This window comes from Micromonospora sp. LHW51205 (assembly GCF_003315815.1).
Lineage (GTDB): Bacteria > Actinomycetota > Actinomycetes > Mycobacteriales > Micromonosporaceae > Micromonospora > Micromonospora chalcea.
This window is the reverse complement of sequence record NZ_QMEZ01000003.1, coordinates 395,523-510,865: the sequence shown is the minus strand read 5'-3', so window position 1 is coordinate 510,865 and position 115,343 is coordinate 395,523. Positions and strand designations below refer to the sequence as shown.

The window sequence follows — 115,343 nt, the reverse complement described above, 5'->3', positions numbered from 1 at the left end:
GGCACCCCCGTTTTCGTGTGCGCGGACGGCCGCGGTGGCGGCCGACACACCTGGGCAGAAACTTGATTCATTCCAAAAGACCGGGCTAAGGTCGTCGCATGACGGCCGACTTCGAGACGCAGCTCCGGGCGGTCTCGTTGCGGGTGACCCGGCCCCGGCTGGCGGTGCTCGCGGCGTTGCGCGACCACCCGCACGTCGACACCGACACCGTGATCGCGCTGGTCCGCGCGGAGCAGCCCACCGTGTCCCACCAGGCGGTCTACGATGTGCTGCGGGCCCTCACCGACGCCGGGCTGATCCGGCGCATCCAGCCGGCCGGCGCCACGGCCCGCTACGAGTCTCGGGTGGGAGACAACCACCATCACGTCGTGTGCCGTTCCTGCGGCGCCATCGCCGACGTCGAGTGTGCCGTCGGCAGCGCCCCCTGTCTCACCGCCTCCGACGACCACGGTTTCGTGGTGGACGAGGCGGAGGTCGTCTACTGGGGCGCCTGCCCCGGCTGCGCGGCCGACCGCACCGCCCAGTGATCCGCCAGTTCGGAAGGAAACAGATGAGCGACACCCAGGACAACCGGCCCGTCAGCCCGCAGGGCGTGGACGCGAAGGAGGCGGCCGGCTGCCCGGTCGCGCACGACTCCGTGACCGCGCACGGCAGCGAGAGCGAGAACCCGGCGATCGACTCGCCGACCCCGAAGACCGGCGGTCGTCCGCGCAGCAACCGTGACTGGTGGCCCAACCAGCTCGACCTGTCGGTGCTGCACGCCCACTCGGACAAGGGCAACCCGCTCGGCCCGGAGTTCAGCTACGCCCGGGAGTTCGCCAAGCTCGACGTCGAGGCGCTCAAGCGGGACATCACCGAGGTCCTCACCACCTCGCAGGACTGGTGGCCGGCCGACTTCGGTCACTACGGCGGCCTGATGATCCGGATGAGCTGGCACGCCGCGGGCACCTACCGCATCGAGGACGGCCGCGGTGGCGCCGGCGACGGCGGTCAGCGGTTCGCCCCGCTGAACAGCTGGCCGGACAACGCCAACCTGGACAAGGCCCGCCGGCTGCTCTGGCCGGTCAAGCAGAAGTACGGCCAGAAGATCTCCTGGGCCGACCTGCTGGTGCTCGCCGGCAACGTCGCGCTGGAGTCGATGGGCTTCAAGACCTTCGGCTTCGGCTTCGGCCGTGAGGACGTCTGGGAGCCGGAGGAGATCTTCTGGGGCCCCGAGGACGCCTGGCTCGGCGACGAGCGCTACGCCTCCGAGAAGGAGATGGTGGCCGGCGTCGGCGCGACCGAGATGGGTCTGATCTACGTCAACCCGGAGGGCCCGCGCGGCAACGCCGACCCGCTCGCGGCGGCGCACTTCATCCGTGAGACGTTCCGCCGGATGGCGATGAACGACGAGGAGACCGTCGCGCTGATCGCCGGCGGCCACACGTTCGGCAAGACCCACGGCGCAGGCCCCGCCGACCAGCACGTCGGCCCCGAGCCGGAGGCCGCGCCGCTGGAGGCGCAGGGTCTGGGCTGGCTCAGCACGTACGGCGAGGGCAAGGGCGGCGACACGATCACCAGCGGTCTCGAGGTGACGTGGACCGACAAGCCGACGCAGTGGTCCAACCGGTTCTTCGAGATCCTCTTCGGCTACGAGTGGGAGCTGACCACCAGCCCGGGTGGCGCCAAGCAGTGGGTCGCCAAGGACGCCGAGGCGATCATCCCGGACGCCCACGACCCGTCGAAGAAGCACAAGCCGACGATGCTGACGACCGACCTGTCGCTGCGCGTCGACCCGGCGTACGAGAAGATCTCCCGCCGGTTCCTGGAGAACCCGGACGAGTTCGCGCTGGCGTTCGCCAAGGCCTGGTACAAGCTGCTGCACCGTGACATGGGCCCGGTCAGCCGCTTCCTCGGCCCGTGGGTGCCGGAGGCCCAGCTCTGGCAGGACCCGGTGCCGGCCGTCGCGCACGAGCTGGTGAACGACGCCGACGTCGCCGCGCTCAAGGCGAAGGTGCTGGAGTCCGGTCTCACCACCGCCCAGCTTGTCTCCACCGCCTGGGCCTCGGCCGCGAGCTACCGCTCCACCGACAAGCGCGGTGGCGCCAACGGTGCGCGGATCCGCCTGGAGCCGCAGCGCAACTGGGAGGTCAACCAGCCCGAGCAGCTCGCCACCGTGCTGGCCACGCTGGAGGGCATCCAGCAGGAGTTCAACGCCGCCGGCGGCGCCCAGATCTCCCTCGCCGACCTGATCGTGCTGGCCGGCTCGGCCGCTGTCGAGCAGGCGGCGCGCGACGCTGGCGTCGAGCTGACCGTGCCGTTCCACCCGGGGCGTACCGACGCCACCCAGGAGCAGACCGACGTCGAGTCGTTCCGGGTGATGGAGCCGCGCGCCGACGGGTTCCGCAACTACCTGCGGCCGGGCGAGAAGACCCAGCCGGAGGTGCTGCTCGTCGACCGGGCGTACATGCTGAACCTGACCGCGCCGGAGATGACCGTGCTGGTCGGCGGTCTGCGCGCGCTCGGCAACAACGTCGGCGGCGCGTCGCACGGCGTGCTCACCGACCGGCCCGGCGTGCTCACCAACGACTTCTTCGTCAACCTGCTCTCCCCGGGCACCCGGTGGAAGGCGTCGGAGTCCGAGGAGCACGTGTACGAGATCCGGGACCTGGCCACCGACCAGGTCAAGTGGACCGCCACCGCGGTCGACCTGATCTTCGGCTCCAACTCGCAGCTGCGGGCCCTCGCCGAGGTCTACGCCAGCGACGACGCGCGGGAGAAGTTCGTGCGTGACTTCGTCGCCGCCTGGACGAAGGTCATGGAGCTGGACCGCTTCGACCTGGCCTGATCTGCCGTCTCCGAGCGAGCCCCGGTCCGTCGCGCCGCGACGGACCGGGGCTCGTCCCGTGTCCGGCCGGTGTCGGGGACCAGCGGCGCACACCCGGCCCGCAAACGTTGGAAAATCTGCTCAGAAGTTGCGGTCGTCCCGCGAAGCGGTTTGTTTCGTCCCGAGCGTCGGGATCTCGGTCGAGCGCCGGATTGCTCGGTCCAGCGTGGATCGCCGCTGGTGGTCGGGGATCTGACCCCGCTCGTGTTGCCTGCGGGTTTCGAAAACTTTGCCGCAAGCTCTTGCAAAGACTTTCATGGATGGCGCATCGTGTTCGCTACCCGGGACGGCCGCCCCACCCCCCGCTCACCCTTTCGAACCCACGGAAGAGGTCCCCCAACCATGCTTTCCGTCAGGCCACACCCCCGTGGCCGCGCCGGTCGCCTGCTGCTCGCCGCCGCGCTCGTCGCGGCGGGCGGCACGGTTGCCGTCGCGGCTGCCACCACCACCGCCGCACCCGCCCGCGCCGCCGTCGTACTCAACGACAGCGAGGTGACCGCCAACCTCTGGGAATGGAACTGGACCTCGGTCGCCGCCGCCTGCACCGACCACCTCGGACCGGCCGGCTACGGCGCGGTGCAGGTGGCACCGCCGCAGGAGTCGGTGAAGCTGCCCGCCAGCGCCGACGGCGCCTACCCGTGGTACGAGGTGTACCAGCCGGTGTCGTACAAGCTGGACAGCCGGTTCGGCAACCGCCAGCAGTTCGCCGCGATGGTCACCGCCTGCCACAACGCCGGTGTGCGCGTCTACGTCGATGCGGTGGTCAACCACATGGCCGGCACCAACAACCCGGCCGGTACGCGCGGCTACGCCGGCACCGAGTTCTCCGGCTACAGCTACCCGGCCGTGCCGTACGGCGACGGCGACTTCCACCGCCCCGGCGACAACTGCCCGACCGGCGGCGCCATCAACGACTGGAACAACGAGGCCCAGGTGACCAGCTGTGAGCTGCTGTCGCTGTCGGACCTGTACACCGAGAAGGAAGCGGTCCGGAACAAGATCGCCGCGTACCTCAACGACCTGATCGGGCTCGGCGTCGACGGCTTCCGGGTCGACGCGGTCAAGCACATCCGCAAGGACGACTTCGCGGCCATCCTCGGCAAGCTGAACAACACGGTCGTCGAGGGCCGGCGCCCGTATGTCGCGCAGGAGATCTTCGACGGGGCGAGCAACTCCGCGCTGCAGGCCCGCGCGTACATCGCCAACGGCGACGTGCTCGACTTCGCGTACGCCAAGGGCGTCCGCTCGGCCTTCCAGGGCTCCATCTCGGCGCTGGCCAACGTGCCGAACTGGAACCTCGACGCGCCCGGCGCCAACGTCTTCGCCATGGTCACCAACCACGACCTGGAGCGCGACGGCGTGGTGCTGTCGTACAAGAACGGCACCGACTACGTGCTGGCCAACTACTTCGCACTGGCCTACCCGCACGGCAAGCCGTCGGTCTACGACAGCTTCACCTGGTCCAACCGCAACCAGTCCCCGCCGCACGACGGCACCGGACGGGTCACCGACACGGTCTGCGGCGCCGCCTGGACCTGCCTGAGCCGCACCACCGGCGTCAAGGGCATGGTCGGCTGGGCCAACGCCGCCCGCCCGGTGAAGACCGTCTCGGACTTCACCACGGTGAACAGCAACGTGATCGGCTTCCACCGGGGCGACCGGGCGTGGATCGGCATCAACGACTCCGGCTCCGCCACCACCGCCACCTTCACCACCGGGCTCGCCGACGGCCGGTACTGCGACGTCATCTCCGGCGTCGCCACCGGCAGCGGCTGCACCGGCTCCACGGTGACCGTGTCCGGCGGCCGGGCCACCGTGACCCTCCCCGCCAACGACGCGGTCGCGATCCACGTGAACGCCCGGCCGGGCGCGAGCCCGTCCCCGTCGGCCTCCCCGACCGTGTCGCCCACCGTGTCGCCCTCGCCGACCGTGTCCCCCACGGTGAGCCCGGGTGACCGGATCGCCACCACGTTCACCGTCACCGCGAACCTGGCCGCCGGGCAGGACGTCCGCGTCGTCGGCAGCATCCCCGCGCTGGGGTCGTGGACGCCCGCGAGCGGCGTCAAGCTCACCGCGCAGGGCGGCGGCGTCTACCGTGCCACCGTCGACCTGCCCCGGTCCACCGCGGTGGAGTACAAGTTCGTCAAGCTGACCGCCGCCGGCGCGGTCACCTGGGAGTCCGGCGCCAACCGGACGCTCACCACGCCGGCCACCGGCACGTACGCGGTGACCGAGACGTTCCGCGGTGACACGGTCTCCACGGCTGTGGCCACCACGTTCTCCGTCACCGCGACCACCGCCTACGGGCAGAACGTGTTCGTCGTCGGCAACATACCGGCGCTCGGCGGCTGGAACCCGGCCGCCGCCGTCGCGCTCTCCTCGGCCGCGTACCCGGTCTGGCGGGCCACCGTCGACCTGCCCGCGAACACCGCTGTCGAGTACAAGTACGTCAAGAAGAACCCGGACGGGACGGTGACCTGGGAGTCCGGCGCGAACCGGACGCTCACCACGCCGGCCGGCGGCACCCGGGCCGTCACCGACACCTGGCGCTGACGATCGTGCGGCCCGTCCCCCTCACCCCTGGGGACGGGCCGCATCCGCGCCGGTCAGACCGCCGCGAACGACCAGACCTGGGCCGGGTTGCCGAACCCGGTGCAGCGGTAGATCTGGACCGTCGCGCCGTCGGCGTCCGATCCACTCCGCACGTCCATGCACCGGCCACCGACCTGCGACTTGATCTGGTGCACCCCCGCGAACGAGTTCGGGTCGACCGTCCACTTCATGCTCGACGTGCCGGTGCAGGCCCACTGCTGCAACGGCGTGCCGTCGGCGTTCACCCCGTTGCGGACGTCCACGCACATGCCGCTGAACTGGTTGACGAACGTGTAGGTGTCCCTGCCCACCGGCGACCAGCGCTGCACGGCCTGGCCGTCACAGGTGCGCTGCACGACCCGGCCGCCGAGCGACGACGGGGCGCCGGACCGGTCCACCTCCAGGCACTTGCCGCTGCCGTAGTTGACGATGGCGTAGTGGCCGCTGGCGGCCTGTGCCGGCGGGCCGTACGCCACCCCGAACCCGGCGGCGAGCAGTCCCGCCGCCAGCACCCCGGCCGCTCTCTTCCCGATCATGGTGTCTCCCCTCGGAGTCGTGTCGTCGTCCCGGATCCGCCGGTGGTCACCGGCCGGACGACTGGGGAAGACGCTAGGGAGCCGCGACGGCACCCGGATCCGGGTTCCTCCTAGTCGACGAGGCCGCGCGGGCACCCTGTCGGGTTCGCGTCGCGCCCGCCCGGACGGACCACACCGGCGGCTAGCGTGCGGTCATGGGCAGCGGTCCGGCGCCGGCCGGTGCCGTCGGCACGGCCACGGACACCGGTGATGACGCCCTGCTCGGGCGCGCCGACGAGTGCCGGCGGCTCGGCGCGTTGCTGGCCGACGCGGTCGACGGTCACGGCGGCGCCCTGGTGCTGCGCGGTGCGGCAGGCGTGGGCAAGACGGCGCTGCTGGAGCACTGTGCCGCCCGGTCCACCGGGATGCGGGTGCTGCGCGCCACCGGCGCGCCGTTCGAGGCGGACCTGCCGTTCTCCGCGCTGCACCAACTGGCGCGGCCACTGCTGCACCGGCTCGGCGATCTGCCCGCGCAGGCCGACGCGCTGCGTACCGTATTCGCCATCGACGGCAGTTCCCGTCCGGTCAACCGGCTCGCCGCGTACGTGGCGACGCTGAGCCTGCTCACGACGGCGGCCGAGGACACGCCGGTGCTCTGCCTGGTCGACGACGCGCACTGGATCGACCCGGCCTCCGCCGAGGCGTTGCTGTTCACCGCCCGGCGGCTGCTCGCGGACCGGGTCGCCGTCGTCTTCGCGGCCCGCGACGCCCCCGCGTTCCCCGCGCCCGGCCTGCCGGAGCTGCCGCTGACCGGTCTGGCGCGCGACGACGCGATCCGGCTCGCCATGCGCGCCGGCCTGGACCGCCGGGTGGCCGCCGACCTGGCGGCGGCCACCGCCGGCAACCCGCTCGCGCTGACCGAGCTGCCGGCGACGCTGTCCGAGGAGCACCGCAACGGGTGGCTGCCGCTGCGGGAGCCTCTCGTGCTCGTCGAACGCATCGAGACGACCGTCCTGGCGCACGCCCGCGGGCTGCCCGACGACACCTGGCGTGCGCTCGTCGCCTGCGCGGTCACCGAGGTCACCACCCCGGCGCTGCTGGAGCGGATCCTGGTGGCGGACGGGCTGCGTCTGGGCGTGCTGGACCCGGCGGTCGACGCCGGGCTGATCCGGGTGACCGACCGTGAGGTGACGTTCCGCCATCCGCTGACCCGCGCCGCGGTGCACTCGGTCGCCGGCCCCGGCCGGCGGCGGGCCGCCCACCTGGCGGTGGCCGCCGCGCTCACCGGCGACGACACCGCCGACCGCCGGGCCTGGCATCTCGCGGCCGCCACCACCGTGCCCGACGAGGGCGTCGCCGCGTTGCTGGCCGACTCCGCCGAGCGGGCGCAACGCCGGGGCGGCGTGGTGGCCGAGGCACGCGCCTACGAACGGTCCGCCCGTCTCACCCCGGACCCGGACGTACGCGCGTCCCGGCTCGCCGCCGCGTCGCGCGCCTGGGCCAACGCCGGCGCGAGCCGGCACGCGATCACGCTGGGGGAGGAGGCGATCGGACTGACCCGGCGCGCCGACCTGCGCTGCCGGGTCAAGCCGTTGCTCGCCCACCTGGCGCAGCAGCACGGTGACACGGCGGGCGCCGAGGCGTACCTGGCCGACGCGCAGGCGTACGCGCAAGCGGATCCGCTCGGCGCGGCCCGGCTGATGAGCGCCCGCGTCAACCAGTTCTGGGCGCGGCTGGACGTCACCGGCATGGTGCCGCTGTGTGCGCGGGTGGCCGAGCTGGCCGCCGCGGACGCGGGCGCGACCTGGCCGAAGGGCCCGATCCGGCTGGCCGCGGCACAGGTGCTGGCCGGGCTGCCCGAAGGGGTCGCGTCGGCCCGTGCCCTGGTCGCCGCCTGCGCCGGCCACGCCGACGGCTCGGCAGCGGAGCTGGCCGAGGTGTTCTGCTGGCTCGGGGACCACGACACCGCGCGGGCGCTGCTGGAACCGGAGATCGACCGGGCCCGCGCCGCAGACGACGTGTTCCTGCTGGCGTACGCCCTGCCCCGGCTCGCCGGGCTGGAGTGGCGCACCGGCCGGCTGCACGCGGCGTACCAGGCCGCCGCTGAGGCGGTCCGGATCGCCGAGCAGGTGGCGCTTCCGGTGCTGCGGGCGGAGGCGCTGGCCGCGCTGGCCCTGGTGGAGGCGCTGCTCGGCGAGGAGCCGGAGGCGCTCGCGCACGTCGAGGACGCCCGCCGGCTCCTGCCGGGCGAGTTCCGCGAGATCGAGGTCCGGCTCCGCTACGCCACCGGGATCGCGGCGGTGGTGGGGGCGCGCTGGCAGGACGCCGTGACCGAGCTGGAACGGGTCCGCCGGGCCCAGCGCGACGGAGGCATCGCCGAACCGGGGTGGCTGCCCGTCGCGGCCGAGCTGGCCGAGGCGTACGCGCACCTGTCCGACCCGCAGCGGTCGGCGCGGCGGCTGCGCGACCTGGCCGGGGCCGGCGGTGCCGCCGCCCGCGCCGCCGCCGCGCGCGTCGAGGGCCTGCTCGCCGGCGAACCGGACCTGGACGAGGTCTTCGCGGCGGCGCTGGCCCGGTGCGATCCCGCCGTCGTCCCGCTGGAACGGGCCCGGACGCTGCTCAGCTACGGGCAGCGGCTGCGCCGGGCCCGGCGCCGCCGGGACGCGCGGGTCCAGTTGCACGCCGCGCTGCGGTTGTTCGAGGCGCTCGGCGCGCAGGGCTGGGCGCGGCGGTGCCGCACCGAGATCGACGCCACCGGCCGGCGGCCGCCCGAGCCCGGCGACCGGACCGTCGACCGGCTGACCGGCCAGGAACGCCTGATCGCCCTGCACGTGGCGGAGGGCCTGACGAACCGGGAGATCGCGGCCCGGGTCTTCCTGTCGCCGAAGACCGTCGAGTACCACCTCGGCAACGTCTACCGGAAGCTTCGGCTGCGCTCCCGGCCGGAGCTGATCCGCCACCTGTCCGGCCCGCCGGCCGCGGGCTGACGACCCGGCCGGGCGGCCGCCAGTGCCGCGGCCAGGCACGCCACGGCGGCGAGTACCAGCGGCGGCCGGCCGCCGACCGCGACCGCCGCCGACCCGAGCGGGATGGCCAGCGTGATCGGGCCGAACATCACCGTGTTCGCCGTCCCGGCGACCCGCCCGAGCATCTCCCGCGGCGTGTACGTCTGCACGGCGGTGACCGCCGCGACGAGCGTCCACGGCAGACCGACGCCGATCACCACCGAGGCGGCGACCGTGCCCGGCCACCACGGCAGGCAGCGTCCCAGACAGCCGGCCGCGAACAGGACCGCGCCGGCGACCCCCACCGTGATCTCGCCGTGGCGGCGGACGAGCCGGCCGACGACCAGCCCGGCGAGCAGCGATCCGCCACCCTGCGCGCCGGCCAGCACGCCGAGGAAGGTGGACGGCAGCCCGAGGCCGGTCACCACCACGTCGTACAGCGCCGCGGTGGTGAAGCCGGACATCGCGATGGACGCCGCCGCGAGCGCCACCGGCACGCGTACCGCCCGCCGGGCCAGGAGCGCGGTCAGCCCGGCCCGCAGCCCCACCGCGGGTGCGGTCGGGGGAGCGGACGCCGCCCGGGCCAGGCGTAACGCGCCGTACAGGGCGGCCACGAGCACCGGTACGACGGCGGCGAGCACCGCGACGACGTGCCCGCCCCGCCACGCGTACAGGCCCGCCCCGGCCAGCGGCGCGACCAGCTTCACGCCCTCCTGCGCGCTCGACCGCCAGCCGTTGACGTCGGCCAGCCGGGCCGGTGGGAGCGCGGCGGGCAGCAGCGCAGTCTCGCCGGCGTCGACGAGCACGTATCCGATCCCGTAGGCGAGCGAGACGGCGTAGATCAGCCACGCCTGGCCGGGCCCGCGCACCGCCAGCAGGCTCAGCAGCGCGGCGGCGAGAGCGAGGTTGACGCCGACCACCAGGGGACGCCGGGGGACCCGGTCGAGCAGGCCGCCGAGCCAGGGGCCGGCCAGCGTCGGGGCGTAGACGCAGAGACCGGCCAGCGCCGCGAGCCCGGTGGAGCCGGTCAGGTCCAGGATCCAGATGCCGGAGACCAGGGCCATGGCGCTGCCGCCCAGGCCGGACAGCAGCGAGACGGCCACGAACAGGACGGCGTTGCGGCGCATGGGTCCCCCGAGAGTTGAGCCTGGAGGACTCATCCTCGGAACATGAGCCGGGGCGTGGCAACACTTCGGAGCTACGTCAATTTCTTGTTGACAGTGTCGCCGTGATGCGCCCGGCGGCGTCGCGTACCGGAGGCGGCAGCCGGAGTCCGGCCCCGGCGAGATCGTCGGCGAGGTGCGCGGCCAGCGCGTACAGCGGCCCGGCGGGGGCGTCGAGCGCGAGCGCGCAGGTACGGCGCGTCAACGCCGCGCGGGGGAAGCGCCCGTCCCACGCGCGGTCCGTCTCGATCCAGCGGCGCAGGTCGGCGACCGCCGTCCGCAGCACGGGCAGGTCGGGGGCGCCGGCCGGGTCGAGCCGGGTCACGCGGGCCCGCCGGGCCGCCGCGAGACGCTGCCGGCGCTGCTCGGCGGCCTGCCGGCTGCCCAGGCCCAGCGCCCGCGCGATGTCGGCCCAGGTGGCGCCGTCGTGCCGGGCCCGGTCGATCAGGTCCAGCTCGCGGTCGTCCAGCCGGACCCGGGTCGCGGCGATCTCGGACAGGTCGGCCAGGCTCACTCGTCAACGCTACATTGACACGGGCCCGAGAAGGTCAGTCCTCCGGCCGTCGCGCGGCAAACCGGGCTGGTGTCTCAGCGCGGCGGCGAGACGTACAGGCCCGTCCGGCAGCCGGTCTCGCCCGGCTCCAGCCAGATCCGGTCGTACCCGGGGGATTCGATCTTCCCGGCCGGGGTGCGGACGAGCAGGAGGCAGTCCCGTTCGGCCGGTACGCCGACGGCGGCGACGAGCGCGCCCTCGTGCACCGTCGTGTCGACGGTGATCCAGTCCTGCGGGAACGCCGCCCGCACCGCGCCCGCAAGGGTGTCCGGGGTGGCGGTACGCAGCACGGCGGTGAGCCGCTGCCGCCCGTCCTCGGGCACCTTCGGCACCGGCGCGGCGGTGGGGGGCGGGGGAGCAGCCCCGCTCGGACAGTCGATCTCGTGGTACGTCGTGTAGCGGTAGAGCTGGAACTCGTACCGGTAGCAGCGGGTGGCGTCGCCGGCGCTGTTGCTCGCGCCGCCGACCGACACCGGCGGTCGTTCCGGCACCGTCACCACGAACCGCACGTCGACGGTGGCCCGCTCGTCTCTGGCGGTGCGGCCGGACCAGGCCAGGGCCTCCCGCCGGACGGTCTCGTCATCGCTCAACGCGGTGCCCTGCGGCTGCTGGACGATCTCGGCCGCCGCGATCGACCCGGCGTCGCGGACCCGGTTGCGGTGCCCGAGCTCCGTGTTGAGCTGCTTCGCCTCCGCCGCCGCGACGTCGCGCGCCAGTTCGTCGCCGCTCTCCTCGCCGAATCCCCTTCCGCATCCGACCGACGCGAGCAGGAGCACCGCGAGCGCCCAGCGGACCGGCCGGTGACGGGACGGGGGTGTCGGGCCGGCGGCGCTGCGTGTCCGGTTCACCGCACGGACGTTACCGACGAGTCGGACGCCGCGCTGCCCCGTACCGCGGGGGCCGTTGGTCCCGGGTCCGACAGGCCCTCGGCCCTGCGAGCCGCGCCCGCGCACCCGGCATGCTGGGAGTGCCCGGCGCGGGCGGTGACGACATGGAGGCAATGTGGTGATCAACGGCGGGCAGGGCACGGTGACGCCCACCGAGATCTCTCCGGCCCCCGCGACCGGGCTCGGCTCGGCCGAGGCGGCCGCCCGGCTGCGCGCCGACGGGCCGAACACGGTGGCCGCGCCACGCAAGCGCGGGCTGGCCGGCCGGATCTTCCGTCAGCTCACCGATCCGCTGGTGGCGCTGCTGCTGGCCGCCGCCGTGGTGACCACGCTGCTGCGCGACTACCCCGACACCGCGGTGATCGTGCTGGTCGTCCTGATCAACACGGCGATCGGCGTGGTGCAGGAGGTACGCGCCGACCGGGCGGTGGCGGCGCTGGACCGGCTCGCGGCGCCGACCGCGCGGGTGGTCCGCGACGGCCGTGACCTCGTGCTCCCCGCCGCCGACCTGGTCCGGGGCGATCTGGTCCGGCTGGAGGCCGGCGACGTGGTGCCCGCCGACCTGGACCTCACCGACGCGGTACGGCTCAGCCTGGACGAGTCGGCGCTCACCGGTGAGTCGGTGGCGGTGACCCGGGTCGCGGGGGAGGAGGCGAGCGCCGGCACGGTGGTCACCACCGGCCGCGCCACCGGGACCGTGGTACGCACCGGCGCGGCGAGCGCGCTGGGCCGCATCAGCGCCCTGGTCGCGGCGACCCGCCCGGCGCCCACCCCGCTGCAACGCCGCCTGTCCTCGCTCGGCCGGGTGCTCGGGCTGACCGCCGTGGTGCTCTCCGGGCTGGTCTTCGCACTCGGCGTGTTCGACGGACGCCCGGTCACGCAGATGGCGGTCACCGCGGTGAGCCTCGTGGTGGCGGCCGTACCGGAGTCGCTGCCCGCCGTCGTCACGCTCGCGCTCGCCCTGGGCGCACGCCGGATGGCCGGCAGCCGGGCCATTCCCCGGCGGCTGCACGCGGTGGAGACCCTCGGGTCGGTCACCGTGATCGCCTCCGACAAGACCGGCACGCTCACCGAGGGCCGGATGGCGGTGCAGCACGCGGTCGTGCCCGGCCGCGACCGCTACGCCGTGACCGGCACCGGCTACGCGCCCGACGGCGAGGTGCGCCACCGGGGCGAGCCGGTGAGCGCCCCGGACGAGCTGCGCGCCCTCGCCCGCGCCGGGCTGCTCTGCAACGACGCCACGCTGACCCCGCCGACCGGCGAACGGCCGGAGTGGACAGCGATCGGCGACCCGCTGGAGGCCGCGCTCGTCACGTTCGCGGCCCGCTGCGGTCTGGACCCGGAGACCACCCGCGAGGCCTGGCCCCGGGTCGCGGAGGCCCCGTTCGACCAGGACCTGCGCCGGATGACCACCGTGCACCGCCGCTGCGACGGGCGCTACCTCGTGGTCTGCAAGGGCGCGCCGGAGAACCTGCTGGCCCCGCCGCTGATGGACGCCGGCGCCGAGGAGCTGGCCGAGCTGACCGATGCCGCGCACCGGCTCGCCGCCGAAGGGCTGCGGGTGCTGGCGGTGGCCTCGGCCGTGGTCGACACGCTGCCGGACCCGGCCCGGCCGACCGGCCTGCGCCCGCTGGGCCTGGTCGCGGTCGGCGACCCGCTGCGCACGGCGGCACCCGGCATCGCGGCGGGCTTCGAGCAGGCCGGCATCCGGCTGGTCCTGATCACCGGCGACCACCCGGCGACGGCCGCCGCCATCGGCGGCCGGCTCGGGCTCTGGCGCGACGGCGACCCGCTCGCCAACGGCGACGACGGCGACCCGGGCGGCGCCCACCCCGACACCCGGGTGTACGCGCGGACCCAGCCGGAGCAGAAGCTCGACATCATCGCCGGCCTTCAGGACCGGGGACACGTCGTGGCGATGACCGGCGACGGCGTCAACGACGCCCCGGCGCTGCGCCGGGCGGACATCGGCGTGGCGATGGGCGGCGGCACCGAGGTAGCCCGGCAGGCCGCCGACCTGGTGCTCGTCGACGACGACCTGACCACCGTGGCGACCGCCATCGGCGAGGGCCGCCGGATCTACGACAACATCCGCCGGTTCCTGCGCTACGCGCTCGCCGGCGGGGTCGCCGAGATCGCGGTGATGCTGCTCGGACCGCTGGTCGGCCTGCCGGTGCCGCTGCTGCCGGCGCAGATCCTCTGGATCAACCTGCTCACCCACGGCGTACCCGGGGTGGCGCTGGGCGCGGAGCCGGCCGAGCCGGGCACGCTGCGCCGCCGTCCCCGCTCGCCGCAGGAGTCCGTGCTCGGCGGCGGCCTCGGCCGGGACGTGCTGGTCACCGGCGCGCTCATCGCCGCCGCGACGCTCGGCGCCGGCGTGTGGGCCGCCGCGGCGGACCGGCCGTGGCAGTCGGTGGTCTTCGTGGTGCTCGGCCTCGCCCAGCTCGGCGTGGCGCTGGCCGTCCGCGCGACCCGGGCGCCCGGCTCGCGGGAGCACAACCGCGCCCTGCCGGTGGCGGTCGCGATCTCCGCGGTCCTCCAAGTCGCCGGCGTGCTGCTGCCGCCGCTGCGCGAGCTGCTCGGCACGTCCCCGCTGAGCGCGCTCGACCTGCTCGCCTGCGCCGCGATCGGCGTCCTGCCCGGGCTGGTGCTGCGGCTGACCCGCCGCTCCGGCACGGCCGACGGGACCGACGGCCCTCGCGCCGGGACCCAGGACCCTGCCCGGCCGGCCGCCGGACGGGCAGGCTGAGGACAGTGAAGGAGGCGTCATGACAATCCATTCGCAGGCCCCCGTCGTGGTGGGCGTGGACGGGTCGGCCACCGCCCTGGACGCGGTCCGGGTCGCCGCCCGCGAGGCCGCCGACCGGAACCGGCCGCTGCAGGTGGTGCACGCGTTCATCTGGCCGCTGACCCGCGCGCCGCTCACCCCGGCCCCGGGCGCGCCCGCCGGCGCCGGCCTGCGCAACCAGGCCGAACGGTGCGTCGCCGAGGCGGTCGCCGAGGCCGGCAAGGTCGCGCCGGACGTACCGGTCACCGGCGTGGTGGTCGACGGCGCGCCGGCCGCGGTGCTGGTCGCCGAGTCCCGCGACGCCGCGCTGATCGTGCTCGGACACCGTGGCCTGGGCGGCTTCGCCGGCCTGCTCATCGGCTCGGTCACGCTCCAGGTGTCCGCCCGCGCCCACTGCCCGGTGCTGGTGACGCGCGGCGAGGCACGCGCCGACGGCCCGGTCGTGGTCGGCGTGGACGGCTCCGAGCTGTCCACCGCGGCGGTCGGGTTCGCGTACGAGGAAGCCGCCCGCCGGGGCGCCTCGCTGATCGTGGTGCACGCCTGGCTGTACCCCACTCCGATGGGCCCCGGCGACATCCTGCCCCTGGTGTACGACCCGGAGGCGCTCGCCGAGGAGTCCCGGCGCGTCGTCGCCGAGTCTGTCGCCGGCTGGTCGCAGCGTTACCCCGACGTGCCGGTGCGGCAGCGGTCGATCCGCGGCGCCCCGGCCCGGGTGCTGGTCGAGGAGTCGAAGGACGCCCAGCTGGTGGTGGTCGGGGCGCACGGCCGTGGCGCGTTGGGCGGGCTGCTGCTCGGCTCGGTCAGCCACGCGGTGCTGCACCACGCCCACTCGCCGCTGGTGATCGTCCGCGACGCCGCCTGACTCCGCGACAGCGCCTGTTTCCGCGACAGCGCCTGACGCCGCGACGGCGTCAGGCGCGGCGGACCGTGGTGAGGTCGGCCAGCCCGGAGATGGTCAGCAGCGGCTCCAGCAGCGGACCGGCGACCAGCGCGATCCGGTCGGCGTGCGGGAACAGCGCGGCCAGCCCGGCGCTGTCCAGGTACTCGACCTTCGTGAGGTCCACGACCAGGGGTTCGCCCTCGGGCCGTACCCCCTCGGCCAGCGCGTCGGCGAACGAGGACGCGTTGCTCATGTCGATCTCGCCGACGGCGGTCAGCACGCGGACGCCGTCGGGACGGTCGCTCGTGGTGAGAGTCAGGGACGCGCTCATGCGGTGATCCTCGCCTGCATGTCGACGGTGGTGCCGGTCGCTCCCGGGGTGACGCTGATGCTGTCCATCAGCGCGCGCATGAGCACGAGCCCCCGGCCGCGGTGCGGATCGGGGGGTTGCTCGCGCTCCCGCCAGTGACCGCTGTCGGTCACGCTCAGGCGCAGGTTGTTCGCGGTGGCGGCGGCGCGCAGCCGGATCCGCCCGCCGGGGTCGTCGCGGTGCCCGTGCTCGATCGCGTTGGCGCACGCCTCGCCGGCCGCCACCAGGATGTTGTAGGCGTGGGCCGGGGCCAGCCCGCAACGGTCCAGCCATCCTCGCAGCGCGGTACGCACCTCGGCCAGCCGCGTCGACTCGGCCGGGAACTCCAGCTCCAGCGGCCCGGGATGGCGGTAGAGCAGCAGCGCCACGTCGTCGTGGTAGCCGCCGTCGGGCGTGAGCCGATCCATGATCTCGGTGGCGAGCACCTCCACCGGCGCGTGGTGGCCCTGCTGGATGGCGTCGGTGGCGCGGGCGATGCCGACGGTGATCGGCTGGCGGCGGCGTTCCACCAGACCGTCGGTGTAGAGCATCAGGGTGGCGCGCGGCGGCACCGTCGCCTCCGCCTCCGGTCGTTCCTCACCCGCGCGGACGGCCAGCGGCCGGGACCGGCCGTGCTGCAGGAGCTGGGGAGTGCCGTCGGCGCCGACCACGATGGCCGGCGGGTGACCGGCGCTGGAGTAGCGCATCAGGCCGGTGACCGGGTCGAGGACGCCGCAGAAGACGGTGGCGCAGGACGCGCCGGGAAGCAGCGCGGCGAACCGGTCCAGCGCCGCCAGCGTCCGGGCCGGGCTGGGGTCCTGCAACAGCAGGGCGCGGCACGCGCTGCGCAGCTGCCCCATCACGGTGGCGGCCCGCAGTCCGTGTCCCACGCAGTCGCCGACGACGATGCCGATGCGCCCGTCCGGCAGCTCCACCGTGTCGTACCAGTCGCCGCCGACCTTCAGCGGCACCGCGGCGGGGGCGTACCGCACGGCGAAGCCGGCGGGCAGTTGCGCCGGGCCGAGGATCGCCCGTTGCAGGGCCAGGGCGGTCTCCCGCTGCTGGTCGATCTGGTGCACCCGGTGCAGCCCCTGACCGATGTGGCCGGCCAGCAGCGCCAGCAGGGTCTGGTCCTGCTCAGTGAAGGGCCGCTTCTCGCCCAGGTCGATCCAGAGCGCCATGGTGCCGTGCGGGTGCTCGACTGCGATGCCGGCGCCGTGCCGGCGTGTCGCCACCGGCGTCAGCAGCGGGGTGTCGCGCAGCGCGAGCAGCGCCCGCCGGCGCTTCTCGGGCAGCGTCGCCCACCGGGCCGCCGGGTCGGTGCCGGTCACGTCGGGGGTGGGCAGGTCACCGAAGACGGCGGTGAGCACGCCCGCGGCCCGCCACAGCTTGCGCAGCTCGTCCAGCACGCCGTGCAGCGCGTCGGCGAGGTCGTCGGCCCGGGACAGGCGCATGCCGAGCCCGGCCAGGGCGGTCTCCCGCTGGACCGCGTAGTGCTCGGCGGTGACGTCACGGAACGTGCCCACGATCATCCGCCGGCCGCTGTCCGGGTCGTCCACCTGGTTGAACGCGGCAGAGATCCAGATCCGGTGCCCGTCGCGATGGGTCACCGGCACGGTGTAGGTGCCGCGGGACTGGCCGACCAGCCTCGAGAACGCGGCGGCCACCTGACGGTGCGCGTCCGGTTCGGCCTCCTGGTCCGGCCACCACGGCTGTACCGGCGGATAGGGCAGGCCCTCGGTCCCGTAGCCGAGGACGTCGGTGAACGCCGCGTTGATCTCGACCACGGCGCCGTCCTCGTCGCAGACGAAGAACGCCTCCTGCAGCGAGTCGACGAGCGCGGTGCGCCAGCGCGCGTGGTGGTTGCGCAGCCGCGCCAGCTCCACGTTGGCGCGTACGCGGGCCAGCAGCTCGGCGGCCGGGAACGGCTTGACCAGGTAGTCGTCGGCGCCGGCCTCCAGCCCTTCGATCGAGGCCTCCTGGCCGGCGCGGGCGGACAGCAGCAGCACCGGCGTGCCGGCCGTACGGGGATCGGCGCGCAACGCGGCCACCAGTTGCAGGCCGTCGAGCCGGGGCATCATCACGTCGCTGACCACCAGGTCGGGCGTCTGCGCGCGGGCGGCGTCCAGCGCGGCACGCCCGTCGGCGACCGTGTGCACCTCGTGTCCGGCCGAGCGCAGCAGCCGGGTGAGGTACTCCCGCATGTCGGCGTTGTCGTCGGCCACCAGGACGCGGGCCGGCGCGCCGCCGGGCAGCGGATGCACCGGGCCCTCCGTGGCGGCGGGCCCGTCCTCGCCGACGACGGCGCCCGGGTCGGCGGGCAGCCAGCGCAGCGCCTCCTGCACGAACGGCTCGGCCGACCCGGGCGCCCGGCCGGCGCCGGCCGGGGTGAGCGCGTCGGCGGGCAGGTGGGCGGCGCCGAACGGCAACCGGACGGTGAAGGTGGTGCCGCGGCCCACCGTGCTGTCCGCGTCGATGTCGCCGCCGTGCAGCGAGACCAGTTCCTTGACCAGGGCGAGGCCGATGCCGCTGCCCTCGCCGGAGCGGGACCGGGCGTTCTCGATGCGGTGGAACCGCTCGAACAGGCGCGGCATCTCCTCGGCCGGGACGCCGATGCCGGTGTCGGAGATCCGCAGCACGGCCATCCCGTGCTCGGCGTCCATCCGCACCCGCACCGTCCCGTCGAAGGTGAACTTCAGCGCGTTGCTGAGCAGGTTGAGCACCACCTTCTCCCACATGCCCCGATCCACGTGCACCGGCTCGGGCAGGGGCGCGCAGTCGACCTCGAAGGAGAGGCCGGCGCGCTCGATCGCCGACCGGAAGACGCTGGCCAGGTCGGCGGTCACCGCGGCCAGATCCACCGGCTCGTAGCGGGCCTGCATCCGGCCCGCCTCGATGCGGGAGAAGTCGAGCAGGCTGTTGACCAGCTTGCCCAGGCGCAGCCCGTTGCGGCGGATGACGTCCAGCTCCGTGCGGACCCGCTCGTCGGCGTCGTGCAGCCGGCCGCGCAGCTCGTCCACCGGCCCCATGATCAACGTGAGCGGGGTGCGGAACTCGTGACTGATGTTGGAGAAGAAGGCGGTCTTGGCGCGGTCCAGCTCGGCGAGCTCCTCGGCCCGCCGCTGCTGCGCCTGATAGCTGCGGGCGCTCGCGATGCCGGTCGCCAGGTGCCCGGCGGTCAGCTCCACGAAACCGCGGTAGCCGTCGTCCAGCGCCCGGTAACGGTTGAGTCCCGCCACCAGGAACCCGTACGGCGCGCCGCCCTGCTGCCGTAGCGGCACCAGCAGGGCCTCGGCCGGCGGGGCGGGCCAGGCGCCCGCGGGCAGGTCCGCGAAGGCCGGTCCGTCGAGCGCCACCCGTACCGGGTCGCCCTCGGTGAGCGCGCCGGCCGGCCACGGGGAGGCGGGGTCGGTGAGGGACAGCGTGGCCGGGGCCGCCGGGTGCCCGGCCGCCAGCCCGGTCGCCTCCGCCAGCCGGGCGTCGCCGTCGCGGTCGTACAGGTAGGTGAGCGTGAACGGCAGGTCCTGCGGGTTGCGGGCCAGCTGGCGGCTGACGAACGTGAGCGTCTCCTGCTCGGTGCGGATGACGCTCGGGTCCGAGCCGAGGTCGCGCAGCGTGGCCATCCGCCGCTCGCCGATGACCCGCTCGGTGTCCTCGCTGACCACGCAGAGCATCCCGACGAGGCTGCCGTCGTCGTCGCGCAGCGGGCTGTAGGAGAACGTGTGGTAGGTCTCCTCCCGGTAGCCGGCCCGCTCCAGGAACAGCAGCAGGCCCTCGTCCCAGGTCGCCTCGCCGGTGCGCAGCACGGTGTCGACGCGGGGACCGATGTCGTCCCAGATCTCGGTCCACACCTCGTTCGCCGGGCGGCCCAGCGCCCAGGGGTACTTGCGGCCGAGCGTGTCCCGCCGGTAGGCGGCGTTGCAGAAGAACGTGAGCTGCGGTCCCCAGGCCATCCACATCGGGAACCGGGAGGACAGCAGGATCCGCACCGAGGTCCGCAGGCTCTGCGGCCAGGTGTCCGGCGGCCCGAGCGGGTGCGCGGACCAGTCGACGCGCGCCAGGTCCGGCCCGATCTCGCCGTCGACGGCGAAGACGTCGGCGCGCGTATGCGGGTCGGTGTCAGCGCCGCTCATCGCCCGAGTCTCCCCCACCCCGTCCGATCCCGCTCGTCCGGGCCGCGTCGCGGCCTCGTGGTCGCTTCTTGCCCCGTCGCGCGCCCGGCACTCCACCCGGGGCGGGGAGATCTGACTCACGTGACGGCGGCGGGTCAGGGCAGGGGTTCGTGGTGCGGCCAAAATGAAAGGCTGCGGCATAACGAAAGGCAAGGAGACAGATCTCCTTGCCACTATCAATGTATATCGCACCCCCGGTCTTGCCGCAAGGCCCCGGTGATGCCGCAGAATCATCGGCCGATGCGGGTTGAGCTGCGAAAACGGGGGCATGGCATGACCGGACGGTACGTGTGGCAACTGCACGAGGTGGACGAGGCGCGGATCGCCGCGGTCGGCGGCAAGGGCGCGCACCTGGGGGCGCTGACGCGGATCGACGGGGTGCGCGTACCCAGGGGTTTCTGCGTGACGACGGACGCCTTCCGGCTGGTGGCGCGGACGCCGGCGCTGGCCGGCCCGCTGGACCGGCTGGCCCGCGCGGACGCGGACGACCCGGCGGCGCTGCGCACGGCCGCCGCCGAGGTCCGTCGCGCCGTCGAGCGGACCGCCCTGCCCGGCGACGTCGCGGCGGCGGTCACCGCCGCGCTGGCCGCGCTCGGGGCGGACGCCGCGTACGCGGTGCGCTCCAGCGCTACCGCGGAGGACCTGCCGGATGCCTCGTTCGCCGGCCAGCAGGACACCTACCTCAACGTGGTCGGCACGGCCGAGGTGCTGCGGCACGTCAGCCGCTGCTGGGCCTCGCTGTTCACCGACCGGGCGGTGACCTACCGGCGGCGCCACGGCATCGACGACCGCGCCGTGGACATGGCGGTGGTGGTGCAGCGGATGGTCTTCCCGGACGCCGCCGGGGTTCTGTTCACCGCCGACCCGGTCACCGGCGACCGGCGGGTGGTCTCGGTGGAGGCGGGCTTCGGGCTGGGCGAGGCCCTGGTCTCCGGCCTGGTGAACCCGGACGTGTTCACGGTGCGCGACGGCGCTGTCGTCGGCCGGCGGATCGGCGCGAAGTCACGGGCCGTGCACGCGGCGCCCGGCGGCGGCACCCGGCAGGCGCCCGTCGACCCGGCGCGGCAGGCCCAGCCGGCGCTGACCGACGCGCAGGCGGTACGCCTCGCCGCGCTGGGCCGGCGGATCGAGGCGTACTTCGGCTGCCCGCAGGACGTCGAGTGGGCGGTGACCGGGGACGACGTCCACATCCTGCAGAGCCGGCCGATCACCACGCTGTTCCCGGTGCCGGCTGCCGCCGCCGACGGGACGTTCCACGTCTACCTGTCGGTCGGCCACCAGCAGATGATGACCGACGCGATGAAGCCGCTGGGTCTGTCGATGTGGCGGCTGACCGCCATGGCGCCGATGCACGAGGCGGGCGGCCGGCTGTTCGTCGACGCCACGCCGCACCTGGCCACCCCGGCGGGCCGTACCGCGTTCCTGGGCATGATCGGCCGGGCCGACCCGCTCACCCGGGACGCGCTGGAGACGGTCCTGGCGCGGGACGTCCTGCCGGCGACGCCGGACCCGGACCCGGCTCCGGCCGGGCCGCCGACGGGCGGGCCGCCGCCGATCGAGACCGATCCGGCGATCGTCGCCGGCCTCGTCGCGCGCAGCCAGGCGTCCGTCGCCGCCCTGCGCCGCGACATCGAGGGCCGCAGCGGACCGGAGCTGTTCGACTTCCTGATCGAGGCGTTCGCCGAGCACAAGCGGGTGCTCACCGATCCGGTGAGCGCCCAGGTGATCATGGCGGGGATGCAGGCCGCGTGGTGGCTCAACGACAAGCTGGGGGAGTGGCTCGGCGAACGCGACGCCGCCGACACGCTCACGCTGTCCGCGCCCGGCAACGTCACCGCCGAGATGGGGCTGGCGCTGCTCGACGTGGCCGACGTGATCCGGCCGTACCCCGAGGTGGTGGCGTTCCTGCGGGACGCCGGCGACGGGTTCCTGGACGAGCTGCCGAAGCTGCCCGGCGGCGTCGAGGCGCGCGCGGCCGTCGATGGCTACCTGGACCGGTACGGCATGCGCTGCGTCGGCGAGATCGACATCACCCGGCCACGGTGGAGCGAGCGCCCGGCCACGCTCGTGCCGCTGATCCTGGACAACGTCCACACCTTCACCCCGGGCGCGGCCGCCCGCCGCTTCGCCCAGGGCCGGGAGCGGGCCGAGGCGAAGGCCCGGGAGGTGCTGGACCGCCTGCGCGCGCTGCCCGACGGTGAGCGCAAGGCCGCCGAGACGCAACGCATGATCGACCGGGTACGCACGTTCGCCGGCTACCGCGAGTACCCGAAGTACGACATCGTGAGCCGCTACGCCGTCTACAAGCAGGCGCTGACGGCCGAGGCCGGCCGGCTGGCGCGCGCCGGTGTGCTCGCCGGTCCGGAGGACGTCTTCTTCCTCACCTTCGACGAGTTCCGCGAGGTCGCGGCCACCGGGCGGGCCGACGCCGGGCTGATCCGGCGGCGCCGCGAGGAGTTCCGGGCGCACCAGGCGCTCACCCCGCCCCGGGTGCTCACCTCCGACGGCGAGGCCCTCGACGGCTCGTACCGGCGCGACGACGTTCCCCCGGGCGCCCTGGCCGGGCTGGCGGTCTCGGCCGGCGTGGTCGAGGGGCGGGCGCGGGTCGTGACGGACCTGACCCGGGCCGACGTGGAGCCGGGCGACATCCTCGTCACCGCGTACACCGACCCGAGCTGGACGCCGCTGTTCGTCGCAGTCGCGGGACTGGTGACGGAGATCGGCGGCCTGATGACCCACGGCGCGGTGATCGCCCGCGAGTACGGCCTGCCCGCGGTGGTGGCGGTGCCGGACGCGACCCGGCTGATCCCCGACGGCGGGCGGATCCGCGTGCACGGCACCGACGGGTACGTCGAGCTGCTGTCCTGACCGGCGCGGCATGCTCGATGATGGAGGTCCGGCGAGCGGGGAGGCGCGATGCGGATCGGGGAGCTGTCGGCGCGTACCGGGGTCAGCGCCCGGTCCATCCGGTACTACGAGCAGCAGGGCCTGCTCGCCGCCCTGCGCACACCGAGCGGCCAGCGGGTCTTCGCCGAGTCGGCGGTGGACCGGGTCCGGCTCATCCAGCGGCTGTTCGACGCCGGGCTGAGCAGTCGCCGGATGGCCGAGCTGCTGCCCTGCGTGACCGACCCGGAGATCCGCACCTCGTGGCTGACCGACCGGCTGCGCGAGGAGCGGGCCCGGATGACCGCCGAGATGGCACGGCTCGCGCACGCCGTCGCGGTGCTCGACGACGTGGTGGCCGACATGACAGTGACCGAGGACACCCGGGATCCGGCCGCCTGAGCGCTTGCAGTTGACACCGGTGTCAACTCCTAGCGTCGGGTCATGAACGCGACACTGGACACCGCATCGCCCGTGACGCCGCTGCTGGAGCCGGTCACCGTCGCCGGCCTGTCGTTGCCGTCCCGCTTCGTGATGGCGCCGATGACCCGCAACCGCGCGCCGGGCGGCGTGCCGACGCCGGAGATGGCCGAGTACTACCGGCGCCGCGCCGCGGCGGGTGTCGGCCTGATCGTCACCGAGGGCGTGCTGGTGGACCATCCCAGCGCCGGCCACGAGGACACCGTGCCACGGATGACTTCCGGCGCGGCCGAGGCCGGCTGGCGCGGCGTGGTCGAGGCGGTGCACGCCGCCGGCGGCCGGATCGCCGCGCAGCTGTGGCACCTGGGCAGCCTGCGCGAGCCGGTGGACGGCGCTCCGGCGTGGACCCCCTCGGGGGTACGCGAGCCGGGCCGCCCCGCGCCGCACGCGATGACCGCTGCCGACGCGGACGTCCTGCTGGCGGCGTACGCGGACGCGGCAGGGGTGGCGGTCCGGGCCGGGTTCGACGCGGTCGAGATCCACGCCGCGCACGGTTACCTGCTGGACGAGTTCCTGTGGCCGTACACGAACCGCCGGACCGACGCGTTCGGTGGCTCCCCGGCGCGGCGGGCGGCGTTCCCGGCGGCCGTGGTCCGCGCGGTGCGCGAGCAGGTCCCGGCACACCGGCCGGTGATCGTGCGGTTCTCCCAGTTCAAGGAGCGGGCGTTCGACGCGCGGATCGCCGAGACCCCGGCCGAGCTGGCGCGGATCCTCGGCGCGTTCGCCGAGGCCGGCGCGGACGTGCTGCACGCCTCGCAGCGTCGCTTCTGGGAGCCGGCGTTCCCCGGCTCGCCGCTGAACCTGGCCGGCTGGGCGAAGCGTCTCACCGGTCTGCCGTCGATCACCGTCGGCTCGGTCGGGCTGCGCCGGGACTTCCTGCGCGCGGGCGGCCCGGAGTCGGTGGCGGGCCTGGCCGCGCGGCTGGCGGACGGGGAGTTCGACCTGGTCGCGCTGGGCCGCGCGCTGCTCGGCAACCCGGCCTGGGTGACGCACGCCGCGGCCGGCCGGCTGGACGAGATCGTCGACTACCGCAAGGCGCACGAGGACGTCTATCCGTAGGCGCCAGGGGTTGACGCCGGGGGATGTTATCGCTCACAGTCGATGGCAGGGCATGAGCGCCGCAAGGCTCACCGGGCGAGCCGCGCTGGTCGTACCCCGACACCGTCACCGGACGCGGAGTCGGGGGAGTCGCACCACCACCATCGCGTAACCCCCGGAAGAGGAATCCGCATGAGACGAAAGAGAGCCTTGCTGACCACCGGCATCCTGGCCGGCGCGCTCGCCGCCGGCATGGCGGTGGCCCTGGCGCCGGCCGCGAGCGCCGGCACCACGCTGCGCGCGGCGGCGGCCGAGAAGGGCCGTTACTTCGGCGCCGCGGTCGCCACCAACAAGCTGTCCGACAACACGTACGCCACGGTGCTGAACCGCGAGTTCAACTCCGTGGTGGCCGAGAACGAGATGAAGTGGGACGCCACCGAGCCCCAGCAGGGGCGGTTCAACTACAGCGGTGGCGACCGGCTGGTCAGCCACGCCCGCGCGAACGGGATGTCGGTGCGCGGGCACGCGCTGCTCTGGCACCAGCAGCAGCCGTCGTGGGCGCAGGGCCTGTCCGGCAGCGCACTGCGCAACGCCGCGATCAACCACGTCACCCAGGTCGCCACCCACTTCCGGGGGCAGATCTACGCCTGGGACGTGGTGAACGAGGCGTTCGCCGACGGCGGCAGCGGCGGGCGCCGTGACTCGAACCTGCAGCGCACCGGCAACGACTGGATCGAGGCCGCGTTCCGGGCCGCCCGCGCCGCCGACCCGGGCGCGAAGCTCTGCTACAACGACTACAACACCGACGGCATCAACGCGAAGTCGACCGGCATCTACAACATGGTGCGCGACTTCAAGTCGCGTGGCGTGCCGATCGACTGCGTCGGCTTCCAGTCGCACCTGGGCACCACGATCCCCGGTGACTACCAGGCCAACCTCCAGCGGTTCGCGGACCTGGGCGTGGAGGTCCAGATCACCGAGCTGGACGTGATGACCGGCGGCAACCAGGCGAACATCTACGCCGCCGTCACCCGGGCCTGCCTGGCGGTGTCGCGCTGCGCCGGCATCACGGTGTGGGGCGTGCGGGACTGCGACTCGTGGCGCGGCTCGGACAACGCGCTGCTGTTCGACTGTTCCGGCAACAAGAAGGCGGCGTACAACGCGGTGCTCGACGCGCTGAACTCCGGCACCAACAACCCGCCGCCGACCACCACCCCGCCGCCGAACAACCCGACCACCCCGCCGCCCAACAATCCGACCACGCCACCGCCGGGTCAGGGCGGGTGTACGGCCTCGGTGACGCTGAACTCCTGGACCGGTGGCTTCGTCGCCAACGTGAAGGTGACAGCGGGCTCGTCGGGCACCCGGGGATGGACCGTCACCATGACGCTGCCGGGCGGCGCGAGCGTCACAAACACCTGGAGCGCCACCGCGAGCGGTAACAGCGGCACGGTGCGGTTCACGAACGTCGACTACAACGGCCAGCTCGGCGCCGGCCAGAGTGCCGAGTTCGGGTTCCAGGGCAACGGAAGCGGATCGGGCATGACGCCCACCTGCTCCGCCTCCTGAGCTCAGGCGTCGCGGGGGCGGTACGACGTGCCGCCCCCGCGACGTCCGGTCGCGTCCTACCTGGAGCGCCGTCTCTGTTACAAGAAAGAGACATGCACATTTCGCGCGATTGGTTGACGGGGCAACTTGTGAGCGTTAACACTCGCCGTGACGGTTACCTGTGTCACAGGGGCCCACGGAGGGGAGAGGACGCTCGTGCGCAGACGAATCCTGGCCGCAGTCAGCGGCGCCGCGCTCGCGATCAGCCTGGCCGCGTGCAGCGGCGAGGGCGCCGGAGGCGGCTCGGACACCAGCTCCGCCAAGCCCGGCGACCTGACGATCGGCGTCTCGATGCCGACCCAGACCTCGGAACGGTGGATCGCCGACGGCAACTCGGTGAAGGAGAAGTTGCAGGCCAAGGGCTACAAGGTCGACCTGCAGTACGCCGGGGACGACATCCCCACCCAGTCGCAGCAGATCGACCAGATGATCACCCAGGGCGCGGACGTGCTGGTCATCGCCCCGATCGACGGCACCGCGCTCAGCGGTCAGCTCCAGGCCGCCGCGGCCGCGAAGATCCCGGTCATCTCCTACGACCGGCTCATCCGTAACAGCCCCAACGTCAGCTTCTACGTCAGCTTCGACAACTACAAGGTGGGCGTGGCGCAGGCCAACGCGCTCCTGGTCGGCCTCGGCCTGCTGAACAAGGACGGGTCCAAGGGCGCCGCGACCGGCCCGTTCAACGTGGAGCTGTTCGCCGGCTCGCTCGACGACAACAACGCCGGCTTCTTCTTCAACGGCGCGATGGACACGCTCAAGCCGTACTTCGACGCCGGGACGCTGAAGGTCAAGTCGGGGCAGACCAAGATCGAGCAGGCCGCCATCCTGCGCTGGCAGCAGGAGACCGCGCAGAAGCGGATGGAGGACCTGCTCACCTCCAGCTACAACGACGGCAGCAAGGTCGACGGCGTGCTGTCGCCCTTCGACGGCCTCTCCCGGGGCATCATCACCGCCCTGCAGAACGCCGGTTACCGCGGCGGCGCCAAGAAGATGCCGGTGGTGACCGGGCAGGACGCCGAGGTCGCGTCCGTCAAGCTCATCAACGACGGCGTGCAGAGCTCCACCGTGTTCAAGGACACCCGCCTGCTGGCCGAGCAGGCGGTGATCGCCGCCGAGGCGTTCCTGCGCAAGGAGGAGCCGAAGGCCAACGAGACCAAGGCGTACAACAACGGCGTCAAGGTCGTGCCCGCGTTCCTGCTGCCGGTCCAGACGGTCTACAAGGAGGACATCAAGTCCGTCCTGATCGACTCCGGTTACCTGACCGAGCAGGAGGTCGCCGCCGGCCGAGCCGGCTGATCCGGCCGGCGGGCCCGGTGGCGCGGTACGCCACCGGGCCCGCCCCGCTCCGGACACCACGACCACGAGCAGGACGGATACCCATGAGCGACCACATCCTCGAGATGCGTGGCATCACGAAAACCTTCCCCGGGGTCACCGCGCTGCAGGACGTCTCGCTCGCCGTACGGCGCGGCGAGATCCACGCGATCTGCGGCGAGAACGGCGCCGGCAAGTCCACCCTGATGAAGGTGCTGTCCGGGGTCTACCCGGCGGGCAGCTACGACGGCCAGATCGTCTTGGACGGCGAGCCGGTCGGCTTCCGGGGCATCCAGGACAGCGAAGCGCGCGGCATCGTCATCATCCACCAGGAACTCGCGCTGGTGCCGTACCTGTCGATCGCCGAGAACATCTTCCTCGGTAACGAGCGCCGGGGCCGCGGCGGGCTCATCGACTGGCACCGCACCAACGCCGAGGCCGCGGCGCTGCTGCGGTCGGTCGGGCTGCACGAGAACCCGGTCACCCCGGTCATCCAGCTGGGCGTCGGCAAGCAGCAGCTGGTGGAGATCGCCAAGGCGCTGTCCAAGAAGGTGCGGCTGCTGATCCTCGACGAGCCCACAGCGGCGCTCAACGACGTCGACTCGGCGCACCTGCTCGACCTGATGCGCAGCCTCCGCGACCAGGGGATCACCTGCATCATGATCTCGCACAAGCTGGGTGAGATCACGGCGATCGCCGACTCGACCACCGTCATCCGCGACGGCCGTACCGTCGAGACGCTCGACATGGCCGACGGCGGCGCGACCCAGGACCGGATCATCCGCGGCATGGTCGGGCGCGACCTGGCCACCTTCTACCCGACCCGCGACGTCACCCCCGGCGAGGAGGTGCTGCGGATCGAGGACTGGACGGTGCGGCACCCGACACAGGACCGCCTGGTGGTCGACCGGGCCTCGCTGCACGTGCGCGCCGGTGAGGTCGTCGGCATCGCCGGCCTGATGGGCGCCGGGCGCACCGAGCTGGCGATGAGCGTGTTCGGCCGCGCCTACGGCCGCGACATCAGCGGCCGTCTGTACGTCAAGGGCCGCGAGGTGCGGGCGCGCACGGTGGCCGAGGCGATCGCCAACGGCATCGCGTACGCCACCGAGGACCGCAAGCACTACGGCCTCAACCTCATCGACGACGTCCGGGGCAACATCTCGGCCGCCGCGCTCGACAAGCTCGCCCGCAACGGCTGGATCGACGGCAACCGGGAGATCCAGGTCGCCGAGCGGGGACGGCGCGACATGAACATCAAGGCCCCGACCGTGATGTCGGTGGTGGGCAAGCTCTCCGGCGGCAACCAGCAGAAGGTCGTGCTGGCGAAGTGGCTGTTCACCGACCCGGACGTGCTGATCCTCGACGAGCCGACCCGGGGCATCGACGTCGGCGCGAAGTTCGAGATCTACACGATCGTCAACCGGCTGGTGGCCGAGGGCAAGGCGGTGGTCCTCATCTCCTCCGAACTGCCCGAGCTGCTCGGCATGTGCGACCGCGTCTACACCCTCGCGGCCGGCCGGATCACCGGGGAGATGCCGGTGCGCGAGGCCACCCAGGAGAACCTGATGGAACTCATGACCAAGGACAGGGATCTCGTCCGATGACCAGCACGAAGCCCACGCCCCAGAAGGTCGCCGCGCCCGACACCGGCGCGGCCGCGAGCCTGCACACCGGCACCAGCGACCCGCGCACGCTGATCCTCGGCAACCTGCGGCAGAGCGGCATCTACATCGCCCTGGTGGTGATCGTCGCGCTGTTCGCGGTGCTCACCGACGGTGTCTCGCTCAGCCCCGGCAACCTGACCAACATCGTGCTCCAGTACTCCTACATCCTGGTGCTCGCGATCGGCATGGTCATCGTGATCATCGGCGGCCACATCGACCTGTCCGTGGGATCGGTGGTGGCGCTCACCGGAGCGGTCTCCGCGGTGCTCGTCATCCGGGAGGGCATGCCCTGGTGGGCCGGCGTGCTGGCCGCGCTCGCGGTGGGCGTCGCGGTCGGCGCGTGGCACGGGCTCTGGGTCGCGTACGCCGGGATCCCGGCCTTCATCGTCACCCTGGCCGGCATGCTCCTGTTCCGCGGCCTCACGCTGCGGGTGCTGGACAACATCTCGCTGTCGCCGTTCCCCGAGGAGTACCAGCGGGTCGCCGCCGGCTTCCTCAACGGACTGCTGGGCGGCGAGGGCTACGACGCCTTCACGCTGTTCATCGGCGCGTTCGCCGTCGTCGGGTACGCGGTGGCCGTGTTCCGGACCCGCGTCGCCCGGGTACGCCACGAGCAGCCGGTGGAGTCGTTCCCGCTGTTCGTCCTGCGGATCGTGGTGGTCGGCGCCGTGGTCATGTGGTTCGCCTGGCAGCTCGCCAACGCCCGCGGCCTGCCGATCGTGCTCATCGTGCTGGCCGTGCTGGTGCTGATCTACGGCCTGCTCACCCGCCGTACCGTGTTCGGCCGGCAGGTGTACGCGATCGGCGGCAACCTGCCCGCGGCGATGCTGTCCGGCGTCCGGGTGAAGCGGGTCAACTTCTGGATCTTCGTCAACATGGGCTTCCTGTCCGCCGTGGCGGGCGTGATCTACTCGTCCCGGTCCAACGGCGCCCAGCCGGCCGCCGGCAACATGTTCGAGCTGGACGCGATCGCGGCCGCCTTCATCGGCGGCGCGGCGGTCACCGGCGGGGTCGGCACCGTGGTCGGCGCCATGGTGGGTGGCCTGATCATGGCGGTGATGAGCAACGGGATGCAGCTCATGGGCGTCGACCAGTCCGTCCAGTCGGTGGTGAAGGGTCTCGTCCTGCTCGTGGCGGTGGCGTTCGACATCTGGAACAAGCGCCGGGCGGCCGGCGCCCGGTGACGGCCGGCCGGACGCTCGCCCCTTCGTCCGGCCGACCGCCGTTCACCGGCCGCAGCCGCTCACGCCCGGCTCCACCGCTGGTTGGTGTTGCCGTGGCAGGTCCAGACGATCACCCGGGTGCCGTTGGCGGTGCCCGCGTTGTCGACGTCCAGGCACAGCGACGGGAAGCGTCCGTTGCTCACCGTGCCGTTGCCGTTGATGGTCCACTGCTGGTTGGTGCCGCCGTTGCAGTCCCAGATCTGCACCCGGGTGCCGGCGGTCGCGTTCGTCGGCACGTCCAGGCACTTGCCGAGCACCTGCAACGCCTGCCCGTTGGCGGTGAACTGCTGGTTGGCGTTGTTGTGGCAGTCCCAGATCAGCGTGCCGGTGCCGTTGGCGGTGCCGGCGTTGTCGACGTCGAGGCACCGGCCGGACGACTCGCTGCGCAGCCGGAAGGTGGTCGGGACCGGTGGCGGGGTGGTGGTGCCGCCGCCGCTGACCCGGTAGACCACGGTGCCGTGCGCGGGCACGCTGGCGGAGATCGTGCCGCTGGTGCTGGAGGTGGCGTCGGTCCAGGCGTCGCGCAGCGTGAACGAGCTGCCGCTCTTGCCGATCGCCGCCGCCGTGGTGGAGACGGTGGTGGTCGAGCTGCCCTGGTTGAACAGGGCGACCGCCACGTCTCCGTTGGCGAGCGGCTTGGCCAGCACCCGCCGGGTGCCGTCGAAGGAGACCTGGACCGCCTGGCGGCCGAGCGTGTCCTGGTTGATCGCGACCAGGTTGGCGTTGCGCAGGATCGCCAGCGTGGCCGCGTTCGCCGAGCGGACGTCGTGGCCCATCATCAGCGGCGCCGCCAGCATCGACCAGAGCGCGAAGTGGCTGCGCATCTCGGTGTCGTTCATGCCCCCTCGGCCGACCTCCAGCATGTCCGGGTCGTTGAACCCGCCGGGGGCGGCGTACCCGGCCAGGGGCACCGTGACGTCGACGATGTTCTGGATGCCCATCGGGTAGCCGTTGGTCTGGCCGGTGTTCCACGCGTTGGTGATGTCCTCGGTGGTCCGCCAGAGGTTCGCCACGTCGCTCCAGTTGCGCTGCGGCCCGGTCTTGGCGTGGTAGCTGTTGGGGTTGATGCTGTAGACGATCGGCCGGCCGGTGGAGGCCAGCGCGTCGCGCATGATGCCGAACCGCGCCACCTGGTCGTTTATCGTCCCGGTGCCGGAGCACCAGTCGTACTTGAGGTAGTCCACGCCCCACGCGGCGAACTGCCGCGCGTCCTGGTACTCGTGGTTGAGGCTGCCGGTGGCGCCGGGGAACGCGCCGCCGACCTGGGCGCAGGTCTTGTCCAGCGGCACCTGGTAGATGCCGAACAGCAGGCCACGGGCGTGCAGGTAGTCACCGAGCGCCTTCATCCCGCTGGGAAACCGCTGCGGGTGCGCCTGGAGGTTGCCCTGCGCGTCCCGGTTCGGGTTGAACCAGCAGTCGTCCACGACGACGTACTTGTACCCGAGGTCGCGCAGTCCGTTGGCGACGATCGCGTCGGCGGTCTGCTGGATGAGGGTCTCGTTGATGTTGCAGCCGAACGTGTTCCAGGTGTTCCACCCCATCGGCGGCGTACGGGCGACGCCGTTGTCCAGCGCCCGGGCCGGGCGTGGGGCGACTGCCCCGTCGGTGACGGTGGCTGCGAGCGCCACCGCCGCGACACCCAGGACGGCGAGCGTCCGTCGGGTCCATCTGCGCACTGGGTCCTCCTCGGTGGCCGGGCGCCGTCCGTGCCGGTACCCGGAAGGGAGCGGCCCGCCGGTCGCACGGCGTCGCCCGTGGTCCACGGGGACGGACGCGGCACGGCAGTTCCACCAGGGCCGGTCGGTGCCGGCGGGCGCTCGTGGGTGGTGGGGTTCCGGCGGTCGACGGGGTCGCCGTCCGTCGCCGCCCGGCTGCGGCGCCGGGGTTTCCCGGACAGCGGCGCCACAGTGTGTGGGGATGGCGAAATGTTATCGCTGACATCAAACACTGTAAATAGCCTGGCGACCCTCGGGCGGCTTGCGGCGGCCTGCTGCCGAGGGTGCCGCGGCGAGAAAAAGAGCCGCTGAGCGGCCCTCTGAGCGCCCCTGCGGCGGCGTCTGGGCGGTCGGACCCGGGGCGTCGGGAGCGCCGAGAGAATTTCCGGAAGTTCCATCGATTGTTGTCGCTAACAGGCCGTCTGCCCGAGGTTCGACCGCGCCGTCGGCGTGGATCTCCCGGCCGGCGGCCGGGCCGGTCCGCGCGGGGCGGAGGGCGCCGGTTCCGGGCACCGCCGCTCGTTACGTAGCTGTTGCCCGGACGTGTCTTGACGGATGTGTATGTGAGCGCTAACACTAACTCCGTGACACGGCGGAGGTGCAAATGAGCGAAGTGGACGCGACCGACCGGTACGTGATCGGGGTCGACTTCGGCACGTTGTCCGGCCGGGCGCTGGTGGTCCGGGTCCGCGACGGCGCTGAACTCGGCACCGCGGTGCACGACTACCGGCACGGGGTCATCGAGACCGCGCTGCCCGACGACGGCCCGGCGTTGCCGCCGGACTGGGCGCTGCAGGACCCCGACGACTACCGCGACGTGCTGCGCCACGCCGTACCGGCAGCGCTCTCGGCGGCCGGTGTGGACCCGGCACTGGTGGTCGGGATCGGCATCGACTTCACCGCCTGCACGGTCCTGCCGACGCTCGCCGACGGCACGCCGCTGTGCGAGATCCCGGAGCTGCGCCACCGGCCGCACGCCTGGGTCAAGCTCTGGAAGCACCACGCCGCGCAGCCGCACGCCGACCGGATCAACGCGCTGGCGCACGAACGCGGCGAGCCGTGGATCGGCCGCTACGGCGGCAAGATCTCGGCGGAGTGGCAGTTCGCCAAGGGGCTGCAGATCCTGGACGAGGACCCGGAGATCTACCGGCGCGCCGATCGTTTCATCGAGGCGGCCGACTGGATCGTCTGGCAGCTGTGCGGCGTCGAGACGCGCAACGTCTGCACCGCCGGCTACAAGGGCATCCGGCAGGACGGCCGGTACCCGTCCCCGGACTACCTGGCCGCGCTCGACCCGGACTTCACCGACTTCGTCACCAAGCTGGACGGTCCGCTGCTGCCGCTGGGCGCGCGGGCCGGCGCGCTAGACGCCCGCGCCGCCGCCTGGACCGGCCTGCCCGCGGGCATCGCGGTCGCGGTCGGCAACGTCGACGCGCACGTCACCGCCGCCGCCGCCCAGGCGCTGCGGCCCGGCCGGCTGGTGGCCATCATGGGCACCTCCACCTGCCACGTGCTCAACGGCACCCACCCGGCCGAGGTGCCGGGCATGTGCGGCGTGGTCGACGGCGGCATCAGCCCCGGCGCCTGGGGCTTCGAGGCCGGGCAGAGCGGCGTGGGGGACATCTTCGGCTGGTTCGTGCGCCACGGCGCCCCGGCCGGATTCGATTCGCACGAGCGGCTCACCGAGGCCGCCGCGGCCCAGCCGGTCGGCGCGCACGGCCTGGTGGCGCTGGACTGGTGGAACGGCAACCGGTCGCTGCTGGTCAACCACGACCTGAGCGGGCTGATCGTCGGGCTGACGCTGGCCACCCGGCCGCCGGACGTCTACCGGGCGCTGCTGGAGGCCACCGCGTACGGCACCCGGATGATCGTCGAGGCGTTCGCGCAGGCCGGAGTGCCGGTCGACGACCTGGTGGTGGCCGGCGGGCTCACCTCCAACCGGCTGCTGATGCAGATCTACGCCGACGTCACGAACCGGCCGCTGAGCATCATCGGCTCCGCCCAGGGGCCGGCGCTCGGCTCGGCCATCCACGCCGCCGTCGCGGCCGGCGAGTACCAGTCGATCCACGAGGCGTCCGCCGCGATGGGACGGATCGAGGAGGCGGTCTACCGGCCCGTACCGGAGAACGTCCGGGCGTACGACGCGCTCTACGCGGAGTACCGCGCGCTGCACGACCACTTCGGCCGCGGCGCGAACGACGTCATGCTGCGCCTGCGGGCGATCCGCAACGCGGCGGTCGACGCCCGCGCCGCCGCGCCCTTGGAGGTGGTCGGATGAACAGCCAGGTCGCCGAGCTGCGCGAGACGGTGGCCCGCCTGCACCGCGAGCTGACCCGCTACGGGCTGGTGGCCTGGACCGCCGGCAACGTCTCGGCCCGCGTACCCGGTCAGGACCTGATGGTCATCAAGCCCAGCGGCGTCGACTACGACGACCTGACCGCCGAGTCCATGGTGGTCTGCGACCTGAGCGGCACTGTCGTCGACGGCGGCGGCTCGCCGTCCAGCGACACCGCCGCGCACGCCTACGTCTACCGCGCGATGCCCGAGGTCGGCGGCGTGGTGCACACCCACAGCGGCTACGCCACCGCCTGGGCGGCCCGGGGCGAGGCGATCCCGTGCTGGCTGACCGCGCAGGCCGACGAGTTCGGCGGGGAGATCCCGGTCGGGCCGTTCGCGCTGATCGGCGGCGACGACATCGGCAAGGGGATCGTCAGCACGCTGTCCGGGCACCGCTCGCCCGCGGTGCTCATGCGCAACCACGGCGTGTTCACCATCGGCCGGGACGCCCGGGCGGCGGTCAAGGCCGCCGTGATGTGCGAGGACGTCGCCCGCACCGCGCACCTGGCCCGAGCGCTCGGGCAGCCGCTGCCGATCGCGCCGGCCGACATCGACTCGCTCTACGACCGTTACCAGAACGTCTACGGCCAACGCCCGCCGGCGCCCTGACCCCGGACCGAGCGCCGCGCACCCACCCCACCACCACACCCGGACGCACCGGCTCCCCGCCGCGCGTCCGGAACATCCAACCCCGGAGGAGAACCGATGAGTACCAGGAGCACGGCCCGCAGGGTCATCGCCGCGCTCGCCGGCGTGCTGCTCGCCGGCAGCATGGCGGCCTGCGGCAACAGCGACACCGGTGGCGATTCCGGTGACGGCAACGACAAGATCGTCCTGGGTTTCTCCCAGGTGGGCGCCGAGAGCGGCTGGCGCACCGCGAACACCACCTCGATCAAGGAAGCGGCCGCCGAGGCCGGCATCGAGCTGAAGTTCGACGACGCGCAGCAGAAGCAGGAGAACCAGATCAAGGCGATCCGCAACTTCATCCAGCAGAAGGTCGACGTGATCGCCTTCTCGCCGGTGGTGGAGTCGGGCTGGGACACCGTGCTCAAGGAGGCCAAGGACGCGAAGATCCCGGTCATCCTGACCGACCGCGCGGTCGACTCGGCCGACAAGTCGCTCTACAAGACGTTCCTCGGCTCGGACTTCGTCAAGGAGGGCCGCCTCGCCGGCGAGTGGCTGGTGGAGCAGAAGAAGGCGGCGTCCGGCCCGGTCAACATCGTCGAGCTGCAGGGCACGACCGGCTCGGCCCCGGCCAACGACCGCAAGAAGGGCTTCGCCGAGGCGATCGCCGCCAACCCCAACCTGAAGATCGTCGCGTCGCAGTCGGGTGACTTCACCCGGGCCGGCGGCAAGCAGGTCATGGAGCAGTTCCTCAAGGCCAACCCGAAGATCGACGTGCTCTTCGCGCACAACGACGACATGGGCCTGGGCGCGCTCGAGGCGATCAGCGCGGCGGGCAAGACGCCCGGCAAGGACATCACCATCATCACCGTCGACGCGGTGAAGGACGGCATGCAGGCCCTCGCGGACGGCAAGTTCAACTTCATCGCCGAGTGCAGCCCGCTGCTCGGCCCGCAGCTGATGGAGCTGGTCAAGAAGGTCAAGGCCGGCGAGGAGGTCCCCGCCCGGATCGAGACCGAGGAGACCACCTTCACCCAGGAGCAGGCCAAGGAGGCACTGCCCAACCGCAAGTACTGACCCACCCCGGGGGTCGCCGTCGCGAGACGGCGGCCCCCGTGCCACCACCGTCTAGAAGAGGTCCGATGGGATGACGGGTAACCGTCCGGTCCTGACCATGACCGGCATCAGCAAGACCTTCCCCGGGGTCCGCGCGCTGCACGACGTCGACTTTCGGCTGTTCCCGGGCGAGGTCCACGCCCTGATGGGTGAGAACGGCGCCGGCAAGTCCACCCTGATCAAGGTGCTGACCGGCGTCTACGGGACCGATGCGGGAGTCATCACCCTCGACGGCGAGCAGGTCTCGTTCAGCGGGCCGATGCAGGCCGCCGCGGCCGGCGTCAGCACCGTCTACCAGGAGGTCAACCTCTGCACCAACCTGTCGGTGGCGGAGAACGTCTTCATCGGCCGCGAGCCGCGCCGGCTCGGCGCGGTGCGCTGGGGCGAGATGCGCCGGCGGGCCCGCGACCTGCTGGCCCGGCTCGACCTCGACCTCGACGTCTCCGCGCCGCTGGGCACGTACTCGCTCGCGGTGCAGCAGATGGTCGCCATCGCCCGGGCGATCGACGTGCAGGCCCGGGTGCTGATCCTGGACGAGCCGACGTCCAGCCTGGACGCCGGCGAGGTGGCGCAGCTGTTCCGGATCATGCGCCAGCTCCGTGACGAGGGCATCGCGATCCTGTTCGTCACGCACTTCCTCGACCAGGTCTACGGCATCGCGGACCGCATCACGGTGTTGCGCAACGGCACGCTGGTGGGGGAGTACCGCACCGAGGAGCTGCCGCAGTTCAGCCTGGTCGAGAAGATGATCGGGCAGGAGCTGGACGTGCTGGAGCGGCTCGACGAGCAGCAGAAACGCGCCACCGTCGACACCGCGGACGAGGCCCCGCTGGTGGACGCCGACGGGCTGGGCCGGCGTGGCGCGGTCGCCCCGTTCAGCCTGCGCATCCACGCCGGTGAGGTGGTCGGCCTGGCCGGACTGCTCGGCTCCGGCCGTACCGAGGTGGCGCGGCTGATCTTCGGCGCGGACCGGGCCGACCACGGCCAGGTCCGGCTCGACGGCGGCCGGGCGCCGGTGCGCAACCCGATCCAGGCCATCGGCCAGGGTGTCGGGTTCTGCTCGGAGAACCGGCGGGCCGAGGGCATCGTCCCGGAGCTGACGGTCCGGGAGAACATGATCCTGGCGATGCAGGCCGCGCGCGGCTGGCTGCGTCCGATCCCGCGCCGCCGCCAGGACGAGCTGGTCCGCAGGTACGTCGAGGCGCTGAGCATCCGCCCGGCCAACCCGGAACTGCCGGTGCGCAACCTGTCCGGCGGCAATCAGCAGAAGGTGCTGCTGGCCCGCTGGCTCATCACCGAGCCGCGCCTGCTCATCCTGGACGAGCCGACCCGCGGCATCGACGTCGGCGCGAAGGCCGAGATCCAAAAGCTGGTGGTGCAGCTCTCCGACGGCGGCATGGCGGTGCTGTTCATCTCCGCCGAGCTGGAGGAGGTGCTGCGCCTGAGCCACCGGGTCGCGGTCATGCGCGACCGCGAGATGGTCGCCCAGCTCGACAACGACGACACGCTCGACGCCGACCGCGTCATGCGCACCATCGCCAGCGGCACCACGCGGAAGGAGGTGACCCGATGACCGCCGTCGCCGCCCGCCTCCGCCCGCTCACCGGCCACCGCCTGTTCTGGCCGGCGCTGGTGCTCGTGGTGATGCTCGCCGCGAACACCGTCTACCGTCCCGGCTTCCTCGCCGTCGAGGTCAAGAACGGCCACCTGTACGGCACGCCCATCGACATCCTGCGGCTGAGCGCGCCGCTGATCCTGGTCGCGCTCGGGATGACGCTCGTCATCGCCACCGGCGGCATCGACCTGTCCGTCGGGTCGCTCTGCGCCATCAGCGGCGCGATCGCCTGCCTGCACATCAGCGGGGCGGCCGACCAGAACAGCCCGGCCACGGTGGCCACCGCGCTGGCGCTGGCCTTCGGCGCCGCGCTGGTGCTCGGCGCGTGGAACGGCGTGCTCGTGGCGGTCATCGGCATCCAGCCGATCATCGCCACGCTGATCCTCATGGTGGCCGGCCGGGGCATCGCCCAGCTGGTCACCGAGGGGCAGATCATCACGATCAACTCCGGGCCGTACCGGGCGATCGGGCTCGGGCACTTCCTGACGCTGCCGCTGGCCATCCTGATCGCGCTCGCCGCCGCGCTGCTGGTGGCCGCGTTCACCCGGCGTACCGCGCTCGGCCTGATCGTCGAGTCGGTCGGCGGTAACGCCGAGGCCAGCCGGCTGGCCGGCATCCGGTCGCGGCGCATCGTCTTCCTCGTCTACGTGATCAGCGCCGCCTGCGCCGCGCTCGCCGGCTTCATGGTCACCGCGAACGTGTCCAGCGCCGACGGCAACGCCGCCGGCCTGTGGATCGAGCTCGACGCGATCCTGGCGGTCGTGATCGGCGGCACGTCGCTCGCCGGTGGCCGGTTCTCCCTCGGCGGCACCGTCCTCGGCGCGCTGATCATCCAGACCCTGACCACCACCGTGTACGCCATGAACATCTCGCCGCAGACGTCGCTGCTGTTCAAGGCGGTCGTCGTCATCGCCGTCTGCCTCGTGCAGGCCCCGGCGTTCCGCGCCCGGCTGCGCCGGCGGCGGCGCGGGACCGAGCCCGGGCCGGCGGCGCCGCAGCGGGAGAAGGAGCAGGTGCCGGCATGAGCAGCACGTCGTTGACCACCGGCCGCTCCTGGCGGCCCAGCCTGCCCCGGCGGCACGTCCCGGTGCTAGCGACGCTCGCCCTGCTGCTCGTCATGTACGGCATCGGCGTGTCCCAGTACCGCGCGTTCTCCAACATCCAGGTCGTCTTCAACGTCTTCATCGACAACGGCTTCCTGCTCGTGGTCGCGGTCGGCATGACGTTCGTGATCCTCACCGGCGGCATCGACCTGTCCGTCGGCTCGGTGGTCGCGATGACCGCGATGGTGTCGGCGTCGCTGCTGCGCGACGGCCTGCCCGCGGCGCTGGTGCTGGTCATCGCGCTGCTGATCGGCCCGACGCTGGGCTTCCTGATGGGCTGCGCGATCCACTTCTTCGAGATCCAGCCGTTCATCGTCACACTCGCCGGGATGTTCTTCGCCCGCGGCATGTGCACGTTCATCAGCGACTCCTCGATCTCCATCACCGACGGCTTCTGGACGTCGATGTCGCAGCAGCGCATCGGCGACCCGGCCGGTAACTTCGTCTCGATCAGCGTGCTCATCGCGTTCGCGGTGGTGCTGATCGCGGCGTACGTGCTGGCGTACACCCGGTTCGGCCGCAACGTGTACGCGGTCGGCGGCAACGCGCAGTCGGCGCTGCTGATGGGCCTGCCGGTGGCGCGGACCCGGATCGCCGTCTACACGATCAGCGGGCTCTGCTCGGCCATCGGCGGCATCCTGCTGTCGTTCTACACGCTCTCCGGCGCGCCGCTGATCGCCGTCGGGATGGAGCTGGACGTGATCGCGGCTGTGGTGATCGGCGGCACCGTGCTCACCGGCGGTTCCGGGTACGTCTTCGGCACCGTGCTCGGCGTGCTGGTGCTCGGCGTGATCCAGACCCTGATCACGTTCGACGGCAGCCTCAACTCCTGGTGGACCAAGATCGTGATCGGCGGGCTGCTCTTCGCGTTCATCCTCCTCCAGCGCCTCATCGGCATCCGGTTCAAGTGACGGTTCCTAGCGCGGAAGGCAACAACATGGCAACTCACCCCCAGCCCGAGGTCTGGTTCCTCACCGGCAGCCAGGGCCTCTACGGCGAGGACACCCTGCGGCAGGTCGCCGAGCAGTCCCGGCAGATCGCCGCGCGCCTGGACTCCTCGCCGGACATCCCCGTCCGCGTGGTCTGGAAGCCGGTCCTCACCTCCAGCGCGGACATCCTGGCGGTGTGCCGGGACGCGGCCGTGCAGGGCGCGGTCGGGGTGATCGCCTGGATGCACACGTTCTCCCCGGCCAAGATGTGGATCTCCGGGCTGGACGCGCTACGGACGCCGCTGCTGCACCTGCACACGCAGGCGAACGTGGCGCTGCCGTGGGACGAGATCGACATGGACTTCATGAACCTCAACCAGGCCGCGCACGGCGACCGGGAGTTCGGGTTCGTCCAGACCCGGCTCGGGGTGGCCCGCAAGACCGTCGCCGGCCACGTCACCGACCCGCGCGTCGTCGGCCGGGTCGCGGCCTGGGCCCGGGCCGCCGTCGGCTGGTCGGCGCTGCGGACGCTGCGGCTGGCGCGCTTCGGCGACAACATGCGCGACGTCGCGGTCACCGAGGGGGACAAGGTCGAGGCGGAGCTGCGCTTCGGCGTATCGGTGAACACCTACGGCGTCAACGACCTCGTCGCGGCCGTCGACCAGGTGGCGGACGCGCAGGTGGACGACCTGGTCAAGGAGTACGACGACACCTTCCGGGTGGCGCCGGAGCTGCGGCCCGGCGGGGACCGGCACGACTCGCTGCGGTACGCGGCGCGCCAGGAGCTGGGCCTGCGCGCGTTCCTGGAGGCCGGCGGGTTCCGGGCGTTCACCACGAACTTCGAGGACCTCGGCGGGCTGCGCCAGCTTCCCGGGATCGCGGTGCAGCGCCTGATGGCCGACGGCTACGGCTTCGGCGGCGAGGGCGACTGGAAGACCTCGGTGCTGGTGCACACGCTCAAGGCGATGGCCGTCGGGGTGCCGGGAGGCACCTCGTTCATGGAGGACTACACCTACGACCTGACGTTCGGCCAGGAGCTGATCCTCGGCGCGCACATGCTGGAGGTGTGCCCGAGCATCGCCGCCGACGTGCCGAGCGCGCAGGTGCATCCGCTGAGCATCGGCGGGCGGGAGGACCCGGTGCGCCTGGTCTTCGACGCCGCCCCCGGCCCGGCCGTGGTGCTGGGCATGGCGGACATGGGGGAGCGGTTCCGGCTGGTGGTCAACGCGGTGGACGTGGTGCCGCCGCCGCACCCGCTGCGCCGGCTGCCGGTGGCGCGCGCGGTCTGGCGTCCGCAGCCCGACCTGGCCGGCTCGGCGGAGGCGTGGATCACCGCGGGCGCGCCGCACCACACCGTGCTCTCCCAGGCCGTCGGCGTGGAGGAGCTGCGTGACCTGGCGGCGATGGCCCGGACCGAGCTGGTGGTCATCGACGCGGAGACGCGCCCGCACCGCTTCGCCGACGAGCTGCGCTGGAACCAGGCGTACTACCGGCTCGCCCGGGGCTTCTGAACCCCCTCGCCGCCCGCCGCGCCGACCCCGCGTGGCGGGCGGCGTGTTACGCCTTGACGAACGCCATGTTATCGCTCACAGTCGATGGATAGGGTCGCCGGCACCGCTCGCGGGCCGTTCCGGGCGCGATCTGCGCCGCAGTTGCCAGGGATCCGACTCCCGCCTGGGTGGGCATCGCTGTTAGCGATAACGCCGACGTCGTCGGCGCGCGTCGCCGTGCCCGGGCTCCGGTCGACGAAGGAGGATCATGGTGACGGCTCGACTGTCCCGTGGACGTGGACGCCTGTCCCGGCTGCTGGCCGGGGTGGTGGCGCTGCTTGTCGGTGGCGTGGTGGTGGGCGCCGTGCCCGCGCCCGTCTCCGCGGCCACCGTGGACACCAGCGCGTACTACGTGCTGGTGAACCGCAACAGCGGCAAGGCGCTGGACCTGTACAACCAGGCGACGAACGACGGCGCGCGGATCACCCAGTGGACGCGCAACGACGGCGCCTGGCAGCAGTGGCAGTTCGTGGACTCCGGCGGTGGCTACTACCGGCTGCGCTCCCGGCACTCGGGCAAGGTGCTGGACGTGACCGGCGCGTCCACCGCCAACGGGGCCGCGGTGGTCCAGTGGACCGACCACGGCGGCACCAACCAGCAGTTCCGGCTGGCCGACTCCGACAGCGGGTACGTCCGGCTGATCAACCGGAACTCGAACAAGGTGATGGAGGTGCAGAACGCCTCCACCGCCGACGGCGGCAACATCGTCCAGTACGACGACTGGAACGGCGCGAACCAGCAGTGGCAGCTGGTGCGGGTCGGCGGCAACCCGGGTGACCCGGGCACGCCGAGCGGCAACTTCACCAACCCGGCGGTCTGGCAGGACTTCGCCGACGTCGACATCATCCGGGTCGGCGACGTCTACTACATGTCCGCCTCCACCATGCACTACTCGCCCGGCGCGCCGGTGCTGCGCTCCTGGGACCTGGTGAACTGGGAGTTCGCCGGGCACTCGGTGCCGCGGCTGGAGTTCGGCACCAAGTACGACCTGAGCGCCAGCGAGCAGGCGTACGTGGACGGCATCTGGGCGTCGACGCTGAACTACCGGCCGAGCAACCGCACGTTCTACTGGGCCGGGTGCATCGATTTCGCGCAGACCCACATCTACACCGCCACCGCCGTGGACGGCGCGTGGAGCCGCCTCGCCACCATCCCCAACTGCTACTACGACGCCGGCATGCTGATCGACGACAACGACACCATGTACGTCGCGTACGGCAACGGCACGATCAGCGTGGCCCAGCTGTCCGCCGACGGGCGCAGCCAGGTGCGGGCGCAGCAGGTCTACCAGACGCCGTCGAGCATCGGCACGCTGGAGGGGGCGCGCTTCTACAAGCGCAACGGCGCGTACTACATCTGGCTGACCCGGCCGGCCAACGGCCAGTACGTGCTGAAGTCCACGAACGGCCCGTTCGGCCCGTACGAGCAGCGGCAGGTGCTGCTGAACCTGCCCGGCCCGATCTCCGGTGGCGGCGTGCCGCACCAGGGCGGGCTGGTGCAGACGCAGACCGGCGCCTGGTACTACATGGCGTTCACCGACGCCTACCCGGGCGGCCGGATGCCGACGCTGGCGCCGATCACCTGGACCTCCGACGGCTGGCCGCAGCTGCAGACCGTCAACGGGGCCTGGGGCGCGAGCTACCCCAACCCGCTGCCGACCCGCCCGGTCAAGCCGCTCACCGGCACCGACACGTTCTCCGGCACCACGCTCGGCCCGCAGTACGAGTGGAACCACAACCCGGACAACAGCAGGTGGTCGGTGAACAACGGCCTGCGCCTGCAGACCGCCACCGTCACCAACGACCTGTACCGGGCCCGCAACACGCTCACCCACCGCATCCAGGGTCCGACCTCGACCGGCACCATCGAGCTGGACTACTCGACCATGCGCGACGGTGACCGGGCCGGCCTGGCGATGCTGCGGGACAGTTCGGCCTGGATCGGCGTACGGCGGGACAACGGCGCGACCCGGGTGGTGATGACAAACGGTCTGACCATGGGCTCGAACTGGAACACCACGAGCACCGGGACGGAGATCGCCAGCGCGGCGGTGTCCGGCGGGCGGATCTGGTTGCGGGCCAACGCCGACATCCGGCCCGGCTCCGGACGGCAGGCGCGGTTCTCCTACAGCACCGACGGGGTGAACTTCGTGTCGCTGGGCAACGCGCTGACGCTCAACAACGCGTGGCAGTTCTTCATGGGCTACCGGTTCGGCTTCTTCAACTACGCCACGCAATCGCTTGGCGGCGCGGTGACGGTGCGGCAGTTCTCGCTGACGACACCGTGACAACGGTCACCATTCGCGGCCGTTGACACATCTTCCATAGCCCGGGGTGCGGCTCCGGCAATCGCCGGAAATGCCGCACCCCGGGCCCAATTCCACCCGCTCCGAGCTGCCTGTTCGTGCCGCTGCGCAACGGAAGGGAATGAGCCGCCTGTCGATTCCGCGATAATCGGCGCGCCACGGTGGGAACGGTCGATCTGCGGTAGCGATACCGATGGGACCGCTGGCGTAGACTGTCGCCACCCGGGACGGTCCGGTCGAGATCGACCGGGTGTGGCCGCCGCGGGCAGTGGCGAAAGTGAGGTGGCCGTGCGCGGTCCTGCGATGACGGACGTGGCTCGCCTCGCCGGGGTTTCGCACCAGACGGTCTCCCGGGTGCTCAACGGGCATCCCAACGTGCGTGAACAGACCCGGCTGCGGGTCCAGGCCGCCATCACCGAGCTCGGCTACCGGCCCAACCGCGCGGCCCGCGCGCTGGTGACCGGCCGTTCCCAGGTGATCGGCGTGGTCGCGCAGAACACCACGCTGTACGGCCCGGCGTCGCTGCTGGCCGCGCTGGAGCAGACCGCCGCCGAGGCGGGTTTCGCGGTGAGCGTCGGCAGCGTCCGCGACCTCGACCACCGTTCCATCTCGGCGGCGGTGGAGCGGCACCTGGCGCACCGGGTGGCCGGCATAGTGGTGATCGCGCCCGTCGAGTCGGCCGGGGAGGCGCTGGAACGGCTGCCCCACGACGTGCCGCTGGTGACAGTCGACGGCGACCCCCGGCGGCCGATCCCGCTGGTCACCGTCGACCAGGTCGCCGGCGCCCGGGCCGCCACCGAGCACCTTCTCGCCGCCGGGCACCGCACCGTCTGGCACGTGTCCGGCCCGTCGGACTGGTTCGACAGCGCCGGCCGGATCGAGGGGTGGCGCGAGGCGTTGCGGCAGGCGGGCGCCGAGGTTCCGCCGCTGGTCCCGGCGGACTGGTCCGCTGCCGCGGGTTACCGGTGCGGGCAGATGCTGGCCCGGATGCCGGAGGTCACCGCGGTCTTCACGGCGAACGACCACCTGGCGCTGGGCGTGCTGCGCGCGCTGCACGAGCACGGCCGCCGCGTACCGGACGACATCAGCGTCGTCGGGTTCGACGACGTGCCGGAGGCGGCGTACTTCATTCCGCCGCTGACCACGGTGCGGCCCGACTTCACGGCGGTGGCCGCGGCGAGCCTGGACCTCCTGCTGGCCCAGATCGAGTCGGAGTCGGCCGGCCCGCTGCGCCAGACCATCGCCCCGACGCTGGTCCCGCGCCGAAGCGTGGGCCCACCCCCCACCCGCTGACCCACCCGGCGCCCCACCCGCCCTCGCCGATCTTGCACTTCGCGCCCGCAGGATGTCCGGTTGGCGAACTTCGCGGGGGCCGAAAGCGCAAGATCGGCGAGCTGGGGCGGCGGGGGTGGGTGGGTCAGAGGAAGCGCCAGCGCTGGTGGGCGGCGCCGGTGTCGTCGGCGAGGACCGCCTGCGCGCCCTGGGTGCCCGAGCCGCCGCTGAGGCCGAGCACGCGGCCCCCGTTCGCGCACTGGATCCGGAACCAGCCGCCGCCGCCGTGCCGCAGCCGCCACCTGTGGTCGGCGGCGCCGTTGTCGGCCCACTGGACGATCCGGGCGCCGGCCGCTGTCGAGGCGCCCTCGACGCCCAGCACCTTGCCGCTGTTGCCGTTGCGCAGCCGCAGGTAGCCACCGGTGTCCACGAGCGCGGTCCAGAGGTGGTCGGCGGTCCCGGTGTCGCCCCACTGGATGACCGGCCCGCCGTCGGCGGTGGACATGTTCTGCACGCCGAGCACCAGCCCGCTGCCGAGGTTCTGGATCCGCCGCGCGCCGTTGGGCAGGAACCGCCACTGGTTGTCCAGGCTGCCGTTGTCCGGGTCCTGCACGGCGAACGCGCCCTGCGCGGTCGAGCCGCCGGAGATGCCGAGCAGCTTGCCGGTGTGCACGTTGCGCAGCTTGTGGCTGCCGTCGCCGACGTCGACGACGGCCCAGAGATGGTCGGCGGTGCCGTTGTCCGCCCACTGCAGGATCCGGGCGCCGTCGGCGGTGGACATGTTCTCCACGCCCAGCACCTTGCCGCTGTTGACGTTGCGCAGCCGTAGCGCCGACCCGTCGACCACGAGCTGCCAGTCGTGGTCGGCGGTGCCGGTGTCACCCCACTGCAGCGCGAGCCCGCCGTCTGCGGTGGACATGTTCTGGATCCCGAGCACCAGCCCGCTCGCCGCGTTCGCCAGCCGGAAACTCGCCTCGCCGCCGCCACCACTGCCCGTGCCGACCCGCCAGTAGACCGTGTAGTTGTGCCCGTGGGCGTCGTAGAACGGGCCGAGGCCGACGGTGGCGCCGTCGGCCCGGGCGGTGAACGCGAGACTGCCCGTGCCGGTACGGGTGACCGAGGCGGGGTCCACCGTCGGCAGGGCGCTCAGCGTGGTGTTGCCGTAGTTGCCGGAGAGCACCACCGGCCCGTACGTGATCGCGGCGACCGCGGCGTCGTCGTTGGCGGCCACCGTCGCCACCCGCATCGGCAGCCGGACCGTGACCGTGTCGCCGGAGGTCCAGTCGCGGGTCAGGACGGCGTAGCTCCCGGGCGTGGTGGCGATGCCGGCCGCGACGCCGTTGACGCTGACGCTCGCCCCGCTGGTCCACGCCGGGATCCGGATCCGCATCGTCCACGACCCGGCCACCGAGCCGGTGACGGTCAGCCTCGTGGTGTCGCCGACCGGGTACGAGGTGGCCTGGGTGACGGTGATGCCGCGCTGGCTCCAGGTGAGCACCGAGGGCATGAACAGGTTGACGGTCAGCGTGGTGCCGTTGTGGAAGTAGATCCCGTCCGCGAGCGTGGTGTTGGTCTCCAGCCCGGTGCCCTGACAGCACCAGAAGGAGTTGTAGTCGGTGCTCCAGGTGCCGCCGCCCCACGCCGGGCCGACACCGCGCCGCCCGCCCGGGTTGAGCGGGGTGAAGTACGTGACGTGGCCGTGCGCGTCGGCCGGGTTCTGCTGGCCGATCATGTGGTTGAGCAGCGCGCGTTCGTAGAAGTCGGCGTACGCGACCCGGTCCGGGTCGAGCTGCCACAGCTCCCGGGTCAGCTTGAGCATGTTGTACGTGTTGCACGCCTCGCACGTGTCGTTGCGCAGGTAGCCGGCGATCGCGTTCGGGGCACGGAAGTGCTCGGCCTGGCTGTTGCCGCCGATGGCGTACGTGTGCGCGCCGACGGTGATGGCCCACGCGTTGGTGGCGATGTCCCGGTAGCGGGTGACGCCTGTGGCCTTGTACTCCCGGGCCGCGCCGATCCACTTGGGCACCTGCGTGTTGGCGTGCAGCCCGTTGAGCTGGTCGGAGTTGGCGGCGAGCGGGTTGAACACGGCGGCGTGGTCGAACCGCTGCGCGACGGTGAGCCACCGCCCGTCGCCGGTCTGCTGGTAGAGGTCGGTCAGCACCGCGTTCATGCCGCCGAACTCGGTGCCGAGCATGGCCTGCATCTGGGCCGAGGTGAGCCGGCCGGTGCGCTGGTCGACCCAGCCGGCCAGCGCCAGCAGCACGTCCCGGGCCTGGGTGCTGCCGATCAGCCGCCACACGTCCAGCAGCCCGGCCAGCGTCTTGTGGATGCAGTAGTAGGGGACGTTGCCGTTGCTGAGCGTCCGGGCCTCCAGCGCGGCGAAGTCGGACTCCGGGAAGCCGGACAGGTAGCCGGCGCTGAACCCGGCCGCGCCGTTGTTGGCCTGGCAGCGGGCCAGCTCGGCGACCATGGTGAGCGCCTTGTCCCGGCAGGTGGTGTCGCCGAGCACCGCCCACGCCTGCGCCCAGGCGGTCAGGAAGTGACCCTGCATGTGGGTGCGGAACGGGAAGTTCGGCGCGTCCCAGCCACCGTTGGCGGCGGCGCCGCCGGTGGCCAGGCGGTGGTTGGCCCGGAAGTTGTAGAGCAGCCGGTTGACGTCCACGAAGCGCAGGTACGCCACTGTGCGGTTCTCGTTGTCCTGCCACCGGCTCGCGGTCAGCCGGACCTGGCCCGGGTCGAACGCGTACGCGGACACGCCGATGTCGGGGCGGGCCGGTGGCAGCGCGGCGTGCGCCGTACCGCCTGCGGTGACGGACCCGGCGGCGGCGCCGGCGGTCGCCGCGACGGCGGTGGCGCCGGTGGCGCGGAGCAGGAATCGGCGGTTCACCAGGGGAGCGGGCATGGACGGCCTCCGTGGCGGGGGACGGTGGTGGTGGGAACGGCGGTGGTGGGGAACGGCTACGCGGTGACCCGGAAGGTGGCGTCCTGCCGGTCGACCGCGGGGGAGCCGGCGCCGAGCGGGTCGATGCGCAGCCGGTAGTCGTAGTGCCGCAGGTAACGGGTGGGGTGGTTGTACGAGCGGAACGACGACCAGGTGGCGTCGGCCAGGCCGGCGGTGCGGTGGAAGGTGGCGTCGGCGCGGAACGTGGCGGTGCCGTCGTTCGGGTCCAGCCGGACCGCGTAGTCGTAGTGCCGCAGGTAGTTGCCGGGGTAGTTGACCGACTCGAACGAGACGCCGGCGGCGTCGGCCAGGCCGGGGACCATCCGCCACATCTGGTCCTGGTACGGGTCGAACGGGTACGCGTCGACGCGGGCGATCCGGTCGGCGTGCCGCACGTAGCGGTCGGGGAAGTTCGACGACTTGAGCCGGACCCAGTTCGGCGTGCCCCAGCGGTTGACCATCCCGGCGTACTCGGCGTCGGTGATGCCGATCATCGAGCCGTGTTTGGAGTTCAGCGGCGGTGTGTAGTCGCGCTGGTTCAGCGGCGTCCACGAGTTGCCGGAGATGGTCGTCGTGGACCAGGCGTAGTAGTCGTTGTTGACCGGGCTGAACGAGTCGCCCCACAGCCGCCAGCCGCCCTCGTTCGTGCGCAGCAGCAGCGGCGCCTCGATCGCGTTGCCCTGCCGCAGCCCGCTGGTGTACGTGGTGAAGCTGTTCGGCGCGGCGGTGGTGGAGCGGGCGCCGTAGAGATATCCGTCGTCGAGGTTCTTGTAGTAGAGGTACGTGGTGCCACCGTCGACCACCACGTCGCCGTCGAGCACGCCGAAGGCGGGGCTGAAGTAGACCTGCGACGCGCTGACGGTGCGGAAGTCGCTCGTGTAGTTGACGAACAGTACGTCCCGGCCGTTGTTGGCGGAGTAGACGATGGCGTACTGCCCACGGGCGGCGTCCCAGAACGCGGTCGGCGCCCAGGTGTGGGTGTCGAGCGTGTGCATCCGGATGCGCCGGTAGCCGGTGAACGCGGTCAGGTCGGCCGAGTCCCACACGTGCAGGTACTGGCTGGTCAGCCCCCAGTTGGTGCCCTTGAGGTCGGTGGCCAGCACCACGAAGGTGCCGTCGGTCCTGCGCAGCACGAACGGGTCGCGCAGGCCGAGCTGCCCGGCGGTCGGGGTGACCACCGGGTTGTTCTGGTTCAGCGGAGTCCAGTTCAGCCCGTCCCGGCTGACGGCCAGGTGCAGGCCGTAGTCGGCGCCGAGGCCGTTCGGCGTCTCGGTGAAGTAGGCCATCGCGTAGGCGGTGTTCGCCGCCGCGAACGCGCCGCGGGGCAGGCTGAGCGCGCCGGAGGCGGCGGCAGCCGCGGACAGGGCGCCGACTGTGAACGCGCGTCGGGTCAGGGGCACGACGGGGGCCTTTCTCTGCGGTGGAGATGACGGCCGCGTTAACGCTAACAATCCCCCTTAGCCTGGCGTTCATATAGCTGACTGTCAATTGATTCGCAGCGCTGACGCGAACGCCGCAGGGCGGGCCGCTCGTTCTCGCGGCCCGCCCTGCGGCGGCTGTCCGGCGCCCGGCCGGCGAAAGATCAGCGGTTGCGGTAGTGGTCGACGGCAAGCGTCCCACCGCTCAGCAGCGCCAGCGCGCCGAAGGCGGAACCGGCCCACGGGTTGCCGACGACGCTCGACAGCACCACGTTCGCGGCCACGCTCACGATGAGCACCAGCCAGAGCAGCGGGCGCATCCGGGTAATCGACGACGGGGCGGCGGCGGTCTCGGCGGTACGGTCCAGGTCGTTCACGGCTGCCTCCTCGATGATTTCTGCTACCACCGACAGTAGGGACGGGAGCGGCCGGTAACGATCCCGCCAGCACGACAGTCGTGGTACAGCAGGCTGTACTTTCCGCGCCCGGGCCTGCCGGGCGGCGACAGCGGTGACCTATCGTTTCGCCCGGGGGTGGGCCGGGATGGAGTACGTGCGGCGGCGGTTCCGCGTGGCGGTGGCCGCTCTGGAGCACCTCGTCGGCGGGCTGGGCACCGCAGTGCTGGCCCTGGGCACGCTGCTCGGGACGCTCGTCGTCGCGGCGGCGTGCGTCGGCGGGGTCGGGCTGCTGCTCGTACCCGGACTGCTGCAGGCCGTGCGGTCGGTGGCCGACCGCGAGCGCGCCCGGCTGTCCCGGTGGGGGACGCCGATACCGGCGCCCGGCCCGGTCCCGGCCGGGGTGCGCGCGGCGCTGCGCGACCCGGTGGTACGGCGGGAGCTGCGCTGGGTGGCCGTCCACGGGACGCTCGGCTTCGGGGCCGGGCTGCTCGCGCTGGTGCTGCCGATCTACGCCGTGCAGGACATGACGTTCCCGCTCTGGTACCGGCTGGTGCCGCCGGAGGCCGGCGCGCCCGGCATCGGCTGGTGGCACATCGACGGGCTCGGCGACGCGCTCGCGGTCGCCGTGCTCGGGGTCGGCTGGCTGCTTCTCGCGGTCACGACCGGCCCGGCGCTCGCGCGGATCCAGGCCCGGCCGGGCCGGCGGCTGCTGCCCCCGCCGCCCGGGTTCGACCTGTCGCTGCGCGTCGCCGAACTCACCGCCACCCGGGCCGCCGCGCTCGACGCGCACGCGGTGGAGCTGCGCCGGATCGAGCGTTCGCTGCACGACGGCACCCAGAACCGGCTGGTCGCGGTGAACGTGCTGCTCGGCGCCGCCCGGCGGGCGGTGCGCCGAGATCCGGACCGCGCCGACGAGATCCTGGAACGCGCGCAGGACGCGGCCGAGCAGGCGCTCGGCGAGCTGCGTACGGTGGTGCGCGGCATCCTGCCGCCGGTGCTCGGCGACCGGGGACTGGCCGGGGCGCTCGCCGGACTCGCGGCGGAGTGCGCGGTGCCGTGCCGCCTGTCGGTGGACGTCGACGTGCGCTGCGCGGCCTCGGTGGAGGCCACCGCGTACTTCGTGGTGGCCGAGGCGCTCACGAACGTGGTCCGGCACAGCGGCGCGGACGGCGTCGAGGTCGTCGTGCGCCGGGAACGGGACCGGCTGCTGGTGACGATCACCGACGACGGGCGCGGGGACGCCGACGAGACGCGCGGCTCGGGGCTGACCGGCATCCGCCGGCGGGTCGAGGCGTACGACGGGCGGATGACGCTCACCAGTCCACCGGGAGGACCGACGAGGATGCACGTGGAGCTGCCATGCGGATCGTGATCGCCGAGGACGACGCGCTGCTGCGCGAGGGGCTGGCGCTGCTGCTGCGCGCCGAGGACCTGGACGTGGTGGCCACCGCCGGCACGCCCGGGGAGTTCCTGACCGCTGTCGACGAGCACCGGCCGGACGTGGCGATCGTCGACGTGCGGATGCCACCCACTCACACCGACGAGGGCATCGTCGCCGCGGTCGAGGCCCGCCGCCGCCGTCCCGGCCTCGCGGTGCTGGTCCTGTCCGCGTACGTCGAGCAGGCGTTCGCCACCGAGCTGTTCGCGGTTGGCGCCTCCGGGCTCGGCTACCTGCTCAAGGAGCGGGTGGGCCGGGTCGAGGAGTTCCTCGCCGCGCTGCACCGCGTCGCGGGCGGCGGCAGCGTGATCGACCCCGAGGTGGTCGGGCAGCTGCTCGCCCGCAACCGGCGGCCGGACACCGCGCTGGCCGAGCTGTCGCCGCGTGAGCACGAGGTGCTGGCGCTGATGGCCGAAGGGCTGGGCAACGGCGCGATCGCCGAGCGGTTGTTCGTCACCGAGGGCGCTGTGCACAAGCACATCCGCAGCATCTTCGCCAAGCTGAGCCTGCCGCCGGACGACCGCGCCGACCGCCGGGTCACCGCGGTGCTGCGTTACCTCGACGACGGCCGCCGGTAGCGCACACGCACGCGCGCCGCCTCGCGGTGAGGCGGCGCGCGGACGGGTCGGCCGGATCAGCGGCGGGTGCCGCACAGGGCCGCGTCGACGGTGCTGGTGACCGCCTCCAGCATCTCCAGGCTGGTCGGCAGCGCGGTCACCGCGACCACGGCGCTGCGCCCGTCGGTGGTGGACAGGTTGCGCGTCTCGAAGCCCTGGATGTCGCCGCCGTGCCCCCAGGCGTGGCCGCCGCAGGGCAGCTCGTGCCGGGCGATGCCCAGGCCGTACTCCCACACCCCGTTGGGCTCGAAGTCGGGCGCCGGCACCGTGCGCGTCAGCGCCGCCTGCTGGGCCGGCTTGAGCAGCTTGCCCGCCAGCAGCGCCTCGAAGAACGTGCGCAGGTCCGACGGCGTGGAGACGAGCTGACCGGCGGCCCAGCCCAGCGACGGGTCCATCCGGGTCACGTCGACCCACGGCGCGCCCGGCTCCACCGCCACGTATCCGCGCGGCAGGCGGCCCGGCAGGTCCTGCTCGCCGGTCTGCGGCCAGTACGTGTCACGCAGCCGCAGCGGCTCGATGATCCGCCGGGTGATCTCCTCACCCACCGGACGCTTGGTGACCCGCTCGATGATCAGCCCGGCCAGCACGAAGTTGGTGTTGCTGTACTCCCACTTCTGACCCGGCGGGAAGCGCCGCGACTGGGTGAGCGCCTCGTCCAGCAGCCGGCGCGGGTCGAAGTAGTCGCTGCGGCGGTCCACCAGATCCTGCGCCTCGCTGAACACGACCTCGTCGTAGTCGGGCAGGCCGCTGGTCTGCTGCAGCAGCTGGCGTACGGTGATCCGCCGCCCGTCGTTGCCGTTGGCGCGCACCATCCCGGGCAGGTAGCGCTCGACGGTGGCGTCGAGGTCGATGCGGCCCTCGCCGACGAGCTGGAGAACGACCACCGCGGTGAACGTCTTGGTGTTGCTGCCCACGCGCACCCGGGCGTCGCGGGGGATCGCGGCGCCGGTGCGCAGGTCACCCACGCCCGCGGTGTAGTCGCGCACCCGGCCGTCGCGGCGTACGGAGGCCAGCACCCCGGGGAAGCCGTGCTCGGCGACCAGGCCGTCCAGTCGCGTCTGGACGGCGTCGGCGGCGGGACGCCGGGCGTCGGTGGTCGTGGCGGACGCGGCGGGCACACCGAGCGCGGTGACGGTCAGCATGGCCGTGGCGCCGACGGCGATCGGGAAGGTACGGCGGGTCATGGGAACTCCTCGACGGAGGTGAACGGGTACGGCCTCAAGCCTCGCCAGAACCGGTCCCGCGTTCCATCCCGCCAGCTACCGAGCCGGGGTAGCGCTGGCACTACTTGATCGCTCCCGGCGTCGCCGGTTAGGCTCCGCGCAGCGTCGCGTGCCGGTGGCAGACCGTGTCAGGCATGGAGGCGCCGGATCGAAGGGAGCACGACGATGACACTCGTCGTCCCTTCGCCCTCGCCACGTGGCTGAGGGCGAACAGACCAGGCTGGTGGCCTGGAGCCGGGAGATGCGCGCCGTCCACGAGCGGCTGCGCGAGGCGCTTGAGGTGACCCGGCGGGCGCTCGCCGCCGGTGAGCCGGCACGGCCCGCGACACGGGACCTGCTGCTGTTCTGCCACGGGTTCTGCGCGGCGCTGACCGCGCATCACGAGGGCGAGGACCGCAGTCTCTTCCCGGCGGTCGCGACGCGCCATCCGGAGCTGCGCGAGACGCTGGACCGGCTGCGACAGGACCACTCGATGATCGGCTACCTGCTGGCCGGGCTGGGTGCGGCGGTGGCTCGCGACGCCCCGCCCGACGAACTGGCCCGGCACCTGGAGGGCGTGGCGGCGATCATGGAGTCGCACTTCCGGTACGAGGAGCGGCAGCTGCTTTCGGTGCTGGAGACGCTGGCGCTGGACGCCGACCCGGCCGACGTCCTCGGACCGCTGTGACCCCGGGTCGCGGCCCGGCGGGATGCGCGCCGCCGGGCCGCGACCGGGCGTTCAGTTCAGGCCGCAGGTGGCCAGCGCGTCCAGGTTCGGGCGCGGCGCGCCGACCCGGTTGAACGCGATCTCGATGCGGTCGAGCGCCGCGGCGCGCTTGCTGCGCAGCGGCCCGAGGATCGCGTTGTCGATGAAGGCCGGTCCGCCCTCGGGGCGCACCGCGAGCTGGGCGAGGCGGGCGTTCGCCTCGGCGATCTGCTTGTCCAGCGTGGCCAGTTCGGCCTGCACCTGGCTCGCGGCCGCCGCCGGGACGGCAGGCAGCGCGACGCGCGGGCAGTCGACCGTCCGGGCCGATCCGGCCGCGTTGCCGTTCTGGCCGCCGTTGTTCCCGTTCTGGCCGCCGGCGTTCCCGTTCTGACCGCCCGCGTTGCCGTTCTGGCCGCCGGCGTTCTGGCCGGCGCCGCCGTTGACGGCGCTCGGCACGCCCGGGGCGTTGAGCGAGCAGGCCGCCAGCGCGTCCAGGTCCGGGCGCGGCGCGCCGATCCGGTTGAACGCGATCTCGATGCGGTCGAGCACGGCGACGCGCTTGCTGCGCAGCGGGCCGAGGATCGCGTTGTCGATGAACGCCGGTCCGCCCTCGGGGCGTACCGCCTGCCGGGCCAGCCGTTCGTTCTGCCGGGCGATCTCCTGGTCCAGGTTGGCCAGTTCCCGCTCCACCTGGGCCGATGCCGCCGCCGGTACGGCCGGCAGCTTGTCGCGTACCGTCGGGCAGTTCACGGTCTGCGCGGCTGCGGTGGTGGCCGGGGGGTTGTTCTCGCCCGCCGACGCCAGTTGCAGCCCACCGGCGAACAACAGCGCCGCGAGGGCGCCCACCCCGCCGAGCTTCAGGACCGCGGTCTTGCGCGTACCCCTGGCCATGCACCTCTCCTCTGGTTGACCGGGAGGGTGCGGCGGCTGCCGCGCCGTCTCCACGGTGCGAAGTGACGACTGGAGGAATCGTGCTCGTCCCGCTCCGGCATCGCGGTTCCGGCCGATGTTCCCGTCGGCAGTGGATACGGACGGCGGCGCGAGATCGTTCAGCGCACCCCGGATGTTTGACCGCATCGACGTCCGTCGTTAGGCTGCGCTGAAAGCGCTTACTGTGCGGGAGACGTGAGCGTTCGGCATGACACGGACGTCCGGGCGACAAGGCCCGCCCCTGACACCGACCGGGCATCGGTGCCGGTAGCGGCGTGGGCACCGCACCACCACCCGGAGGAGACCATCATGATCAACCGACACCGTCGTACGGTGTTGTGGACATCGGCCGCGGCGACGGCGGCGCTCGCCGCGTCCGGCCTGGCCGTCGGCGCGACCGCCGCCCAGGCGGCCGCCGGCTGCCGCGTCGACTACGCCGTCACCGCGCAGTGGGGCGGCGGCTTCACCGCCAACGTCAACCTGACGAACCTCGGCGACCCGCTCAACGGATGGGCCGTCACCTGGACGTTCGCCGCCGGGCAGACCGTCGCCCAGGCGTGGGGCGCCGAGATCACCGCCAGCGGCGCGTCGGTGCGGGCCGCCAACGTCAGCTACAACGGCAGCCTCGGCACCAACGCGAGCACGTCGTTCGGCTTCAACGGCACCTGGAACGACAGCAGCAACCCGGTCCCGGCCGCGTTCGCCGTCAACGGCGTCACCTGCACCGGCGGCGTCACCCCCACCACCGGCACGCCGCCGACCAGCGCCCCGCCGAGCAGCCCGCCCCCGAGCACCCCGCCGCCGACGACGCCGCCACCGACCACGCCGCCGCCGGTCGGCGGGGCGATCTACGCCGCGCCGAACGGCACCGCCGGGGCGGCCGGCACCCAGGCCAGCCCCACCACCATCGCCGCGGCGATCACCCGCGTCGGCGCCGGCGGCACGATCTACCTGCGCGGCGGCACCTACAACCTGTCCCAGACGGTCACCGTCGCCGCCGGCAACAACGGCACGTCGAGCGCCCGCAAGAACCTGTACGCCTACCCGGGCGAGACGCCGATCCTGAACTTCTCGGCGATGAGCGAGGACCCGGCCAACCGGGGGCTGGCGCTGAACGCCTCGTACTGGCACGTGCGCGGGCTCGTGGTGGAGCGGGCCGGTGACAACGGCATCTTCGTCGGCGGCAGCAACAACATCATCGAGCGGACGGTGACCCGGTTCAACCGCGACACCGGGCTGCAACTGTCCCGGATCGCCTCCAGCACGCCCCGCGACCAGTGGCCGGCGAACAACCTGATGGTGAGCGTGGAGTCGCACGACAACGCCGACTCCGACGGCGAGGACGCCGACGGCTTCGCGGCCAAGCTCACAGTGGGCGGTGGCAACGTCTTCCGGTACGCGGTGTCGCATCACAACATCGACGACGGGTGGGACCTCTACACCAAGTCCGACACCGGCGCGATCGGCACGGTGACCATCGAGGACTCCCTCGCGTACAGCAACGGCACGCTCAGCAACGGCACCCAGAACGGCAACGGCGACCGCAACGGCTTCAAGCTCGGCGGTGAGGACATCGCCGTCAGCCACACCGTGCGGCGCACCATCGCGTACCGCAACGGCAAGCACGGCTTCACGTACAACCGGAATCCGGGCACGATGACGATCTCGAACAATCTGAGCATCGACAGCACCGAACGGAACTTCTCGTTCGACGCCGGCACCTCGGTGTTCCGGAGCAACACGTCCTGCCGCTTCGCCGGCGGCGGCTCCAACGACAAGACGGTCGGCAACGTGGACGGCTCGAACCAGTTCTGGTCCGGCTCCAACGGTTCCCGCTGCGCCACGTACTCCGGTGCCCTGGCCTGGTCCTTCGCCGGCGACGGCCGCCTCACGGTGACCCTAGGCGGCCGCCAGGTCTCGCTCTGACCCAGGCACCCCACCGGGTTGATCATGAGGTTGGCGGCCGGATCGGAGATCGACAACGCCGTCAACCTCATGATCGACCGGGTCGGGGCCGGGGTGGGGGAGAGGAGATCGGGCCGAAGGACCGGCTTGACAGGATGATCGAGTCTTAGGTTAGCCTAACCTGCGTGACGAGCGAAGCAGTGCGGGCCGACGGCCTGACGGGCAGTGAGCTGCGGCTGGGCTACCACGGCAAGACGGTGGTGCACGACGCCGCCATCACGCTGCGCCCCGCGGCGGTGACCGCGCTGGTCGGCCCGAACGGCAGCGGCAAGTCGACGCTGCTGCGCGGGCTGGCCCGCCTGCACCCGCTGGAACACGGCGAGGTCGTGCTCGCCGACGGCACCCCGGCCCGGGCGCTGTCCCCCCGGGACTTCGCCCGCCGGGTCACGCTGCTGGCGCAGAGCCGCCCCACCCCGAGCGGGGTCACGGTGCGGGACGTGGTCGGCTACGGCCGGCACCCCTACCGGCAGCGGTGGCGCGCCGGCGACCCCGACGGGCCCGTCGCGATCGACCGGGCCATGACCGTGACAGGTGTCGACGGCATGGCCGGCCGGCCGGTCGACGAGCTGTCCGGCGGCGAGCTGCAACGCGTCTGGCTGGCCACCTGCCTGGCCCAGGACACCGCGATCCTGCTGCTGGACGAGCCCACCACGTTCCTGGACCTGCGCTACCAGGTGGAGATCCTCGACCTGATGCGCGACCTCGCCGACACCGCCGGCGTCGCCGTCGGCGTGGTGCTGCACGACCTCAACCAGGCCGCCGCCGTCGCCGACCAGGTCGTGCTCCTGCACGAGGGCCGGGTCCGCGGCACCGGCACGCCGCACGAGGTGTTCACCGAGGCGGCGCTCACCGAGGCGTACGGCATCCGCGTCGAGGTGATCGTCGACCCGGTCACCAACCTGCTCTCCACACGTCCCGTCGGCCGGCACACGACCCGTATCCCCGCCTGACCGATCCCTGCACACAGAAGAGAAACCGATGCTGCGTACCCGCCTGACCCTGCTCGCCGCCGCCGCGGCGAGCGCGCTGCTGATCGCCGGCTGCGGCACCACCGAGGAGCCCGCCGCCGCACCGTCCTCCTCCGACGCCGCGCCCACCGGCCCGGTCACCGTCACCGACAGCCGGGGCAAGACCATCACGCTCAAGAGCCCCGCCACCAAGGTCGTCGGCCTGGAGTGGGGCGAGGTCGAGATGCTCGTCGGCCTCGGCGTGATGCCGGTCGGCGTGGCCGACCCCAAGGGGTACGCCACCTGGGTGACCGCCGCCCCGCTCGACCCGAGCGTCAAGGACGTCGGCACCCGGGGTGAGCCGAGCGTCGACTCCATCGTCGCCCTCCAGCCGGACCTCGTGGTGATGGAGGCCGAGCGCGGCTCCGCCGTCGTCACCCAGCTGGAGAAGTACGTCCCGGTGCTGGTCACCAAGGGCAGCGACGCCTCCGACAACATCGGCCGGATGCGCTCGGACCTGAAGATGATCGCCACCGCGACCGGGCGCACCGCGCAGGCGGACAAGCTGCTCGCCGACTTCGACGCCACGCTCGCCGACGGCAAGAAGAAGATCGCCGACGCCGGTGCGGCCGGCAAGCAGTTCGCGATCGCCGACGGCTGGAAGGAAGGCAGCACCGTCTCGATCCGGATGTTCGGCGAGGGCGCGCTCGTCTCCCAGCTCGGCATCCAGCTCGGCCTCAAGAACGCCTGGACCGGCAAGACCGACGAGATGTGGGGCCTGGGCCAGACCGACGTCGAGGGCATGACCGTCCTCAAGAGCCAGGACCTGCACTTCTTCTACAACGCCTCGGACGGCACCGACGTGTTCGCCGACGGCCTCGCCGGCAACGCGATCTGGCGTTCCCTGCCGTTCGTCCAGCAGAACAAGCTGCACAAGATGCCCAACGGCATCTGGACCTTCGGCGGCACGCTCTCCGCCAAGCAGTACATCGACGAGCTGGTCAAGGTCTACACGGCTTGAGCGCGATGACCGCCCCCGCCCCACCGGGGCCGGCCACCCGGCCGGCCCCGGCCGGGCCGCCGCCCGCCCGGCGCAGCCGGGTCGCCGGCGCGTTCGCCCTCGCCGCCGCGCTGCTCGTCGCGATCACCGCGGTGCACCTCACCCAGGGCACCTCCTCGGTCGGGGCGCTGGACCTGCTCCGGCTGCTCACCGGCGGCGACGACGAGACCGCCCGGGTGCTCGTCGCCTCCCGCCTGCCCCGGCTGCTCACCGGCCTGGCCGTCGGCGTCGCGCTCGGCTTCGCCGGCGCGGCGTTGCAGTCGACCACCCGCAACCCGCTCGCCTCGCCGGACACGCTCGCCGTCAACGCGGGCGCGCACCTGGCGATCGTCTCCACCGCCGCGTTCGGGATCGCGCTGCCCGCGCTGCCCGCGGGCGGGCTGGCGTTCTGCGGCGGACTCGCCGCCGCCTCCCTGGTCATGCTGCTCTCGGCCGGCGGCCAGGCCGCCACCACCCGGCTCATCCTCGCCGGCTCGGCCACCGCGATGGCGCTGTCCTCGCTGACCATGCTGCTCATGCTGCTGTTCGAGCAGGCCACCATCGGCCTGTTCGCCTGGGGCAACGGCTCGCTCGTGCAGGGCGACCTGGTCGCGTTCACCCAGCTCGCCCCCGTGATCGCTGTCGCCGCACTGGTGCTCGTGGCACTCGGGCACCGGCTGGACCTGCTCGCCCTCGGCGACGACACCGCCACCGTGCTCGGGCTCAACGTGCGTCGTACCCGGCTCACGGTCGTGCTGCTGGCGGTGCTGCTCTCCGCCGCGGCGGTCACCCTGGCCGGCCCGATCGGCTTCGTCGGTCTCGGCGCGCCGGTGATCGTCCGGCTGCTCGGCAAGTGGGTGCCCGAGGTGCACCGGCACCGCGTCCTGATGCCGCTGTCCGGCATCGTCGGCGTGGTCATCGTGCTCGGCTCCGACGTGCTGCTGCGCGCCGTGCTCGGCGGCCAGGCCGGTGTCGACGTGCCGACCGGCGTGGTGACCACGCTCTTCGGCGCGGTGCTGCTGGTGTGGCTGGCCCGCCGCCACCGCGACGCCGGACCGACCCGGCAGGCGCCGGGCGGCCACGCCGCCGTGCGCTCCCGGGGCTTCGTCGCCGCCGTCGTCGCGGTCTGCGCGGTCGTCGTCACCGCCGCGCTGGTGCTCGGCATGCTCGCCGGTGACACCTGGGTGCTGCTGGGCGACATCGTCAACTGGGTGCAGGGCCGCACCGGACCGGCGTACACCTTCGTGCTGGACGCCCGCTGGCCGCGCGTCGCCGCGGCGCTGCTGGCCGGCGCCGCGCTGGCCCTGGCCGGCACCACAGTGCAGGCGGTCTGCCGCAACCCGCTGGCCGAGCCGGGCATCCTCGGCATCACCGGCGGCGCCGGCATCGGCGCGGTGTCGCTGCTGACGTTCGCGCCGATGGCCGGCGTGCTCGCCCTGTCCGGCGCCGCCGGTCTCGGCGCGGTCGTCGCGTTCGCGCTGGTCTACGGCCTGGCCCGGCGGCGGGGACTCAACTCCGACCGGCTGGTGCTGATCGGGTTCGCGGTCTGGCAGGGCGGCACGGCGATCATCACGTTCATCGTGGTGTCCTCCGACCCGTGGAACACCGGCAAGGCGCTGACCTGGCTGTCCGGCTCCACCTACGGGCGCACCGCCCCGCAGGTGCTGCCGGTGGCGATCGCGCTGCTGGTCGCGCTGCCGGTGGTGGCCGCCGTGCGCCGCGAGCTGGACCTGCTCGCGCTCGACGACGACACGCCCCGGGTGCTCGGCGTCCGGCTGGAACGCGCCCGGCTGGTCGCGCTCGGCCTGGCGGCGCTGCTCACCGCCACCGCCGTGTCGGCGGTCGGCGTGATCGGCTTCGTCGGCCTGGTCGCGCCGCACGCGGCCCGGGCGCTCGTCGGCGGGCGGCACACCCGCGTCCTGCCGGTCGCGGTGCTGCTCGGCGCCACCCTGGTCAGCCTCGCCGACACGCTCGGCCGCAGCGTCATCGCCCCCGCCCAGGTCCCCGCCGGTCTGGTCACCGCCATGATCGGCACCCCGTACTTCGTCTGGCTGCTGTGGCGTTCCCGCGCCGCCGCGGCCGCCCGTTGACCCGTTCGCCGACGAACCACCCCGCGCACGTGAGAGGAATGACGCATGACCAGCACCCTGGCCGTCGCGCCCTGGCGAGTCTTCACCGTCGAGGTCCGCGCGCTACGCCGGCTCGGCCCGTCGTTCCTGCGCGTGACGCTCACCGGTCCGGATTTGGACCGGTTCGCCGACAACGGGTACGACCAGCGGATCAAGCTGGCCCTGCCGCCGGTCGACGGCGCGTCGGGGGAGCTGCCCGACGGGCCGGACTGGTTCCCGCGGTGGCGTGAGCTGCCGGACGCGCTGCGCAGCCCGATCCGCACCTACACGGTCCGCGCGGTCCGGCCGGAGGCGTACGAGGTGGACGTGGACATGGCGCTGCACGGCGACGGCGGCCCGGCCACCCGCTGGGCCCGGCGGGCCCGCCTCGGCGACCGCATCGCCGTGGTCGGCCCGGACGCCGGCTGGGACGGCCCGCACGGCGGTGTCGAGTTCCAGCCGCCCGCCGGGGCGACGCTGCTGCTGGCCGGCGACGAGACCGCAGCGCCGGCGATCTGCGCGATCCTGGAGCGGCTGCCCGCCGACGCGCGCGGGCACGCGCTGGTGGAGGTGCCGGAGACCGGCGACGAGCTGCCCTGCCGGCCCCCGGCCGGCGTCACGGTGACCTGGCTGCCCCGCGACGGTGCCCCGCACGGCAGCCGGCTCACCCCGGCCGTGACGAGCCTGGCCGGCCGGCTGGTGCCGGTACCTGTCGCGGCGGGCGCCGCACCGCTGGCCGAGGTGGACGTGGACCGGGACATCCTCTGGGAGGTGCCGGAGCGGCCCGACGGCGCGGCGCTCTACGCCTGGCTGGCCGGGGAGGCGGCGGTGATCCGCGGCCTGCGGCGGCACCTGGTCACCGAGCGGGGCATGGACCGGCGCGCGGTGGCGTTCATGGGCTACTGGCGGGCCGGTCGCGCGGAGAACTGATCGTCTCGCGGGAGCGGGCCGGCGCACGACGCGCCGGCCCGCTTCGTCATCCGCGCGGCGCGTACGGGGCGAGCGGGTTGACCAGCGTGCCGGCGAACTGCAACGCGGCCGACGGGTCGGACAGGTCCACCATCTGCTGGTTGTTACGCAGCTGGAGCCGGTTGAGGCAGGACAGCGTGAACTCCGGCGCGAACAGGTCGTGCCGGCGCATCCGGTCGGCCAGGTGCGGCACCGTGGCGGCGTAGTCGGCGGCGCACGCGGCGACGGTGCGCCAGAACTCGGCCTGGTCGAGCACGCCCCGGGTGTGCAGGGTGGCGCTGAGGTGCCGCAGGAAGCAGTCGAAGACGTCGGTGAAGATGGACAGGATCTTCTCGTCCTCGGGTACGGCGGCCCGGATCCGCCGGACCCGCTCCGGCAGGTCCGCGTCCGGGTCCATCACCACGATCTCCTCGGCGATGTCCTTGAACACGACCCGCTCGACGACGCCGTCGCGCAGCACCAGGATGACGTTCTCGCCGTGCGGCATGAACGCCAGGTCGTGGGCGTACAGGCTGTGCAGCAGCGGCACCAGGTAGGCGTCCAGGTAGCGGCGCAGCCAGTCGGCCGGGGCCAGCCCGGACTCGTCGATCAGCGCCGCGGCCAGCGACCGGCCGTCGCGGTCCAGGTGCAGCAGCGAGGCCATGGTGGCCAGCCGCCGCCCGGGTTCCAGCCCGGGCACCGGGCTCTCCCGCCACAGCGCCGCCAGCATCTTCCGGTACGGCGAATAGCGATCGGTGGCCGCCTCGTACTGCCGGTGCCGGTAACCGATCGCGGCGCGCTCCCGGATGATCGACAGGCCGGTGCGCTTGAGCACCGGGTCGCCCTCGATCAGCCCGGCCAGCCAGTCGTTGATCGCCGGCGTGGCCTCCATGTACGCGGCGGACAGCCCGCGCATGAAGCCCATGTTCAGCACCGACAGCGCGGTCTTCACGTAGTGCTTCGCCGGGTCGCTGACGTTGAAGAAGGTGCGGATGGACTGCTGCGCCAGGTATTCGTCCGGCCCCTCGCCGAGGCAGACCAGCCGGCGCGCGGCCACCTCACCGGCGAACGTGACGGCGAGCTTGTTCCACCACTGCCACGGGTGCACGGGGACGAACAGGTAGTCGGCCGGGTCCAGGCCCAGCCCGGTGAGCGTGCCGGTGAACCCGGCCAGCGTCGCCTCGCCCAGCTCGGCCCGCATCAGCGTGTCGTAGTCCAGGTCGTCGGCGCAGGTGAAGGTGGTGTGGTCGCGGTGCGCGGCGAGCCAGAGCAGCCGTACCGGCGCGGCGGCCTCCGGGGCGTACGCGCGGTACTCGTGCACGCCGAAGCCGAGGCGGCCGTTGTTGGCCACGAAGCAGGGGTGGCCCTCGGTCATGCCGGTCTCGATCGCCTGGAACCCGGCGGCGGCCAGCTCGGCGGCGCTCACCGCGGGCTTGGCCAGCTTGTACGCGGTCCCGGCCAGCGTGGAGGTGATCTCCTCCAGGTAGACCGGCAGGATCGCGTCGGTGAGGCCGAGCGCGCCGCGCAGCTCCACGCACAGATCCACGGCGTCCGGCGGCAGGTCCGCGCCGTCGCGGCGGCGCACGATGCTGTCCGCGTCGACCTCCCAGTGGTCCAGCGCCAGCCGCCGCGCCGCGAACCGGTACTCGACGGCGGCGTCGTCGCTGCGGACCAGCCACTGCCCGGGGCCGGTGGGCTCGGGGGTGATCAGGCGCTCGTGGGCGAACTCGGCGAGCGCCTTGCGCACCAGCAGCCGGTTGGCGGTCGCCCACGCCTCGGGGGTCAGGTGGTCCACTGCTGCGCTGGCGTTCACGCCGGTGCCCCTTCCTCGCCTGCGGGCGCGCCGGTGGCGGCCCGGAACTGGTCCCGGGTGCAGACGCTGAGCAGCGCCTCCTTCTCGGGCTTGCGGATCGGGCCGACGACGGTGAAGCCGACGGCCGCGTTGAGCGCGTGCACGGCGGTGTTGCGCACGTCCGGTTCCACCACCACGCGGCGGGTCGCCGGGTCGGCGAACAGCCAGGCCATCACCGTGGTGATGACGGCGCGGGTGAAGCCGTGCACCGGCGTGTCGGCGGGTGCGCAGAGGAAGTGCATGCCCACGTCGCCGGGCTCCGGGTCGTACAGGCCGACCAGCTCGACGTGCGCCGGGTCGTACCGTTCGGCCAGGAACGCCGGGGTGCCGCGCCACGACCCGAGGTACGCGTCGTGGTGCGGGTGGTCGGCGATGCGCCGGTACTCGGCGGCGACCGCGGCCACGTCGGCGTCCTGCATCAGCCAGAACGCGGACTTGGGATGGGTGACCCAGCGGTGCAGCAGCGCGGCGTCGGCGTCCGGGTCCAGCGGGCGCAGCGTGAACTCGCCCAGCGCGTCGTCGACGCGGGTGAACGCGCTCACGCCGGCGCTCCGAACTCCTGGAAGGCGATGCTCTTCTCCACCGGGTAGTGCTCGCGGCCGGTCATCTCCCGGATCAGCCACGAGTTGCGGTACGGGCCCATGCCCAGGTCCGGCGAGGTGATGCTGTGCGTGTGCGTGCCCCCGTTCTGCAGGAACACCCGGCGGCCGGTGTGGTCGACGCTGTAGTTGCGGGCCACGTCGAAGCGGCCGTGCGCGTCGAAGCGCAGCCGGTCGCGTACCGGCGCGAGGAACTCCGGCACCCGGTAGTGGTAGCCGGTGGCCAGCACCAGTCCTGCGGTGTCCAGCGTGAACGCGCGGTCCTGCTCGGTGTGGCGCAGCCCGAGGCGGTAGCGGCCGTCGGCGTACGCCGCCTCGACCAGTTCGGTGTTCGTCAGCAGGCGGGTGGGCGCCGGTCCGTGCAGGCTCTTGGCGTACAGCAGGTCGTAGATGTCGTTGATCAGGTCGGCGTTGATGCCCTTGAACAGCGGCTTCTGCGCGGCCTCCAGCGCGTAGCGGGTCGGCTCGGGCAGCGCGTGGAAGTAGTCCACGTAGTCCGGCGAGGTCATCTCCAGCGTGAGCTTGGTGTACTCCAGCGGGAAGAACCGGGGCGAGCGGGTCACCCAGGTGAGCTGGTAGCCGTACGTGTCGATGTCGCCGAGCAGGTCGTGGTAGATCTCGGCGGCGCTCTGGCCGCTGCCGACGATGGTGATGCTGTCCTTGGCCCGCAGCGCCTCCCGGTGTTCCAGGTAGCGCGAGTTGTGGATCATGTCACCGCCCAGCCCGGCGCAGGCCGGCGGCAGGTACGGCGGGGTGCCGGTGCCGAGCACGAGGTGCCGGGCCCGGTGGGTGACCGGCCCGTCCGGCGTGTCGGCGCGCACCACGTACCGGTCGTCGGTCGCGTCGTACTCGACGGCGGTGACGGCGTGCCGGAAGCGCAGGTTCGGCAGCTTGGCGGCGGCCCAGCGGCAGTAGTCGTTGTACTCGGCGCGCAGCGGGAAGAAGCTCTCCCGGATGTAGAACGGGTAGAGCCGCCCGGTCTCCTTCAGGTAGCTCAGGAACGAGTACGGCGAGGTGGGGTCCGCGAGCGTGACCAGGTCGGCGATGAACGGCGTCTGGAGGCGGGTCGATTCGAGCAGCATGCCGGGATGCCAGTCGAAGCTGTCGCGGGCCTCCAGGAACAGCCCGTCGAGGTCGTCGATCGGCGCGGTGAGGCAGGCCAGGCCGAGGTTGTAGGGGCCCAGCCCGACGGCGATGAAGTCGTGGGTCGACATGGGGTTCTCGTTCTCCTCGACGGGGGGTCAGCCGACCGGGCAGGACAGCTCGGCGGCAGCGGTCCGGGCGTACCAGGCGGCGTGGTCGGCGATGAGGTCCAGCACGTGGGCGATGTCGTCCACTGTGGTCTCGGGGTTGAGCAGCGTGAGCTTCAGGTGGTGCGCGCCGTCGACCTTGGTGCCGGCGACCAGGGCGGCGCCGGAGGCGGCCAGCGCGTCGCGGGCGTGCAGGTTGGCCTCGTCGGCCAGGTCGGGTGCGAGGCCGGACGGCCGGTAGCGGAAGACCACTGTGCTCAGCTGCGACGGTGCGGCCACCTCGAAGCGCGGGTCGGCGTCGAGCCGCTGCCACGCCTGCGCCGCGAGGTCGACGACCTGGTCGAACAGCTCGCCGACCCCGTCCGGCCCCATGATCCGCAGGGTCAGCCAGAGCTTGCAGGCGTCGAACCGCCGCGTCGTCTGGATGCTCTTGTCGACCTGGTTCGGGATGCCCTGCTCGACCGCGCGGGCCGGGTTGAGGTAGTCGGCGTGCCAGGTGGCGTGACGCAGCGCCCTTCCGTCGCGGACCAGCAGCGCGCTGGAGCTGACCGGCTGGAAGAACGACTTGTGGTAGTCGACTGTCACCGAGGTGGCCCGCTCGATGCCGTCGAGCAGGTGGCGGCGGGTGGGGGAGACGAGCAGCCCGCAGCCGTACGCGGCGTCGACGTGCATCCAGACGCCCGCGTCGGCGCAGATGTCGGCGATCTCGGGCAGCGGGTCGATGCTGCCGAAGTCGGTGGTGCCGGCGGTGGCGACCACTGCCATCACCACCTGACCGTCGCGGTGGCAGCTGTCGATCGTGCGGGCCAGCTCGTCGGCGCGCATCCGGCGGGCCGCGTCGGTGGGCACGGTGAGCACCGCGTCGGCGGCGAGGCCGAGCAGCTTGGCGGCCTTCTGCACGCTGAAGTGCCCGGCCGCGGAGGTGATGACGCGCAGCCGGGACAGCACCTGCGGCCGGTCCGGCCGGGTGGCCGCGCCACCCACCGCCCGGCGGTACGCCTCCTCCCGGGCCAGCAGCATGGCCTGGAGGTTCGACTGGGTGCCGCCGCTGGTGAACACCCCGTCGGCGGTCGGACCCAGCCCGATCCGCCCGGCCGTCCACTCGATCAGGCGCCGCTCCATCAGGGTGGCTCCGGTGCTCTGATCCCAGGTGTCCAGTGAGGAGTTCACCGCGCTGAGCACCGCCTCGCCGAGCAGCGCCGGGATGACCACCGGGCAGTTGAGGTGGGCCAGGTAGCGCGGGTGGTGGAACCACACCGCGTCGCGTAGCCACACGTCGTGCAGCTCGTCCAGGGCGGCGTCGGTGTCGCCGAGCGGCCGGTCGAGGTCGATGCCGCCGATGAGCGGCGCCAGCTGGTCGGGCGTGACGCCGGTGAACGGCGTGTCCACCTCGCCGACCCGCCGGGCGACCCGGTCGACGCCGCGCGCCAGCACGTCCCGGTACCGCGCGAGCGAGCCGGCGTTGAACAGGTGGTCGCGGGCCGTGGCGGCGGCGCGGCCGGTGTCGGTGGGCGCGGCGCCGGTCGGGCTCCCGATCGAACTCATGCGACTTCCCAGCGGTCGTACGGACAGGACGTGCGGCCACAGCCGCGGCGATCAGGTTAGGTTAGGCTCGCCTAACTAGCAAGCGCGACTCGGTGCGCTTTGTCCTGGAACTACCGCCGGTTGGCGCCTGCCGCGTGTCGCGGTAAGGTCGCCCTCGGTTAGGGGAGGTTATCCTAAGTTGACTGTGGAACGGAACCGCCGCCCGGCGCGCCGAGGCGGGCCGAGACGGTGACGCGCGTCGATCGCGATCAGTGGGGCGTGCCGCAACTGTGGGCCGGTGACGCCGACGCGCTGGCCCGTCTGCAGGGGCGTGTCGCCGCGACCGACCGGGCGTGGCAGATCAGCGTCGAACGATGGCGTGCCGAGGGCCGCCTGGCCGCCCACGTCGGACCGTCCGAGCTGGCGTGGGACCGGTTCGCCCGCCGCGTACGGCTGGACGACACCGCCCGGCGCTGCTACGAACGGCTGGACCCGGACACCCGGCGGTGGGTCGAGGCGTACGTGGACGGGGTCAACGCCGGACTCGCCGAGGGCGCCGCCGCCGCACCCGAGTTCGCCGCCACCGGCGCCGCGCCCGAACCCTGGCGCCCCTGGTCGCCGCTCGGCGTGTTCCTCGTCGAGCACGTGCTGTTCTCCACCTTCCCGAACAAGCTCTGGCACGCGCACGTGGCCCGCACGCTCGGCCCCGATGCGGCCGGACTGTTCGCCGTGGAGGGACCCGCGTCGTCGGGCAGCAACGCCTGGGTGCTGCCCGCCGACCCGGCCACCGGGCGCGGCTCGCTGATCGCCGGCGACCCGCACCGGCTGCTCGAACTGCCCGGCGTCTACCAGCAGGTCCGGCTGGCCTGCCCGGAGTTCGACGTGGTCGGCCTCGCCTTCCCCGGCGTGCCGGGCCTGCCGCACTTCGGCCACACCGGGCACGTGGCCTGGGCCGTCACCAACGCGATGGCCGACTACCAGGACCTCTACCGCGAGCGGCTGCGCCGCGACGGCGACCGGGTGCTGGCGCGCGACGCCGACGGCTGGACCCCGGTCGCGCGTCACGTCGAGGAGATCGAGGTCCGCGGCGGCGACCCGGAGACGGTCGAGGTGATCGAGACGCCGCGCGGGCCGGTGATCGACCACGACCGGGTCACCGGCGAGGCCATCGCGCTGCGCGCCCCGAGCCGGGTGGAGGCCCGGCTCGGCTTCGAGGCGCTGCTGCCGCTGCTGCGCGCCCGGCGCGCCGCCGACGTCGCCGACGCGCTGCGCCACTGGGTCGAGCCGGTCAACAGCGTGCTCACCGCCGACACCGAGGGCGGCGTCCGCCGTCTGGTCGCCGGCCTGGTCCCGGTACGCGACGAACGGTGCCGCCGGGAGCCGGTGCCGGCCTGGGAGCCGGCCTACCGGTGGCGGGGCGACTACGTGCCGCCGGTGGACGAGCGGGTCGACGGCGTGGCGGTGTGCGCCAACGACCGCCGCGACGACGTCGCAGCGCACGGTGTCGATTTCGCCCCGCCGCACCGGGCGCGCCGGATCCGCGCGCTGCTCGCCGAGGGCGCCGAGGCGTCCACAGTGCACACCGACGACCGGCTCCCGGCCGGCCCGCTGTACCGGCTGCTCGACCGGCTCGACCCGGGCCGGCTCGACGAACCCGCCCGCGCGCTGCTGCGGCGGCTGCGCCGATGGGACCGGGCGATGGCGGGCGGGTCGGCCGAGGCGGGCGCGTACGCGGCCTGGCGGGCGGCGCTGGCCCGGCGGCTGCGCGTACACCCGGGGTTGCGTGCGCTCGACGAGCCGTGCGGGTTCGACGAGTTGTTCGCCCCCTGGACCGACCCGGCGGCGCGGATCGGCCTGGCGCTGGATCACCTCGCGGCCGGGTTCGACCTCGCGGAACCGGCGGCCGAGGCGTTGGCCGAGGTGGCCGCCGGCCCGCCGCCCGGTGAGTGGGGCAGCCGGCACCTGCTGCACCCGGTGCACCTGGGCGTCGCCCCGGCGGTCACCGACGCGGTGACCGCGATGCGGGAGCGGGTGGCGCTGGCCGGTGACACCGACTGCGTGCTGGCCACCTCCAGCGTGCCGGGCGTCTCCGACGCCTGCTGGCGCGGCCCGGTGGCCCGCTACGTGTGGGACCTGACCGACCGGGCGGCCAGCCGCTGGATCGTCCCGTTCGGCGTGTCCGGGCGCCCCGGCGATCCGCACTTCGCCGACCAGCTGACCCACTGGGCCGCCGGGACGCTGATCCCGGTGCCCGCCGGCCCACTGACGGGAGACGAGACGACGTGATCCACCTGGAGTCGATTTCCGGCCTCGGCGCGCTGGCGCTGGAGCCGCTCCGCCCCGAGCGGGACGCCGGCCTGCTGCACGGCTGGGTGATCCGGCCCCGCAACCGGTTCTGGGGCATGGGCTCGCACACCGTCGACCAGGTACGCGACATCTACGCGTTCGTCGACGGGCTGGAGACCCACCACGCGTACCTGATCCGGCTCGACGGCGAGCCGATCGGGCTGTTCCAGACGTACCAGCCGGAGGCGGACCCGGTCGGCGAGCGTTACCCGGTGCAGCCCGGCGACGTGGGGATGCACCTGCTGCTCGACCCGCCCCGGCGGTACCCGCGCGGCGTGACCGGCGCGGTCTTCCCGGCCCTGATGCGGTTCCTGCTGCGTGACCCGGCCGCGCGTCGCGTGGTGGCCGAGCCGGACGTGCGCAACGACGCCATGCTGCGCCGCCTGCGCATCGAGGGCTTCACGCTCGGTGAGGAGATCGACATGCCGGACAAGCGGGCGAGGCTGGCGTTCCTCACCCGGGAGCGGTTCGAGGCGGAGCACCCGCCCGCGTGAAGCCATGCCCGCGTCACGGCTCGGCGGCGCGCAGCCGCCCGGCCAGGTCCCGCACCGTCTCGGCGTACGCCGGGTCGTCCTCCGACGGGAGGTGACCCTTGATCGGCGGGGGGACGCTGTCCCAGGGCGGGGCGACCAGGCTATCCGGATCCCGGAGGCGACGGTCCACAGTGGCCTCCGGGCCGGTGACGCGGGCCGGCTCGTCCGGGCGGTGCGGGGAGAAGATCCATCCGCCCAGCGCGTCGGTGTCCCGCCACAGGTTGCGCCAGCGCCAGCCGATCCGGCCGCCGATCCCGCGCAGCATCTCGCCGCCGACGTAGGCGGGGAACAGGCGGGCGTAGAGCCGGCGCAGCGGCGAGCTGTAGGTGAGCAGGGCGACCCGCGCGCTGACCTCCGCCGGTAGCTGCAGGACGGTGGCGGCGACGAGCACCGAGCCGTGGCTGTAGCCGGACAGCAGCACCCCGTTGCCGCTGTGCACCAGGTACGTGATGCGCCGGGCCAGCTCCGGCACGGCCCGCTCGGCGTAGCAGGGCGGTGCGAACGGGTGTGCCGCCCGGGGCCAGAACGTGGCCAGGTCGAAGAGCACGCCGACGTGGTGCCGGAACCCGGGACTGCGGTAGGCGAAGATCCCGGCGAGGATGAGGGCCAGCACCGCCGCCGAGATCGCCACCCCGCCCACCTCGATGCCGAACATGACCAGCTCCGCCGGGACGTGCGTGCGGTGCTCCAGCGTCTCGCCCGGATCGGGACGGACCAGCGCCATCGCGGTGGTCGCCGCGCCCAGTCCGGCCATGACGGCGAACAGCACCGCCAGCGGCACCAGCAGGTCGGTGAACCGGGCCCGCACGATCATCGTCCGGACCTGCCGCAGCCGGGGCGCCGCCTCGGCCGGCGGCGACGGGAAGTCCCGCTCGACGATCGCCCCGGCGGCCCGCATCCGGCCGCGCCGGGACACCAGCGCCACCACTGCCGCGACCACCAGGGTGACCAGCAGCGCGCGGAAGAAGCCGTAGATCGCCCAGGTGTACGCGTGCGCCGGGCCCGGTATGTCGTCCGCCGGGGACACGCCCCGGTCCAGCAGGTCGGCGGTGCGCTGGACCAGCTCGGCGGAGTACGCCACCGCGAGCCCGCCCGCCGCCGCGGCGACCACGAGCGCGCCGAGCCCGTTCGGCGGCTGGTGGCCGCGGACTCGTAGGCGGTGCCAGATCAGCACCGCGGCCAGGCCGCCGAGCAGTACCGCGTGCGTGACCAGCAGCCAGGTCAGGATCGAGCCGTAGCCGGGCAGCCCGCCGCCGGCACGCCAGCGGGCCGGGGCGAACAGCAGATACCCGGCCACCACGACGGTGAGCCCGATCGCGGTGCCGCGCAGCACCCGGGCGACCCGGTCACGTCGCGGGTCGGTGGGCGCCCGGTCGACGAGCGGCGGCACGCAGACCAGGACCAGGCAGGCGAGCAGCACCGCGCCGGTGACCGCCAGCAGCACCGCCACCGTGGGCGGGACGCCCTGCGCGGCCCGGGCGGCGAGGAGACAGCCATCGAGGGTGGCGAAGGCCGCCGCGATGTGGATCGAACGCAGCCGGCCCATCAGCGGCTCGGTGTCCCACTGGCCGATCGTGCTCAGCGGAGGCCCGGCCGTCGCCCGCTCCGGCGCCCGGAACGCGGTGAACGAGCGTCCCGGTCGCCGGGAGCCCCACCAGACCAGGCTCACCGCGGCCGCCGGGACCAGCGCCAGCACCACCAGCCGCAGCCCGACCGGCCGCCCGCCCATCCAGGACAGCCACTCCCGGTCGGCGACGCACGCCGGGACGGACAGGCACTGCCAGGCCACCAGGTCCAGCGCGACCCCGGCCCCGGCGAGCACGTACAACGCGGTCAGGCTCAACCCCAGCACCCGGCACAGCGCCCGCACCACCGCGCCGCCGCCGGCGTCCCCCGGCCGCATCCACACGGCCACGTTGAGCAGCATGAAGGGCATCAGGAACAGCAGCGAGAGGGTACGCAGCGCGGTGCCGGACGGCAGGTCGTTCCACTGGTACGCCTCCAGCGTCACTCCGCTCGCGCCGCGCCCGTCGGCCAGGTCCGGACGGGGACGGTAAAAGCCGGCGCTGCGGTCGCCCGCGACCTGCCGGACCAGCGGCCGGCCCAGCACCTCGGCGGCCCCGCCCGCGGAGACCCCGTGCACCCGCAGCTCCACCACCTCGCCCGGCGGGGCCTGCGCCCGCCCTGGTCCAGCCGTCATCGACCCTCCGCGACGTCCCGGCCGCCCACGCCGCCTGGCACGGCCCGCCCTCGGGTGGCGCAGCGTCCTACCCCGCCGGGCGGCGGGCAAACGCCCGCGCACCTGCCTCGGGCGGCCGTTCGAAGCCGTGCCGTCCGGGTAACCGCCGAAGGTCCGCCGAGGAAGGGGTCCCGCATGACCGGTGCTTCGCGTGACGACCTTGCCGTGGCGACCCGGCTGCCGCCGATCGACGTCCGCCGGTGGGTGAACTCCGCGCCGCTGACGCCGGAGGAGCTGCGCGGGCGCGTGGTTCTGGTCGACGTCTGGGAGTACACCTGCGTGAACTGGATCCGCACCGCCCCGTACGTGCGGGCGTGGCACCGCGACTACCGGGATCTGGGGCTCACGGTGATCGGCGCGCACGCGCCGGAGTTCGCCTTCGGCCGGCTCGCGGAGAACATCGACCGGGCGGTCCGCGACCACGGTCTCACCTACCCGATCGCGATCGACGACGACTACACGTTCTGGCGCGCGCTGCGCAACGACGCCTGGCCCGCGCGGTACCTCTTCGACGCCGACGGGCGGCTGGCCGACCGCTGGGTCGGCGAGGGCGGCTACGACCGCACCGAGACGGAGATCCGGCGGCTGGTCGAGTCCGCCGCGCCCGGGACCGCGCTGCCGCCGGTCACCCCGGAGGTGACAGCGTTCGTGACGAGCCGGCAGCCCACGTACGCGGGGATCACCCCGGAGACCTATCTCGGCGCCGAGCGGGGCGTGCCCGGCACGTACGCGCTCACCGGCGACTGGCGGGTCGAGGGCGAGTACGTCGAGGTCGCGGGCGGCCACGCCGAACTGGTCCTGCCGTTCACCGCCGGGGAGGTGAACCTGGTGGCCGACCCCGGACCGGCGGGACCGGCCGGGGTTCGCGTGCTGCTGGACGGGAAACCGGCCGCTGACGCGCGCGGCGCCGACGTGGACCCGGACAGCCGGGTCGTCGTCGACCGGGCGGCCATGATCCGGCTGGTCGACGGCGCGCCGCCGGGGGAGCACCGGCTCACCCTGCGCGCCGAGCGGCCCGGTCTCCGCGCGTACGTCTTCACGTTCGGTCCCTGACCCGACCCGAGGAGGACAACCCGTGGCCGTCAAGACCCTGACGCCGACGCGTACCGGCGCCGACATCCGCGAGTTCCGCGTCGACGTGCCGGAGGCGGACCTGCAGGACCTGCGGACCCGGCTCGCGGCCACCCGGTGGCCAGAGCGCCAGACGGTGGACGACCAGTCCCAGGGTGTGCCGCTGGAGACCAGCCAGGCGCTGGCCCGGTACTGGGCGACCGAGTACGACTGGCGCAAGGTCGAGGCGCGGCTCAACGACCTGCCGAACTTCGTCACCGAGATCGACGGCCTGGACATCCACTTCATCCACGTCCGGTCCCGGCACGACGACGCGCTGCCGCTGATCGTCACTCACGGGTGGCCGGGATCGGTGATCGAGCAGCTGAAGATCATCGGCCCGCTCACCGACCCGACCGCGCACGGCGGCCGCGCCTCGGACGCGTTCCACCTGGTGATCCCGTCGATGCCCGGCTACGGCTTCTCCGGCAAGCCGGACGGGCCCGGCTGGGACCCGCAGCACATCGCCCGCGCCTGGACCGAGCTGATGCGGCGGCTGGGTTACACCCGGTTCGTGGCCCAGGGCGGCGACTGGGGCGCGCTGATCACCGACATGCTCGGCGTGCAGGCGCCGCCGGAGCTGGCCGGCATCCACACGAACATGCCGTGCGTGGTGCCGCCGGACATCGACGCGCTGCTGCAACGCGGCATCACCGGCGTGAACAACCCCCTCGCGGAGCTGCCGGCCGGGCTCTCGAACGAGGAGCGGGCCGCCTGCGAGCGGATCGACTTCTTCTGGAAGCACTCCGCGTACGCGCTGATCATGACGACCCGCCCGGAGACGCTGACGGCGCTCGCCGACTCGCCGGCCGGGCTGGCGACGTTCATGCTCGACCACGACGCAGCCAGCCTGGATCTGATCTGCGCCGCCTTCGCCGGCCGGCCCGGCGGCCTGAGCCGCGACGACATCCTGGACAACGTCACGCTCTACTGGCTGACCAACACCGGCGTGTCCTCGGCCCGGCTGTACGCGCAGAACGCGCTGTCGTTCTTCGCCGCGAAGGGCGTCCGGGTGCCGGCCGCGGTGAGCCAGTTCCCGGACGAGATCCTGCTCGCGCCGCGCAGCTGGGCGGAGCGGGCGTACCCGAACCTGATCCACTACAACCAGCTGGACCGGGGTGGGCACTTCGCCGCCTGGGAGCAGCCGGAGTTGTTCGCGCAGGAGATGCGGGCGGCCTTCCGCTCGCTGCGCTGACTGCCGGGACGGATGCGGCCGGGTGGGATGTCCACCCGGCCGCGTCCGCGGATTCAGACCTCGGTCAGCCGGACCGCGTCGGCGATGACCAGGCCGGCGGCGGAGCTCCACCGGCTGACCGCCACCCGGTTGGCGTCCCCGGCCGGCAGCGTGAACGTGCCGAGTGAGCGCCACTGCCCGCCGGTCGCCCGCTGGTCGACGGTGACCGTCCGGTTGCCGGTGGTGGTGGCGACGATGTACGGCGTGGCCGCGTTGTAGCCCGCATTCGCCGGCCACCACGCGTCGACCCGGTAGTTGCCGGTACGGGGGACGTTGAACTTGTACCAGGCGGCGTCGCTCGCGGCGACCGGGTCCGCGTACCGGTAGTCGGCGCCGTAGCGCTGCCCGGAGTAGGTCGAGGTGCCCCAGTTGGCGCTGGCGGTGAACCGGCCCGCGGTGGCGTTGTCCACCGTCGACGTCCAGCCGGTGCCGCCGCCGGCCATCTTGGCGGCCACGTCGGCGCGCATCGTGTTCAGGTCGATGAAGGACGGGTCGATCTTGCCGGTGGTGCTGGTCTCCCGGTGCCCCCGGGCGTAGCTGGAGTCCCGGCCGAGCCGCTTGAGCACGGCGGCGGTGGCCGCGATGCTCGCGTTGTACTGGGCGGTGGTCATCCGCTGGTCGACGCCGTTGTAGTCGATCTCCCAGCCGATCATCAGCGTGTTGCCGTCGCCGGCCGGGATCGGGCCGCTGCCGCCGCTGGTGCCGGCGTGGTTGCACCGGCCGGCCGAGATCACGTGGAACACGCCGTGGTAGTCCACGAGCGCCTGGCAGAGCGGGCCGGGCAGGTCGGAGCGGCCGTTGATGCAGATGTTCAGCGCCGGGTGCGGGTTGGTGGCGCTGGACGTGGCGGCGGTGTGGTGCCAGAGCACGCCGATCGGGTCGAACGAGCCGGAGCGCATCCGGTTGAGCCAGTCGCCCTCGACCACCACCTGCACGCCGGCGGCCCGCAGCACGTCAACGAGCCAGGGAATGGTGGCCATCACTGCTCCCGGAGCAGGTCGGCGAGGCACTCGGCCTTCGGCGCGGCGTGCGCCGTACCGGGACGGACGGCCACCACGAGGGCGGCGGCCGCCAGGGCGGGTACGCCGAGCAGACCTCGGCGTCGCAGACGGGGGGATCGTGACGTGGGCATGGCGCTCCTCGGGTGACGGCGCAGTATCGATCGACGCTCGTGAGTGTGGGCACGCTATCCCGGCGTCGGGCGCTCTGTCGATACCCTTCAATGATCGTTTCCATTGTGAAAACTTTCGCCACCGCCATCTGTCGTCGTTCGTCGATGCGTGGTAGAAATCCTGCCCAAGTCTCGCCGTCGAGCGAGGAATCCTTCACAGGAGGGGCGCCGATGAGAGCGTTCGTCACGGCCCTGACACTTCTCGTTGTGGCCGCGGCCGCGGCCCCGGCCACCGCGGCCGCCCCGGCCGAGGCCGCCGCCACTGTCGCCGCGGTCGGCCCGCAGCCCGGCACCTTCACCGGCAAGGGCTTCGACACGTGCACCGCGCCGTCGCAGGCCGCGATGGACGCCTGGCTGACCGCCTCGCCGTACCGCGCGGTCGGCGTCTACATCAGCGGCGCCAGCCGCACGTGCGCCCAGCCCAACCTGACCGCGACCTGGGTCGCCGACCAGACCCGCAAGGGCTGGCGGCTGATCCCGATCGAGCTGGGCTACCAGGCGCCGTGCGGCACCCGTACGCCGAAGATGTCCGCCGACCCGGCCACCGCCCGCGGGCAGGGCCGGACCGCGGCGGACAGCGCGGCCGCCGCCGCGACGGCGCTCGGCATCGGCGCGGGCAGCACGCTCTACAACGACATCGAGCAGTACCCGTCGAACGCGAGCTGCCGGGCCGCCGTGCTCTCCTTCCTCTCCGGCTGGGTCGAGCGGCTGCACACGCGCGGCTACCTCGCCGGCATGTACTCCAGCGGCTCGTCCGGCATCACCGATGTCTGCGCCGCCTACGACGACACCCGGTACCTGCGCCTGGACCAGATCTGGATCGCCTGGTGGAACGGCGTCGCGGACACCGACGGGGGCACGTACTGCGCCGACGACCGCTACGCCGACCAGCAGCGCCTGCACCAGTACGCCGGGGACGTCACCGAGACGTGGGGCGGCGTGACCATGAAGATCGACCGCAACTACCTGGACGTACGGGCCGGCACCCCGCCCGCGTCGTGGAGCGTCACGGTCGACAACGCCACGTCGGGCGGGTTCAGCGCGGGCGCGGCCTGGGGCGCCTCCGCGTACTCCGGGCAGCGCCACGGCGCCGACTACCGCTTCGCCACGCCGGTGGCGGCCAGCGACGTGGCCTGGTTCCGGGCGAGCCTGCCCGCGACCGGCGCCTACGAGGTGTCGGTGTGGTACCCGGCCGACCCCGGCTACAACGACCGCACCCCGTACCTGGTCGCCACCACGACCGGCAACCGGTCGGTGGCGGTCGACCAGCGCACCGGCGGCGGACGCTGGGTCTCGCTCGGCGTGTTCACGCTCGCCGCCGGCGCCGGGGACAAGGTCGGGGTGAGCCGCTGGAGCGCCGGGACCGGGTACGTGGTCGCCGACGCGGTCCGTATCACCCGGGTGTGAGCCTGCGGGCCGTGAGCCGGTTCCGCCTCGGCGGGGCCGGCTCACGGCGTCCGGGTCAGCTCAGGTGCGCCAGCAGGGCGGTGGCCATGCCCTGCTCACCGCGGGCGTTCGGGTGGAACGGCGCGGCGGAGTTCTGCGGCACCAGCCCCTCCACCCAGCGGGTGCCGCTGCTCTTGCACGCGTCCCGGCCGATCGACGGGGTGTAGACGTCGGCGTAGCTGGCCCCGCCCGCCGCCGCGGTGTCGGCGAGCATCGTGTTGAGCGCCTTCTGGACGCCGCGCAGGTACGGCACGTCCTGGTAGGCGATCGGCACCACCGGCCAGCAGCCGTACCCGCTGTCGGGCAGGATCGCCGGATAGCCGAGCACCACCACGCGCGCGTTCGGCGCGGCCTGGCGGACCGCCCGCAGCACGGCCGTCACCTTCGGCGCGGCGGCGGCGATCCGGGCCCGCAACTGGTCGGTGCCGCCGGCGGTGAACCGGTCCTTGCAGGGCGACCCGAGCGGGCTGCTCACGCTCGCCTCGGCGCAGTCGCCGATGATGCCGGAGAAGCCGATGTCGTTGCCGCCGATCTGGACCGTGACCAGCGCCGTGCCGGCGGTGACCGCGTTGACCTGCGGTGGCAGCGCGATGCCCAGCGCGCCGTCGCCGCCGTACAGGATGTCCTCGGTGGTGGCCCCGGAGCAGCTCACGTCGGTGAACGACGACGAACCGGCGGACGCCGCGACCAGGGACGGGTAGTTGCGGTTGGAGCGCAGGCAGTTCAGGTCGACCTGGGTGGGCACGAGCGGGGCGGAGGTGTAGGAGTCGCCGAGCGCCACGTACCGCCCGGTGGGCGCGGCGGCGACGGCGGGCGCGGTGGCCGCGAGCAGCACGCCGGCGGTGGCGGCGGCGACCGCGGCGAGTCTGGTGGCGGTCCGCATCAGCGGCAGGCGGGGACGGTTCATGGGGCCCTCCCGGAGGGGTCCTGGTGGTGGTGCTGGGATTCTGTCCACGCCTGTGGCGCACGTCAATATAGACAGCGCTCACTAAAGCGTGTCCCGGGATGTGGTCCGGCGCTGCCTGGGGGAGGGTTGCCGACGCGGTCTCAGGTGTTGTGTGCGTCACACTTTTCGGCGTCCCCGGAGTCGGGTGCCGGGAGCCCGTCGACGGGTCGATTCGTTGCGGCGCAACGCTCCCCGGCACTGTCGCTCCTGGTGGCTGGACCGGGGCCGGATTCGCGGAGGCACGCACCGGAGCCACCCCGGCACGGCTGGTGAGCGACCGATCGAACGTCGGCGATCCCGGATTTGCGGCCGTCATTACGCTGCGAAGTGGTTGATCGCCGGAACCACGGACGACAGGTGGAAGAACCTCAGATGAGTGACAATCACCCTCCCTACGGAGGCTATCCGGACCCGAACGCCGGAGCGTGGGGCAACCAGCCCGACCCGAACGCCCCGTACGGCGCGCAGCCGGCCTCCGGCGCGCCCTACGGCTCGCCACCGGCGTCAGGTGCCCCCTACGGTTCGCAGCCGGCGTCGGGCGCGCCCTACGGCGCCCAGCCGGCCTCCGGCGCACCGTACGGCGCCCAGCCCGCTTCCGGCGCGCCCTACGGATCGCAGCCGGCCTCCGGCGCGCCGTACGGGGCGCCGCAGCCCGCGGTGTCGTACCCGGGGCAGGCCGGCTTCCCGCCGCCGGCCGCGCCCTACGCGCCCGGCACGCCCCAGGGCGGCGGCGGCAAGAGCAAGGGGCTGATCGTCGGCCTCGCCGCCGGTGCGGTGACGCTGACGCTGCTCTGCTGCGGCGGCGGGCTCGCCTACGTCGCCTTCAACGGCGACGAGGAGGACCCGAAGCCGGTCGCCTCCGGCAGCGCCACCCCCGGGCCGGACGGCAGTCCGTCCGCGACCCCCAGCGCGGACGGGCCGGAGTCGCCCGGGCCGGACGGACCCGCCAACAACGACGCGATCACCGCGCGGTACGCCAGCGAGATGTCGGCGGTCTGCGACGGGGGACCGATCCTCAACGCCGCCCCGTACACCGCGCCGGCGGGCTCGAAGGCGTACGTCTTCTCCAACTCCCCGGACCGGCCGACGTTCTGGTCGCAGAGGACGATCAGCTCGGCCAAGCCGTACTACGCCAAGTCGGCGGACTTCGCCACCGTGTCCGTCATCGGCTGCCTCAAGATGGTCGAGGGCAGCGAGGGCACGCCGAAGAAGTGCCAGTACAAGAACAGCGAGGACAAGGTCGTCACCGTCGACTACATCTCCTCGCGGTACACGCTGACGTTCCACGCCGCCAAGACCGCCGAGAAGGTCGGTGACGGCGGCACGGTGAACGCTCCGGCCGCCCGCTGCCCGAGCTTCATCTCCTACAACAAGGTGACGATGAAGTCGTACGCGACGCCGGACAGCGGCACCATCGAGGCCGCGCTGGACCGCTTCCTCAAGTGAGGAGACCCGGATCGGGGTGTGCGCGTCGGCTGACCCGCACACCCCGATCCGGCTGCCGGCGGGTCAGGTGGCCGGCAACGGGCGGCCGTGCGCGTCCACACACTCGCGGGCGAAGAGCCGTAGCAGCTCCGGCAGGTGGAAGTGCTGGCCCGGATCGTCCGAGTCGACGGGCAGCAGCAGATTGTGCTGGACCAGGTGCTCCACCATCCGGTTGGCCTGCTGCCGGGGCAGGCGCAGGATCTCCACCGCGCTGGCCGGGGTGATGAACGAGCCGGCGCGGGCCAGCGCGCGCAGCGCCCGGCGGGCGTCGACGTCCAGCGCCTGGTAGCTGACCGAGAGGCTGCCGCGCACCGAGATGTCCCCGACGGCCAGCTCGGACAGCCGGTTCTCCTCGTCCTCTAGGTGCGCGGCGAAGCCGGGCAGGGCGACGTCGGGCTGGGTGACGAGCCGACTGCCGACGATCCGCAGCGCCAGTGGCAACAGGTCGCAGGCCGCGGCGATCCGGCCGAACACCTCCGGTTGCTCACGTACCCGGCGCTCACCGGCGATCGTGGCCAGCAGTTCCACCGCGTCGGCGCGGTCGAGCGCGCCGAGCGTCAACCGCCAGCCGACGTCCAGGTCCAGCAGTCGCTGCCGGCTGTTGATCAGCACCAGGCTGCGGCCCGCGCCGGGCAGCAGCGGGCGCACCTGCTGCGCGCAGTGGACGTCGTCGATGATGAGCAGCAGCCGTCGGCCGGCGAGCGCGCACCGCAGCGCGGCGGAACGCTCCCGGATGTCCTCGGACACGTCGGCCAGCGGTACACCCAGCTCGACGAGCAGCTCCCTGATCAGTTCGCCGCTGCCGCGGGGTGGCTCGTCGCTGCTGTCGAAGCTGACGAAGAGCTGACCGTCGGGAAAGAGGTCGGCCAGGTCGTACCCGCTGGACACCGAGAACGACGACTTGCCGACGCCCGGCGCGCCGGACACGAGCACGACCCCGGCGTGCTCGTCGGCGCCGGCCGGGTCGGCGATCCCCTCGGCGATGGTGCGGAGCTGGCTGGCCGTGGTGTCCCGGCCGACCAGGGACGGCGGCTTCATCGGCAGGGCCTGCGGGCTCGGCGGCGGGCCGGGCGGCGCCGCGGGCCCGGCGCCGAGGACCGCCGGCCAGCCGGACGGTGGTCGGACCTCGGCGGAGTCCCCGTCCAGCGCGGCCTGGAGGGCGCCCTGGAGGGTGGGACCGGGGTCGACGCCGAGCTCGTCGACGATGCCGCGCCGGGCCTGCTGGTACACGGCCAGCGCCTCGGCCACACGCCCCTCCAGCGTCAGCGCGGTCACCAGCTGCGCCTGCCGGCGTTCGTCGAGCGGCTCCTCGGCCACCATCCGGCGCAGCGACGGGATGACCCGGGCCGGTTGCCCCAGGCGCAGGCGCAGGTCGAACAGCTCGGTCGTGATCTCCCGGTGCTGCTCCCGCAGCGCCGTGACGGTCGCGCCCAGGTCGGTGCCCGGATCCGCCAGGTCCTCCAGCGGGGGCCCGCCCCACAGCTCGACCGCCTGGTCGAACAGCTCGGCGGCGACCTCCGGCCGGTCCCCCCGCGCGGCCCGGCGGGCGTCGTCGGTGAGACGCCGGAACCGCAGCAGGTCCAGCTCGTCCTCGTCGACCCGCAGGTGGTAGCCGGCGCCGTCGTGGACCAGCCGGTCGGCCGAGTCGCCGCCGCGGTCCAGCGCCTGCCGCAGCCGGTGTACGTACGTCCGCAGGTTGCGTACCGCCGACGCGGGCGGCGCGTCCGGCCACAGGCCGTCGACCAGCCGGGAGGTGGCGACCGTGCGCCCCGGGCTCAGCAGCAGCACGGCGAGCAGAAGGCGGGGCTTGGTGCCGGTGAGCGTGATCGGGTGATCGTCCACGTGAAGGGCCAGCGGGCCGAGGACACTGAACCGCATCGATGTATTCCCCCGCTCCGCAGGACCGTCCACAGTGTGGTGCACGGCTGGAATTCCCACCTTCGGCTGGGGAATACCTCGATCCCAGATGGTGCAAGTTGTCACCGATCGGTGTGTATCTCGTGACCCCGGGTGAGTTGCGCCGTCGCCCGGTGCGCCGCGTCGAGCACCGCCACCGCGTCCGCCACCCCGGCGCCCGCCGACCGGCCCGCGCGGACCAGCTCGGCGAAGTCCTCCGCCTGGCAGGCCAGGGCCGCGTACATGGTGGCGTCCCCGTCGGCCGGGTCGAGGAAGGCCAGCCGCTCGTGGTCCCGGGTGCCGAACACCTCCACCGTCGCCATGTCGCCGCCCCGGTGGTGCCGGCCGAGCGAGACCAGCGCGGTACCGCCGCCGGACAGGCCGAGCAGCGCCTGCGCGCTGTCCACGTCCCGGCCGCGTACCGCCGGGTCGGTGACCGGACCGGCGGGCTGCGCGGCGACCCGGTCGATCTCCTGCCCGGTCAGCCACCGGATCTGGTCGAACTCGTGCACGCCCATGTCCACGAAGATCCCGCCGCTGCCGGTGCGGAACGCCGCCGCCGGCGGCTCGCCGTCCCACTGCGACGCGGCCACGAACAGGACCTCGCCGAGCGCGCCGCCGGCAATCCGCTCGCGCAGCCGGCGCAGCTGCGGGACGAACCGCCGCCAGTAGGCGACCTGGAACGGGATCCCGGCGGCGGCGGCCACCCGCCCCGCCTGCGCGGCCCCGGCCGGATCGAGCCCGGCCGGCTTCTCGCACAGCACCGGCAGCCCGGCCTCGGCGGCGGCCGCGACCAGCTCGCCGTGCCGGCCGGTGGGCGCGGTCACCAGGAGACCGTCCGGCGTGGCGTCCGCGAGCAGGTCCGCCACGCTCGGGTACGCGGGCAGCCCGGCCGCGGCGACCTCCGCCCGTGCCGCCGGAACCGGGTCGACCACGTGCCGGATCCGGACCGTCCGGTGGTCGGCCAGGGCCCGCAGGTGGTGGCGGCCCATCCGGCCCGCCCCCACAAGTGCCAGCCGGAACTCATCGCTGCCGGTCATCGTCGGTTCCCTTCTTCTCGTCGGCGTCGTCCGTACGGTCGGGGCTCAGCCAGCCGGCCAGCGCGGCCACGACGGCCGGCGCGCCGGTGGCCAGGACCGCCATCCCGTCGTGGCGCCACCGCCGGGTCACCCCACCGGCGGCCTCGACCAGCGCGGTGCCGGCCGCGACGTCCCACGGCGCGGGGTCGAAGCTGACGAACGCGTCCAGTTCCCCCCGGGCCACCGCCGCCAGGTCGCAGACCGTGGAGCCGGAGTTGCGCAGGTCCGCGACGAGGGGCGCGACGCCGACGAGCGACTGGTACGCCCGCCGCCGCGGGCCGGGCGCGTTCGGCACCGCGAACGCCACCAAGGCGTGCCCCGGCGCGGCCTCCCGGTCGACGGTGACCGGGACGTCGCCGTCGAGCGCGCCGTCGCCGTCGAGCACCAGGCAGGCGCCGGTTGCCGGTTGCAGGATGGTGGCGGCGACCACCTGGCCGTCGCCGTCGTCACAGCCGGTCGCCACCGCGATGCTCACCGCGTAGCGGCTCGCCCCGTGGCTGAAGTTCAGCGTGCCGTCGAGCGGGTCGACGATCCAGCGCAGGCCGGAGCAGCCGGCGCTGAGCCCGGACTCCTCGGCCAGGACGGCGTCCTGCGGCCGGTCGCGGGCGAGCAGGTCGAGGATGGCCCGTTCGCTGGCGTGGTCGGCGGTGGTCACCGGGTCCTGCGCCGCCCCGCCCTTGTGCATGGTCCGGAAACCCTGGCTCCGTGCCTCGCGGATCGCGTCCGCCCCGGCCCGCGCGGCGCGCAGGCTCAGGTGGCGCAGGTCGCCGGGAGCGGCGCCGATGCTCATCGCGCCACCTGCGCTTCCGCCGGTGCGGCGACCCGCGCGTAGTGGCCGTCCACGAACAGCAGCGGTGGGGTCGGCCGGAGCAGGCCGGCGGAGCGGACCGCGCCGATCAGCACGGCGTGGTCACCGGCCGGGTCGGCGGAGACGGCCTCGCAGCCGAAGTACGCCACCCCGTCGGTCAGGCGCGGGCAGCCGGTCGCCCGCTCCGCGTCGTAGGTGACACCGGTGAAGCCGTCGGCGCCGCTGGGCCGTCCCCGGCTGGCGAACCAGGCCGCCTCCGCGCGCTGGTCGTCGGCGAGCACCGTCACCGCGAAGCGCCCGGTACGCCGGACCGCGCCGAGCAGCCGGCAGTCCCGCCGCAGGCAGACCAGCAGCATCCGGGGCGACAGCGACACGGTGGTGAAGGAGTTGACCGTCATGCCCACCGGGCCGTCGGGTCCGACGGCCGTCGCCACCGCCACTCCGGTGGCGAACCGCCCGGCCACCGAACGGAACACCCCTTCCTGCTCGTGTCCGTCTCCTGTCCCGGTCATCGTCGTTCTCCTCTCGTCGCGCTGCCGACCAGGTCGGCGGTCCGGCGCCGGTCGGTCTTGCCGTTGGCGTTCGTGGGAAGCGCGGCCACGTGGTGGATCCGGGCCGGCACCATGTAGCCGGGCAGCCGGTCCGCGCACCGGCGGGTCAACTCGGCGGTGATCCCGGCGGCGCCGGTGTAGACGGCGCGCAGGGCGACGTCGGCGCCCGCGCCGAACGCCAGCACCACCGCGTCCTGCACCCCCGGATGGCCGCGCAGCACCATTTCGATCTCGCCGAGTTCGATCCGGTAGCCGCGCAGCTTCACCTGGTCGTCCAGGCGGCCGTGGTGCACGAGCGTGCCGTGCTCGCGGCGGACCCGGTCCCCGGTGCGGTAGTACCGGCGACCGGCGTACGTGACGAACCGGTCCTCGTCGTCGGCCGGGTCGAGGTAGCCGTCGAACCGCTGCGGCCCGTGCACGCACAGCTCGCCGTCGTCACCGCCGACGGTGCCGTCCTCGCCGCGCAGGATCGCGTCGAGCCCGGGGTGCGCGTCACCGATCGGCACGGTGCCGTTCGAGGTGGCCGGCCAGTCCGCCGGATCCGCAGGCAGCCGGTGACCGGTGCAGGTCACGGTCAGCTCGGTGGGACCGTAGAGGTTCTCCACCACGCTGCCCGGCGCCGCCGCCGCCCACGCCCGCGCCTGCTCCAGCGTCAGCGCCTCGCCGGCGAAGAGGCTGTGCCGCAGACCCGGCATGGCGCCGGGGGAGAGCATCCGCATCCGGCGGGCCAGCGAGACCACCGAGGGCACCGAGAACCAGTGCGTGATCCGTCGTTCGTTGACGAACCGCACCGGCGTCAGCACCTCGTCGGGCTGCGGCACCACGAGCGTGGCGCCGCCGCCCCAGGCGACGAACATGTCGAAGACGGACGGGTCGAAGGTCAGGTCGAAGGTCTGCGACAGCCGGTCGCCCGGGCCGACCGGGTAGCGGTCCCGGCAGCACGTGAGGAACGCGTCGACGTTGCGGTGCCGGATCGGCACGCCCTTGGGCCGCCCGGTCGAGCCGGAGGTGAACAGCAGGTACGCCACGTCGTCCGGCGCCACCGGGGCGGCCGGCGGCGGGACGCCCGGCGCGCCGTCGAGGCGTACGGTCACGACGTCGCCCGCGACCTGCGCCGCCGTCGCGGCGCCGGCGTCGTCGACCACCAGCGCGTCCACCCCCGCGTCCCGGCACAGCCGGGCGGTGCGGGCCGGTGGGAAGGCCGGGTTGAGCGGCACCACCACCGCTCCGGCGCGCAGCGCGGCCAGATAACCGGCGTACGCGGGCAGGCTGCGGGCGGCCAGCAGGCCGACCGCGCGCGGGCGTCGGCCCACCTCGGTGTGGATCCGGCCGGCGAGGCCGTCGGCGAGGTCGCGCAGCCGGCGGTAGGTCACCGGCTCCCCGCCGACCTCCAGCGCGACCGCCTCCGGCACCCGTGCCGCGGTTCGCTCGAACCACTGGTAGAGACTCACGGCGTTGCTCCCTTCGCTGTGCTGTCGTCGATCGGCGTCCCGCCGCCACCGCGGGACGCCCTCAGGTCACCGCGCCGGCCAGCTCGTCGGCGTGGTCGGCGATGCCGGCGAGCATCGCTCCGGTTGCTCCACCGGCGATGCCGAACATGGCCGCCTCGGTGCGCAGCTGCGCCTCCCCGCCGTCGCGGAACGCGTCCGCGCCGCGCAGGCGCACCGCCTCGGCGGCGACCCGGTCCACGGTCTCGGCGGCGCTGACCTTGAGCAGCATCCCGGTGACCGCGGACGGGACGGCCGCCGGCGCGTCCAGCAGCGGCGCGCACAGCGCGTCGAGCTGGTGCGTGGCGACCAGGCACCGGGCGTACCGCTCGCGGACCGCCGGGCGGTCCCACAGCGTGCCCGCCCCGGCCGGCCGGCGCCGCAGCCAGTCGCGCAGGCCCGCCAGCATCCGGTGGCACATCGCCCGGGCCCACAGCGCCCCGGCGACCCGTTCGACGCCGACCTGCCGGGCGAACCCGGCCAGCGCCCGGCCGGGGCGGCCAAGTACGGCGTCCGGGGCCAGCGCCACGCCGGCGAAGCGCAGGTGGCCCACACCGGACCCGGCGAACGCCCGGCCGGCGGATCCGACTGTCACGCCGGGCGCGTCGGCCGGCGCCAGCACCCAGCAGAAGCTGGTGAAGTGCCGCGCCTCGCGGTGCCGGGCCAGCACCAGCGCCGCGTCGCAGCTCGTCGCGTTGGTGATCCAGTCCTTGCCACCGTCCAGGACGGCGCCGTCGTCGCCCAGCTTCACCCGGGTCGTGGCGTCGAGCAGGTCCGATCCCGACCCGGCGGCGTCGGTGACGGCCAGCGCCACCACGGTCTCGCCGCGCAGCATCCCGCGTCGCGCGCGCTCGGCCGGCCCGGTCGCGCCGGCCAGCAGCGGCAGCACCGTGGCGACCTGGACGCAGACCGACAGCGTCACGCCGAGCGGGCACCGGGCGTCCAGCTCGGTGAGCAGGGCCGACAGCCGCCGGGGGTCGGGCTGGACGCCGTCGGCGTAGAGCGCCTCGATGGTCCCGGCGGCGCCCAGCGCGCGCCACACCGCACCCGGGTCGGTGGGGTCCACGCCGGACAGCGCGGCGCCCGCCGGGGCGGCGTGGTCCCCGGCCGACGTCGGTGTCGCCCTCGGCTCAGGCAAGACGCACCCCCGGGTCGCGCAGTGACAGCGCCCCGTTCGCCAGGCGCAGCCGGTCGTTCGCGTAGTTCAGCGAGGCCGAGCGCAGATCCCGGAACGTGCGCTCCAGCGCCAGCGGCGAGTCGGTCAGGTAGCCGTGGCGCAGGCCCGCCAGCTCGACCAGTTCGTGCGCGGCGGCGAAGGACTCCTCGGCCGCGCGGATCTTCAGCGTGTTGAGCAGCAGTTGCACCGGCGCCGCCGACATGTCCGGCGCGTCGGTGACCACCGAGACGGTGTGCCGCAGCAGCGCGTGCGCCGCGTCCAGCCGGGCCCGGATCCCGGCCAGCCGCAGCAGCACCAGCTCGGAGGAGGGGGCGAACTGCCGCCGTCCCGCCTCGCTGCGGGCGTGCCGCAGCACCCGGGCGTACGCGCCGGCCGCCGCCCCGATCCAGGCCGCCGCCCAGCCGACGTGCGCCAGCGGCGCGAAGACAGTGGTGGCGATCTCCCGGAACCCGCCGTGTTCGCCGATCACCTGCCACTGCGGCACCGCGCCGCGCAGCCGCATCGGGACGCTGTGCGTGGCCCGCATGCCCAGCGGACGCCACCCGCCGGTGACCTCGACCTCCACCTGGTCCCGGTCGGCGTAGACCAGGTCCACCTGGGCCGCCGAGCCGGCGCCCGGGGCGCGGGTGGTGATCAGGAAGGCGTCCGCGTACGGGCCGCCGGTGACGATCGGGGCCTGCCGGTCGACGCGCAGCATCTCGCCGTCGTGCTCCAGCGCCGACTCTGCGGTCAGCAGGTGACCGCCCTTGCCGGCCTCGGTGGTGACCGAGCCGAGATACCGCTCGCCCCGGGCCACCGACGGCAGCACCTCGGCGCGCAGCTTCTCCCCGCCGTACGCGGTGATCGCGGCGACCTGCTGGCAGTGCATGGCGAAGACCATCGCCACCGACATGTCCACCCGGCCCAGTGCCAGCGTGACGTCGACCAGGTCCGGCAGCGTCCCGCCGGCGCCGCCCTCGGCTTCGGGGACCAGCAGCCCCAGCAGCCCGCTACGGCGCATGGCGTCCAGCGCCTCGGTGGGGAAGGCCGCGGTCTCGTCGGCCTCCCGGGCGTGCTCCGCCGCGATCTCGGCGACGGTCTCGACGGCCGGGGCGTACCCGGCGACGGCCGTCATCGGGAACCACCACCGACCGGTGTGCGCAGCTCCTCGACCACGCCCCACAGCCCGCCGGCGGTGGCGAACGTGGAGTCGACCAGCTTGTCGTCGGGCACGGCGACCCCGAACGTCTCCTCGATGGCGAACAGCAGCTCGATCTCGCGCATGGAGTCCAGGCCGAGGTCGCGCAGCCGGGCGTCCTCGGTGATCTCCTCCGGGCCGGCGAACTTGAGGAACGGCCGGAGCAGCTCGGTGAATTCGGTGTTCATGACGTCACCTTTCTTCTCGTGGTTCGTCAGTGGCTCCCGGCGCGTCGACCGGGTGCCGTGTCAGGGTCAGCCGGGACGTCTCGACGACGCGGTCGCCGTCGCAGACGACCTCGACCGGCGCCGGATGGCCGAGGAAGGCCAGCAGGCTCGCCGAGAGCCCGTACGCCCCGACGTTCGGCACGGCGAGCACGTCGCCGGGCCGTACGTCGGGCAGGCTCGCGGCTCGGGCCCAGGTGTCCAGCGGCGTGCACAGCGGCCCGGCGACGATCGCGGCCTCCAGTGGCGCGCCGTCGCGGTCGTCAGCGGCGTGCAGGGCGGGCACGAGCGGCGGCAGCCGGCGCAGGCCGGACATCCCGCCGAGGTGGTTGATGCCGGACTCCAGCACCACCACCGGCGTGCCCTGCGACCGCTTGACGTCCAGCACCCGGGTCAGCAGCGTGCCGGCGGTGGCGGTGAGGAACCGTCCCGACTCGAAGGCCACCGTGGGCGCGCCGTCGCGCCAGCCGGGGAAGAGCCCGTCCAGGGCCGGGCCGACCCGGTCGGCGAGGCCGGTCAGGTCCGCGTTGTGGCCGGGCCGGGCGAACGGCGCGCCGAAGCCGCCGCCGAGGTCGAGCAGGTTCAGGTCGATGCCGAGCAGGTCCCGCAACCGCCGGGCGGTACGCGCCGCGGCGGTGAACTGGGACACCAGCGCGTCCACCGAGTCGACGTTGCTGCCGGTGTAGAGGTGGAACCCGCGTACCGGGGCCGACGGGCGGGAGCGGAACCGGTGCGGTTCCCGCTCGATCCAGTCGGCGTCGGCGCCGAACTGGGACGCGACGCCGGTCATGGTGAGCCCCTGACCCGGGTTGGGCACCCGGTCGTTGACCCGCAGCAGGCAGCGCAGTTCGACGCCGTGCGCGGCGGCGATCCGGTCGGCCTGGTCCAGACCCTCGGGCGAGTCGACGGAGAACCAGCGGACACCGGCGCGTACCGCCTCGGTCACCTCGGCGTCGCGCTTGCCCGGTCCGGTGTAGAGCATGCGCTCGCCCGGCACGCCGGCCCGCAGCGCCGCGGCCAGCTCGCCCGGCGAGCAGATCTCCGCGTCGCAGCCGGCGGTGTGCAGCGCCGCCACCAGTGCCGGGTGCGGGTTGGCCTTGAGCGAGTAGAACAGCCGGCTCGGCGCGGGCAGCGCGGCGACCAGGGCGGCGTGGCTGGCGCGTACCCGGGCCAGGTCGTAGCGGTAGGCCGGGGTGTCGAAGGGCAGGTCAGCCATCGTGCTCACCCGCCAGCCGGGCCAGCGCCCGCCGGTCCACCTTGCCGTTGCCGGTGAGCGGCAGGTCGGGCAGCACGACGCAGCGCGCCGGCACCTTCATCTCCTCCAGCTGCTCCCGCAGCCGGCGCAGCACGTCGGCGGGGGTGAGCGCGGCCACCACGAACAGCGTCGCGCCGTCGTGGCCGTCGGCCGGCGGCAGCACCCCGGCCGCGGCCACGCCGTCGACCCGGTACGCCGCGGCCTCCACCTCGGTGGCGCTGACCCGGGTGCCCTTCTCCTTGTAGACGTCGTCGCGCCGGCCGGCGAAGTGGACGTACCCGTCGTCGTCCACGTGGCCGTGGTCGCCGGTGTGCAGCTGCGGGAAGAGCCCGTGTACGCGGCGGAACCGCTGGGCGGTCAGCTCGGGCCGCCGCCAGTAGCCGGCCATCACGTGCGGGCCGCGTACCACCAGCTCGCCGGGAACGCCCGGTGGTTGACGCCGCCCCTCGGCGTCCACTGTGAAGATCTCGGTGCCGGGTAGCGCCCGCCCGCAGGCGCCGGGCCGGCGCAGGTCGGCGTCCGGCGGCATGATCGCCGCGCGTTTGCACTCGGTGAGGCCGAACATGAGCTGGACGCTCAGGCCGGGCAGCAGCCGGCGCAGGCCGGCCAGCACCTCCGGGGGCATGGCGGCGCCGGTGTTTGTGAGCAGGCGCAGCGGCGGGCGCGGCGCGCCCGCCCGGCCGAGCAGCCGCAGCAGGTTGATCGCCAGCGACGGCACGCAGGGCAGCACCGTGGCGCCGGACTCGACCAGGCTCACCAGCAGGCGGCCACCGGTCTCCGCGCTGTCGCCCAGGCGCAGCCGGGCGCCGGCGACGGTGCTGAGGAAGATCTGGTAGAGGCCGTAGTCGAACGACGGCGGCAGCAGGACGTGCACCACGTCGTCGGGCCGGTAGCGCAGCTCCGACTGGATCGCCCGGACGGCGAACGTGACCTGGGCGTGCGTGGAGACCACGGCCTTCGGCATGCCGGTGCTGCCGGAGGTGTAGATCAGGCAGACCGGGTCGACGGCCAGCGGGCCCGGCCCGGCCGGCGCGTCGCCGCCGGCCGCGCCGGATGCCGCGCGCCGCAGCGCGGCGGCCCCTCGCGCCGGGACGCCACGGGCGAGGCACAGGCCGGTGAGCACCCGGTCGTCGGTGAGGACCAGGACCGGTTCGGCGTCGTCCAGCACGTGGGCGAGGGCGACCTCGGGGGCCGGCGTCCGGAGAACGACGAAGACCGCGCCGGTACGGGCGACCGCGTACAGCAGCGCCGGCAGCGTCGCGTCGGCGGGCAGCGCCACCAGCACCCGGTCGCCGCGCCGGACGCCCTGCCCGCGCAGCCAGCCGGCCAGGCGCAGACTGTCGGCCCGCACCTGACGGTACGTGCGCTCGACGGCCCCGTCGCCGGCGGCGGGCGCGTCGGGGCGCGCGCCGGCGGTGCGGTCCAGCAGGTCGTGCAGCAGTTCGGCACTCATCGGGCACCTCCGGTGGCGGCGCCGAACATGGCGCACAGGGAGCCGACGTCGCGCAGGTCGGCCGCGGAGAGCGCGGTGGCCGGAACCTCGACGCCGAGCCGCCGCTCGACCCGGTCGATGACGTCCACCAGCCGGAACGAGTCGAAGCCGGGAAGCTCCCGGAGCACGTCGGTGGTGCGCAGCGTCGAGCCGTCCAGGTCCAGGGTTTCGCCGAGCGCGCCGAGCACCGCGGCGCGTACGCCCTCCCCACCTGCCGGGTCCGGCGCGGGCCGCACGGCGTCGTGGCCGGGCGTGGCGGCCGGTTCGGCGATCGACTCCAGCGCGGCGAGATGGTCGGAGATCAGCTCGCCGAGCGCGTCCGCCAGTTCCGGCGCGGCCGGCCGGCCCGCCTGGGCCCGTCGCAGCGCCACGTAGCTGCGCGTGGCGAGCTGCTGCCAGCGCGCGGCCTGCCCGGCCAGCGCGGCGGCGGCCTCCGGCGCGACCGCCGCGAGCCAGCGCTCGTGCAGGTCGCGGGCGCGGGCCAACAGCCAGACGTCGAGCACGAAGCGGTGCAGCCCGGCCACCGTGTCCAGGGCGGCGCCGGTGCGGTCCAGGTAGCGGGCGATCTCCGGGCGGGCCCGGCGAGCCCGGGCGGCGTTGCCGGCGAGCATGGCGGGCACGTCGATCGCCGGCGCCGGGTGCGCCGTCACCGCCAGCGTGTGCGCGCCGCCGGCCAGCGCCGCGTCGAACGCGGCGATGGGCAGCCGCCACACGCCGGGCCGCGCGGGGCCCCAGGCGGTGTCGTTGTGGTACGCGTCGACCACTGTGACCTGATCCGGCCCGGCCTCGGTGGCGAGGAAGCTGTGCCGCATGTGCTCGTGCCCGTGGTAGGGACACCACGGCAGGTCGTACGCGTCGGCGGTGACGTAGAGCGGCTGGCCGGGCGCGCACAGCCGGCGGACCTGCGGGCCGTCGAGCTGCATCCACCGGCCCTCGACGCGCAGGCCCAGCAGGTCGACCGCTTCGGCGGCCCGGTCGTCCGAGGTCGCCTCGACGGAGATCAGAGCGTCCTGATCCCGGGTGCGGAACCCGTACCGGGCGCCGAGGGCGAGATGGCTGCCGGACCCGTTCGCGTAGTCGGCGAGCAGAGCGAAGCTCGTCTGGAGACAGTCCAGCGCGGTCGCGTGCAGACCGGTCAGGATCGGCGTCCACACCGGATCCGTGCTCGGCCGGTCCGGCGCGTTCGGGACGTGTGGGGACATGGGAGGCTCCTCGATGCGGATACGTGGGGCGGGGCCGCCGGCGCGGGAGTCGCCGCGCCGGCGGCCGGTACGAAGGTCAGCTGTCGCCGCGGCCGTCCAGCCCGTTGGCCCAGCTGGCGAGCGCCTGCGCCTGCTCGGCCAGCGCGTGCTCGTCGGTGCCGATCGGGTCCTTGAAGAAGAACCCCAGCTCCTCGATCGGGCCGACGTGCCCGGCGCGGTGCGCCGCGGCGGTCAGCCGGGCCAGGTCGAGCACCAGCGGGGCGGCCAGCGTGGAGTCCACCCCGCTCCAGGTGAGCTGCATGGACATCCGGACGCCGAGGAAGCCCTCGAACGAGACGTGGTCCCAGGCGGTCTTGTGGTCGCCGAGGTCCGGCACGTTGTCGATGTGCAGCGGGGCGGTGACGTCCTCACCGAGCAGCGCGGGCAGCACGCCCGACTTCGAGCTGAGCTTGCTGCGGGCGTTGCGCGGGTCCTCCAGCGTCGCCCCGTCACCGCCGCCGAGCAGGTTCACCCCGGCCCAGGAGAGCACGTGCAGGGCGCGGCTGGTGAACATCGGCGCCAGGGCGGTACGCAGCAGCGTCTCCCCAGTCTTGCCGTCGGAGCCGGCGAACGGCACCCGCTCCCGCTGCGCCAGCATCTCCAGCGCGGGCAGCCGGGCGCCGGTGGACGGGGTGAAGTCGACGAAACCGCAGCCGGCCCGGAACGCCGCGTACGCGACCACCGAGCTGGCCGGCAGCGCCTTGTCGTCCGGGTCGGCCAGGGCGCGGGTCAGCGCGTCCAGGTCGTCGTGCTCGGGCCGGTGGTCGGCCGGCGGCTCGGTGGAGGACACGTTGATGACGACGACCCGGGACAGCCCGTGGCGGGCGCGGAACTCCTCGATGTCGCCGGCCAGCCGGTCGACCACCTCGGCCAGCGGTCCGGTCTCGGTACGCGCGTCGTAGCCGGTGCGCAGGTTCTGCTCGACCTCGGGCAGGCTGCCCCGCACGGCGGCCAGCACCGGCGCCGGGATGACACCGGAGTCGACGAGCGACTCGGCCTTCTTCTCCAGCGGCGTGTCGACGATGTCGTGCCCGCCGACCACCAGGTCGGTCCAGCTCACCAGCGGCGCGTCGCGCAGCATGCCGGTGTCGGTGACGCAGCCGGTCGAGTCGGCCATGCCGGCGCGCAGCGCCAGCAGACCGGTGATCGCCGTGGTGGCGACCGAACCGCGGGCGCCGTTGAGCCACACGCCGACGGGTGCGTCCGTTTCGGGGGACGGGGCGTGCGAGGTCTCGCGTTGGGTGACGGTCACGGGAAGACTCCTTCTCTGGGTGCGCCGGGACGGCGCGGTTCAGCGGGTGAGCACCTTGGTGACGGCGGCGGCGATGTCCTCCATGTCCTGTTCGGTGCCGAGGAAGGTGCTGTGGTGTGTCTGGACGGTGTGTGCGGCGAACCACTCGGTGTTGGGGTACGTGCGCTCCCGGTGGATCGCCGCGAAGCGTTCGGCCAGCGGCGCGAGCAGCGGCTTCGTCCACGGCTGCAGCAGGCGGCTGCGGTGCAGCGGCTCGTCGGTGCAGTAGAACCGCCGGCCCAGCTCGGCGGTGAGCGCGGCGGCCACGGCGGCGTTGTCCAGGCCGGCCGGCAGCTCGTCGAAGACGATCGTGCCCTCGTAGATCGAGATGCGGGTCTGCCCCGGCGCCGGTTGCAGCAGCCGTACGCCGTCGACACCGTCCAGCAGGTCGCCGAGCAGCCGGTAGTTGTGGTTGCGCACGTCGTGCTGGCCGTCCAGGACGGCCAGTTGCGCGCAGGCCACGGCGGCGGAGAACTCGCTCAGGCAGAAGTTGGCGCCCTGCACACCGGCGCTCTCCTCCAGGTCCAGTTCGCCGGCCGGCGTCCGGTCGCCCCGGTAGCGGCGCGAATCGGCCCGCAGCTCCTCGAGCACCGGCGCGAGCGTGTCGTCGTCGGTGACCACGGCCCCGCCCTCACCGCAGGTGAGGACCTTGCCGTGCTGGAAGCTGAAGCAGCCGAGCCGGCCGAGCGAGCCGGCCTGGCGGCCCTGCCAGGTGGCGCCGTGGGCCTGCGCGCAGTCCTCCACGACGGAGATGCCGCGCGGCCGGGTGACCGCGTCGAGCGCCGGCACGTCGGCCATGTTGGAGGCCCAGTGCACGGCGACCACGGCCCGCGGGTCCACGGACAGGTCGAGGTCGTCCGGCCCGACGCAGCCGGTGTCCCGGTCGACGTCGACGAGCACCGGGACCAGGCCGGCGCGCAGCGCGGCGGTCGCGGAGGCGGTCCAGGTCAGCGCCGGTACGAGCACCGTCTCGCCGTAGCCGAGGCCGAGTGACTCCAGGGCCACCACCAGGGCACTGGACCCGTGGTCGACCGGCACGCAGTGGCGGGTGCCGACGTAGCGGGCGAAGTCGGCGGCGAAACGTCGCTCGAACAGGACGGTGTCGCCGACGGACGGGCTGCTGATCGCCCACCGGCCGCCGGTCAGCACCGCGGACAGGTTGGCGGCGGCATCCGGCGCGGGGGTCGGCCAGCGTGGCCATGGGCGGTCCGGCGGGCGGACCGGCCGGCCGCCGTCCACGGCGAGCCGCCGGTCGATGGGGATGGAGGTCGTCATGCCTTCGACCTTGATGGCCATCGATACATCAGCGGTACATGTGCGATGGCTGCAACGGCCGGCGCTGTGTATCGGCGCTGTACCCCGGTGGTCGAACCTCGGGGCATGAGCCGATCCGCATCGCCCGTGGGCGAACCGACCGAACCCCGCGCCGTCACGCGCGGCGTCTCCGTGGTCATCCCGGTCAAGGACCGGGTGGCGGAGATGCGCCGCCAGCTCCGCAGTCTGCGCGACGCCGCCCCGAACTGCCCCGAGCCGGTGGAGGTGGTGGTCGTCGACGACTCGGCGCCCGCCGCGGCCGCCGCCCACCGGGCGGCCTGCGCCGAGTACGGCGCCCGCTACGTACGCGGGCCCCGGCACGTCGGGGCCAAACGGAACCTGGGCGTCCGGCACGCCCGCCACGACCTGGTGCTGTTCACCGACTCCGACTGCCGGGTGCCGGCCGACCTGATCACCCGGTACGCGGCCCGGCTGCGCGCCTCCGGCGAGGAGGTCGCCGGCGTCACCGGCCCGGTGATCGTCGAGCCCGGCGACAGCGCGTTCTTCCGCGTGATGCGCCGCTCCTACCTGCTGCTCGGCGACCTGACCCGGCCGCTGCACTACGAGCGCGTGTCCTGGGGCGCCGGCGCGAACATGGCCGTCAAGCGCGCCGTCTTCGAGGCGGTCGGCGGGTTCCCGGAGGACTCCCCGATGCCGCTGGGCGGGGAGGACCTGCACCTCGGGCTGCTCCTCACCGACGCCGGCTACGTGCTGCTCACCGACCCGGACGGCGTGGTCACCCACGACACCGGCGTCGCCGACACCTTCCGCGCGGTCGCCTACCGGTTCACCACGTACGGGCGCTCCGAGCAGTGGCTCTGTCTGGCCCACCCGCACCGGCGCCGGTTCGTGCTCAACACCGCCAGCACGCTCGCCGTGACCGCGCTGGCCGGGCTGCTGACCGCCCGGCGCAGCGGGGGACGCAGCCTGCTCGCGGTGCCGGCCGTCGCGGCCGCCGTGATCGCCGCGAAGACGCCCGGCCGGCTCGGCGGCGACCGGGGACCGCGCGCGGTGGCCGAGTCGGCGGCCTGCGCGGCGATCGAGACGCTCTTCGACGGGGCCGCGTTCGTCACCTCGCTGCGGCTCGGCCGTCCCGACCTGCTCTTCACCGGCTTCCGCGCGCCGGACGAGGCGGACTACCAGCCGGACGAGACGGACCACCGGCAGATCGCGCCGGTGGCCACGCCGCCGGTGGCGGCCTGACGGGGGGAGTGGCAGTGCCGACGACGTACCCGCTGGCCCCCGGCCAGCAGATGATGTGGGAGTTCATGACCGCGCTCGACCCGGCCCGTCCCGGCGCCTCACGGCTCGTGGTGGTGGAGTTCCGCCGGTTGCGCGGCACGCTGCGGGTCGACGTGCTGCGGCAGGCGATGCAGGACGTGGTGGACCGGCACGACGCGCTGCGGATGCGGTTCGACCGCATCGGCGTGCAGCCCGAGGTGCGGATCCTGCCGCACGTGGAGTCGCCGCTGGAGTACGTCGACCTGTCCGGACTGCCGCCGGCCGAGCAGCAGGCCCGCGTCGAGCAGATCGCGTACGCGCACCGCAACGACGCGTTCGACCCCGGCCGGGCGCCGCTGTGGCGGGCCGCGCTGGTCCGGCTCTCCGCGACCGAGCACGTGCTCGCGCTCTGCTTCTTCCACATGGTCTCCGACGGCTGGTCGTGCCGCGTCGTGGTGGAGGACCTGTGCCACGCGTACGCGGCCCGGCTCGGCGCGGCCGACCCGCAGCCGCCGCTGGGCGTGGACCCGGCCGCGCTCGCCGCGCTCCAGGAGGCGGAGCAGTCCGGCAACGGCGTCGACGCCGCCGCCCGGGCCGCGTACTGGCGGGACCGGCTGCGGCCGGTGGAGCCGTACCAGCTCTTCCCGGCGTCGCCGCCGGCGCCGGACGTCGCGCTCAGCGCCGAGGTGGCCACCCGCTTCGCGTTCCCGCCCGAGATCACCGCGCGGCTGCGCCCGGCCGCACGGCGGGCCCGCACCAGCCCGTACGTGCTGCTGCTCGCCGCGTACCTGGTGCTGCTGTCGCGGCGGGCGGGCCGGTCCCGGGTGGTGCTGGGCACCACCACGCTGGGCCGGGAGAGCCCGCTGTCCCGGCAGCTCGTCGGGCAGTTCACCAACAACGTCTACCTGCCGGTCGACGTTGCGCCGGACGCGCCGATGAGCGCTGTGGTCGGCGCCGCGCACGCCTCGCTGGCCGGGGCCGTCGCGCACGCCACCGCGTACCACCGGCTGGCCCGGGCGGTCCGTCCCGGCTTCGCGGCGATCCGCCCCTGGCCGGACAACCACCTGTTCGACGCCTGGTTCCAGTCCGCCGCGTCGGCGTCGCCGGTGCTGCACTACCCGGATCTGCGGGTGGAGCCGGTCGACATCACCGCCCGGGCCGCGCCCGGCACCCCGCCGCCGGTGGTCGCCGCCGACGTGCCGCCCGAATGTCTGCCCGTCTGGGTCAAGCGGGGTTCACCGATCGTCGTGGTGGACGACGACCGGGCCGGCGGCGTGGTGATCCGCAACCGGGGTGTCTTCGGCGACGACCTGGTACGCGGGCTGATCGACGACTACGTCGCGGTGGTCTCGGCGCTCGTCACCGACCCCGGCACCACACCGGAACGGGTACGCCTTCCTGACGGTGCGTGCTTCCTCGACCACGCGATCGGGTAGGAGTTCCGACGGACCGATCCCAGAGAGGTACGACGACCATGACGGACACCTCGACGAACCAGCACACGACGGAGCAGCCCGCGCCGCCGGTGCCCCGCTCGGCCGTACGGGCCCGCTGGTCGGTGGCGCTGCTCTTCGTCATCATGGGCCTGGCCATCGGCGGGTGGTCGGCCCGCGTGCCGGAGGTGCGGGACGCGGTAGGGGTCGGCAACACCGGCTGGGGCCTGGCGAACATCGCCACGAACGCGGGGGAGCTGGTCTCCCTGGTCGTGGTGGCGGTGCTGATCAGCCGGATCAACACCCGCCGGCTGGCGCTGGCCGGGGCCGCGCTGATCCTGCTCAACGCGCCGCTGCTGGCCGCGTCCACCACTGTGGTGGCGCTGGTCGGCGGCCTCGCGGTCTGGGGCTTCGCGGCGAACCTGCTGGCCACGCCGATGAACGCCCAGTCGGTCGAGGTGCAGAAGCGGTACGGGCGGCCCATCCTGTCCACGTTCCACGCGGGCTTCAGCATCGGCATGCTGGTCGGCGGCCTCTGCGGCACCGGGGCCGCGGCGATCGGGATGTCGCCGTCGGCGCAGATGGCCGTCACCAGTGTCCTGCTGGGCGCGCTGCTGATCGCCACGCACCGCTGGCTGCCCGACACGCCCCGCCAGGAGACCAAGGACGGCGAGGCGCGGCGCCGGCTGCGTGACCGGTTCACCCCGCAACTGCTGCTGCTCGCGGTGATCGCCTTCCTCGCCTCGTTCATCGAGATGGCCGGCGCCCAGTGGAGCGCGCTGTACGCGACCGAGGTGGCCGGCGCCACGGCGGTGCTCGCCGCGGCCACGTACACCTGTCTCTCGCTGGCCGCGACCGTCGCCCGGCTGTTCGGCGACCGGCTGGCCGGCCGGGTCGGGCGGATCCGCTTCGTCCGGCTGTCCGCGCTGGTCGCGACAGCCGGCGTGGCGCTGCCGGTGGCGTACCCCCATCCGGCGGCGGTGATGGCCGGGTTCGGACTGCTCGGGTTCGGCCTGGCGTGCGTGACCCCGACGGTGCTCGGCTTCGCCGGTGAGCAGCCGGGCCTCACGTCCGGCGAGGGCGTCTCCGTGGTGGCGATGGGCCAGTGGCCGGGCGCGCTGCTCGCGGCGCCGGTGATCGGCCTGCTCGCCGGCGCGCTGGACCTGCGTACCGCGTTCGTGGTGGTGGCCGTGCTGGCGCTCGCCGTGGTGGCGTTGATCGGGCGGGTGCGGGCGGCGGCGCTGCCCGGCGAGAGCCCGGCCCCGCCCCGGCCGTGACGGCCGGGGCGGGGGCGGCGGTCAGAAGTCGTCGTCGAACGTGACGCTGCCGGTCACGCCGACCTGGTACGCCGACACCCGCCGCTCGAAGAAGTTGGACAGCTCCTGCACGTCCTGCAACTCCATGAACGCGAACGGGTTGGCGCTGCCGTACATCGGGGCGATGCCGAGCACCGCCAGGCGCCGGTCGGCCACGTGCTGGAGGTACTCGCGCATGTCCGCCAGCGACATCCCCGGCACGCCCTGGCCCAGCAGGTCCGCGGCGAAGCTCACCTCGCACTCCACCGCCTCGGCCAGCATCTCCTTCACCTGCTTCTCCATCTCGGCGTCGAACAGGTCCGGTTCCTCGGCGCGTACGGTCTCCACCACGTCGAACGCGAACGCCATGTGCATCGACTCGTCCCGGAACACCCAGTTGGTGCCGGAGGCCAGCCCGTTGAGCAGGCCCCGGGACCGCAGGAAGTAGACGTAGGCGAACGCGCCGTAGAAGAACAGGCCCTCGATGCACGCGGCGAAGCAGATCAGGTTGAGCAGGAACGCCCGCCGGTCGTCGCGGGTCCGCAGCTCGCGCAGCTCGAAGATGGAGTCGATCCACCGGAAGCAGAACTCGGCCTTGCGGGCGATCGACGGGATGTTCTCCACCGCGGCGAACGCGGCGAAGCGCTCCTTCTCGTCCGGCACGTACGTGTCGAGCAGGTTCAGGTAGAACTGGACGTGCACCGCCTCCTCGAACAGCTGCCGGGACAGGTAGAGCCGGCCCTCGGGCGAGTTGACGTGCTGGTAGAGGTTGAGCACCAGGTTGTTGGCGACGATCGTGTCGCCGGTGGCGAAGAACGCCACCAGCCGCGACACCAGGTGCCGTTCGGCGGGGGACAGCTTCGCCAGGTCGGCGAGGTCCGAGTGCAGGTCCACCTCCTCGACCGTCCAGGTGTTCCTGATCGCGTCCTTGAACCGGTCGAAGAAGCGCGGGTAGCGCATCGGCCGCAGGGTCAGGTCCATGCCGGGGTCGAGCAGCATGTGCCGGGTCGGTGCGGTGGTGGTCACTGGCATGCCTCGCAGCTCTCGGGGTTCTCCAGGGAACAGGCCAGCGCCTCGTCGTCGCTCACGGCGGAGACCACGCCGGGCACCGGGGCGGGCACCGGGGCGACGGTGGCCTGCTGGATGCGGGTGGCGGGACGGGAACGCAGGTAGTAGGTGGTCTTCAGCCCGGCCTTCCAGGCGTACAGGTACATCGAGGACAGCTTGCCGATGGTCGGCGCGCTCAGGAACAGGTTCAGCGACTGGGACTGGTCGACGAACGGCGCCCGCGCGGCGGCCAGGTCGATCAGCGCCCGCTGCGGCAGCTCCCAGGCGGTGCGGAACAGCTCCCGCACCGGCGCGGGCAGCTCGGTGATGTCCTGCACCGAGCCCTCGGCCCGCTTGATCCGGTCGCGGACCTGCGGCGTCCACAGCCCGCGCGCCTTCAGCTCCCGCACCAGGTACGTGTTGACCTGGAGGAACTCCCCGGACATCGTCTCGCGCTTGAACAGGTTGGACACCTGCGGCTCGACGCACTCGTAGCAGCCGGCGATGGAGGCGATGGTGGCGGTCGGTGCGATCGCCACCAGCAGCGAGTTGCGCAGCCCGCCTGCGGCGATCCGCTCACGCAGCGCCGCCCACCGTCCGGCCTGCGCCGGCTCCGCGCCCCACAGGTCCGGGTGCAGGTCACCCTTCGCGGCCCGGGTCTGCGGGTACGCCGGATGCGGCCCGAACCGCTCGGCCAGCCCGGCGGAGGTCTCCAGCGCGGTCAGCAAAATCTCCTCCTGCACGCGGGTGGACAGCTCCTTCGCCTCGGGGGAGTCGAACGGCAGGCGCAGCGTGAAGAACGCGTCCTGCAACCCCATCAGGCCGAGCCCGACCGGCCGCCAGCGCGGGTTCGACGCAGCCGCCTGCTCGGCCGGGTAGTAGTTGATGTCGATCACCCGGTCGAGGAACACCACAGCGGTGCGGACCGTGGCGCGCAGCCGCTCCCAGTCCACCCCGTCGGCGGTGACGTGGGCACCGAGGTTCACCGAGCCGAGGTTGCACACCGCCGTCTCGGCGTCGTCGTTCACCTCCAGGATCTCGGTGCACAGGTTGGACAGGTGGATCACGTTGCCCGGCTCACCGGTCTGGTTGGACAGCCGGTTCGCGGCGTCCTTGAACGTCATCCAGCCGTTGCCGGTCTGCGCGAGCGTGCGCATCATCCGCCCGTACAGGTCCCGGGCCCGTACCGTGCGGACCGCGTTCTTCTCCGCCGCCCGGTACGCGGCGTCGAACGCCTCCCCGTACAGGTCGGGCAGCTCCGGGGCGTCCGACGGATCGACGAGCGACCACTCGCCGTCGGCCTCGACCCGGCGCATGAACTCGTCCGGGATCCAGTTGGCCAGGTTGAGGTTGTGCGTACGCCGGGACTCCTCGCCGGTGTTGTCCCGCAGCTCCAGGAACTCCTCCACGTCCGGGTGCCACGGCTCCAGGTAGACGCAGGCCGCGCCCTTGCGCCGGCCACCCTGGTTGACCGCGGCCACCCCGGCGTCGAGCGTCTTGAGGAACGGCACGATGCCGTTGGACCGGCCGTTCGTGCCCCGGATCAGCGCGCCCCGGCCGCGCACCCGCGACCAGGCGATGCCGATGCCGCCGGAGAACTTCGACAGCTTCGCCACCTGGTGGTAGCGCTCGTAGATCGAGTCCAGCTCGTCGCGCGGCGAGTCGACCAGGAAGCACGACGACATCTGGGTGTGCCGGGTGCCGGAGTTGAACAGCGTGGGGGAGCTGGGCAGATAGGCCAGGCTGGACATCAGCCGGTAGAAGCCGACCGCCTCGCCCGGGGTGCGGGACAGTCCGCAGGCCACCCGCAGCAGCCAGTACTGCGGCGTCTCCACCACCAGCCGCGACTGCGGGTGCCGCAGCAGGTAGCGGTCCGCGACAGTGCGCAGTCCGAAGTACTCGAACCGCCTGTCGCCGTCCGGGTCCACGGCGTCGTCGAGCTTGCGCGCGTGCCGGGCGACGAACGCGGCCGTCTCGTCGCCGATCAGCCCCAGCCCGTGCGCGTACGCGATCGACTGGCTGAAGCTCGCCACGCCCTGACCGCGGACCTCCTTGTCCACGTACGCGGCCAGCAGCCTTGCCGCCAGCTTCGAGTACTGCGGCTCCTCGCCGATCAGCTCCGCCGCGGTCTGGATCGACAGCCGGTCCAGCTCGGCGGTGGTCGCCCCGTCGTAGAGCCCGCTGATCGTCTTGGTGGCCACCCGCAGCGGGTCCACCTCGTCCAGGTCGGCGACCCAGCGTTCGACCGCCCGGACGATCTTGCCGACGTCCACCGGCTCGGTGTCGCCGTCCCGTTTGCGTACCCGCATCGCCGGCCGGCGGGCCTCGGACCCGCCGCCGGTGGCTGGCGGGCTTTCCTGCACGACAGTCATGACCTCTCCTCGCTGTCACCGTCTGGAGACGGCGGGAGACGCCAACGGGCACGGCGCGGCCGGCCCGGCTGCTGGCGTCGGTCGTCCCGCGCGACCTCCGGCCGCCGTACGCGGAGGCGCACGGCGCGCTGGCAGGTCTTCGGACTCGCGGGCCCGACCGGGGTCGCCGGTCGCCTACCGGCCGTCGCTTCCCAGGCCGGTGGCCCAGTGCTGTTGACGGCTGTCGTTCCCACTCACCGCTGCGGGGCAGTCCCGGATTTCCACCGGGTTCCCTCTTGCCTCGGCCCCGCCCCGGAGGGCTCGGCCGAACCAGCTGCGGCACCACCATATATGGCGGTGGGGGCGGTTGGGCAACACCAGATGTCGTGTCGGGCGTGTCGCATGGATCTCACTGTCCACAGTGCCTACCCCCGATGCCGGCGCTCGCCGCCGGGCGCGATACTCGGCGTATGGGGAATACCGGACGCCGCTGGGCGTGGGTGGCGGTCCTGCTCGTCGGCGTCGGGCTTCACCTGCTGGTGCTGGAGACACTGTCCGGCACCGGCACCGTCACGTTCGTACCAGCGCTGATCGTGCTCGGCGCGTGCGTCGCGCCCGCCACGTTCCTGGCCTTCGCCCAGGGGCGGCCGGCCCGCCGCCCGGTCCCCGGCTCCGTCGTCGGCGTCGCCGCGCTCCTCGGCGGCGTGGTCGGCGTGGTCGCCGCCGGCTGGCTGGAGTACGGCACGCTGCACCGCCTCGGCGTCCTGCCGATGGCGCTCGTCGGCCTGGCCGAGGAGACCGCGAAGCTGATCGTGCCGGCCGGCATCCTGCTGCTGTGGCGGCGGCACCGGTCACCGGCGCAGGGCCTGGTGATCGGCGTGGCCTCCGGCGCCGGGTTCGCCGCACTGGAGACCATGGGGTACGCGTTCGCCGCGTTCGTCGGGTCGGAGGGCAACCTCGGCGCCGTCGAGCGGACGCTGCTGGTTCGCGGTCTCACCGCGCCCGCCGCGCACCTGGCCTGGACCGGGCTGACCGCCGCCGCGTTGTTCACGTTCGCCGCCGCGCCCGGCGGCCGGAGACTGGCGGCGTTCCTGCTCACCTTCGCCGCCGCCGTCACGCTGCACACCTGCTGGGACACGTTCGGCACGCAGCCCGCGTACGTGTTCATCGGCGGTGTGTCGCTGGGCTGGGTGCTGCTGCGCCTGCACCTGGACCGCGAGCGGCCCGCCGCCCCGCCCCGGGCGCCGGAGCGTGATCCTCACCAGCTCGCCGAGGTGGCGGGGTCGGAGCCCTCCTGATGCCGCCATCTCGGCGAGCTGGAGTCGAGCAAGCGTCAGCCGGCGGCCAGCCGGACACCGAGCGCGACGAAGGCGACAGCGCAGAGCCGGTCGACCCGCCGCGACCAGCGGCTGTCGCCCCAGCGGCGGGCGAACCGCCCGGCGCCCAAGCCGAGAGCCAGGTCCACGGTGAGCTGCACCGCGACGAACAGCGCGCCGAGCAGCACCAGCTGTGCCGCCACCGGGCCCGCGTCGGGCCGGACGAACTGCGGCAGGAACGCCACGCTGAACAGGATCATCTTCGGGTTGAGCAGGTTCGTGAGCAGCCCGCGCCGGAACGCCCGCCCGGCGCCGCCGCCGTCCGCCCCGTCCGCCGCGACGCCGGGCCGGCCCGTGCCGCGCAGCGCCCGCAGGCCCAGCACGATCAGGTACGCCGCACCGGCCCACCGGATCGCGGTGAACAGCACCGGGGACGCGGCGATCACGGTGGCGAGTCCGGCCACCACGGCGGCGACGTGCACCGCCTCCCCGGCCGCGACCCCGAGCGCCGCCACCGCCCCGGCCCGCGCGCCGTACCGGGTGGCGTTGGCGAGCACGAACATCATGTCCGGCCCGGGGGTGAGCATGAGCACCACGATCGCGGCCAGGTATCCCGCGAGCGTGGCCGCCGACAGTCCGAGCACGCCTCAGCCCTCCTCGGCGCCGTCGAGCAGCGCCCGGCGCAGCGCCAGCCGGTGTTCGCGCCGGATCTGCGCCTCCCGGTAGCGCCGCCGGTCACCGTCGGTGCCGGGCAGCAGCGGCGGCACCGGCCGGGGCTGGCCCTCGTCGTCCACGGCCACCATCACCAGGTGCGCGGTCGCCACGTCCACCGGCGGCACCGCGCGGTCCCAGCGGTCCGCGCTGACCTTCACGGCCACCTCCATCGAGCTGCGGCCGGCCCAGGTGATCCGGGCGTCCACGTGCACCACGTCACCGACGCGGACAGCGCGCAGGAAGGCCGTCTCGTCGATGGCGGCGGTGACGGCCGGTCCGTCGGAGTGGCGGGCGGCGACCACCCCGGCGACCGAGTCGATCAGGTTGAGGATCCGGCCGCCGTGCACCGTGCCCATCAGGTTGGTGTGGTGCTGGTCCATGATCTGCGACAGGGTCAGGTGCGACGCCGACGGTGGTCGGCCGGTGAGGGTGATGGCATCGGTCACGGTGCGGTTCCGTCCTCGCAGAAGCGGACCGCCGACCGGACGGGGGAGTTGCACGTCGAGGCACGCCGACGGCTCCCGCCCGGCGTGTCACCCGCCCGACCCACCCGCGAGGTCGACGGCAGCGCGCACCGGTGGTACGCGCGACGCGGGCAGGTCTTCGGACTCGCGGGCCCGACCGGGGTCGCCGGTCGCCTACCGGCCGTCGCTTCCCAGGCCGGTGGCCCAGTGCTGTTGACGGCTGTCGTTCCCACTCACCGCTGCGGGGCAGTCCCGGACTTCCACCGGGTTCCCTCTTACGACACCCGGCCGTCGCCGACCGGGTGAACCAGCGCTCCCGGCAGCCTAACCCAGCCCCGACCCGCCCTCGCCGCGACCCGCGTTCCGCCCTTCGGCGCACTGCCCCCGGCCGTCCCACAGGCGCGCAGGCTCCGGCACACCCGGTGCCGCCCCGCATGCGCCGTCCGCATGGCGGGACGTCTCTCCCGCTCATCAGGAAGCCGGGCGGACCCGCGTCAGCGGGCGACGGGTCAGGAGGCGCGGCGGCGTCGAAGCAGTAGCGCGGTCACGCCGGCTGCCGCCACCGCGGCGACCGCTCCGCCGACCAGCAGGCCCACCGGCAGACCTTCGTCGGCGTCGGCCGAAGCGTCGGCGCTCGCCGGAGAGGCGTCCGCGCCTGCCGCAGCGCCCGCCGAGACGTCCGCGGAGGCGGCCGGCGAGGGAGTGGCCGGTGACGGGGTGGCCGCCGGGGGAGCGGCCGGGTCGGCGACGGTGAAGCGGTACGAGCCCTGGACCGGGTGGCCGTCGCGCGAGACCACGCGGTAGGCGACGGTGTAGGTGCCGTTGGCCAGCGGCTCCTCGATCGTCACCGTGCCCGTCGCGCCGTCCACGGCGGGCGCGCTCGCGGGCACCTGACGGTCGGTGGAGTCGCGCAGCGTGATGGTGGTGAAGGCCGGGTTGAGTCGCTGCAGGAACCGCAGCGTCACCTGCGTCGGCGCGGTGGTGAGCCGGGCGTCGCGGGCCGGCGTGGCCTCCTGCAGCGAGTTGTGCGCCGCCGCGGGCGTGGCCGGGACCAGCAGCAGCGCCGTGGTGAACAGCGCGGCGAGGAGTGCGGAGACGGTACGGGTACGCATGACGCGCCTTCCTGGTCGTGGTCAGCGTCGTGGTCAGCCGAGCAGTTGCTGGCCGATCCAGCCGCCCTCGGGGCAGCCGGGCGGTACGGCGAACACGGCGGAGCCGATCGGGGTGGTCCACTCGTTGAGCAGGTCCCGTTCGGCCAGCCGCCGCTGGATGGGCAGGAACTGCCGGGCGATGTCGGCCTGGTACGCGGCGAAGACGAGCCCGCTGTCCGCGTGTCCCTCGGCGGTCGGCGCGCCGTCGTAGTTGTAGGGCCGGCGCAGGATCTTCTGCCGGTCGTCGGTGACGCGGGCCCGGGTCAGGTGCGAGAAGTCCGGGATCACGGTGAGCCCGTCCGGTCCGAGCGCGGCGAAGTCGGGCTCGTCGTGCTCCGCCTCGCCGGTCAGCGGCGCGCCGGTGTCGAGGCGCCGGCCCACCGCGAGTTCCCGGTCGGCGCGGCCGAGCAGGTCCCACGTCTCCAGGTTCATGCTGATCCGGCGCACCACCAGGGTGGTGGAGTCGCGGAGCCAGTCCGGCCCGTCGGTCACCCAGACGGCGGTGTCCGCCGACACGCCGGGCTTCGGGTTGGCGGTGCCGTCGAGCTGGCCGAACAGGTTGCGCTGGGTGCGTCCGGGCTCGGCGCCGGCGGCCCGGCGGAAGCCCTGCTGCACCCAGCGGACGGTGGCGAACGGGCGGCTGTCCTTGGTCAGGACCCGTTGGGCGTGCGCGACGGTGAGCGGGTCGTCGGCGCAGATCTGCAGCAGCAGGTCGCCGCCGGACCAGCGGGGCTGCAACCGGTCGATCCGGAACGCCGGCAGGTCGGCCACCGACGTGGGGCGGCGGTCGTCGAGCCCGGCGGCGGCGTAGAGCCCGGGGCCGAAGCCGAACGTGACTGTCAGCCGGGCCGGCAGCAGGCCCAGTTCCGGCTCGGTGTCGGCCAGCGCCGGGCGACCCTGGGTGAGCCGGGCGGCGTCGTCGGAGAGCAGTCGCAGCATCCGCCCGAGCGCGGCCCGGTCTGTGTCCGGGCGCAGCGTGAACGCGACGAACGCGGCGTGCGCCTGGGGCTCGGTGGTGACACCGGACTGGCGCGCGCCGTGGAACGGCTCGACAGCGCTGCCGACCTGGGCCACCGGGACGGCGTCGTCGGGGCGTACCCCGTGGGAACGGAGGGCGGCGAGGGCACCCGCGCCGGCCAGCGCGCCCCCGGCGGCCGCCGCGCCGCCGGTGAGCAGGCCGCGCCGGCTGACCCGGCGCGCGGGCGCGCCGGTTCCGGTCATGACGCGGGGCTCGCGCCGTGTCCGGGCGCGTACGTCTCCTGGGCGCCGGTGAACGGCTTGGCCACCGCGGTGAACGTCTGGGTGCGCCCGTCGGCGAAGGTGAGCGTGACGTCGAGCTGGTCGCCGGGGCGCACCGGGCGGGTCAGGTCCATCAGCATGAGATGGTCGCCGCCGGGCTCCAGCGCGGCCTGGGCTCCGGCGGCGACCACGACGCCGCCCTGCTTCTGCCGCATCGCCATCTTCCCGTCGGTCATGGCCATCTCGTGGATCTCGGCCCGGGACACGTCGGTGGTCACCCCGGTGATCGTGACGTCGGCGTCGCCGTCGTTGACGAGCGTGGCGAACGCGGCGGTCATGCCCTTGTCGGCGGCCTTCACCCACGGGTCGCGGATCGTCAGCACACCCGCCGTTGCGCTCGCCGGGGCCGAGGCGGGCGCCGACGCCGACGGCGCGGTTGTGGGCGTGGCGTCGGCGGAGCCGCAGGCGGCGACGGACGCGGCCAGGACGGCGGCGCCGATCAGGGCCGCCGTGCGTGGGAAGCGTCGGCTGGTGGTGCTGGGCATGCGGTCGTCCCCTCGAAGATCCGGTGTTCGTACCGTTGGTCGGGGCGGCGCCGCGGATAGTTCCGGCCCGGGGAGTCGGTCGCGTCACATGCCGGCCGGGCTCACCGCGACCGGGGACCGGGGAGCGCCCGGAAGGCATAATGGTTCCGGGTGTCACGTGGCGCGCCGGGCGCGGCCGTGGCCGGAGAGGGCGCCCGGACGAGGGAGGCGGACGGTGACGGCGACGACCGGGGCGACCCGCAACACCCGGCAGCGCGCCGAGGTGCTGGCGCTGCTGCGGGAGCTGGACGGCTTCCACAGCGCGCAGCAGTTGCACCAGATGCTCGTGCAGCGGCAGGCGAAGGTGGGTCTGACCACCGTCTACCGGACGTTGCAGCTGCTCGTCGACAACGGCGAGATCGACTCGGCGCGGCTGCCCGGCGGCGAGCACCTCTACCGGCGGTGCAGCCAGAGCCGCCATCACCACCACCTGGTCTGCCGCCGCTGCGGCCGTGCGGTGGAGGTGGCCGGCCCGGCCGTGGAGCGGTGGGCCGACCAGGTCGCCGCGCAGCACGGTTTCACCGACGTCGGGCACACCCTGGAGATCTTCGGCACCTGCGACCGCTGCGCCGCCTGAGCCACCGCCGCGGGCGGGCGGTGACCCGCCCGCGCCGGACCGCCGGTCAGCAGTTGCGCAGCGCCGGTGACTGGTTCAGCAACTGGCCGCGGCTGGAGGTGAACCGGCGGTACGCCTCGGAGCCGGCCGCGCCGGGGCGGAAGGCTGCCACCCGGTGGCAGTTCTGGAACGCCAGCGTGATCCCGAAGTGCCGCTCCAGCCCGGCGCGGATCGCGTCGCTGGCCATCGCGCGCAGCAGTTGCCCGCGCTCGGCGTCGCCGGGCGGCGGCACGACGTTGTCGGCGAACTCGGCGTCGGTCGCGGCCAGGTCGGCGGCGACCCGGCTGACCGTCTCCCAGGCGTACGGCAGGGAGTCGCGGACACAGGCGACGAACGCCTCCTCGTCGACGGGACCGGTCTCGGCGGCGTGCAGCAGGGCGGGCGGAACGGTGAGCGACATGGGTCCTCCGGCAGCTCTAACGAACACGGTTTCCATTACCATCTGAGCACACCATGTCACCGGACGACCGTCAAGGACCGGCGCACGCGAAACGGCGGACGGACCCGAAGGCCCGTCCGCCGTGTGACGTCGCGGAACGTGTCAGCGCAGGTGCGCCTCGATCGCCTCGATGACCCGGGGCCGCAGCTCGGCGGCGCGGATCACCGCGTCGACCGAGCCGACCTCGACCGCCCGCTGGATGCTGTGCACCCGGTCGAACTCGGCGGCCACCTCGCCCAGCTTCTCCGCCCGCACCGACCCGCGCAGCTCGTCCAGCTCCGCGCTGAGCGTGGCCCGCTCGGTACCGGTGGCGGACGCGACCCGGCCCTCCAGCTCGCGTACCCGGGAATCGGCCGCGGTGCGGGCGGCGACCTCACCGGCGAACACCACGGCGGCGGCCGGCGCGCCACCGAGCACCGAGGCGAACGACCCCTCGATCGCCAGCACCGTCATGTCCGGGTTGAGCGCCTTGGAGAAGACCACGAACGCGCCGCCGTGATAGCGCGAGATCACGCAGAACACGATCGGGCCGCGGAAGTTGACGATCGCCCGGCCGATCTCCGCGCCGTACTCCAGCTGGAGCTTGCGCATCGACTCGGGTGAGCCGTCGAAGCCGGACAGGTTCGCCAGCACGACCAGCGGCCGGTTGCCGCTGGCCGCGTTGATCGCCCGCGCGGCCTTCTTCGACGAGCGCGGGAACAGCGTGCCCGCGGTGTAGGTGTCCGGGCCGTCGGTGGGCGGGAAGCCGTGCCGGGGCACCGACCGCGACTCGATGCCGAGCAGGCACACCGGGATGCCGCCCAGGTGCACGTCCTGCACCACAGCGGTCTCCGCGTCGGCCATGCCCGCCCACCGCTCCAGCACCGGATGGTCCTGGTCGGCGAGGGCCCGCATGACGGTACGGATGTCGAACGGCTTCTTGCGGTCCGGGTTCGCGGTGGCGGAGAAGATCTCGCCAACCGTGGCGAAGTCGCTTCCGGCCACCGCGTGCGGGTAGCCGCAGATGTCCCGGTCCACCGGGTCCATGGTGACGGCCCGGCGCGGCGCGTGCTCGCCCGGCACGACGTACGTGTGGTCGTAGTGCGCCATCAGCACGTCCCGCGCGCCCGGCAGGTCCGGCGCCCAGTACTGCGCCTGCCCGTTCGGGCCCATCACCCGGTCGTAGCCGCCGATGCCGAAGTTGTCCTCGGCGGACACGCCGCCGGAGAAGTCCAGCGACTGCTTGCCGGTGAGCACCATCGCTGAGTCGGGCGTCATGACCAGCACGCCCTTGGTGTGCATGAGCATCGTCGCCTCGGCGTTCCAGTACGGCTGGGCGCCGACGTTGATGCCCGCGACCACGATGTTGATCTCGCCGCCGTCCTGGGTGAACTCGACGATCCGCTTCAGCGCCGCGGCCACCCAGTCCATGTTCTCGGTGCCGGAGGTCATCGAGATCCGGGCGCCGGCGCTCAGCGCGTACCACTCCAGCGGCACGCCCATCCGCTGCGCCAGGTCCAGCGCGGCGATCACCCGCCGGCACTCCGGCTCGGACAGCGCGCCCAGCGACTTGGTCGGATCGCCGAGCAGCACCACCCGGGTCACGCCCTGCGGGTGGCGGGGCGTCGGCGTGGTGACCACGCCGGCCACGATCGCCGCGCTGTTGCGGCCCTTGGGCCGGTCCACCGGCACCAACTGGTGGTCCGCGTCCAGGTCGTGCTCGACGAAGTCGCCCAGCAGCCCGGTCAGCTCGTACGGGTAGACGGTGTTGCGGCTGGCCGCCCGCAGCACCTTCAGCCGGTACTCGTCCAGCGGCTCGACCGGCTCGCTCGGCGGCTCACCCACGTCCAGCCGGGCGTGCCCGGTGACGTCGAAGGTGATCCGCACGCCGACCTTGGTCAGCTCGCCGGTACGGCGGTCGCGCTGGCGCGCGATGAACAGGATCTCCTCCAGCTCCGCGCCCACCGTGGTGGGGCGTACCCGGCCGGCGATCAGCTCCATCTCCTCGCGGGTCAGCTCGCTGGGCGGCCACACGTAGATGACGATCCGGTTGGTCGGGAACCGCGACTTCGACGGCCGCCGCGACTGCGCCCGGCGGATCGAGTCGATGCAGGCCGCCACCGTGTCCTCGGTGGTGGGCAGCGACACCAGGCGGCCGTCCTGCTCCCGCAGCCCGGTCAGGTCGCGTACCTGCGCGAACGCGACCAGCCGCTGGTCGGACGGGTTCTGCCGGGCCACCGCCTGGAACAGGTAGACCTCCTCGTCCAGCGACGGCAGGCGGGTCAGGTCGAACTCGCGCAGCCGCTCCAGCTGCATCCGCTGCGCGATGTGCGGGTGCAGGCCGCGGATCAGGCGCTCCTCGGCCATCCCGTCCGCGCCGGGCCGGAACGTGAAGTGGTGGTGCATCACCGCTCCGCCGCGCCCGGCGACGGTGGTGGTGATCCGGCGTACCGCCGCCGGCAGCGGGTGCGCGTTCAGCACGTCGAGCAGCGCGGCGGCGGTGGCGTCGAAGTCCTCGGGCTGGTTCTCCCAGGACAGGTAGACGTCCGCGTCGACGGCGTCGCGCTCGCCGGCCACCTCGGCCAGTCCGCGCAGCGCGTCGCCGAGCGCGTCGAACCGTACCGCCGCCGACACGACGCTCGAACCGTCCCGCCCGGCCACCACGAACGTGCAGCCACCGGTGGTCCGGGTGGTGACCTCGGTGAGCGCCTTGTTGCCGTAGTAGCGGCGGGTCAGCACCTCCAGCATCGTCGCGTTGTCCAGGTCGTCGCGGACCAGGCGCTGGCCGAGCAGCCGGACCAGCGGCTCGGTGCTGCGTACCATCTCGGCGACCCGGTCGGCGCGGTCCGGCGCGTCCGGGTGCGTGTCGAGGTGCCGCAGGTGCGCGCGGACCCGCGCGTAGACCCGGGCCCGGTTGCGGCGCAGCAGCGGCTGGGCGAACCAGGCGAACACCACGCCGCGCGCCAGGTCGGCGACGACCGGGAAGCGGACCTGGGTGGCCGCGACGAGACGCTCCAGGGTGAGGCCGGCGGGCTCGCGCAGCGCCTCGTCCGGCGGCGGCTCGCGCAGCCACGAGCGCAGCAGCGCGGCGATCACCGTGGCGTCCGCGGCGGCCCGCTGCAGGGCCAGGAAGATCCGGAAGACCGCGGCCTCCAGCTCGGGGGAGCGGTCCAGCTCGGTGACGCCGTAGTGGGCGAGCGCCTTGGCGAGGCGGGCCCGGAACGAGTCCGGGGAACCGGCCCGCTCGACGTCGAGGCTCTGCAGGTAGGTGTGGAAGTACTCGCGGGCGCTGTGCACGTGCCCGGCCGGCCCGTCGTCGCCGGGACGGTTGCGGCTCAGCTCGGCCAGGTCGGCGAAGACGCCGACCAGTTCCAGCTCCTCGGCCAGCGGTCGGTGCCCGGCCTCGGTGGCCGCCCGGCGCGCGTCCAGGTAGTCGTCGAGCACCCGGCGCTCGTCGTGCGGGTCGACGTCGTAGCCGAGCAGCAGCGCGCACAGGTCCTCCTGGCCGCGCTCGGCCCGGGACCGCGCCGGCACGTCCGCCGCAGGCGCCGGCAGGTCCAGCTCGACAGCGGGACCGGCCGGGCCGTCGGCGGCCTCGGCGCCTTCCTCCACGAGCGGCTCCAGACGCAGCAGCGGCGCACCCGCCTCCACCTGGGTGCCGACCTGAACCGACGACTCCTTGAGGCGGGCCCGGAACGGCGCGCGCAGCACCGTCTCCATCTTCATCGCCTCCAGCACCAGCACCGGCGCGCCGGCCTCGACCTCCGCGCCGACCGCAAGTGGCGTGGCGACCACGAGCGCCGGCATGGGGGAGCGCACCACGCCGCCCTCGTCGCGGCTGATCCGGTGCGTCACGCCGTCGACCTCGACCAGGTGCACCGGGCCGTGGGTGTCGGTGAGCAGGCGGAACCGGGCGCCGTTGACGGCGATCTGGCCGGTGTGCCGGTCGAAGCGGTCCAGCTCGACGTCGGCAGTGCGCACGTCGCCACCGGCCTCGACACCGACCCGGAACCGGTGCGCGCCGACCCGGGCCACCCGCATCCGGTAGGTCACTCCGCGCAGCTTCAGGTCCAGCGGCCGGCCGCTGCGGTGCTGCACCTGCGGGCGTCCACCCGCCGCTGTGGACAGCAACCGCTGCCGCTCGGCGGTCTCGTCCTCCTCGTAGGCCTCGATCGCGGCGGCGGCGAGCGCGACGGCGGAGTGCCGGTGCGCGACCAGGCGGCCCTCTCCGCGTACCCGGTCGATCCAGCCGGTGTCCGCGCTGGCGTCGATCACCTCGGGCTGGTCGAGCAGGTCGAGCACGAAGCTCTTGTTCGTCGCGCCGCCGGCGATGACCACTGTGGTGTTCGCCATCGCCCGGCGCAGGCGGCCCAGCGCCTCGTCCCGGTCCCGGCCGTACGCGATGATCTTGGCGATCATGGAGTCGAAGTCGGCCGGGATGGTGTCGCCCTCGCTGACGCCGGTGTCGACCCGGATGCCCGGCCCGGCGGGCAGGTCCAGCCGGGTGATCCGGCCGGGGGAGGGCGCGAAGTCGCGGTCCGGGTCCTCGGCGTTGAGCCGCGCCTCGATCGCGTGCCCGCGCTCGACCGGCGGCTCGCCGGTGAGCCGGCCGCCACCGGCCACGTGCAACTGCGCCTTGACCAGGTCGAACCCGGTGGTCGCCTCGGTGATCGGGTGCTCGACCTGAAGGCGCGTGTTGACCTCCAGGAAGGCGAACAGCCGGTCGCCCGGGTGGTAGAGGAACTCGACAGTGGCCGCGCCCCGGTAGCCGACCGCCACCGCCAGGCGCTCCGCCGAGGCCTTCAGCTCCGCCGCCTGCTCCGGGGCGAGCACCGGCGACGCGGACTCCTCGATCACCTTCTGGTTGCGCCGCTGCACCGAGCAGTCCCGTACCCCGAGCGCCCACGCGGTGCCCTGGCCGTCGGCGATCACCTGCACCTCGACGTGCCGGGCGCCGGTGACCAGGCGCTCCAGGAACACCACGCCGCTGCCGAACGCCCGCGCCGCCTCCTGGCTGGTGCGCTCGTAGGCGTCGGCCAGTTCGGCGTCGCTGCGGATCACCCGGATGCCGCGCCCGCCGCCACCCGCCGTGGCCTTCAGCATCAGCGGGTAGCCGATGTCGGCCGCCGCGCGCAGCGCGTCCTCCAGGCTCTCCACCGCGCCGCGGCTCCACGGCGCGACCGGCACGCCGACCTCCTCGGCGATCAGCTTCGCGCCGATCTTGTCGCCGAGCTTGCGCATGGCGTCCGGGCTCGGCCCGACGAACGTCACGCCGATCTTCTCGCACAGCTCGGCGAACGCCGGGTCCTCGGCCACGAAACCCCAGCCGACCCAGGCGGCGTCCGCGCCGGTCTCCACCAGCGCGCGTTCCAGCGCCTTCAGGTCCAGGTACGGGCGGGCGGACGCGGGGCCCAGGTCGTAGGCGACGTCCGCCTCGCGGACGAAGGTGGCGGTACGGTCGACGTCGGTGTACAGCGCGACGGTCTCGATCCGGCTGCCGGTCTCCGCGGCCAGTTCCCGGACCGCGTGGATGAGCCGCATCGCGGACTCACCACGGTTGACGATGGCGACACGGGTGAACACGTGACCGTCCCCTTCGATAGAACCACGGTGGCGCGCCGGGTGGCGACGATGCCCCCGGCTTGCCTCACCCTTCCGCCTGCGCGCGTACGGCGCCATGTCGTAACGGCCGAAGCCTGAGCGGGAGCCGTTGTAGGAACCGAACAAAACTTTTTAGCCAGCCACTCACTACCCGCCGGTACGCGCTACGGCGCCGGACCCGTGCGGGTCCGGCGCCGTGACGTGCGTGCGGGGCTCAGCCCGGAATGTCCCGGGGGTCGCGCTCGCGGGGGTACGTGTTCTTCTCGCCGATGGTGCCGTCCTGCTTCTTGATCACGTGCTCGGCGCCGCGCTCGACCGCCATCTCCCGGCCGGCCGCCTCCGCCTCCGCCTTGGTGTCGTGGCGGCTGCTCGCGCGCTCGTTGCCCTCCGGGCGGTTCTTCCACTGCCCGTCCTGCTGGTAGGTGTCGATGTCGCCCTTCGCCATGCCGTCAGCTCCCTCGATCGCGTGTCCGATGACAAATGTCTGCCCATGCGAGGGGAGTGCTAATCCTGGCGGCCCGGATCCGTGCCTCACGCCGCGGCGTGCAGGCCCTGCCAGGCGCCGTAGCCGCCGAGGAGGTCGGACACGTCGGCGTGACCGGCGTTGCGCAGCAGGCTGGCGGCGACCGAGGAGCGGTAGCCGCCGGCGCAGTGCACGACGACGGGACGGCCGGCGGGCACCTCGCCGAGGCGGTGGGTCAGCTCGGCCAGCGGGATGTGCCGGGAACCGTCCACCGCGCCCTGCTCCCGCTCGCCGGCGTTGCGGACGTCCAGCACCACCGGCGCGTCCGGGCCGTCGAGGGCCGCGCGCAGCTCGGTGGCGGTGACCCGGCTGGCCCGGGTCATCTCGGCGGTCATCTCCAGGAAGGCGTTGTCGGGTTCGCGGAGGTAGCCGATCACCCGGTCGAAGCCGATGCGGGCGAGGCGGACGACGATCTCCTCCTCGCGGTCCTGCGGGGCCACCACGAGCACCGGCCGGTCGGGTGCGACGACGCTGCCGGCGGTCTCGGCGAACCGGCCGTCGGCCGGGACGTTGAGCGCGCCGCGCAGGTGCCCGGCGGCGTACTCCTGCGGGTCGCGGGCGTCGACCACGACGGCGCCTTCGGCCCGGGCGGCCAGGAACTCGGCCGGGGGGAGCGGGCGGGCCGGCCGGGCGTGGTCGAACAGCTCCCGCGCCTTGCGGTTGAGCACCGCGTCGAAGGCGAAGTAGCCGGGCGCGGCCGGCTGGCCGCCGGTGACCAGGGCGAGGAAGCGCTCCTCGCTCATCGGCGCGCAGGCGTAGTTGGTGCGGCGCTGCTCGCCGATGGTGGACTGCCGTTCGGTGGACAGGTTCTTGCCGCAGGCCGAGCCCGCGCCGTGGGCGGGGAAGACGCGCACCTGGTCGGGTAGGCCCATCAGCTTGTGCTGGACGCTGTGGTAGAGCATGCGGCCGAGTTCCTCGGCGGTCACGCCGAGCGAGGCGAGCAGGTCGGGGCGGCCGACGTCGCCGATGAACAGCGCGTCGCCGGTCAGCACGCCGTACGGGACCGGGTCGTCGGCGTGTTCGTGGACGAGGATGCTGATCGACTCGGGTGTGTGGCCCGGAGTCTCCATGATCTCCAGGGTCACGTCGCCGAGGCTGATCCGTTCGCCGTCGGTGAGCTTGCGGCTCGGGTACTCGGTCTCGGCCCGGTGCCCGTAGCCGATCCACGCGCCGGTCGCGGCGGCCACCTCGAGGTGCCCGGCGAGGAAGTCGGCGTGGAAGTGGGTGTTGACGACGCCCTCGATCGTCAGGCCGTGCGCCTTCGCGTCGGTGAGGTACTCGTCGATGTCCCGGCGCGGGTCGACGAGCACGGCCCGGCCGGTGCGGTCGTCGGCGATCAGGTACGAGGCCTGGGACAGGCAGTCGAGGTAGTACTGGGTGAACAACATCGGCCGTGCTCCTTCTCCTGGGTGGTGGCGGGTCTGCTCAGGCGATGTGGCC

86 protein-coding genes and 2 riboswitches (1 of these 88 only partly in view) are annotated in these 115,343 nt (G+C 73.5%); of the genes, 41 read left to right on the top strand and 45 right to left on the bottom strand.

What is annotated here, in order from left to right; genetic code table 11:
- The first annotated feature begins 98 nt into the window (after positions 1–98).
- From DQE82_RS14565 to DQE82_RS14555, 3 genes are all read left to right on the top strand, one after another.
- Positions 99–527, top strand: a complete 429-nt coding sequence (locus tag DQE82_RS14565) for a Fur family transcriptional regulator (RefSeq protein WP_030499126.1) — start codon at positions 99–101, stop codon at positions 525–527.
- A gap of 23 nt (positions 528–550) precedes the next feature.
- Entirely contained in the window at positions 551–2,827 is a 2,277-nt protein-coding gene (gene katG / locus DQE82_RS14560) for a catalase/peroxidase HPI (RefSeq protein WP_113972965.1), read from the top strand.
- Positions 2,828–3,208: 381 nt separating this feature from the next.
- Positions 3,209–5,419, top strand: coding sequence for a carbohydrate-binding module family 20 domain-containing protein (locus DQE82_RS14555; RefSeq protein ID WP_113972964.1), 2,211 nt, complete (start codon positions 3,209–3,211; stop codon positions 5,417–5,419).
- A gap of 53 nt (positions 5,420–5,472) precedes the next feature.
- Here the strand turns inward: DQE82_RS14555 and DQE82_RS14550 are convergent, their stop codons facing one another.
- On the bottom strand, positions 5,473–5,994 hold the full coding sequence (locus DQE82_RS14550; protein ID WP_043323284.1) for an RICIN domain-containing protein: 522 nt from the start codon (positions 5,992–5,994) through the stop codon (positions 5,473–5,475).
- 194 nt (positions 5,995–6,188) lie between these two features.
- Between DQE82_RS14550 and DQE82_RS14545 the strand changes: the two genes are divergently transcribed.
- Positions 6,189–8,960, top strand: coding sequence for a LuxR family transcriptional regulator (locus DQE82_RS14545; protein WP_113972963.1), 2,772 nt, complete (start codon positions 6,189–6,191; stop codon positions 8,958–8,960).
- Here the strand turns inward: DQE82_RS14545 and DQE82_RS14540 are convergent.
- The 3 genes from DQE82_RS14540 to DQE82_RS14530 form a co-directional block, all read right to left on the bottom strand.
- Positions 8,888–10,105 carry an MFS transporter gene (locus DQE82_RS14540; protein WP_113972962.1) on the bottom strand — a complete coding sequence of 406 codons (1,218 nt, stop codon included), beginning with the start codon at positions 10,103–10,105 and terminating at the stop codon, positions 8,888–8,890. The genes DQE82_RS14545 and DQE82_RS14540 overlap by 73 nt on opposite strands.
- Before the next feature lie 76 nt (positions 10,106–10,181).
- A complete protein-coding gene (locus DQE82_RS14535; protein ID WP_113972961.1) occupies positions 10,182–10,655 on the bottom strand; it encodes a hypothetical protein in 474 nt (157 codons plus the stop codon).
- A 74-nt stretch (positions 10,656–10,729) separates the two neighbouring features.
- Positions 10,730–11,542 carry a hypothetical protein gene (locus tag DQE82_RS14530; protein ID WP_233514668.1) on the bottom strand — a complete coding sequence of 271 codons (813 nt, stop codon included), beginning with the start codon at positions 11,540–11,542 and terminating at the stop codon, positions 10,730–10,732.
- A 154-nt stretch (positions 11,543–11,696) separates the two neighbouring features.
- Here DQE82_RS14530 and DQE82_RS14525 point away from each other — a divergent pair, with 154 nt between their 5' ends.
- Both DQE82_RS14525 and DQE82_RS14520 read left to right on the top strand, forming a co-directional pair.
- The gene (locus DQE82_RS14525; protein WP_304466109.1) at positions 11,697–14,330 is read left to right on the top strand and encodes a cation-transporting P-type ATPase; all 2,634 of its coding nucleotides are present in this window, start codon (positions 11,697–11,699) and stop codon (positions 14,328–14,330) included.
- Positions 14,331–14,349: 19 nt separating this feature from the next.
- Entirely contained in the window at positions 14,350–15,231 is an 882-nt protein-coding gene (locus DQE82_RS14520; protein WP_064445613.1) for a universal stress protein, read from the top strand.
- Positions 15,232–15,280: 49 nt separating this feature from the next.
- Here DQE82_RS14520 and DQE82_RS14515 read toward each other — a convergent pair whose 3' ends face one another.
- Together DQE82_RS14515 and DQE82_RS14510 are read right to left on the bottom strand one after the other, a co-directional pair.
- A complete protein-coding gene (locus DQE82_RS14515; RefSeq protein WP_043323291.1) occupies positions 15,281–15,580 on the bottom strand; it encodes an STAS domain-containing protein in 300 nt (99 codons plus the stop codon).
- Positions 15,577–19,731, bottom strand: a complete 4,155-nt coding sequence (locus DQE82_RS14510) for a SpoIIE family protein phosphatase (RefSeq protein WP_113972960.1) — start codon at positions 19,729–19,731, stop codon at positions 15,577–15,579. The genes DQE82_RS14515 and DQE82_RS14510 overlap by 4 nt, the downstream gene beginning before the upstream one ends.
- Before the next feature lie 312 nt (positions 19,732–20,043).
- Between DQE82_RS14510 and rph the strand changes: the two genes are divergently transcribed.
- From rph to mmsB, 7 genes are all read left to right on the top strand, one after another.
- Positions 20,044–22,638, top strand: coding sequence for a rifamycin-inactivating phosphotransferase (gene rph, locus DQE82_RS14505; protein ID WP_113972959.1), 2,595 nt, complete (start codon positions 20,044–20,046; stop codon positions 22,636–22,638).
- A gap of 48 nt (positions 22,639–22,686) precedes the next feature.
- Positions 22,687–23,055: a MerR family transcriptional regulator gene (locus DQE82_RS14500; RefSeq protein ID WP_069088436.1), complete on the top strand. Its 369-nt coding sequence runs from the start codon at positions 22,687–22,689 to the stop codon at positions 23,053–23,055.
- Positions 23,056–23,097: 42 nt separating this feature from the next.
- Positions 23,098–24,192, top strand: a complete 1,095-nt coding sequence (locus DQE82_RS14495; RefSeq protein ID WP_113972958.1) for a 12-oxophytodienoate reductase — start codon at positions 23,098–23,100, stop codon at positions 24,190–24,192.
- A 171-nt stretch (positions 24,193–24,363) separates the two neighbouring features.
- On the top strand, positions 24,364–25,740 hold the full coding sequence (locus DQE82_RS14490) for an endo-1,4-beta-xylanase (RefSeq protein ID WP_043323298.1): 1,377 nt from the start codon (positions 24,364–24,366) through the stop codon (positions 25,738–25,740).
- Between the two features lie 195 nt (positions 25,741–25,935).
- A complete protein-coding gene (chvE, locus tag DQE82_RS14485; RefSeq protein ID WP_043323299.1) occupies positions 25,936–27,075 on the top strand; it encodes a multiple monosaccharide ABC transporter substrate-binding protein in 1,140 nt (379 codons plus the stop codon).
- An 83-nt stretch (positions 27,076–27,158) separates the two neighbouring features.
- On the top strand, positions 27,159–28,697 hold the full coding sequence (gene mmsA / locus DQE82_RS14480; RefSeq protein ID WP_064445617.1) for a multiple monosaccharide ABC transporter ATP-binding protein: 1,539 nt from the start codon (positions 27,159–27,161) through the stop codon (positions 28,695–28,697).
- Positions 28,694–29,941 (top strand): multiple monosaccharide ABC transporter permease, encoded by a 1,248-nt coding sequence (mmsB, locus tag DQE82_RS14475; protein ID WP_043323303.1) that lies wholly within the window; start codon positions 28,694–28,696, stop codon positions 29,939–29,941. Before mmsA ends, mmsB begins: the two co-directional genes overlap by 4 nt.
- 59 nt (positions 29,942–30,000) lie before the next feature.
- On the opposite strand, the gene DQE82_RS14470 is transcribed toward mmsB, so the two are convergent.
- Positions 30,001–31,656: a glycoside hydrolase family 27 protein gene (locus tag DQE82_RS14470; RefSeq protein ID WP_113972957.1), complete on the bottom strand. Its 1,656-nt coding sequence runs from the start codon at positions 31,654–31,656 to the stop codon at positions 30,001–30,003.
- Positions 31,657–32,299: 643 nt separating this feature from the next.
- On the opposite strand from DQE82_RS14470, the gene araB reads away from it, so the two are divergent.
- The 9 genes from araB to DQE82_RS14425 all read left to right on the top strand — a co-directional run bounded on the left by araB (position 32,300) and on the right by DQE82_RS14425 (position 44,567).
- A complete protein-coding gene (araB, locus tag DQE82_RS14465) occupies positions 32,300–33,973 on the top strand; it encodes a ribulokinase (protein ID WP_113972956.1) in 1,674 nt (557 codons plus the stop codon).
- Positions 33,970–34,641, top strand: coding sequence for an L-ribulose-5-phosphate 4-epimerase (locus DQE82_RS14460; RefSeq protein WP_043323308.1), 672 nt, complete (start codon positions 33,970–33,972; stop codon positions 34,639–34,641). Before araB ends, DQE82_RS14460 begins: the two co-directional genes overlap by 4 nt.
- 96 nt (positions 34,642–34,737) lie before the next feature.
- Complete coding sequence (locus tag DQE82_RS14455; protein ID WP_043323310.1) at positions 34,738–35,733, top strand: ABC transporter substrate-binding protein; 996 nt, start codon at positions 34,738–34,740, stop codon at positions 35,731–35,733.
- A gap of 70 nt (positions 35,734–35,803) precedes the next feature.
- Positions 35,804–37,345: a sugar ABC transporter ATP-binding protein gene (locus tag DQE82_RS14450; RefSeq protein ID WP_043323312.1), complete on the top strand. Its 1,542-nt coding sequence runs from the start codon at positions 35,804–35,806 to the stop codon at positions 37,343–37,345.
- Complete coding sequence (locus DQE82_RS14445; protein WP_043323315.1) at positions 37,342–38,412, top strand: ABC transporter permease; 1,071 nt, start codon at positions 37,342–37,344, stop codon at positions 38,410–38,412. Before DQE82_RS14450 ends, DQE82_RS14445 begins: the two co-directional genes overlap by 4 nt.
- The gene (yjfF, locus tag DQE82_RS14440; RefSeq protein WP_043323316.1) at positions 38,409–39,401 is read left to right on the top strand and encodes a galactofuranose ABC transporter, permease protein YjfF; all 993 of its coding nucleotides are present in this window, start codon (positions 38,409–38,411) and stop codon (positions 39,399–39,401) included. Before DQE82_RS14445 ends, yjfF begins: the two co-directional genes overlap by 4 nt.
- A 26-nt stretch (positions 39,402–39,427) precedes the next feature.
- Positions 39,428–40,930 (top strand): L-arabinose isomerase, encoded by a 1,503-nt coding sequence (gene araA, locus DQE82_RS14435; protein WP_113972955.1) that lies wholly within the window; start codon positions 39,428–39,430, stop codon positions 40,928–40,930.
- 247 nt (positions 40,931–41,177) lie between these two features.
- Complete coding sequence (locus DQE82_RS14430) at positions 41,178–43,256, top strand: RICIN domain-containing protein (protein ID WP_205796401.1); 2,079 nt, start codon at positions 41,178–41,180, stop codon at positions 43,254–43,256.
- 321 nt (positions 43,257–43,577) lie between these two features.
- On the top strand, positions 43,578–44,567 hold the full coding sequence (locus tag DQE82_RS14425) for a LacI family DNA-binding transcriptional regulator (RefSeq protein ID WP_176722811.1): 990 nt from the start codon (positions 43,578–43,580) through the stop codon (positions 44,565–44,567).
- A gap of 124 nt (positions 44,568–44,691) precedes the next feature.
- Here DQE82_RS14425 and DQE82_RS14420 read toward each other — a convergent pair whose 3' ends face one another.
- The 3 genes from DQE82_RS14420 to DQE82_RS14410 all read right to left on the bottom strand — a co-directional run bounded on the left by DQE82_RS14420 (position 44,692) and on the right by DQE82_RS14410 (position 49,282).
- A complete protein-coding gene (locus DQE82_RS14420; RefSeq protein WP_113972954.1) occupies positions 44,692–47,448 on the bottom strand; it encodes a beta-L-arabinofuranosidase domain-containing protein in 2,757 nt (918 codons plus the stop codon).
- A gap of 56 nt (positions 47,449–47,504) precedes the next feature.
- Positions 47,505–48,887 carry a glycoside hydrolase family 43 protein gene (locus tag DQE82_RS14415; RefSeq protein WP_113972953.1) on the bottom strand — a complete coding sequence of 461 codons (1,383 nt, stop codon included), beginning with the start codon at positions 48,885–48,887 and terminating at the stop codon, positions 47,505–47,507.
- 182 nt (positions 48,888–49,069) lie between these two features.
- Entirely contained in the window at positions 49,070–49,282 is a 213-nt protein-coding gene (locus DQE82_RS14410) for a hypothetical protein (RefSeq protein WP_043323325.1), read from the bottom strand.
- Positions 49,283–49,448: 166 nt separating this feature from the next.
- Between DQE82_RS14410 and DQE82_RS14405 the strand changes: the two genes are divergently transcribed.
- Entirely contained in the window at positions 49,449–50,675 is a 1,227-nt protein-coding gene (locus tag DQE82_RS14405; RefSeq protein WP_043323327.1) for a sensor histidine kinase, read from the top strand.
- Positions 50,663–51,319 carry a response regulator transcription factor gene (locus DQE82_RS14400; protein WP_030499160.1) on the top strand — a complete coding sequence of 219 codons (657 nt, stop codon included), beginning with the start codon at positions 50,663–50,665 and terminating at the stop codon, positions 51,317–51,319. The genes DQE82_RS14405 and DQE82_RS14400 overlap by 13 nt, the downstream gene beginning before the upstream one ends.
- 56 nt (positions 51,320–51,375) lie before the next feature.
- Here DQE82_RS14400 and DQE82_RS14395 read toward each other — a convergent pair whose 3' ends face one another.
- Positions 51,376–52,542 carry a serine hydrolase gene (locus tag DQE82_RS14395; RefSeq protein ID WP_113972952.1) on the bottom strand — a complete coding sequence of 389 codons (1,167 nt, stop codon included), beginning with the start codon at positions 52,540–52,542 and terminating at the stop codon, positions 51,376–51,378.
- A 235-nt stretch (positions 52,543–52,777) separates the two neighbouring features.
- Between DQE82_RS14395 and DQE82_RS14390 the strand changes: the two genes are divergently transcribed.
- Positions 52,778–53,248 (top strand): hemerythrin domain-containing protein, encoded by a 471-nt coding sequence (locus tag DQE82_RS14390; protein WP_064445625.1) that lies wholly within the window; start codon positions 52,778–52,780, stop codon positions 53,246–53,248.
- A 51-nt stretch (positions 53,249–53,299) separates the two neighbouring features.
- Here the strand turns inward: DQE82_RS14390 and DQE82_RS14385 are convergent, their stop codons facing one another.
- A complete protein-coding gene (locus DQE82_RS14385) occupies positions 53,300–54,157 on the bottom strand; it encodes a hypothetical protein (RefSeq protein ID WP_113972951.1) in 858 nt (285 codons plus the stop codon).
- A gap of 348 nt (positions 54,158–54,505) precedes the next feature.
- Between DQE82_RS14385 and DQE82_RS14380 the strand changes: the two genes are divergently transcribed.
- The 5 genes from DQE82_RS14380 (at position 54,506) to DQE82_RS14360 (ending at position 61,185) form a co-directional block, all read left to right on the top strand.
- Positions 54,506–56,122 carry a cellulose-binding domain-containing protein gene (locus DQE82_RS14380; protein WP_113972950.1) on the top strand — a complete coding sequence of 539 codons (1,617 nt, stop codon included), beginning with the start codon at positions 54,506–54,508 and terminating at the stop codon, positions 56,120–56,122.
- Between the two features lie 179 nt (positions 56,123–56,301).
- Positions 56,302–57,111 (top strand): ABC transporter ATP-binding protein, encoded by an 810-nt coding sequence (locus DQE82_RS14375; RefSeq protein ID WP_113972949.1) that lies wholly within the window; start codon positions 56,302–56,304, stop codon positions 57,109–57,111.
- A 28-nt stretch (positions 57,112–57,139) separates the two neighbouring features.
- The gene (locus DQE82_RS14370; protein ID WP_113972948.1) at positions 57,140–58,129 is read left to right on the top strand and encodes an iron-siderophore ABC transporter substrate-binding protein; all 990 of its coding nucleotides are present in this window, start codon (positions 57,140–57,142) and stop codon (positions 58,127–58,129) included.
- A 5-nt stretch (positions 58,130–58,134) separates the two neighbouring features.
- A complete protein-coding gene (locus DQE82_RS14365; RefSeq protein WP_069088447.1) occupies positions 58,135–60,237 on the top strand; it encodes an iron ABC transporter permease in 2,103 nt (700 codons plus the stop codon).
- A gap of 45 nt (positions 60,238–60,282) precedes the next feature.
- Positions 60,283–61,185 (top strand): siderophore-interacting protein, encoded by a 903-nt coding sequence (locus tag DQE82_RS14360; RefSeq protein ID WP_043323340.1) that lies wholly within the window; start codon positions 60,283–60,285, stop codon positions 61,183–61,185.
- Between the two features lie 46 nt (positions 61,186–61,231).
- Here the strand turns inward: DQE82_RS14360 and DQE82_RS14355 are convergent, their stop codons facing one another.
- The 4 genes from DQE82_RS14355 to DQE82_RS14340 are packed head-to-tail and all read right to left on the bottom strand — an operon-like array spanning position 61,232 to position 66,449.
- Positions 61,232–63,016, bottom strand: a complete 1,785-nt coding sequence (locus DQE82_RS14355; RefSeq protein ID WP_064445629.1) for an IucA/IucC family siderophore biosynthesis protein — start codon at positions 63,014–63,016, stop codon at positions 61,232–61,234.
- A complete protein-coding gene (locus DQE82_RS14350; RefSeq protein ID WP_113972947.1) occupies positions 63,013–63,597 on the bottom strand; it encodes a GNAT family N-acetyltransferase in 585 nt (194 codons plus the stop codon). The genes DQE82_RS14355 and DQE82_RS14350 overlap by 4 nt, the downstream gene beginning before the upstream one ends.
- Complete coding sequence (locus DQE82_RS14345; protein WP_113972946.1) at positions 63,594–64,868, bottom strand: lysine N(6)-hydroxylase/L-ornithine N(5)-oxygenase family protein; 1,275 nt, start codon at positions 64,866–64,868, stop codon at positions 63,594–63,596. The genes DQE82_RS14350 and DQE82_RS14345 overlap by 4 nt, the downstream gene beginning before the upstream one ends.
- 27 nt (positions 64,869–64,895) lie before the next feature.
- A complete protein-coding gene (locus tag DQE82_RS14340; RefSeq protein ID WP_113972945.1) occupies positions 64,896–66,449 on the bottom strand; it encodes an aspartate aminotransferase family protein in 1,554 nt (517 codons plus the stop codon).
- A 228-nt stretch (positions 66,450–66,677) separates the two neighbouring features.
- Between DQE82_RS14340 and DQE82_RS14335 the strand changes: the two genes are divergently transcribed.
- The gene (locus tag DQE82_RS14335; protein WP_113972944.1) at positions 66,678–68,714 is read left to right on the top strand and encodes a penicillin acylase family protein; all 2,037 of its coding nucleotides are present in this window, start codon (positions 66,678–66,680) and stop codon (positions 68,712–68,714) included.
- Positions 68,711–69,268, top strand: coding sequence for a GNAT family N-acetyltransferase (locus DQE82_RS14330; RefSeq protein WP_069088452.1), 558 nt, complete (start codon positions 68,711–68,713; stop codon positions 69,266–69,268). The genes DQE82_RS14335 and DQE82_RS14330 overlap by 4 nt, the downstream gene beginning before the upstream one ends.
- A gap of 13 nt (positions 69,269–69,281) precedes the next feature.
- Here the strand turns inward: DQE82_RS14330 and DQE82_RS14325 are convergent, their stop codons facing one another.
- On the bottom strand, positions 69,282–71,507 hold the full coding sequence (locus DQE82_RS14325; RefSeq protein WP_113972943.1) for a hypothetical protein: 2,226 nt from the start codon (positions 71,505–71,507) through the stop codon (positions 69,282–69,284).
- Positions 71,508–71,681: 174 nt separating this feature from the next.
- Here DQE82_RS14325 and DQE82_RS14320 point away from each other — a divergent pair, with 174 nt between their 5' ends.
- Both DQE82_RS14320 and DQE82_RS14315 read left to right on the top strand, forming a co-directional pair.
- Entirely contained in the window at positions 71,682–72,599 is a 918-nt protein-coding gene (locus DQE82_RS14320) for a redoxin (RefSeq protein WP_113972942.1), read from the top strand.
- Positions 72,600–72,621: 22 nt separating this feature from the next.
- Positions 72,622–73,851, top strand: coding sequence for an epoxide hydrolase family protein (locus DQE82_RS14315; RefSeq protein ID WP_064445635.1), 1,230 nt, complete (start codon positions 72,622–72,624; stop codon positions 73,849–73,851).
- 53 nt (positions 73,852–73,904) lie between these two features.
- On the opposite strand, the gene DQE82_RS14310 is transcribed toward DQE82_RS14315, so the two are convergent.
- Both DQE82_RS14310 and DQE82_RS30815 read right to left on the bottom strand, forming a co-directional pair.
- Positions 73,905–74,870, bottom strand: coding sequence for an N-acetylmuramoyl-L-alanine amidase (locus DQE82_RS14310; protein WP_030499177.1), 966 nt, complete (start codon positions 74,868–74,870; stop codon positions 73,905–73,907).
- Positions 74,870–75,022 carry a hypothetical protein gene (locus tag DQE82_RS30815; RefSeq protein WP_166456009.1) on the bottom strand — a complete coding sequence of 51 codons (153 nt, stop codon included), beginning with the start codon at positions 75,020–75,022 and terminating at the stop codon, positions 74,870–74,872. Before DQE82_RS30815 ends, DQE82_RS14310 begins: the two co-directional genes overlap by 1 nt.
- Before the next feature lie 210 nt (positions 75,023–75,232).
- Here DQE82_RS30815 and DQE82_RS14305 point away from each other — a divergent pair, with 210 nt between their 5' ends.
- The gene (locus DQE82_RS14305; RefSeq protein WP_113972941.1) at positions 75,233–76,468 is read left to right on the top strand and encodes a glycoside hydrolase domain-containing protein; all 1,236 of its coding nucleotides are present in this window, start codon (positions 75,233–75,235) and stop codon (positions 76,466–76,468) included.
- Positions 76,469–76,523: 55 nt separating this feature from the next.
- Here DQE82_RS14305 and DQE82_RS14300 read toward each other — a convergent pair whose 3' ends face one another.
- A complete protein-coding gene (locus DQE82_RS14300; RefSeq protein WP_113972940.1) occupies positions 76,524–77,414 on the bottom strand; it encodes an SGNH/GDSL hydrolase family protein in 891 nt (296 codons plus the stop codon).
- A gap of 411 nt (positions 77,415–77,825) precedes the next feature.
- Here DQE82_RS14300 and DQE82_RS14295 point away from each other — a divergent pair, with 411 nt between their 5' ends.
- Positions 77,826–78,899 (top strand): hypothetical protein, encoded by a 1,074-nt coding sequence (locus tag DQE82_RS14295; RefSeq protein WP_113972939.1) that lies wholly within the window; start codon positions 77,826–77,828, stop codon positions 78,897–78,899.
- Positions 78,900–78,962: 63 nt separating this feature from the next.
- On the opposite strand, the gene DQE82_RS14290 is transcribed toward DQE82_RS14295, so the two are convergent.
- The 13 genes from DQE82_RS14290 to DQE82_RS14230 all read right to left on the bottom strand — a co-directional run bounded on the left by DQE82_RS14290 (position 78,963) and on the right by DQE82_RS14230 (position 93,891).
- Complete coding sequence (locus DQE82_RS14290) at positions 78,963–80,816, bottom strand: AfsR/SARP family transcriptional regulator (RefSeq protein WP_113972938.1); 1,854 nt, start codon at positions 80,814–80,816, stop codon at positions 78,963–78,965.
- Between the two features lie 101 nt (positions 80,817–80,917).
- Positions 80,918–81,874, bottom strand: coding sequence for a Gfo/Idh/MocA family protein (locus DQE82_RS14285; protein WP_113972937.1), 957 nt, complete (start codon positions 81,872–81,874; stop codon positions 80,918–80,920).
- Entirely contained in the window at positions 81,858–82,703 is an 846-nt protein-coding gene (locus tag DQE82_RS14280; protein WP_064445640.1) for an inositol monophosphatase family protein, read from the bottom strand. Before DQE82_RS14280 ends, DQE82_RS14285 begins: the two co-directional genes overlap by 17 nt.
- Positions 82,700–83,233: a flavin reductase family protein gene (locus tag DQE82_RS14275; RefSeq protein WP_113972936.1), complete on the bottom strand. Its 534-nt coding sequence runs from the start codon at positions 83,231–83,233 to the stop codon at positions 82,700–82,702. The genes DQE82_RS14280 and DQE82_RS14275 overlap by 4 nt, the downstream gene beginning before the upstream one ends.
- A complete protein-coding gene (locus tag DQE82_RS14270) occupies positions 83,230–84,723 on the bottom strand; it encodes an amino acid adenylation domain-containing protein (protein ID WP_113972935.1) in 1,494 nt (497 codons plus the stop codon). Before DQE82_RS14270 ends, DQE82_RS14275 begins: the two co-directional genes overlap by 4 nt.
- 61 nt (positions 84,724–84,784) lie before the next feature.
- The gene (locus tag DQE82_RS14265) at positions 84,785–85,897 is read right to left on the bottom strand and encodes an acyl-CoA dehydrogenase family protein (RefSeq protein WP_113972934.1); all 1,113 of its coding nucleotides are present in this window, start codon (positions 85,895–85,897) and stop codon (positions 84,785–84,787) included.
- Positions 85,890–87,050 carry an acyl-CoA dehydrogenase family protein gene (locus DQE82_RS14260; protein ID WP_113972933.1) on the bottom strand — a complete coding sequence of 387 codons (1,161 nt, stop codon included), beginning with the start codon at positions 87,048–87,050 and terminating at the stop codon, positions 85,890–85,892. The genes DQE82_RS14265 and DQE82_RS14260 overlap by 8 nt, the downstream gene beginning before the upstream one ends.
- Positions 87,047–87,301, bottom strand: coding sequence for a phosphopantetheine-binding protein (locus DQE82_RS14255; protein WP_043323366.1), 255 nt, complete (start codon positions 87,299–87,301; stop codon positions 87,047–87,049). Before DQE82_RS14255 ends, DQE82_RS14260 begins: the two co-directional genes overlap by 4 nt.
- Before the next feature lie 4 nt (positions 87,302–87,305).
- Positions 87,306–88,553 (bottom strand): type III PLP-dependent enzyme, encoded by a 1,248-nt coding sequence (locus DQE82_RS14250; protein ID WP_113973102.1) that lies wholly within the window; start codon positions 88,551–88,553, stop codon positions 87,306–87,308.
- The gene (locus DQE82_RS14245) at positions 88,546–90,045 is read right to left on the bottom strand and encodes a class I adenylate-forming enzyme family protein (protein WP_113972932.1); all 1,500 of its coding nucleotides are present in this window, start codon (positions 90,043–90,045) and stop codon (positions 88,546–88,548) included. The genes DQE82_RS14250 and DQE82_RS14245 overlap by 8 nt, the downstream gene beginning before the upstream one ends.
- Entirely contained in the window at positions 90,042–91,286 is a 1,245-nt protein-coding gene (locus DQE82_RS14240; protein WP_113972931.1) for an acyl carrier protein, read from the bottom strand. Before DQE82_RS14240 ends, DQE82_RS14245 begins: the two co-directional genes overlap by 4 nt.
- 76 nt (positions 91,287–91,362) lie before the next feature.
- Positions 91,363–92,577 (bottom strand): inositol-3-phosphate synthase, encoded by a 1,215-nt coding sequence (locus DQE82_RS14235; RefSeq protein ID WP_051610915.1) that lies wholly within the window; start codon positions 92,575–92,577, stop codon positions 91,363–91,365.
- A gap of 39 nt (positions 92,578–92,616) precedes the next feature.
- The gene (locus tag DQE82_RS14230; RefSeq protein ID WP_233514667.1) at positions 92,617–93,891 is read right to left on the bottom strand and encodes a DegT/DnrJ/EryC1/StrS family aminotransferase; all 1,275 of its coding nucleotides are present in this window, start codon (positions 93,889–93,891) and stop codon (positions 92,617–92,619) included.
- Positions 93,892–93,996: 105 nt separating this feature from the next.
- Between DQE82_RS14230 and DQE82_RS14225 the strand changes: the two genes are divergently transcribed.
- Genes DQE82_RS14225 through DQE82_RS14215 form a run of 3 tightly spaced genes read left to right on the top strand, consistent with a single transcriptional unit; the run spans position 93,997 to position 97,861 of the window.
- The gene (locus DQE82_RS14225; RefSeq protein ID WP_233514666.1) at positions 93,997–95,133 is read left to right on the top strand and encodes a glycosyltransferase; all 1,137 of its coding nucleotides are present in this window, start codon (positions 93,997–93,999) and stop codon (positions 95,131–95,133) included.
- 14 nt (positions 95,134–95,147) lie between these two features.
- A complete protein-coding gene (locus tag DQE82_RS14220; RefSeq protein ID WP_113972929.1) occupies positions 95,148–96,587 on the top strand; it encodes a condensation domain-containing protein in 1,440 nt (479 codons plus the stop codon).
- Between the two features lie 38 nt (positions 96,588–96,625).
- Positions 96,626–97,861: an MFS transporter gene (locus tag DQE82_RS14215; protein WP_064445650.1), complete on the top strand. Its 1,236-nt coding sequence runs from the start codon at positions 96,626–96,628 to the stop codon at positions 97,859–97,861.
- 21 nt (positions 97,862–97,882) lie between these two features.
- Here the strand turns inward: DQE82_RS14215 and DQE82_RS14210 are convergent, their stop codons facing one another.
- On the bottom strand, positions 97,883–98,911 hold the full coding sequence (locus tag DQE82_RS14210) for a ribonucleotide-diphosphate reductase subunit beta (RefSeq protein ID WP_043323372.1): 1,029 nt from the start codon (positions 98,909–98,911) through the stop codon (positions 97,883–97,885).
- Positions 98,902–101,298 (bottom strand): ribonucleoside-diphosphate reductase subunit alpha, encoded by a 2,397-nt coding sequence (locus tag DQE82_RS14205; protein WP_069088465.1) that lies wholly within the window; start codon positions 101,296–101,298, stop codon positions 98,902–98,904. The genes DQE82_RS14210 and DQE82_RS14205 overlap by 10 nt, the downstream gene beginning before the upstream one ends.
- A gap of 112 nt (positions 101,299–101,410) precedes the next feature.
- A riboswitch (cobalamin riboswitch) is annotated at positions 101,411–101,627 on the bottom strand.
- Positions 101,628–101,747: 120 nt separating this feature from the next.
- On the opposite strand from DQE82_RS14205, the gene DQE82_RS14200 reads away from it, so the two are divergent.
- Positions 101,748–102,575 carry a PrsW family glutamic-type intramembrane protease gene (locus DQE82_RS14200; RefSeq protein WP_043323375.1) on the top strand — a complete coding sequence of 276 codons (828 nt, stop codon included), beginning with the start codon at positions 101,748–101,750 and terminating at the stop codon, positions 102,573–102,575.
- A 35-nt stretch (positions 102,576–102,610) separates the two neighbouring features.
- Here DQE82_RS14200 and DQE82_RS14195 read toward each other — a convergent pair whose 3' ends face one another.
- The 5 genes from DQE82_RS14195 to DQE82_RS14175 all read right to left on the bottom strand — a co-directional run bounded on the left by DQE82_RS14195 (position 102,611) and on the right by DQE82_RS14175 (position 106,706).
- Positions 102,611–103,237 (bottom strand): LysE family translocator, encoded by a 627-nt coding sequence (locus DQE82_RS14195; protein WP_113972928.1) that lies wholly within the window; start codon positions 103,235–103,237, stop codon positions 102,611–102,613.
- Positions 103,238–103,240: 3 nt separating this feature from the next.
- Positions 103,241–103,753 carry an acyl-CoA thioesterase gene (locus DQE82_RS14190; protein WP_030499185.1) on the bottom strand — a complete coding sequence of 171 codons (513 nt, stop codon included), beginning with the start codon at positions 103,751–103,753 and terminating at the stop codon, positions 103,241–103,243.
- 130 nt (positions 103,754–103,883) lie between these two features.
- A riboswitch (cobalamin riboswitch) is annotated at positions 103,884–104,085 on the bottom strand.
- Positions 104,086–104,280: 195 nt separating this feature from the next.
- The gene (locus DQE82_RS14185) at positions 104,281–104,883 is read right to left on the bottom strand and encodes a copper resistance CopC family protein (RefSeq protein ID WP_113972927.1); all 603 of its coding nucleotides are present in this window, start codon (positions 104,881–104,883) and stop codon (positions 104,281–104,283) included.
- Between the two features lie 33 nt (positions 104,884–104,916).
- On the bottom strand, positions 104,917–106,143 hold the full coding sequence (locus DQE82_RS14180) for a Dyp-type peroxidase (RefSeq protein WP_104113446.1): 1,227 nt from the start codon (positions 106,141–106,143) through the stop codon (positions 104,917–104,919).
- The gene (locus tag DQE82_RS14175) at positions 106,140–106,706 is read right to left on the bottom strand and encodes a copper chaperone PCu(A)C (protein ID WP_113972926.1); all 567 of its coding nucleotides are present in this window, start codon (positions 106,704–106,706) and stop codon (positions 106,140–106,142) included. Before DQE82_RS14175 ends, DQE82_RS14180 begins: the two co-directional genes overlap by 4 nt.
- A 214-nt stretch (positions 106,707–106,920) precedes the next feature.
- Between DQE82_RS14175 and DQE82_RS14170 the strand changes: the two genes are divergently transcribed.
- The gene (locus DQE82_RS14170; RefSeq protein WP_043323380.1) at positions 106,921–107,322 is read left to right on the top strand and encodes a Fur family transcriptional regulator; all 402 of its coding nucleotides are present in this window, start codon (positions 106,921–106,923) and stop codon (positions 107,320–107,322) included.
- Positions 107,323–107,368: 46 nt separating this feature from the next.
- On the opposite strand, the gene DQE82_RS14165 is transcribed toward DQE82_RS14170, so the two are convergent.
- The 5 genes from DQE82_RS14165 to DQE82_RS14145 all read right to left on the bottom strand — a co-directional run.
- The gene (locus DQE82_RS14165; RefSeq protein WP_043323383.1) at positions 107,369–107,761 is read right to left on the bottom strand and encodes an SCO5389 family protein; all 393 of its coding nucleotides are present in this window, start codon (positions 107,759–107,761) and stop codon (positions 107,369–107,371) included.
- 141 nt (positions 107,762–107,902) lie between these two features.
- Positions 107,903–113,362 (bottom strand): carboxyl transferase domain-containing protein, encoded by a 5,460-nt coding sequence (locus DQE82_RS14160; protein WP_113972925.1) that lies wholly within the window; start codon positions 113,360–113,362, stop codon positions 107,903–107,905.
- Between the two features lie 232 nt (positions 113,363–113,594).
- Positions 113,595–113,825, bottom strand: a complete 231-nt coding sequence (locus DQE82_RS14155) for a DUF2188 domain-containing protein (protein ID WP_030499192.1) — start codon at positions 113,823–113,825, stop codon at positions 113,595–113,597.
- A gap of 86 nt (positions 113,826–113,911) precedes the next feature.
- Positions 113,912–115,291: a rhodanese-like domain-containing protein gene (locus tag DQE82_RS14150; RefSeq protein WP_113972924.1), complete on the bottom strand. Its 1,380-nt coding sequence runs from the start codon at positions 115,289–115,291 to the stop codon at positions 113,912–113,914.
- A 37-nt stretch (positions 115,292–115,328) separates the two neighbouring features.
- Positions 115,329–115,343: the end of a rhodanese-like domain-containing protein gene (locus DQE82_RS14145; protein ID WP_113973101.1), read on the bottom strand. The gene runs 330 nt beyond the window's last position; 15 of the gene's 345 nt are visible here — the last part of the coding sequence; its start codon lies beyond the right edge, outside the window — the gene reads right to left on this strand; it ends in the stop codon at positions 115,329–115,331.

Bases quoted from the DNA above. Each gene is read 5' to 3' on its own strand.
- DQE82_RS14555 (WP_113972964.1), top strand. From the start codon at position 3,209: ATGCTTTCCGTCAGGCCACACCCCCGTGGCCGCGCCGGTCGCCTGCTG.
- DQE82_RS14420 (WP_113972954.1), bottom strand. From the start codon at position 47,448: ATGCCCGCTCCCCTGGTGAACCGCCGATTCCTGCTCCGCGCCACCGGC.
- DQE82_RS14450 (WP_043323312.1), top strand. From the start codon at position 35,804: ATGACGGGTAACCGTCCGGTCCTGACCATGACCGGCATCAGCAAGACC.
- katG (WP_113972965.1), top strand. From the start codon at position 551: ATGAGCGACACCCAGGACAACCGGCCCGTCAGCCCGCAGGGCGTGGAC.
- DQE82_RS14255 (WP_043323366.1), bottom strand. From the start codon at position 87,301: ATGAACACCGAATTCACCGAGCTGCTCCGGCCGTTCCTCAAGTTCGCC.
- DQE82_RS14150 (WP_113972924.1), bottom strand. From the start codon at position 115,291: ATGTTGTTCACCCAGTACTACCTCGACTGCCTGTCCCAGGCCTCGTAC.
- DQE82_RS14510 (WP_113972960.1), bottom strand. From the start codon at position 19,731: ATGAGCGGCGCTGACACCGACCCGCATACGCGCGCCGACGTCTTCGCC.
- DQE82_RS14495 (WP_113972958.1), top strand. From the start codon at position 23,098: ATGAACGCGACACTGGACACCGCATCGCCCGTGACGCCGCTGCTGGAG.
- DQE82_RS14320 (WP_113972942.1), top strand. From the start codon at position 71,682: ATGACCGGTGCTTCGCGTGACGACCTTGCCGTGGCGACCCGGCTGCCG.
- DQE82_RS14380 (WP_113972950.1), top strand. From the start codon at position 54,506: ATGATCAACCGACACCGTCGTACGGTGTTGTGGACATCGGCCGCGGCG.
- DQE82_RS14515 (WP_043323291.1), bottom strand. From the start codon at position 15,580: ATGAGCGCGTCCCTGACTCTCACCACGAGCGACCGTCCCGACGGCGTC.
- DQE82_RS14565 (WP_030499126.1), top strand. From the start codon at position 99: ATGACGGCCGACTTCGAGACGCAGCTCCGGGCGGTCTCGTTGCGGGTG.
- DQE82_RS14165 (WP_043323383.1), bottom strand. From the start codon at position 107,761: ATGTCGCTCACCGTTCCGCCCGCCCTGCTGCACGCCGCCGAGACCGGT.
- mmsB (WP_043323303.1), top strand. From the start codon at position 28,694: ATGACCAGCACGAAGCCCACGCCCCAGAAGGTCGCCGCGCCCGACACC.
- yjfF (WP_043323316.1), top strand. From the start codon at position 38,409: ATGAGCAGCACGTCGTTGACCACCGGCCGCTCCTGGCGGCCCAGCCTG.
- DQE82_RS14290 (WP_113972938.1), bottom strand. From the start codon at position 80,816: ATGCGGTTCAGTGTCCTCGGCCCGCTGGCCCTTCACGTGGACGATCAC.
- rph (WP_113972959.1), top strand. From the start codon at position 20,044: ATGACCGGACGGTACGTGTGGCAACTGCACGAGGTGGACGAGGCGCGG.
- DQE82_RS14395 (WP_113972952.1), bottom strand. From the start codon at position 52,542: ATGACCCGCCGTACCTTCCCGATCGCCGTCGGCGCCACGGCCATGCTG.
- DQE82_RS14175 (WP_113972926.1), bottom strand. From the start codon at position 106,706: ATGCCCAGCACCACCAGCCGACGCTTCCCACGCACGGCGGCCCTGATC.
- araB (WP_113972956.1), top strand. From the start codon at position 32,300: ATGAGCGAAGTGGACGCGACCGACCGGTACGTGATCGGGGTCGACTTC.
- DQE82_RS14445 (WP_043323315.1), top strand. From the start codon at position 37,342: ATGACCGCCGTCGCCGCCCGCCTCCGCCCGCTCACCGGCCACCGCCTG.
- DQE82_RS14345 (WP_113972946.1), bottom strand. From the start codon at position 64,868: ATGTCGACCCACGACTTCATCGCCGTCGGGCTGGGCCCCTACAACCTC.
- DQE82_RS14295 (WP_113972939.1), top strand. From the start codon at position 77,826: ATGAGTGACAATCACCCTCCCTACGGAGGCTATCCGGACCCGAACGCC.
- DQE82_RS14260 (WP_113972933.1), bottom strand. From the start codon at position 87,050: ATGACGGCCGTCGCCGGGTACGCCCCGGCCGTCGAGACCGTCGCCGAG.
- DQE82_RS14300 (WP_113972940.1), bottom strand. From the start codon at position 77,414: ATGAACCGTCCCCGCCTGCCGCTGATGCGGACCGCCACCAGACTCGCC.
- DQE82_RS14285 (WP_113972937.1), bottom strand. From the start codon at position 81,874: ATGACCGGCAGCGATGAGTTCCGGCTGGCACTTGTGGGGGCGGGCCGG.
- DQE82_RS14310 (WP_030499177.1), bottom strand. From the start codon at position 74,870: ATGGCCACCATTCCCTGGCTCGTTGACGTGCTGCGGGCCGCCGGCGTG.
- DQE82_RS14240 (WP_113972931.1), bottom strand. From the start codon at position 91,286: ATGTCCCCACACGTCCCGAACGCGCCGGACCGGCCGAGCACGGATCCG.
- DQE82_RS14225 (WP_233514666.1), top strand. From the start codon at position 93,997: ATGAGCCGATCCGCATCGCCCGTGGGCGAACCGACCGAACCCCGCGCC.
- DQE82_RS14325 (WP_113972943.1), bottom strand. From the start codon at position 71,507: ATGACGGCTGGACCAGGGCGGGCGCAGGCCCCGCCGGGCGAGGTGGTG.
- DQE82_RS14500 (WP_069088436.1), top strand. From the start codon at position 22,687: ATGCGGATCGGGGAGCTGTCGGCGCGTACCGGGGTCAGCGCCCGGTCC.
- araA (WP_113972955.1), top strand. From the start codon at position 39,428: ATGGCAACTCACCCCCAGCCCGAGGTCTGGTTCCTCACCGGCAGCCAG.
- DQE82_RS14230 (WP_233514667.1), bottom strand. From the start codon at position 93,891: ATGACGACCTCCATCCCCATCGACCGGCGGCTCGCCGTGGACGGCGGC.
- DQE82_RS14275 (WP_113972936.1), bottom strand. From the start codon at position 83,233: ATGACCGGGACAGGAGACGGACACGAGCAGGAAGGGGTGTTCCGTTCG.
- DQE82_RS14180 (WP_104113446.1), bottom strand. From the start codon at position 106,143: ATGACCGGAACCGGCGCGCCCGCGCGCCGGGTCAGCCGGCGCGGCCTG.
- DQE82_RS14365 (WP_069088447.1), top strand. From the start codon at position 58,135: ATGACCGCCCCCGCCCCACCGGGGCCGGCCACCCGGCCGGCCCCGGCC.
- DQE82_RS14385 (WP_113972951.1), bottom strand. From the start codon at position 54,157: ATGGCCAGGGGTACGCGCAAGACCGCGGTCCTGAAGCTCGGCGGGGTG.
- DQE82_RS14185 (WP_113972927.1), bottom strand. From the start codon at position 104,883: ATGCGTACCCGTACCGTCTCCGCACTCCTCGCCGCGCTGTTCACCACG.
- DQE82_RS14205 (WP_069088465.1), bottom strand. From the start codon at position 101,298: ATGACTGTCGTGCAGGAAAGCCCGCCAGCCACCGGCGGCGGGTCCGAG.
- DQE82_RS30815 (WP_166456009.1), bottom strand. From the start codon at position 75,022: ATGCCCACGTCACGATCCCCCCGTCTGCGACGCCGAGGTCTGCTCGGC.
- DQE82_RS14370 (WP_113972948.1), top strand. From the start codon at position 57,140: ATGCTGCGTACCCGCCTGACCCTGCTCGCCGCCGCCGCGGCGAGCGCG.
- DQE82_RS14250 (WP_113973102.1), bottom strand. From the start codon at position 88,553: ATGGCTGACCTGCCCTTCGACACCCCGGCCTACCGCTACGACCTGGCC.
- DQE82_RS14405 (WP_043323327.1), top strand. From the start codon at position 49,449: ATGGAGTACGTGCGGCGGCGGTTCCGCGTGGCGGTGGCCGCTCTGGAG.
- DQE82_RS14490 (WP_043323298.1), top strand. From the start codon at position 24,364: ATGAGACGAAAGAGAGCCTTGCTGACCACCGGCATCCTGGCCGGCGCG.
- DQE82_RS14545 (WP_113972963.1), top strand. From the start codon at position 6,189: ATGGGCAGCGGTCCGGCGCCGGCCGGTGCCGTCGGCACGGCCACGGAC.
- DQE82_RS14210 (WP_043323372.1), bottom strand. From the start codon at position 98,911: ATGCCAGTGACCACCACCGCACCGACCCGGCACATGCTGCTCGACCCC.
- DQE82_RS14200 (WP_043323375.1), top strand. From the start codon at position 101,748: ATGGGGAATACCGGACGCCGCTGGGCGTGGGTGGCGGTCCTGCTCGTC.
- DQE82_RS14425 (WP_176722811.1), top strand. From the start codon at position 43,578: ATGACGGACGTGGCTCGCCTCGCCGGGGTTTCGCACCAGACGGTCTCC.
- DQE82_RS14360 (WP_043323340.1), top strand. From the start codon at position 60,283: ATGACCAGCACCCTGGCCGTCGCGCCCTGGCGAGTCTTCACCGTCGAG.
- DQE82_RS14340 (WP_113972945.1), bottom strand. From the start codon at position 66,449: ATGAGTTCGATCGGGAGCCCGACCGGCGCCGCGCCCACCGACACCGGC.
- DQE82_RS14540 (WP_113972962.1), bottom strand. From the start codon at position 10,105: ATGCGCCGCAACGCCGTCCTGTTCGTGGCCGTCTCGCTGCTGTCCGGC.
- DQE82_RS14460 (WP_043323308.1), top strand. From the start codon at position 33,970: ATGAACAGCCAGGTCGCCGAGCTGCGCGAGACGGTGGCCCGCCTGCAC.
- DQE82_RS14280 (WP_064445640.1), bottom strand. From the start codon at position 82,703: ATGAGCATCGGCGCCGCTCCCGGCGACCTGCGCCACCTGAGCCTGCGC.
- DQE82_RS14400 (WP_030499160.1), top strand. From the start codon at position 50,663: ATGCGGATCGTGATCGCCGAGGACGACGCGCTGCTGCGCGAGGGGCTG.
- DQE82_RS14155 (WP_030499192.1), bottom strand. From the start codon at position 113,825: ATGGCGAAGGGCGACATCGACACCTACCAGCAGGACGGGCAGTGGAAG.
- DQE82_RS14550 (WP_043323284.1), bottom strand. From the start codon at position 5,994: ATGATCGGGAAGAGAGCGGCCGGGGTGCTGGCGGCGGGACTGCTCGCC.
- DQE82_RS14430 (WP_205796401.1), top strand. From the start codon at position 41,178: ATGGTGACGGCTCGACTGTCCCGTGGACGTGGACGCCTGTCCCGGCTG.
- DQE82_RS14245 (WP_113972932.1), bottom strand. From the start codon at position 90,045: ATGAGTGCCGAACTGCTGCACGACCTGCTGGACCGCACCGCCGGCGCG.
- DQE82_RS14455 (WP_043323310.1), top strand. From the start codon at position 34,738: ATGAGTACCAGGAGCACGGCCCGCAGGGTCATCGCCGCGCTCGCCGGC.
- mmsA (WP_064445617.1), top strand. From the start codon at position 27,159: ATGAGCGACCACATCCTCGAGATGCGTGGCATCACGAAAACCTTCCCC.
- DQE82_RS14305 (WP_113972941.1), top strand. From the start codon at position 75,233: ATGAGAGCGTTCGTCACGGCCCTGACACTTCTCGTTGTGGCCGCGGCC.
- DQE82_RS14215 (WP_064445650.1), top strand. From the start codon at position 96,626: ATGACGGACACCTCGACGAACCAGCACACGACGGAGCAGCCCGCGCCG.
- DQE82_RS14520 (WP_064445613.1), top strand. From the start codon at position 14,350: ATGACAATCCATTCGCAGGCCCCCGTCGTGGTGGGCGTGGACGGGTCG.